Genomic DNA, 114,070 nt, shown 5'->3' with positions numbered 1-114,070 from the left:
CGGTAGTGCCAGCGGTAGCGGTCCGGGCTCGCGACGGGCCCGGGGACGTAGGTGTAGAGGACGGCGCTGGACGCGGTGCCGGCGTGCTCGACGGGGGCGTCGACGGCCTCGGCGACCGTGGAGCGCCGCCCGTCGGCCCCGACGACGATCGCGGCGTGCGCGCGGACCGGGGTCCGCGTCCCGCGCTCGACGTACTCGACGCCGATCACGGTGCCGCGCACGTCGCGCAGCACCTCGGTGACCCGGGCGCCGAACACGACCTGCGCGCCGGCCTCCCGGGCCGCGTCGGCGAGGACCGGGTCGAGCACCGTGCGGCGCGGGGCGCGCAGCGGAGTCGTCCCCGGGCGCGCCGCCACCGTGACGACGTCGTCGCCGTAGTGGAACTCGGTGGCGGTGATCGCCGGGGCGCCTGCGGCGATCACGGCGGGCAGCAGCCCCCAGCGGTCGAGCTGGAGCACGGCGCCGCGCATCAGCGCGTGGGTGGACAGGGTGTCGGTGCCGGGCCGGGCGGACTCGAGGACGAGGACGTCCCGGCCGCCGCGGGCCAGCAGCATCGCGGTCGCGGCACCGGCCGCGCGGCCGCCGACGACGATCGCGTCGTACCTGCTCATGGCGTGCCTCCAGGGGTGGGGGCCGCCGGGGGCCGGACGGGTCGCGCCCGGCCCCCGGGCGGAGATCAATCGGTGATGACCTCGACGGACACCGGGACCCCGCGGGTGATGCTGTCGAACACCACCGAGCGGTCGGTGCCGCGCTGGACGACCTCGCGGAGCTTCTCCGGGGTCGCCTCGCCCGCGATGTGGACGGTGATCCGGATCTGTTCGAAGCCGTTGCGGACGCCGTCGTCGAGGCCCATGGCGCCCATGACGTCCAGGTCGCCCTCGAGCGTCGAGGAGACCGCGGTGAGCTTCACCTTGCGGGCGGCGGCCGCGTAGACGAGCGAGGTCGTCACGCAGGCGGCGAGGGCGTGCAGCAGGAACTCGGCCGGGTTGGGGCCGTCGTCCTCACCGATGAGGATGGCCGGCTCGCCGGCGTCGAGGGTGAACGCCTCGGCGCGGGAGGTGTCCTCGCCGCCCGCCGCGTAGAAGTCCTTGATCGTGCTGCGGTTGTGCGAGCCGCCCATCCACTGGTTGCGGGCCCGGAAGCGGAACCGCGCGAGGTCGGGCTGGCCCTTCAGCACGTCGAGCGTGGCGAAGAGGTTGGTGGTGTCCACGCCGTTGCGGACGGTGTGGGTGATCGTCTCGGTCATCGTGTGCTCCCGGTGTCGGTGGTGCCGTGGTTCGGCCTCACCACCGTCGGGCGCGGGCCCCCACCGCGACATCGGCAGCGCATGCCCAAGCCGGGACGGCAGGTGCCCACGTCGGCCCGCCGCGCAGTGATGGGCACGAGATGGGCACTCGGGACGCTCCCGCGCCGCGGCGGGCGGCCCTAGCGTCGAGGCACGAACCGACCCGGACCCAGGAGGCCACGGTGACCACGACCCCCACGACCGACCTCGTCACGCGCCTCATGGACCTCTGGTCGACACCGCTGCCCGACGACGACGCCGCCGCGCTCGCGGCCTTCGGCAGGCTCTACACCGACCCGGTGACGATCAACGGGACGGCGATGACGCTCGCGGACCTGCTGGCCCGCGCCCGCGCCGTCCAGGGCGCCTACGGCGGGCTGGACCGCGAGGTCCTCGAGCAGGTCGAGGCCCCGGGCAAGCTCGTCGTGGCGTTCCGCATGCTCGGCACCCACACCGGCCCGCTGGCGACGCCGCTGGGCACGGTGCCCGCGACCGGCGGGCCCGTCGACGTCCGCGTCATCGACGTCCTCACGCTCACCGACGGCCGGATCAGCGGCATCGTCATGGTGGCCGACGAGCTCACGAACCTGCACCGCCTCGGCGTGCTGGCGCTCGCCGACGGGGTGGGGTGAGGGGCGCACCGTGTTTCCGTCAGGTCGGCACGCGCGGCCGTCCGCCGAGGCGGGGGCGTCGGTCGGGGTCGATCCAGTCGGGTGGTCTGAACGAGGGCCGGCCGTCGACGATCGCGACGGTCCAGTGGCCGTGGTGGAGCAGCTGGTGGTGGAAGCGGCACAGCAGGACCATGTTGTCGATCTCGGTCGGACCGTGGTCGATCCAGTGCCGGATGTGGTGGGCCTGGCAGCGGCGGGGTTTCCGGTCGCAGCCGGGGAAGGCGCACCCGCCGTCGCGCAGGTTCAGGGCCCGGCGGAGGGCGTCGGTGACGGTGCGCTGCAGACGCCCGACGTCGAGGGGCTCGGACCTTGCGCCGAGCACCACCGGGACGACCTCCGCGTCGCAGGCCCAGCGGCGCAGCGTGCCGGGGTGGACGCGGGCCCCGGAGTCGAGCAGCCCGTAGCGGCCCCGCCCGGCCAGGGCCTCGGTGAGCCACCGCTGGTCCAGGGTGATGGTGAGCAGCGCGCGCCCGGGTCGTGCGGCGTGCGCCGTGCGCTCGGAGGGATCGGGGCGCCGCGGCACAGGGATCAGCGCGTTCTCGTCGATCGTGTTGTCGGTCGCGGCGTCGGGCTCCTCGTCCCGGGCGTTGTCGGTGCGTCCCGGGCGGGCGTCGGTGGCGATGCCGTGCGGGCTGCGCGCGTCCTCGATGACGTCCTTGAGCCCGTCGGCGCGGCGGCGCTTCAGCGCCCGGGCGTCGCTGGGACCGGCTGGGCCGGACACCGCGTCGATGGTCTCGAGGAACGCCTCGCCGTCGACCGGGTCGCCGATCCGGCCTCGGTAGAGCACCGAGCCGTCCTTGCGCCGGACGATCAGCAGCTCGTCGTCGCGCGCGGCGTCGTCCTCGGGGGGCTCTTCGCCGTCGGGGTCGAGGTGGGCCAGCAGCCGGTCCGCGGCCGCCTGCAGCCCTCTGGGGCCCAGCAGCGTCGCGTCGTGGGCGAGGGTGCTCTCGGCCTGTTCCCACGTCGCGACCGGTAGGCCCTCGACCCGGTCGAGGCGGGCCATGGTCTTGCGGATGATCGCGATGTGGGCCTCGCCGATCGTCCCGGCGGCGGCCGCCGCCGCGGTGGCCGGCAGCCGCGCCGGGAGCTGCTCGCCCGGGATCGAGGTGCGCACGCACAGGTCGGCGGCCTCACCGACCAGCCGCTTGGCCTCGGCGACCCCGACCCGCCACGTCTCCTGCAGCAGCCGGCTCGTCGAGCGGTCCCCCGACTTCTCCGCGACCCCCAGCGCCTCGAGCTCGGCGACCTGCTCGAGGCGGGCGAACGCCTCGCGGCGCCGGGCGATCTCGCCGAGGCGGGCGCGCTCGAGCGCCTCCCGCTCGACCACCCCCAGCGGTTCGCTCACGTGTTCGAGTGTACCAAGGTCGCGACATCGGCGACACCCGCGTCATGCCGATGCTGCACCCCCGGCAGGACGGCCCCCTCAGGCCAGCTCCAGCCGCGCGGCGTCCCGTCGTGACGCCCGGCTTCGCGAGCACGGCCGAGACTGGTGGTCCACCGTCCGTGCGGAGAGCCAGCTCGCCGGCGATCTCAGCGTTGGTCCGCCCGTCGGCGATCAGGCGCAGGGTGTCGAGCCGGCGGTTGGTGAGCCCGGCCGGGTTGGTGCGCGTCGAGCTGCCAGCGCACCCGAGCCGCGGGCCGGCGCCGCGCCGAGGTCGTGGAGGAGCTCGAGGGTGCGGCGCAGGAAGCGCGTCCCCCACGGCGTCGATGGTGACGCGCAACCCGCGCCAGGGGTAGTCGGTCGGTCCGCCGCACCCGCCGCGATGTGGGCAGCCCACGGCGCGATCTGGGCAGCTCGTCCCCTCGGCGTGCGGCGGTGTCCCTCCTAGCGTCGTCGGGGTCCGGCCGACGACGAGAGGGGCCCGCGATGCCCGACCCGACCGACGGAGCGCCCCGGGTGGGGCAGCGCGCGAGCCGCTCGCGGGAGATCACGCGCCGCGACATCGAGCTCTTCACCGCGATCTCCGGCGACCGCAACCCCCTGCACTACGACGAGGCGTTCGCTGCGGCGACGCGGTTCGGCGGCATCGTCGTCCAGGGCGGTGTCACCACCGCGGTGCTCAACGCCGTGGTCGCCGAGGACCTGCCCGGCCCCGGCAGCGTCTTCCTGCAGCTGGACCTGCGCTTCCTCGCCCCGGTCCGGCCCGGCGACGTGATCACCGGGTCGGTCGAGGTGACGTCCGCGCGCATCGACAAGCCGATCACCGAGCTCGCCGTGCGGGTGACGCGCGACGACACCGTCGTCGCCGTCGAGGGCACGGCGGTCTGCTGGACGGCGCGCCCTCAGCCCACCGCCGCGCCCGCCCGCGACGGCACGACGATCTCGTCGGCGACCCAGCGCGCCACGCCTGCGGGCCACGGCGCCGGCAGCCCCAGCACGACGTGACCGAACCCGGCGTCGACCGCCTCGGCGACCGCCGCGCGGACGGCGCCGGGGTCGTCGTAGGAGACCGGCAGGTGGATCGAGCGCGTGATCTCGGCGGGGTCGCGGCCGATCTCGGCGCAGTAGCGGTCGAGGCGGGCGCTGCGCTCGACGCAGTCGGCGAGGTCGCCGCCGGGGATGTTCCAGATGTCGGCGTGCCGGGCGACGACGCGCAGGGTCTTCGCGGCGCGGCCGCCGATGAGGATCGGCGGGTGCGGGCGCTGGACGGGCTTGGGGTTGCCGAAGGCCCCGGTGAGCTGCACGTACTCGCCGGCGACGTCGAACGGCGCGTCCTCGGTCCAGAGCCGCCGGATCACCGTGCAGGCCTCGTCGAGCGCGGCCACCGAGTCGCCGAAGTCGTGGTAGGGCAGGCCGTGCGCGTCGTACTCGCGGCGCGCCCAGGGGATGCTCGGCCGCGAGCCCGCGCCGATGCCGAAGTCGAGGCGCCCGCGGGACACGAGGTCGACCGTCGTCGCGATCTTGGCCAGTACGGCGGGCGGGCGGAACCGGTTGCTGGTGACGAGCAGCCCGAGGCGCAGGCGCTCGGTCTGGGCGGCGAGGGCGGCGAGGAGCGTCCAGCCCTCGAGGATCGGTCCCTCGGGGTCGGCGCCCCCGATCGGCTTGAGGTGGTCGAACAGCCACGCGTGGTCGATCTCGTCGACCGTGTCGGCCTCGCGCCAGACGCGCAGCACGTCGTCGTAGGTGACCTGCTGGGGTGCTGTCGCGATGCCGAAGCTCGTCGTCATGGCGTCCTCCTCGCTCGTCCGCCTATCCTTCGGAGGCGGAACCGTGTTCCGCTCTCAACGTAGCGGAACAACGTTCCGTTTGCTACCGAGGGGACGCATGGCGGAGAAGAGGCGTGCCGACGCGCGGCGCAACGAGGGCGCGCTGCTCGACGCGGCCGCGGCGGTCTTCGTCACCGCGGGCGTCGAGGCGCCCGTGCGCGACATCGCCGCGAAGGCCGGCGTCGGCGTGGGCACGGTCTACCGCCACTTCCCGACGCGCGCCGACCTCGTCGTCGCCGTCTACCGCCACCAGGTCGAGGCGTGCGCGGTGGCCGGCGAGCAGGCGCTCGACCTGCCCGGCAGCCCGTCCGCGGCGCTGCGGAGCTGGATCGACCTGTTCGTCGACTTCCTCGTCACCAAGCACGGGCTGGCCGGCGCGCTGCAGTCCGACGGCCCGCAGTTCGAGACGCTGCACGCGTACTTCCTCGACCGCCTCGTGCCGGTGTGCACGGACCTGCTCGACGCCGCCGTCGCCGCGGGCGAGGTCCGCGACGACGTGGCCGCCCTCGAGCTGATGCGCAGCGTCGGCAACCTGTGCGCGGGCCCGTCCGACGACCGCTACGACGCCCGCCGCATGGTCGCGGTGCTGCTCGACGGGCTGGCCGTGGGCTAGCTGGTCGGGTCCTGCCGCTCGGACTCCGGCTCGCCCTCGGTCTCCGTGCCGACGTCCGGGATCGCCGGGCCGAGCAGGTCGTCGGCGTCGACGATGCGGTAGGCGTAGCCCTGCTCGGCGAGGAAGCGCTGGCGGTGGGCCGCGTACTCCGCGTCCACCGAGTCGCGCGCGACCACGGAGTAGAAGTGCGCCTGGCGCCCGTCGCCCTTGGGGCGCAGCAGCCGGCCGAGGCGCTGGGCCTCCTCCTGGCGCGACCCGAACGTCCCCGACACCTGGATCGCGACCGAGGCCTCGGGCAGGTCGATCGAGAAGTTCGCGACCTTCGACACGACCAGCACCGGGATCTCCCCGCGCCGGAACTGGTCGAACAGGACCTCGCGCTCCTTGTTCTTCGTGGAGCCCTGGATGACCGGGGCGTCGAGCGCGACGCCGAGCTCGTCGAGCTGATCGAGGTAGGCGCCGATGACCAGCGCCGGCTCGCCCTCGTGGCGGGCGAGGATGCTCTTGACCACCGGGATCTTGGTCTTCGCGCAGGCGCAGAGCCGGTACCGCTCCTCGGCCTCGGCGGTGGCGTAGATGATCCGCTCGTTGTCGGTCATCGTGACGCGGACCTCGACGCAGTCGGCGGGCGCGACCCAGCCCTGGGCCTCGATGTCGCGCCACGGGGCGTCGTAGCGCTTCGGCCCGATGAGCGAGAAGACGTCGCCCTCGCGGCCGTCCTCGCGCACGAGCGTGGCGGTGAGGCCGAGCCGGCGCCGGGACTGCAGGTCCGAGGTCATGCGGAACACCGGCGCGGGCAGCAGGTGGACCTCGTCGTAGATGATCAGGCCCCAGTCGCGGGTGTCGAACAGCTCGAGCGCCCGGAACTCACCCTTCGTCTTGCGCGTCATCACCTGGTAGGTCGCGATGGTGACCGGGCGGATCTCCTTGCGCTCGCCCGAGTACTCGCCGATCTCGTCCTCGGTGAGCGAGGTGCGCGCCACGAGCTCGCGCTTCCACTGGCGCCCGGCGACGGTGTTGGTGACGAGGATCAGCGTGGTCGCGCCCGCCTTCGCCATCGCGGCGGCGCCGACCAGCGTCTTGCCCGCGCCGCAGGGCAGCACGACGACGCCGGACCCGCCGTGCCAGAAGCCCTCGACGGCGTCGGCCTGGTAGTCGCGCAGCTCCCAGTCGGACTGGTCGAGCTCGATGGGGTGCGCCTCGCCGTCGACGTAGCCCGCGAGGTCCTCGGCGGGCCAGCCGACCTTGAGCAGCGCCTGCTTGAGCCGACCGCGCTCCGACGGGTGCACCGCGACGGTGTCGTCGTCGATGCGGTCGCCGAGCATCGGGCTGATCTTCTTGTTGCGCAGGACCTCCTCGAGCACGGCGCGGTCGTTCGAGAGCATGACCAGGCCGTGCACGGGGGAGTTCGTCAGCTGCAGCCGCCCGTAGCGGCCCATGGTGTCGACGACGTCGACGAGCAGGGCCTGCGGGACGGCGTAGCGGGAGTACTGGACCAGCGCGTCGACCACCTGCTCGGCGTCGTGGCCGGCGGCGCGGGCGTTCCACAGCGCGAGCGGCGTCACCCGGTAGGTGTGGACGTGCTCGGGGGCGCGCTCGAGCTCGGCGAACGGCGCGATCGCCTGACGAGCGGCGGGCGCCGCCTCGTGGTCGACCTCGAGCAGCAGGGTCTTGTCGGACTGGACGATGAGCGGTCCGTTGCCGGGCTGACTCAACCTCTCGACCTCCAGGCACGTCGGTGGGCGGTGCGTCCCATCCTCCTCCGGGGGACCGACACGCCGTCGGGCGGAGCGGGAACACCGTCCGGGGCAGCGCACGAGGCGGGCCGGACATTCCCCGTCACCGGGCGGCTACAGTGGGCCCGCTCGACCCCGCCCTCGAGGAGTGACACCGCCCGATGGGCTCACGGCGCCGCGCACGCGGCCGTCGGGGCTCGCCCGCAGCAGGGAACCCGTCCCGGGAACCCCGCGCCGACCGCTCTGGACGCCTGACCACACTGATGCGCCCGCTCGCCCTGCTCCCCGATCGTCGTACCGACGTGTCTCCGCGAGGCCGCACGGTGTCACCCACGTGCCACTCCACGAACCGGACGGCCGCGACCATAGCCCATCCCCGGTCACCGAGCGTCGACCAGGGAGCCCGTCGGCGCGGGGCGGTGCCGGCTGAAGTCCGACCGACCGGCGGAACCGGGAGGACCCGTCCGTGACCACTCCTGAGCGAGCCCCCGAGCGAACGCCCGTGCGGTACGGCGAGGCACCCGACGGCCGGCCCGGTCCGGACGACCGCCACGGCGGCGACTGGACCGAGCGGCTGGCCCTGCGCAACTGGAGCCTGCCGGTCAAGCTGACCGCGGTCCTGCTGGTCCCGACGATCTTCGTGCTGACCCTCGGCGTGCTGCGCATCGTCGAGCAGACGCAGGAGGCGGCGTCCTACGACAGCGTCCAGCAGGCCGTGGCGCTGGAGAGCAGCACGTCGCGCGTGCTCGGCGACCTCGCCGACGAGCGGTCGGCGGCCGCGGTCTACGTCGCGGCCAACCGCGTCGGCGGCTCCGGGCCCGTCGAGCAGCGCATCGAGGCGACCCGCGACGCGACGTCCGAGCTGCGCCGCTCCGCCGGCGCGGCCGACTCGCTCGACCAGCAGACGATCACGGCGTTCGACCAGGCCGACGACGAGATCGACCAGCTCGACCGGCTGCGCGACGACGTCATCGACGGCCGCGTCGACGCCGCCGGCGCGATCGCGCGCTACACCGAGACCATCGACACCCTCGAGGTGTTCGACCGCTCGCTGTCCCGCGAGGCCGTGGACCCGAGCGTCGCCGGGCTCTCCGCCGGGCTCTACTCGCTCTCGGTGGTGCGCGAGGAGGACGCCTACGTCCAGGCCGTCGTCGCCGCCGGGATCGCCGCGGGCCGCATCGACGCGCCCTCGATCGACCAGGCGCGCAACGCCACCCTGCGCCGCTCGATCGCCGTCGACGACTTCCGCTCGGCGATCGGCACCGACAACGCCGCGCTCGCCGACGCCGTCGTCGGCCCGGACGTCGACAACCGCGACCTGCTGGCCCAGGTCGTGCTCGGCCGCGGCGCGGCGGGCCTGCCGCTGCAGGTGGCGGGGCCGGACTGGGAGCGCGCGTCGGCCGCCGTCGAGGACCGCGACGCCGCGACCGCCGAGCAGCTGCGCGGCCAGCTCCAGGAGCAGGCGGGCGCGCTGCAGGCCGCCGCGCGCAACGGCGCCGGCATCGCCTCGGTGATCCTGCTGCTGGCGCTGATGGCCGGCGCGGCGGTGGTCTTCTTCGTCACCCGCTCGCTGCTGCGGCCGCTGCGCCTGCTGCGGCGCACCGCCCTCGACGTCGCCGAGCGGCGCCTGCCGCAGGCGGTCAAGAGCCTGCGCGAGGGCGAGACGCCCGACACCACGATCGTCCCGACGCCGATCAACACGCGCGAGGAGATCGGGCAGGTCGCCCGCGCGTTCGACCAGGTGCACGAGCAGGCGGTGCGCCTGGCCGCCGAGCAGGCCGGCCTGCGCTCGGCGTTCAACTCGATCTTCGTCAACCTGTCCCGGCGCTCGCAGGCGCTGGTCGAGCGCCAGCTGCGGCTCATCGAGCAGCTGGAGAACTCCGAGGAGGACCCGGAGGCGCTCTCCAACCTCTTCCAGCTCGACCACCTCGCGACGCGCATGCGCCGCAACTCCGAGAACCTGCTGGTGCTCTCGGGCACCGACATCTCGCGGCGCGGCAGCAGGCCGGTGCCGCTGGTCGACGTCCTGCGCGCCGGCGCCTCGGAGGTGGAGCAGTACCAGCGCATCGACCTGGCGCCGCTGCCGCAGGCCCAGCTGCTCGGCCGCACCGCGAGCGACGTCGTGCACCTCGTGGCCGAGCTCCTCGAGAACGCGACGACCTTCTCCGCGCCCGACACCCGCGTGCGCGTGCAGGCGACGCAGAACGGCGACGGCTCGGTGCTCGTCGAGATCGTCGACTCGGGCGTCGGCATGAGCGAGGACGACCTGCACGAGGCCAACGTGCGCCTCGACTCGCCCCCGACGGTCGACGTGTCGGCGTCCCGGCGCATGGGCCTGTTCGTGGTCGGTCGCCTGGCGACCCGCCACGGCATCACCGTCGAGCTGCGCAACCGCGACGAGGGCGGCGTCACCGCGACGGCGCTCATCCCGGCGTCCGCGGTGCTCGCGGGCTCGGCCGAGGGGCAGCAGGCGCTCGGGGCCGGGTCGGCGCCGCGGCGTCCCGAGGCCCCGGGGGCGGTGCCCGAGCAGGCGCGCAACGGGGCCGCCAACGGGGCGGCGAACGGCGGCCTGCCCCAGCGGGAGCGCCGCGCGGTCGGCGCGCCCGGCTCCTTCTTCGCGCCCGGCGGTGACCCCGAGCAGGGGCGCCCGCCGGCCCCCGACGGTGGGTCCGAGCGGCGGCCGCTGCTGCCGCGCCGCGGCCCGTCGAACGGCGTCCCGGGCACCAACGGCCACGGCAGCAACGGGCACGCCGGGCCGGCCCTCCCCGGCCGCCCCGGGGGACCGGCCGGGCCTGGTGGGCCCGGCGGACCTGGTGGACCTGGTGGACCCGGTGGGCCGACGGGTCCCGGGCGCGGTCCCGGGTCGCCCGGCGAGCGGGACGTCCCGGCGGCCGAGGGTGCCGACGAGCCCGCGACCGCGCTCGCGGGGCCGCCGGCGGACACCGACGACGAGCGCGTGGCCGAGGTCGAGGAACAGGCGCCCGAGCAGGGCCGCCACGGCTTCGTCGGCGGTGCCGCCGTCGCGGGGGGTGCCGCCGCGCTGATCGGGGCGGCCGCCGCCCGCCGGCGCAGCCGCCGTCCCGAGGAGCCCGAGCCCGCCGACGACGCCCACGACGAGGACGACGAGCACGACGAGTCCGTCGACGACGGCGAGGACCTGTCGTGGCGGCGGGAGGACGCCGAGGCCGAGGAGGGGGCCGAGGACGCCGTCGAGGCGCCCGAGGTCCCCGCCGCCGACGCCCCGCAGCAGGGCCAGCAGCAGGGCCAGCAGCAGGGCCCGCCGCAGGGTGGGCCGCACGGCCCGCTCCCGGGGCTCCCCGGCCAGCCCGGCGGCCCCGGTGGCCCCGGCGCGCCGACCGGCCCCGGTGGCTTCGGCGGTGGCGGCGGTGCGCCGACCCCCGGCGCGCCCGGCCAGCCCCGCGGGCCCGTGTGGGGTCCGCCGCCCGCCGGTCCCGGTGGCCCGGGTGGTCCCGGCGCGCCCGGTCAGGTCCCGCCGCCCGGATGGCGCGGTGCCCCGCCCGGACGCGGCCCGGCCGGTCCTTACGGGCCGCCCCCGCCCGGCGGCCCGCCGCGCCAGCCCGTCGCCGGCCCGCCGATGTGGAACGGCGCGCCCGTCGTGCCACCGCCCGGCCCAGGCGCCGCCGAGGAGCCGGCCGACGAGGTCGAGGACGTCGAGGCCGCGGAGGCGGTCGAGGCGCCGGTCGAGGACACCGTCGAGCCGGCCGCCGACGAGGCCGACGAGGCCCCCGAGCAGGCCCCGGAGCAGGCTTCCGAGCAGACCCCCGAGGCGCTGCCGAACCGGCGGGGCATGCTCCCGCTGCGCCCGCGCGTGGTGCGCCCGCAGGCGCGCCCGGCGTGGCAGGAGGGCTCGCCGGAGGCCGCGGCGTCGGCGCCGCCCGCTCCCGGGGCCCCGGAGGAGGAGCCCGCCGAGCCGGTGGCGAGCGCGCCGGACGAGGCGCCCGACGAGGCCCCCGAGCAGTCCCCGGACGAGCCGCGCGGGATGCGGCCGTCGGGTCGCCGCCTGCCGCCGACCGGGGCGGCGTTCTCCCCGGGGATGGCGCCGCGGCTGCGTCCGCGCCGGACCTCTGGCGAGCAGGGCGAGACGCCGGACGTCATCGGCGCGCCCGAGACGCCGGTAGACGCCCCCGAGCCGGTCGGTCAGGACGCGGCGGCCCCCGCCGAGCCCCAGACGCCCGCCGAGCCGCAGACCCCGCCCGAGCCGCAGGCCCCGCCCCTGCCCCAGCGGCCGGCCGCCGGCCCGCAGGCGCCCGGTGCGCTGCCGAGGCGCGGCGCGCCGCAGGGTCCCGGACCGGGTCCGGCCGCTCCGCTCGTGCCCGCAGGTGCCGCCCCGTCCGCGGGCGGTCCGCCGGACCGTCTCTTCGAGCCGGCCCCGACGACCGAGGGCAACGGGCACACCCGCAACGGCGGCGGCGGTGTCGGCGCGCCCCCGCGGGCGGTGCCGGAACGCCTGCCCACCCGGGCGGGACGCCCGCAGCGGGAGCGCACGCCGATCTACGACGAGGTCGCGTCCGCGTGGTTCCGCGAGGCGCCGCCGGCGGCGGGTCCGGACGAGGCCGAGTGGGCGTCGACGTCGGGTGACGAGGGCTGGCGCGCCGCCGCGGCGACCGCCGACGCCCTCGACGCCGGCGTCGGTGGGGACGGCACCACGGAGGCGGGCCTGCCGAAGCGCAGGCCGCGGGCCCAGCTCGTGCCGGGCGCCGCGCGCCCGGGCGACGGGCCGGCGCCGGCGGGGCCCGCGGTGCCGCGGCGCAGCGCCGACGCGATCCGTGGCCGTCTCGCGAGCTACCAGCAGGGCGTGGCCGACGGGCGGTCCACCCGCCGTGGCCGGCCGGGGGAGACCGAGGGCGAGCAGCAGGACGCTCGTCCCGGGGATGAGGAGGAGCAGTGACCGGAGCCCAGTCGCAGCCGAGCCGCTTCGGCTGGTTGGTCTCGAACTTCGCCGAGCGGGTGCCGGGGGTGGCGCACGCGGTCGTGGTGTCGGCCGACGGGCTGCTGCTCACGGCGTCGAACCGCCTGCCGCGCGACCGTGCCGACCAGCTGGCCGCCGTCGCGTCCGGCCTGATCAGCCTCACGCAGGGCGCCGCGCGCTGCTTCGAGGCCGGCGAGGTCGTGCAGACGGTGGTGGAGATGGAGCGGGGCATCGTCCTGCTCATGTCGATCAGCGACGGTTCGTGCCTCGCGACGCTCGCCGCCCCGAACTGCGACATCGGGCTGGTCGGCTACGAGATGACCCTGCTGGTCGATCGGGTCGGTCAGCTCCTGACCCCCGAGCTCCGGGCCGAGCTCCAGGGGTCGGCAGTGCGATGACGTCACAAGGGGGTGACGACCGGTGAGCGATGAACCCGGCGAGTCCTTCGCCGACGTCCTCAACGGGATCAGCGGGGGAGCGAAGCCACGCGGCGAACGCCGCGGGCTCTTCCGTCGACGCCGCGGCGCCGAGGAGCCTGCCGCCACCCCGGCGCAGGACGAGGTCGGCCCGCCGAGCGACGGCACCGTCGCCCCCGACGGCTACCTGTACGGCGAGGGCGTGCCCGACGGTGCGCACGCCCTGGCGCCCGGGGAGCCGCAGACCGCTCCCTACGGCGTCCCGCAGCCCGGCCCGCCGCGGCACGAGCTCCCCGAGCCCGAGCCGCCCGCCGAACGTGCCGACGACGTCGCGATCGTGCGCCCCTACGCCTGGACCGGCGGGCGGACCCGCCCGGTCTACGACCTCGCCGTCGAGACCCTGGTCTCCGTCGGCTCCGCGGGACGCGACCCGTCGCGCATCCCCCAGTACGAGCACCGTGCCGTGGCCGAACTGTGCACCGAGCCCCGGTCCGTCGCGGAGGTGGCGGCGATGCTGAAGCTGCCCCTCGGCGTGGCCAGGGTCGTCATCGGCGACATGGCGTCGCAGGGCACCGTCGTGGTGCACCAGACCGCCTCGACCTCGGGCGACGTCCCGGACATGGCGTTGATGGAAAGGGTGTTGAGTGGACTACGACGGCTCTGACGCAGCGGTCGCCGAACCGGTCCCGACCACCACCTCAGCCAAGATCGTCGTGGCCGGGGGGTTCGGGGTCGGGAAGACCACGTTCGTGGGCTCGGTCTCCGAGATCGACCCGCTGACGACCGAGGCCGTGATGACCGACGCCAGCGCCGGCGTCGACGACCTCTCCGCGGTGCCGAACAAGCGCACCACCACGGTGGCCATGGACTTCGGCCGCGTCTCGCTCGACTCCGACCTGATCCTCTACCTGTTCGGCACGCCCGGGCAGGACCGGTTCTGGTTCATGTGGGACGACCTCGTGCGCGGCGCCATCGGCGCGGTCGTGCTCGCGGACACCCGGCGGCTCGCCGACTGCTTCGCCGCGGTCGACTTCTTCGAGGACCGGCGCCTGCCCTACGTGCTCGGCGTCAACACCTTCGACGGCATCCTGCGCCACGAGCTCGAGGACGTCCGCGAGGCGCTGGCGATCGACCCGGCGGTGCCGATCCTGACCGTCGACGCCCGCGACCGGGAGTCGACGAAGCAGGCGCTCATCGCGCTCGTCGAACACGCGATGCAGGTCTGGGCGGTCGGCGCCCGGGCCTGACCGCGCCCCGCCCGGACGAACGAACGGCGCTTTCGCTGCTTCGCTAGCAGCGAGAGCGCCGTTCGTTTCTCGGGGTGCGGCGCACACGGGTGCTTGCCGGCCTCCGGACGGCGGTACGTGTGCTCCGGTGCCCGTCGCCTGCGGAGATCACGGGAGACGTCATGCACCTCCTACGCGCCGGCGGGTGCACCACGTCGCTCGTGATCTTGCAGAACCCCGCGCCTCTGGTGATCAACGGGGACTTCGGAGGCCTAGAAAGCAGCGAGATACCCGTTCGCTGCACCAGAGGGTGCTCAGCGGTCGGCGAGCACGCTCACCGAGGTGATCCGGTGCAGCGCGAAGGACAGGGCGGCGCCGCCGACCGTGGCGCCGTTGGTCTCGCCGTCGTCCTCGACACCCTCGAGCACGCCGCCGCCGACGCGCAGCGGGCGCACGACGCGCTGGGACGCGGTGCCGTGCGCGTCGACGTAGCCGATCCACACGCTGCGCCCGGTGCGGGCGGCCTCGGCGAGGACGGCGACGGTGGCCGAGGTCGCCGTGCGGCCCTGGCCCGCGGCGGTCGCGCGGCCCCGGGAGGCGGTGGCGGCGCGGTCGCCGGCGCGCATCTGGGCGACGAGCGCGGTGATCTGGTCCTCGGAGAGGCTCGGCGTGGTGCCGACGGCGCGCTCCGGGCGCTTCGCGGGCGTGCGGCGGCCGCGGGGACGCAGGTCCAGCACGCCGCCGACCTCGTCCTCGGCGACCGGTGACAGGCCCGCGGCGCGCAGGGCCTCGAGCACGTCGACCAGCGGCTGGGTGCTGATCAGCACGGTCGGCGCGATCCGGCGCAGCTCGAGGCGCTCGGCCTCCGGGTGCACCATCACCTCGGCGATGAGGGCCTCGTCCTCCGAGCGCAGGAACGACGCCGCCGCCCCGCCGCGCAGGCGCCCGTGGCGGCGGGCGACGTCGTCGACGAGGTACGTCAGGCCCTGGGGCACCGGGGTGGCCGAGCGGGTCGCGAAGAGCTCGTGCAGGTCGGCGGCGGTCTGCCCGAGGTCCAGCGCGCGGCGCACCGAGGCCTCGCTGATCCGGTAGACCGACGCTGCCCCCGAGGACTCGACGTCCGCGACGCGGTCGAGCGCGGCGGCCAGCTCCGGCTCGAGGCGCCCGGGGGCGACGGCGGTGAGGTCGGCCTGCAGGAGCACGTGGTCGACGGGGTCGGGCAGCGCCCGGCGCAGCGCCGCGGCGGCGGCCGCGTCCGGGTCGTCGCCGGGCCCGCGCACCGGGACGAGCAGCTCGCGCGTCGCCGAGGTGATCGCGTCGTGGGCGACGAGCCCCAGCGTCGTCGCCTCGCGCAGCACCGTGCGGATCATCTCGTCGCGCGCGCGCCCGCCCTTGCGCGGCGCGCGCCAGGCCAGGGAGGCAACGAGGTCGTCGGCGCTGGGCGGGCCCTCGCCGTCGTCGAACTCGCGCAGCCGGTCGAGCACCCGGCGCCGCAGCGCGGGGGCCCAGGGCCGGCGGGCCTCGTCGGAGAGCGGGCCGATGAGCTTGTCGCCGACGTCGCGCGCCCCGACCAGCGACGGCGCGCGCGGCGTGTCGAGCCAGCCCCGGGCGAGCATCACCCAGCGCACGTCGGGGCCCGCGGCGAGCCAGCGGTCGACGGTGACGGTGGGCGTCCACGTCGGGTCGGCGCCCTCGGAGACGGCGACCAGCCCGGCCCCGGCGAGCACCTCGACGAGCAGGGCCGCGTCCACCTCGGTGAGCCCCAGCTCGCGGGCGACGCGGCGCAGGTCGCGCACCCCGAGCCCGCCGGAGCGCAGGACGGCGGGCGGGTGGTCCGACCACGACGTCAGCACCGACTCCGCGCGCCGGACGACCTCGAGGATCTCCCCGGCCGCGGCGGCGTCGACGTCGGCGGGCGCATGGACGCGCGGGGGCGGCATGGGGTCCGTGAGCGCGACGTCGCCGAGCGGGCGGTCGCCGCGCACGCCGAGGGCGGCCTCGCGGGTGAGCTCGACGGTCTCGTGGTCGACGCGGTGCAGCAGGCCGGCGGCGAGCAACCGGCCGACCGGGCCGTCGTCGGCGCCCTGGGCCCGGCTGCGGCCGACCGGTCCGTCGGCGGAGAGCGCCTCGACGACGGCGCGCTCGTCGGCGGGCAGGGCGTCGACGACGGCGGCGTAGTCGTCGGCGGTGGCGATCGCGGAGAACTCCGGCGCCGGGCGCCCGAGGCCCCCGGGGTAGCGCACCGACACGTCGCGCAGCGCCGGCACCGCCCGCAGCGTGGCCGTCTCGGCGGGGTCGGCGGTGGGGAGGTCCGGCGTCAGCGTGGAGCCGTCCGGCCAGCACAGGGCCCGGCTCTCGAGGTCGGCGAGGGCGGCCCGGCCCGCCGCGGCGCGGTCGGCGCCGAGCAGCGCGAGCACGTCGCCGACGGCCACCGGCGCCTCGTCGGCGCGCACCACGAGCAGCGCGTCGACCACCTGCAGGGTGAACGCGTCGAGGTCCTCGCAGGCGCGCCCGACCGACATCCGCACGCTCGCGCGGGTGGCCACGACCCCGGTGTCGGCGGGGGCGGGGAGGGCGAGGTCCGGGCGGGCACGCAGCAGCGCGCCCAGGGTGTCGTCGTCCTGGGCGCGCAGGTGGTCGAGGAGGGTCCGGCCGGACATCGCACACCACGGTAGTCGGGCTCCGGCGCGCACACCCCCGAGGTGCGGCAGACTGGGGATCCGCCGACCCGGGAGGACAGGGAGAGATGGCCGACCACGCGACCGGACCGCAGGACGACACCCCGCCGCGCCAGGACCCCTGGTGGCCCGAGGTCGACGGGGGCCACCCGATCACGGAGCTGATGGCGCCCACCCAGGGCTCGCCGTCGCCGTTCGGCGAGACCGAGTTCCCCCTGCCGGCCGACCAGCTCGGCTACGAGCACCCGGTCACCGAGATCAACCGCTGACCACCCACACGCAGGTCGCCGGTCTCCTGCTCGCCGCGGGCGGGGGCCGGCGGATGGGCCGCCCGAAGGCCGCCGTCGAGCTCGACGGCGAGCCGCTGGTGCGCCGTGGCGCCCGGGCGCTGGTGACCGCCGGTCTCGCGCCCGTCGTCGTCGTGCTCGGCGCCGGGCTCCCCGGCACCGCGGACCTGCTCGACGAGGGCACGACGTGGGTGCCCGCGCCGGGCTGGGACACCGAGGGCCAGGCCGCCTCGCTGCGCGCCGGGCTGGCGGCCCTCGAGGCGACCGACGCCGTCGCGGCCCTCGTCGCCCTCGTCGACACCCCGGGCATCGGCCCCGACGCGCTCGCCCGGGTCGCCGCCCACGCCCAGGGTCCCGAGGTCCTCGCGCGCGGCACCGTCGACGGCCGGGCGGGGCACCCCGTGCTGCTCGGACGGGCGCACTGGAAGGCTGTGCGCGCGGCGGCCACGGGGGACGCCGGCGCGCGGGGCTTCCTGCGCGGCCGGGACGACGTGGCGGCCGTGGAGATCGGGGACGTCGCGGTCGAGGACGACCTCGACACACCCGAGGACCTGCAGCGCTGGACCGCACGTGAGGAGACACCACGGTGACCGTCCCCGGACCCGGTTACGCGATCACGGCCCGCGTCGAGGCGCCGGCGAGCGCGACCGCGGCGGGTGACCTCGCCGTCGCCGTCGGGCGCGTCGGCGGCGTCATGACGGCGTTCGACGTCGTCGAGTCGCGCACCGACTCGATCATCATCGACATCAGCTGCAACGCCCTGTCCGAGGAGCACGCGGAGCAGATCACCGACGCGCTCGACGGTCTCGACGGCGTGCGGGTCCGCAACGTCTCCGACCGCACCTTCCTCGTCCACCTCGGCGGCAAGATCGAGGTCACCGCGAAGGTCGGTCTCCGGACCCGCGAGGACCTCTCGCGCGCCTACACGCCCGGTGTCGCCCGGGTCTGCCAGGCCATCGCCCGCCGTCCCGAGGACGCCCGCAGCCTGACGATCAAGCGCAACACGGTCGCCGTGGTCACCGACGGCTCCGCGGTGCTCGGGCTCGGCAACCTGGGCGCGGCCGCGGCGATGCCGGTGATGGAGGGCAAGGCGGCCCTGTTCAAGCGGTTCGCGGGCGTCGACGCCTGGCCGGTGTGCCTGGACACCCAGGACACCGAGGAGATCATCCGCACGGTCGAGGTCCTCGCCCCGGCCTACGGGGGGATCAACCTCGAGGACATCGCCGCGCCGGCCTGCTTCGAGATCGAGGAGCGCCTGCGCGACAAGCTCGACATCCCGGTCTTCCACGACGACCAGCACGGCACCGCCGTCGTCGTCCTCGGCGCCCTGCGCAACGCGCTGCGCGTCGTCGGCAAGGAGATGAACGACTGCCGGATCGTGGTCTGCGGGGTCGGCGCGGCCGGGTCGGCGATCATCCGGCTGCTGCTGCCCCTGGCGCCCGCCGACCTCGTCGCGGTCGACGTCGACGGGATCATCCATCCCGAGCGCCCCGGCCTGCACCCGAGCCTGGAATGGGTCGCCGAGCAGACCAACCGCGAGCGCCGCACCGGGACGCTGCGCGACGCGATGCCCGGGGCCGACGTGTTCATCGGGGTCTCGGCGCCGAACCTGCTCCACGAGTCGGACGTCGCCGCGATGGCGGACGACGCCGTCGTGTTCGCGCTGGCCAACCCGGACCCGGAGATCGACCCGTCGCTCGCCCAGCGGCACGCCGCGGTCGTCGCCACCGGCCGGTCGGACTACCCGAACCAGATCAACAACGTCCTGGCGTTCCCCGGCATCTTCCGCGGGCTCCTCGACGCGCAGGCGCGGGCCATCACCGACGACATGTTGCTGGCCGCGTCCGCCGCGATCGGGGACGTGGTCGCCGAGCCCAACCCGCTGTTCATCGTGCCCAGCGTCTTCGACAGCACCGTCGCGCCCGCGGTGGCCGGCGCGGTCCGCAAGACCGTCGAGCGCGCCCGCGAGCACGGCACGGGAAGCGTCGACGTCGGCGCCGCCCTGGCCCTCGGCGAGGAGACGGCGAAGGCGGTGGAGGGCGCGGATGACTGAGAACAGCGGCCTGACCCACGTCGACGCCACCGGCGCCGCGCGCATGGTCGACGTCGGCGACAAGGAGGTCACGCGCCGCACGGCGACCGCCACCGGCGTCGTGCACACGACCGCCGAGGTCACCGCCGCCCTGCGCGACGACGCCGTGCCCAAGGGCGACGCGCTGGGCGTCGCGCGCGTCGCGGGCATCATGGGCGCCAAGCGCACGCCGGACCTCGTCCCGCTGTGCCACCCGATCCCGCTGGCCGGCGTCACGGTCGACCTCGAGGTCGGCGACGACCACGTCACCATCACCGCCACCGCCCGCAGCGCCGACCGCACGGGCGTCGAGATGGAGGCGCTGACCGCGGTCACCGTGGCCGGGCTGACGCTGCACGACATGATCAAGGCGCTCGACCCGGCGGCGACGCTGGACGCGGTGCGCCTCGAGCGCAAGGAAGGGGGACGCTCCGGTGTCTGGACCCGCCCCGCAGGCCGGTGACCCCACGCGGCGCGCCCGCGTCGTCACCGCCTCCAACCGCGCCTCGTCGGGCGTCTACACCGACCGCGGCGGCCCGATCATCGTCGAGTGGCTGCGCGGTCAGGGCTTCACGACGCCCGACCCCGTGGTCGTCCCGGACGGCGAACCGGTGGCCGCGGCGCTGCGCGAGGCCGTCGCCGACGGCGCCCACGTCGTCGTCACCACCGGCGGCACCGGCATCTCGCCCACGGACGCGACGCCGGAGGCGACCCGGGCGGTCCTCGACTACGAGGTCCCCGGCCTCGCCGACGCGGTCCGCCGCGCGGGCGCCGACAAGGTCCCGACGTCGGTGCTCTCACGTGGCGTGGCCGGGGTCGCCAAGCGCACCCTGGTGGTGAACCTGCCCGGCTCCCCGGGCGGGGTGCGCGACGGCCTGGCCGTGCTCGAGCCGGTGCTGGCCCACGCCGTCGACCAGATCCTGGGAGGGGACCACACATGACCGCGCGCGTCCTGCGGGCGACCGTCACCGAGGAGCCGCTCGACGTCTCCGAGCACGCCGCGCTGGTCGACGACGCCGCCGCCGGCGCGGTCGTCACCTTCGCGGGCGTCGTCCGCGACCACGACCACGGCCGCTCGGTGACCGCCCTGGACTACGAGGGCCACCCGAGCGCCGCGACCGTCGTGGAGAAGGTGGCCGCGGAGGTCGCCGCGCAGTTCGCCGGCGTGCGGGCGCTCGCCGTCACCCATCGCGTCGGGCCCCTCGGGATCGGTGACGTGGCGCTGGCGTGCGCCGTGGCCGCCGAGCACCGCCGCGAGGCGTTCGACGCCTGCAGCGAGCTCGTCGACGCCGTGAAGCGCGAGCTGCCGGTGTGGAAGCGCCAGGAGTTCACCGACGGCACCGAGGAATGGGTCAACTGCCCCTGACCCGCTCCCCGGTGCCGACGGGCGGGCGTCAGGCCATCGACAGCGTCTGACCCGGCAGGATCATGTTCGGGTCGCTGATGACGTCGGTGTTCGCCTGGGCGAGCGTGCGCCAGGTCTGGCCGTGCGACGCGGCGATCGAGCTGAGCGTGTCGCCGTTCTTCACGGTGTAGGAACCCGTCGACGGAGCGGACGACGACGACCCCGAGTCGCGCACCTGGCGGGTCTCGGAGCGGCTGCTCGAGCTGCTGCCGGAGTCGTCGTCGTCATCCGAGTCAGAAGCGGACGAGGACGAGGACGACCCCGACGACTCCGACGACTCCGAGGACGACCCCGACGACGAGCTGTTCGGCGAGTCGTCGGTCTGCCCGGTCTTGCGCGAGCAGGTCGGCCAGGCGTTCATGCCCTGCTCGGCCTTGACGCGCTCGGCGACCCGGATCTGCTCCGAGCGGCTGGCGTCCTCCGGCTGGCCCGAGCCGCCGAAGGCGCGCCAGGTGGAGTCGGTGAACTGCAGGCCGCCGCCGAAGCCGTTGCCGGTGTTGATGCCCCAGTCGCCGCCGCTCTCGCACTGGGCGAGCGCGTCCCAGTCGGTGTCGGCGTGGGCGGCGGGCGCCGCGAGCAGGGCCGCGGGGACGACGGGGGCGCCGGCGGCGACGACGGCGAGCGCCGCCCTGCCGACGCGGCCGGGGCGGCGCGCCGCGCGGTGACGTCCACGGGGAGCGGCGGGTGCTGCGGACAGCACGGGGTCAACGATGTCCACGGTTCTCCACGAGCCGCGCGCTGCACACCGCACCGGACCGTCGCATGGGGGAGCGGACGGGGGAGCACCGGTCGCGGGCGCCCTGTCCGGGCACCGGTGATGCGGGGGAACGGGACCCGTCGGACAGGGGGAGCGCCCGGGTTCCGGTCGGCGCCGCCGCGCGGGCCGACGGACCGAGGCTAGATCTCCGGCGGGCCGCCGGCTGGTGGCTCTCAGGGACGTGAGGACGCGAGGAGATCACGAACGGGTGACAGAGGCGCAGCTCCGGGGATACGAACTGACCGAGAGCGACCGGTCACGAGCGCTCCGTACCTGAGACCTGTGATGCAGGTCATAGCGGCGAGAACGACGACGGCCCCGGCTCCACGCGGGAGCCGGGGCCGTCGACGCGCGGGACAGCGCGGTACGCGGATCAGCGCAGGGCGAGCTGCTGCCCGACGCTGAGGGTGTCCGGGTTCGCCAGGCCGTTGCGCTCGGCGACGGACTGCCAGGAGACGCCGTTGGCGGCGGCGATCGAGCTCAGGGTGTCGCCCGCCGCGACGGTGTGCGCGGCGCCGGCGGCGGCCGGGGCGGCCGGCTGGGCCGGCTTCTCGGCCGGGGCGGAGGACCGGATGCCCTCGGAGTCCGAGGAGTCGGAGTCGTCCGAGTCCGAGGAGCTCGAGCCGGAGTCGGACTCCGTGTTGGCCGAGCTGTCGGTGTTGCCGGTCTTCTTGGAGCACGACGGCCAGGCGTTCATGCCCTGCTCGGCCTTCACGCGCTCGGCGACCTGGATCTGCTCCTCGCGGCTGGCGTCCTCGGGCTGACCCGAGCCGCCGAAGGCGCGCCAGGTGGAGTCGGTGAACTGGAGGCCGCCACCGAAGCCGTTGCCGGTGTTCGTGCTCCAGTCGCCGCTGCTCTCGCACTGGGCCAGCTCGTCCCAGTCCGTGTCGGCCGAAGCGAGCCCCGTGGTCAGGGCCATCGGGGCCGCGGCGACCGCGCCCACCAGTGCGAACTGGGCCGCGCGCCGTCCGAGGGCGCGCGCCAGCGACTCATCGGTATTCCGAGCCATGACCTCTCTCCGTACCGCGCCGCGCGGGCAGGGCCTCGCGAGCGGGTCGACGGCCGGTTCCACGCGGCCTCACCGCCCGTGGGTGCGCAGGGGCACCCGGGGCCTGCAGTCCTCACGCCCGTCCGGTCCGCAACTTTCGTGTCGGGTCATCACCCGGGACCGCTGGACGAGCGACGGCGCGGCGATCCCGGGGGTATCAGGCCCCCGACACACCGGTCCGGTGCGTGCTGCGGGGAGCCGACAGCGAACGGTACGGAGCACACAACGCGTTTCAACCCGGGCTCATGCGACCGCTGTCACCGTCCCGTGACGCTTCCGTGATCAGGACGCGGGCAGATCTCCTGCTCCAGACGGGAGTCGATCTCCCACGCAAGCGGTTGCCACCGGCGCGTCACAGATCCGATCTGTGCGTGGCCTCACCGTCCTGACACGGCCGTTCGGCCCATCGGGTCTCAGGAGTGAGGCGGTCCGGTGGCTACCCCGCGGGCGCTAGGACATGCTGGTGCGGTGAGCGTGACCACCGAACCCACCAGCCCGGACGATCTGGCGCGCGCCCTCGACGGCACCGGTTACCTCGCCGACGAGGGCCTCGCGTCGGCGGCGTTCCTGGCGCTGCGCATGGGTCGCCCCCTCTTCTGCGAGGGCGAGCCCGGGACGGGGAAGACGGCGCTCGCCCAGGCGCTGTCGGAGTCCCTCGGGCTGCCGCTCGTGCGCCTGCAGTGCCACGAGGGCATCGACGCCTCGCAGGCCCTCTACGACTGGGACTTCCCGCGCCAGCTGCTGCACCTGCGCGCGCTCGAGGCGTCGGCGAGCGCGTCGCACACCGAGCTCGACGTCGACGCCGTCGAGTCCTCCCTCTACGACCGCCGGTTCCTCCTCGCGCGCCCGGTGCTCCAGGCGCTGCAGGACGCGCCGTGCGTGCTGCTCGTCGACGAGGTCGACCGCGCCGACGACGAGTTCGAGGCCTTCCTCCTCGAGGTCCTCGCGGAGAACTCGGTGACCATCCCCGAGATCGGCGTGGTCAAGGCCGAGACGCCCCCGCTCGTCGTCCTCACCTCGAACCGCACGCGCGAGGTCCACGACGCCCTCAAGCGCCGCTGCCTCTACCTCTGGCTCGAGCACCCCGACCTCGCCCGCGAGACCGCGATCCTGCGCCGGCGCCTGCCCGACCTGCCCGAGGCGCTCGCCGAGCAGGTCGCGCAGGCCGTGCACGGGCTGCGCGGGCTCGACCTGCTCAAGCCGCCGGGCGTCGCCGAGTCGATCGACTGGGCCCAGGCGCTGCAGCTGGTCGGCGCCCGCCACCTCGACCTCGCGTCGGCCACGGCCACGCTGGGCGCGGTGCTGAAGTACCGCGAGGACGCGGACCGGGCGCGCGACAAGCTGGACGCCCTGCTCGCCTCATGACCGCCGGGGACACGGGCGGGAGCAGCGACACGCCGGCTCCCCGCCCCCACGCCGGCGCGGTGCTGGCCGCCGGCGTCGTCGACGACCTCCGCGGCCCCGCCGACCCGCCGGGGGCCGACGAGGTCCTCGAGGACTTCGTCGCCTTCACCCGCCTCGTCCGCGGGGCCGGCGTCCCGGTCACGACCGACCGCGTCGCCGCCTACCTGCAGGCGCTGCGCCTGTCCGACCTGACCAGCGAGGTCGCCACCTACTGGGCGGGCCGCCTGACGCTCTGCGCCGACCCCGACGACGTCGTGCGCTACGACCACGCGTTCGCCGCGTGGTTCTCGTCCGACCCGCGTGACCAGCGGATGGGGCGCCCGTCCCAGCCGAAGCCCCGCGTCTCGACGATGGCCGCGCTCACCGAGCCGCCGCCGGGCACCGGGGACGGCGACGAGGAGGAGACCCCGGAGCTGCGGGTCGCCGCCTCCGGCGAGGAGGTCCTGCGCGACCGCGACATCGCCGAGCTCTCGATCGGCGAGCGCGAGCACCTCAAGCAGCTCCTCGCGCTGCTGCGCCCCGCGCCCCCGAAGCGGCGGGCCCGCCGCCGCCGGCCGGCCCGGCGGGGCGAGCCCGACCCCCGGCGCACGCTGCGCGCGGCGCTGGCCAACGGCGGCGAGATCGGTGACCTGCGCCGGCGGGCCCGCCGCGAGCGCCCCCGCCGGGTCGTGCTGCTCATCGACGTGTCCGGCTCCATGAGCCCGTACGCGGACACGCTGCTGCGCTTCGCCCACGTCGTCACCCGGCGCACGCCGACGGCGGTCGAGACGTTCACGCTCGGCACGCGCCTGACCCGGGTGACGCGCGAGCTGCGCCAGCGCGACCCGGAGCGCGCGCTCGCCGACGCCGGGCGCGCCATCCCCGACTGGTCGGGCGGCACGCGGCTCGGCGAGGTGCTGCGCGCGTTCCTCGACCGCTGGGGCCAGCGCGGCGTCGCGCGGCGCGCGGTCGTCGTCGTGTTCTCCGACGGCTGGGAGCGCGGGGGCGCCGAGCTGCTCGGCGAGCAGTCGGCGCGGCTGCGGCGCCTGGCCCACAAGGTGGTCTGGGTGAACCCGCACGCGGGCAAGAGCGGCTACGCCCCCGTGCAGGGGGGAATCGCGGCGGCCCTGCCGCACGTTGACCGGTTGTTGGCGGGTCACTCCCTGACGACGCTGGCCGAACTGCTGGAGGTGCTGCGGGATGCGTGACGTGCTGCCGACCCTGGAGTCCTGGTGGGACTCGGGTCGTCCGACGGCGCTGGCCACGGTGGTCGGGACGTTCCGGTCCGCCCCGCGCCAGCCGGGCGCGTCGATGCTCGTCGGCGACGACGGGCAGGCCGTCGGGAGCGTGTCGGGCGGCTGCGTCGAGGGCGCGGTCTACGAGCTCGGCTCCGGGATCCTCGAGGGCACCGACGAGGCGACCCTGCAGCGCTACGGCGTCTCCGACGACGACGCGTTCGCCGTCGGCCTGACCTGCGGCGGCATCCTCGACGTCTACGTCGAGAAGGTCGACCGCGAGTCGTTCCCGCAGCTCGGCGCCATCGCCGCGGCCGTCCGCGAGCACCGCTCGGTCGCCGTCGCCACCGTCGTCTCGGGGCCCGCGGACCGCATCGGGCGCCGGCTGGTGGTGTGGCCCGAGGAGGTCGAGGGCAGCACGGGCTCGGCCCGCCTCGACGACGCGCTGCGCGACGACGTCCGCGGCCTGCTCGCCGCCGGCCGGTCGGCGCTCGTGTCCTACGGCACCGACGGCGAGCGCCGCGGCGAGGGCCTGCAGGTCTTCGTCGAGTCCTTCGCGCCGCCGCCGCGGCTCATCGTCTTCGGGGCCATCGACTTCGCCGCCGCCGTCGCGCGGATGGGCACGTTCCTCGGCATGCGGGTCACCGTCTGCGACGCCCGCCCGGTGTTCGCGACGTCGAGCCGCTTCCCCGAGGCGCACGAGGTCGTCGTCGAGTGGCCGCACCGCTACCTCGCCAAGGAGGCCGAGGCGGGGCGCATCGACTCGCGCACCTCCCTGGCCGTCCTGACCCACGACCCCAAGTTCGACGTGCCGCTGCTCGAGGTGGCGCTGCGCCTGCCCGAGATCGGCTACATCGGGGCGATGGGGTCCCGGCGCACCCACCTCGACCGCCAGGAGCGGCTGATCGAGGCCGGGGTCACCGAGGCCGAGCTGGCCCGGATGTCGAGCCCCATCGGCCTCGACCTCGGCGCCCGCACCCCGGAGGAGACCGCGGTGTCGATCGCCGCCGAGATGATCGCCCAGCAGTGGGGCGGACGGGGCACCCCGCTCTCGGATCGCGAGGGCCCCATCCACACCGAGTCCAACGTCGAGCCCGCCGTGTCGGCGGCCTCGCTGGTGCAGACCAGCTAGACGACCCGGGCGGTCAGCAGCAGGTACTCCCAGTCCATCGACCCGTCGCCGCGGTCGTGGCGCTGTGCGACGCCCGCGATGTCGGCGTCGAGCGCGGCGGTGCGCTCGGCGTCGTCGGCGACGTTGCGGTACGCCACGATCGTCGGCCCGTAGGTCACCTTCCAGTAGGTCCGGAAGGCCTCGGGCGACCCGAACGCCGAGACCCGCACGGTCTGCCGCGTCGTCTCGACGTCGGCGACGCGGTCGCCGAGCAGCGCGCGGACGTGCTCGTCGTCGCCCCACAGCGGCGGCGGCTGCGCACCCGGCGGGGGCGGCGGGGCGTAGGGCTTCATGGTCTTGAACAGGTCGCCGACGAACCCCTCGGGCGTCCAGCTGATGAGCGCGATCCGCCCGCCGGGCCGCACGACGCGGACGAGCTCGTCGGCGGAGGTCTGGTGGTGGGGCGCGAACATGATGCCCACGCACGAGGTCGCGACGTCGAACGAGTCGTCCTCGTAGGGCAGCGCCTCGGCGTCGCCCTCCTCCCAGCGCAGCGCGACGCCCTGGCGCGCCGCGAACTCGCGGCCGGCGACGAACAGCTCCGGGGTGAGGTCGGAGGCGACGACGTCCGCGCCGGCGAGCGCGGCGGGGACGGCGACGTTCCCGGTGCCCGCGGCGATGTCCAGGACGCGCTCCCCGGGGCGGATGCCGGCGGCGGTGACGAGCCGCGGGCCGAGCTCGGCGATGAGCCGGTCGGCCACGTCGGGGTAGTCGCCGAGGCCCCACATGGTGCGGTGGCGGGCCTTGAGTGCGCGGTCGGCGTCGGTGGCGGTGATGGTCGTGTCGGTCATGGGGTTCTCCCGCGGTCTGTCCGTGTCGCTGTCGACGTGAACGGTCCGCTCACCGAGAGCGCCGGTCATCGGGAGGACCTCCCTACGTTTCTCGGGACGACTAGGCCGTTCGGGACATTCCGTGGGTGGTATTGATCACGTAGGGTCACCGGGGTGGACCTGCTCGAGCGCGAGGACGAGCAGCGCCTCCTCGCGCGCGCCTGGCAGGAGGCGCGCTCCGGCGCGGGCTCGGTCGTCCTGCTCGCCGGCGAGTCGGGCATCGGCAAGACCTCGCTGGCGCGGCAGTTCGCCGGCGACCTCGACGCGGGTGACGTCCTGTGGGGCGTCTGCGACCCGCTGGGCGTGCCCCGGCCGCTCGGCCCGCTCCACGACGTCGCCGCCGACCTCGGCGACCCCGTCGCCGGCCTGCTCCACGCCGGCGCCCCGCCCCACGAGATCCACCGGGCGCTGCTCGACGCGCTCTGCGCCCGCCCGCGGCTCCTCGTCGTCGACGACCTGCAGTGGGCCGACGAGGCCACGATCGACCTGCTGCGCTTCCTGCTGCGCCGCGTCGCGGGCACGCGCTCGCTCGTGCTCGCCACCTACCGGGCCGACGAGCCCGACCCGCAGCCGGCGCTGCGCGCCCTGCTCGGCGACGTCGCGCGCACCCCGGCCGCGACCCGCCTGGAACTCGGCCCGCTGTCGGTCGCGGCCGTGACCGCATTGGTCGGCGGGCGTGCGATCGACCCCGGTGACCTGCACCGGCTCACGCAGGGCAACTCGTTCTTCGTCACCGAGGTGGTCAGCCAGGGCGGCGTCGTCGACGGCGGGGGCGACCTGCCGGTGTCGGTGCGCGACGCGGTCCTCGCCCGCACGGCGGGTCTCGACGCGGAGGCGCGCGACCTCGCCGACCTCCTCGCGTGCGCCCCCGGCCCCGTCCCGGACACGCTGCTGCCCGCGCTGGGCGCGGGGATCGGGCCGCTGCGCACGCTCGACTCGGCGGGGCTCATCGGCCGCGACCGCCGGGGCATCACCTACCGCCACGACATCTGCCGGCTCGCGGTCGCCGGGGCGATCCCGCCCGGCGGCGAGATCGCGCTGCACCGGCGCATGGTCGACGCCCTCGAGACGCTCGCCGACCCCGACCCGGCCGTCCTCGCCCACCACGCGCTGGCCGCGGGCGACGACGGGCGCGTGTTCCGGTACGCGGCGCGGGCGGGTCGCGTCGCCGCGGCGTCGGGCGCGCACACCGAGGGCGCCCGTTTCTTCACCACCGCGCTGGAGCACGCGCCGGCCGACGCGCTGGGCGCGAAGGCGGGGCTCTGCGAGCTGCTCGCGCACGAGCTCTTCCTCACCAACCGCCTCGAGGAGGCGATCGCCGCCAGCCACCGCGCGATCGGCTGGCACCGGGCTGAGGGCGACCTCGACGGCGTGGGCGCCGGGCACCGGTCGCTCGCCTCGTTCGAGTGGTACCACGGCGACCGCGCCCGGGCGATCGAGCACGCGACGACCGCGATCGACGTCCTCGGGCCGCGTGCCGCGCCGGGCAGCCGGGCCGCCGGACTCCTCGGTCACGCGCTGGCGGTCCGCGGGTTCCTGGCGATCCAGGACAACGACCTCGTCGCCGCCCGCGAGCTGCACGACCGCGCCGCGGGCGCCGTCGCGGCGGGCGGGGCGGACGACGCCCTCGGGGTCCGGCTGATGCTGCTCGACACCGTCAGCGGGATCCTCGACGGGGACGGCTCGGCGCGGGGCCGGCTCCTGGACGCCCTCGAGGCGGTCGGCGACGACGTCAAGGTCGAGCACTCCACCTGCTGGACCCAGCTCGCCAACCTCGACGTCGAGCAGCGGCGCCTCGACGCGGCGGAGAAGGTGCTCGACCGGAGCCTGCCGCTGACCGTGCAGTGGGAGTACCCCATCTGCGAGCACTGGCAGCGCGGGGTGCGGGCGCGCCTGCGCGGGATGCGCGGTGCCTGGGACGAGGCCGTCCACGACGCCCGCGGGGTGCTCGCCGACAGCGGGTCGCTGCTCACCCACACCTGGCCCTCGCTGGTGCTCGGCGTGGTCGCGCTGCGCCGCGGCGACCCCGAGGCCGACGCGCACCTGGAGCGCGGCTGGGACATCGCGGTGCGCTTCGGCGAGCCGTTGCGCCTGCTGCCCGCCGCGTCCGCGCTGGCCGAGCGCTGCTGGGTGACGGGCGAGCCCGACCCCCGGCTCGCCGACGTCCTCGAGCGCTACGCGGAGATCGGCACGCGCCCCGGCACCGAGTGGTCCGCCGCGGAGCTCGCGGTCTGGCTCCGGCGCCTCGGCCACGACGTCCCCGCCCCGGAGCTGCCGCCCGACTCCCCGTACCGCCTGCTGCTCGACGGCGACCCCGCCGCGGCCGCGCAGCGGTGGGCGGAGCTCGCGTCGCCCTACGACCGGGCCCTCGCGCTCGTCGACACCGGCGAGGCGGCCGAGGTGTTCGCCGCGCTCGAGGTGCTCGACCGGCTCGGCGCCGACGCCGTCGCCGCCAAGGTCCGCCGCGACCTGCGCGGACGCGGCGTCACCGGCGTGCCCGCCCGGCCGCGGACCACCACGCGCACCAACCCCGCCGGGCTCACCGCGCGGCAGGTCGACGTCCTGCGCCTGCTCGCCGAGGGCCTGACGAACGCGGGCATCGCCGCGCGGCTCTACATCTCCGAGAAGACCGCCGACCACCACGTCTCGGCGATCCTCGCCAAGCTCGACGTGCCCACCCGGCGCGAGGCCGCCGCGGCCGCGCGCGCCCTGGGTGTCGTCCCGGAGCGCCGGCTCGCGCAACGGACCTAGATATCTGGGCGGTCCTCGACCCCCGGCGTGGGTGGCCACGCAGAGCAACATGGGGAGAGGGCACCGATGTAGGGGGCCCGCTCCCGGCGGCATGGTCCTCCCATGTCCATCACCGAGCGTCACACTTTTCGCGGCGGCGAGGTCCGGACGGCCGTGCGTGACCTGGCGCCGGTCGCCCTCGGGCTCGTCCCGTTCGCCCTCCTGATCGGCGTCACCGGCGCCCGCTCGGCGGCCGGCGGCGGCACCGCGGTGCTGTCCTCGGTGCTGCTGCTCGGCGGCAGCGCGCAGATGACCGCGCTGACCCTGCTCGCCGGCGGCGCGGCGTCGGGCGCGGTGATCGCCACCGTCGCCGTCGTCAACGCCCGCTTCCTGCTCTACTCGGCGGCACTCGAGCCGCACTTCCGCGACCAGCCGACCTGGTTCCGCTGGCTCGCGCCGCACTTCGTCGTCGACCCCACCTACGCGATGGTGTCGCGGCGCCTCGACGCGCTGGCCGACCCCGCGGCGTTCCGCCGGTACTGGCTCGTCGGCGGCGGCGGGCTCGCCCTCGCGTGGATCGCCATGACCGCGGCGGGCGCGCTGCTCGCCCCCGTCCTGCCCGCCTCGGCGGCGCTCACGGTCGCCGCCCCCGCGATGTTCCTCGCGATGCTCGTGCCGCAGCTCAAGCAGCGCACCGGGCGCCGGGCGGCCGCGGTCGCGGGCGTCGTGGCCGCCGTCGCCGCGACGCTGCCCCACGGTCTCGGCCTGCTCGCCGCCATCGTCACCGGCGTCCTCGTCACCACCCTCACCGACCGGAGCGCGTCATGACCCTGTTCTTCGCGGCCGTCGCGACCCACGGTCTGCGCACGGTCCTCATCACCCTCGTCCCCGCCCACCGGCTGCCCGCCGTGCTGCGCCGGGGCCTGCCCCACCTCGCCCCGGCCGCCCTCGCCGGCCTGATCGTGACCGCGCTCGTCGGTCACGCCGGCCCGCTCGCGCTGGTCGTGCCCGGTCCGACGCACCTCGCGCTCGCGGCCGCCGGCCTCGTCGCGTGGCGCTTCCGCAACCCCGCCCTGCCCGTCCTGGCCGCCGTCGCGGTCGCGATCGTCGTGGAGGTCCTGTCGTGACCGGCACCCTGCTCGGCGTCTGGGCCCACCCCGACGACGAGACCTTCCTGTCCTCCGGCCTGATCCTCGCGGCCCGCGAGCGCGGCGACCGCGTCGTCCTCGTCACCGCCACCCGCGGCGAGCAGGGCACCGACGACCCCGGCCGCTGGCCGCCCGAGCGCCTCGGCCGGCTGCGCGAGCGCGAGCTCGAGGCCGCGCTGGCCGTGCTGGGCGTGGACGAGCACCGCTTCCTCGGCTACGGCGACGGAGCGTGCACGACGGCCGCCGAGCCGCTCGCGGCGCGGGCGATCGCCACGGTCATCGAGGAGGTCCGCCCGGACACGATCGTCACCTTCGGGCCCGACGGCGTCACCGGTCACGCGGACCACCGCGCGGTCGGGCGCTGGACCACCCGGGCGCGCAACGCGGTCGCGCCGGAGGCCGAGCTGCTGCGCGCGGTCCTCGCGCCCGGCTTCACCCGCCGGTTCGCCGCGGTCAACGACGCGTTCGGCGTCTTCATGGACGACCCCGCCGACGACGTCGACCCGGGCCTGCACCTGCGGCTCGAGGGCGACCGGCTGGACCGGAAGATCGAGGCGATGCTGGCGCAGGACAGCCAGACCCGCCGTCTGGTCGACGGTGTCGGGATCGCGACCTTCCGGCGCTGGTGGGCGGAAGAGGCGTTCCTCGTCGATCGCCCCGTCGCGGTGGCGGCCGCCTGAGGGTGTGACGTGGGTCGCGACCTGCACCGATCGCGTGTCCGGGCAACCTCGGCGTCACCCTGCCGTCGCCCGCTGTCTCTCTGTAACGTGGGCTACATCGTCGTGCGGGTCGGCCATTCGGCCGGTCGGCAGAGAGGGGGCAGCGTGGTCCTCGTCGACAGCGTGACCCGTGCCGGGGAGTCGGTCATCGCCCATCGGCGCTCCCAGGAGCCGGTGAACGGTGCCACCGTCGCCCCCCAGCGGAGCCCGGCCGAACGGTCGGCCACGCGGTCGAGCACCCCCACCCCCCGCCTCGCCAAGTTCCACGTCCCGGAGATCCTCTTCGGCCCGGGATCGCTGTCCGAGGCGGCCCACGCGGCCGTGCGCCTCGGTGCGCGCCGCCCGATGCTCGTCACCGACCCGGGGCTGTGCGCCGCCGGCTGGCCCACCCAGCTGTGCGCCCACCTCGCGGAGGCCGGCCTGCGGCCCACGGTGTGGGACGGCGTCACGCCCAACCCCAAGGACCACGAGATCGCGGCGGGCCACGTCGTCTACCGCGAGCAGCGGTGCGACGTCATCGTCGCGCTCGGTGGCGGCTCGGTGATCGACGCGGCCAAGGGCATCGCGCTGCTGGCCGGCAACGGCGGGCTCATCACCGACTACGAGGGCGTCGACCGGATGGCGCTGCCCATCCCGCCGATGGTCATGGTGCCGTCGACGTCGGGCACGGGCGCCGACGTCTCGCAGTTCTGCATCGTCACCGACACCGCGCGCAACACCAAGATCACGATCCTGGGCCGCGCGCTGGTACCGGACATGTCGATCGTCGACCCCCACCTGCTCACCACGATGCCCGACTGGCTGAACGCCGCCACGGGTCTCGACGCGCTCACCCACGGCATCGAGGCCTACGTCTCGCGCGCCCACAACCCGCTCACCGACCACCACGCGCTGCAGGCGATCGCGCTGGTCGGGGAGCACCTCGAGCGCACGATGGACCACCCGGCCGAGGAGTCCGCGCGCACCTGCATGGCGCAGGCGGCGCTCGAGGCCGGGCTGGCGTTCACCAACGCGATCCTCGGCGCGGCCCACGCGATGAGCCACCAGGTGGGCGGGCTGCTCGACCTGCCGCACGGCGTCATCAACGGCGTGCTGCTGCCGCACGTCATCCGCTTCAACGCCGAGCCCGACCCGCACCGGTTCGTGCCGATCGCCCAGGCGCTGGGCCTGCCCGGCCGGATCGCGCCCGACTCGACGGCCGGCGCGGCCGAGGCCGCGGAGTGGGCGGCGGCGGAGGTGCGGCGGATCGCCGACGAGCTCGGGGTGCCGAAGGGCCTCGGCGAGATCGGCGTGACGGCCGACGACGTCCCGGTGCTCTCGCGCATGACGCTCGCCGACGCGTGCCTGTCGACCAACCCGCGCGAGGCCGACCAGGCCGACATCGAGACGTTGTTCCGGGCGGCGCTGTAGTGCCCCGCAGGACCTCTCCATGAGCGTCGACCACCACGATCTGGACCAGCTCACCGGCATCCGGTCGGGCAAGCCGTCCTTCTACATCGAGTACCTCGCCTCGGCCGAGCGGCTGCGGCGGGTCATCCACGCCCTCGACCGGATCTCCCGCGCGCTGGTGCGCACCACCGAGGGCCCGGGCACGCTCGTGCGCTCGGTCGCCGAGGCGGCCGCCGACCACCTCACCGCCGACTGGGTGGTGTTCGCCCTCGCCGACGGCGCGCTGCCCGAGGCCGCGCCGCGCCACCTGGTGCTGGGCCCGGCGGGCGAGGAGGTCGACGCCGCGGACCCGGAGCTGCCCGCCTGGGTCACCGCCCACCTGAGCGCCGTGCGCTCCGGGGAGGGGCACCGTCACGAGGACGGCGGGGCCCGGACCTCGAGCGGCTCCGGTGCCGACGGCTCCGACATGGAGCACGACCCCCACCACCTGCACGTCCCGGTGCACCTCGACGGCGACGTCGTCGGCGAGATCGTCGCCTGGACCGGCGCCGAGCGGGCCATCGACGCCACCGACGCCTCGGTGCTGCGCGTCCTCGCCGGCCAGACGGCGGCGGCGCTGCAGAACTCCGCGCTGCACCAGCGCACGATGCGCCTCTACGGCGAGGCCAGCAGGCACGCCGAGGACCTCGCCGCGCGCAACGACCAGCTCCAGCGCACCCGCGACGCGCTCACCGTGGCCCGCCAGCGCGAGGTCCTCGACTCCGAGCGCCACCGCATCGCGCGCGAGCTGCACGACTCGGTCACCCAGTACGCGCTCTCGGCCGGCATGCAGATCGAGGTCGTGCGCTCGGAGATCCGCGACGAGCGCCAGCGCGGCCGCCTCGAGACCGCCAAGGCGCTCACCCGGCGCGCCGTCGAGCAGCTGCGCAGCGCGATCTACGCGCTGAACCACTCCGGCGACCGCGGGCCCCAGAGCCTGCCGGCCATGCTCGAGGAGCTCTCGACGGTCCACATGCCCTCGGACCTGCGCGTCGAGGTGCGGATCGAGGGCCGCCCGGTGGCGCTGTCGTCGGCGGCCGAGCGCTCGCTGTTCCGGGTGGCCGGCGAGGCGCTGTTCAACGCCGCGGTGCACGCCGAGGGCAGCGTCGCCGTCGTCCGCCTCGCCTACCGCAAGGACCGCCTGGTGCTCTCGGTGTCCGACGACGGCACCGGCGACCCCGAGCACGTGCGCCGCTCGCTGCGTGTCGCCGCCGCCGGCGACCTCGACGGCTCCCACCGCGGCCTGGTCAACATGGCCGAGCGGGCCCGCGAGATCGGCGGCACCCTGCGCATCCGTCGCGCACCCCAGGGCGGCATCCGGGTCGAGGTCGGGGTGCCGCTGGGCGCCTGCCCCGGCCCGGCGGCGCCCACCGAGTCCTCACTGACGTCCGAGGAAGCCAGGAGCAGGTCATGACCGAGATCCGCGTGCCCGCACGCACCACCGCCAAGCGCGGGGAGGTGCGCATCGTCCTCGTCGACGACCACGCCATCGTCCGGCAGGGCCTGCGTTCCGTGCTCGAGCGCGAGCCGCAGTTCGCGATCGTCGGCGAGGCGTCCAGCGCGGCCGAGGCGCTCGCCGTCGTCGCCCACCAGCGCCCGACGATCGTGCTGCTCGACCTCAAGCTCTCGACCAGCTCCGACTCCGAGGGCCTGCAGCTGTGCCGCCAGCTGACCCAAGCGCACCCCGGTGTCGGCGTGCTCGTGCTGACGACGTTCCTCGACGACCGCCTCGTCGTCGAGGCCGTCCACGCCGGCGCGCGTGGCTACGTCGTCAAGGACGTCGACACCACCGAGCTGACCTCCGCGATCCGGGCGGTGTCGCGCGGCGAGTCCGCGTTCGACTCGCGCTCCGCGGCGGCCGTGGTGCGCTCGCTCAACGGCCAGCAGCCCCACGGCGACCCGCTCACCGGCCGCGAGCTCGACGTCCTGCGCCTGCTCGCCCGCGGCATGTCGAACCGCACCATCGGCCGCGAGCTCTTCATCTCCGAGACGACCGTGAAGTTCCACGTCGGCAACCTCATGCGCAAGCTCGACGTCACCCGCCGCGCCGAAGCCGTCTACGCCGCCTCGAAGATGGGCCTGATCTAGCCCGACCCGACGCGCACGTCCCCGTGCGAGCGATGCGGCATCGCTGGCGTCTGAAGCCAGAAACGCCACATCCTCGCCGGCGCGACACGCCGAATCAGCCCAGCTCGACGTCCAGCCCGGCGAGCACCTCGGGGTCGGCGATCATCTCGATGGCCACGATGCGCCCGTCGACGATCACGATGTCGAACGCCGAGTAGACCGTCCCGCCGGGGGCGAACACCGCACCGGGCACGCCGTCGAGCAGGGCCGGCTGCGCGGCGCGGGCGCGTCCGCTGAACACGCGCGCGACGGCTTCGGCGCCGTGCACGCTCTCGGCGAGCTCGGGGGCGCGCCCGCGGTTGGCCTCGGCCGCGGCGACGGCGACGCGGTCGGCGCGCAGCTCCACGTCGGGGTCGAGCACGCTGAGCAGCCCGGCGAAGTCGCCCTCGCGCGCCGCGGTCAGGAAGGCCTCGACGACCTCGCGGCGCCGGGCGGGGTCGGCCTCGGCGGTGTCCGACCCGCCGCGCACGCGCCGGCGCGCCCGGCTCGCGAGCTGGCGGGCCGCCGCGGGGCTGCGCTCGACGACGGTGGCGATCTCGTCGAACGGGACCGCGAACAGGTCGTGCAGCACGAACGCCAGGCGCTCGGCGGGCTCGAGGCGCTCGAGGACGACGAGCAGCGCGCCGCCGAGCGCGTCCGCCTGCGCCGCCCGGGCCTCGGGGTTCGGCTCGAGGTCGACGGCGTCCGGGGCGTCGTCGATCGGGGACTCGGCCCGGGTGCCGCGCGTGCGCAGCATCGACAGCGCGACGCGGCTCGCGACGGTGGTCAGCCAGGCGCGGAGGTTCTCCACCTCGCTGGTGTCGGTGCGCGCCAGGCGCAGCCACGTCTCCTGCACCGCGTCGTCGGCCTCGGCGGAGCTGCCGAGCAGCCGCAGCGTCACGGCGCGCAGGTGCGGGCGGTGGGTCTCGAAGGTCGCGGCGAGCTCGTTGTCGTCCATCGGTCACATCCCTGGGTCCTCGGGGGTCTCACTGATGGGACCGGCGAGGACCGGTCGATGTGACCACGGATCAGGAGATTGCCATGACCGGACGACTCGAGCACTTCACCCGCGCGCTGCCCGGCTTCGGCGAGGCCGTCGGGTCGATGATCGGCACGATCCAGGCCACCGGCCTCTCGGACGGCATCCGCGAGCTCGTGCACCTGCGGGTCAGCCAGATCAACGGGTGCGCCTTCTGCGTGGACTCGGGCACGAAGACGGTGCGCAAGAACGGCGAGTCCGAGGACCGGCTGGCCATGCTCGTCGTGTGGCGCGAGGCCCCGGGCTTCACCGACGCCGAGCGGGCCGCCCTCGGGCTGGCGGAGGCGGCGACCCGGATCAGCGACCGCCTCGAGGCCGTGTCCGACGAGGTCTGGGACGAGGCGGCGCGGCACTTCGACGAGACCGCGCTGGCCGGGCTCGTCGCGCAGATCGCCCTGACGAACCTGTTCAACCACGCCAACGTCGCCATCCGCCGCCCGGTCGGCGCCTGGTGATGGCCGCCGGCCACGTGAGTGGAATGGGTCGCCAGGGCGACCCATTCCACTCACGTGGGCCGCAGGCCCCTCACGGCAGCGGCGCCAGCAGGCGGTGGGGGCGGCGCAGGGCGACGCTGACGGCGTCGTCGCGCACCGGACGGTCGGTGTCGGCCGCGGGCACGAGCAGGTACGTCTCCAGCGACGACGGCGCCGGCAGCGTCCCGCACGCGGGGCAGACGGCGCCGGCGGCGAGCTCCGCACCGCCCTCCGGGCAGTCGGCGTGCCGGAACCGGCGCCGTCCGCCGCCAGGCCCGACGAGGTGGCGGTCGCCGAAGCGCGCCAGCGAGTACACGGCGGGCCACAGGTCGAGCCCCGTGTCGGTGAGGACGTACTCGTCGCGACCCGGCGCGTAGTTGCGCCGCGCGAGCAGGCCCGCGTCGACGAGGGTCGCGAGCCGGTCGGACAGCACGGCCCGCGGGATGTCGAGGTGCGCGCGCAGGTCGGCGAAGCGGCGGACGCCGAAGAAGCAGTCGCGCAGCACGAGCAGGGTCCAGCGCTCGCCCACGATCTCGAGGGCGCGGGCGAGCGCGCAGTCCTGTCGGTCGTAGTTCTGCCCCAGCGGCACGGTGACCAGCCTAGCAGTTCGGTTCAATCAACGAACCGAACCTGCTAGCGTCCGACCCCGTGAGCTCGCCCCGCGCCACCCTCGCCATCGCCGGCACCGCCACGTTCCTCGCGCTCGTGGCCTTCACGACCCCGCTCGCGACGCTGCCCTCGACGGCGTCCGCGCTCGGCGCCGGCCCCGAGGCCCAGGCCTGGATCCTCAGCTCGATGAGCATCGGGCTCGGCGTCGCCCTGCTCTCGGTCGGCGCGCTGGGCGACGACCTCGGCCGGCGCCGCGTCCTCGTCCTCGGCGCGGGCGTCCTCGCGGTGTCGTCCGTGCTCGGCGCGCTCGCCCCGAACGCCCTCGTGCTGGTGATCGCGCGCATCCTGCAGGGACTCGGCGCGGCGGCGCTGGTCGCGTGCTCCCAGGGCCTGCTCGGTCACGCGTTCCCGGCCGGCACCCCCGAGGCCCGCACCGCCAGCAGCGTCTGGGGCGCGAGCCTCGGCGCCGGCATCGCCGCCGGCCCGTTCCTCGCGGCGGGCCTCGACCGCGTCGTCGGCTGGACCGGCGCCTACTGGGCGGCCGCGGCCGGCGCCGTCGTCCTCGCGGTCGTCACCCACCGCACGGTGCCCGAGTCGCGCGCCGAGACCCCGCGGCCGATCGACCTGCCCGGCGTCCTCGTGCTCGCCGCCGGCCTCGGGGCCCTGCTGGCCGGCCTCGTCGAGGGGCGCGCCGGCTTCGCCCGCCCCGGCGTGCTCGCCCTGCTCGCGGCGGGCGTGGTGCTCCTCGCGCTGTTCGTCGTCCTCGAGCGCCGGCGCGCCGCCCCGATGCTCGACATGGCCCTGTTCCGCTCGCCCGCCTTCGTCGCCGCGACGGTCGGGGCGCTCGCCACCGGCATGGGCATCATCTCGACGACCTCCTTCCTGCCCACCGTCGTCGAGCGCGGGCTCGGCAGCACCGCGGTGGTCGGCGCGCTGCTGCTGCTCGCGTGGTCGGGCACGAGCGTGGTGACGGCGCTGCTCGCGCGGCGCCTGCCCGCGGGGTGGTCCGGGCGCCTGCTGCTCGCCGGCGGGCTGCTCGTCGTCGCGCTCGGCCAGGTGCTGCTGCTCGGGCTCGCGCCGGACAGCACGCCGCTGTCGCTGGTGCCGGCGCTCGTGGTGGCCGGCGCCGCCAGCGGGATCGTCAACGCCGCCCTGGGACGCGAGGCGGTGGCGAGCGTGCCGCCGGGTCGCGGCGCGATGGGCGGCGGCGCCAACAACACCGCGCGCTACGTCGGCTCGGCGATCGGCACGACCGTCATCGCCGTCGTCGCGACCCGTCCGTCGCTCGGCGGGGGACCGGCCGGCCTCGTCGCCGGCTGGAACGACGCGCTGCCGCTGCTCGTCGCGTTCTCGCTGGTCGGCGCGGGTGCGGTCGCCGCCTGCCGGCCCCGCCGGGTGCGCACACCGGTGACGACCGGATGACGCAGCGCCACGTCCGGGGGAGGATCGGGGACATGGACAAGTCGAAGCTCGCCGAGACCCAGGGCCCGCTCAAGTCGCAGTACAAGGAGGACCCCGAGTCGGCCGTCGTCACGCTCAAGGCCGACGGGGACGTCGACGGCTCCGGCATCGCGTGCCGTGTGCAGACCTCGCAGGCGCTGGTCGAGGCCGGCCTGCACCCCGCCACCGGCGGTGACGGCACCCAGCTGTGCTCGGGCGACATGCTCCTCGAGGCGCTCGTCGCCTGCGCGGGCGTCACCCTGCGCGCGGTGTCGACGTCGATGGGCGTCGAGATCCGCGGCGGCAACGTGCACGCCGAGGGGGACCTCGACTTCCGCGGCACCCTGGGCGTCGCCAAGGACGCGCCGGTCGGGTTCCGCGAGGTCCGCCTGCGCTTCGACCTCGACACGGACGCCGACGCCGACACCCTCGCCACGCTGCACAAGCTCACCGAGCGGTACTGCGTCGTGTTCCAGACGCTGGCCAAGCCGCCGGAGCTCTCGGTCGAGATGACCCCGCGCCAGGCCGCCACCGCCTGACGGGGCCTGACGGGGCCTGACGGGGCCCGCCCCGGAACGAACGAACGGCGCTTTCGCTGCTTCCGAAGCAGCGAAAGCGCCGTTCGTTTCTCACGCGGCGAGGCGTCCGGGCGACAGCACTCGCCCGGACGGCTCAGTCCGTGTGGTACGGGTCGTAGTGGATGTTGAGGAACGGCGTGCCCGCGTCGAGCAGCGCGTTCACGGTCGCCCGCACCATGGGCGGCGAGCCGCTGACGGTGATCTCGCGGTCGGCCCAGGCGCCGTAGCGGGCGACGACTTCCCCGACCGTCCCCGTCTCGGCGCCGTGCTGCCGGCCGTCGTCCTCGACCACCGGGATGACCGACAGCCAGGGGTTCTCCTGCGCGCTGCGCCGGAGGGCCTCGATGTCGTAGAGGTCGCTCCAGGTGCGGCCGCCGACGAACAGCGCGACCTTGCGGTCGGTGCCCTCGACGATGAGCTGCTCGATGATCGATCGGGCCGGCGCGAGGCCGGTGCCGCCGGCGACCATGAGCAGGTCGGAGCGCGAGCGCGGGTCGAGCGTCATCTGGCCCATGGGCGGGCCGATGCGCCACACGTCGCCGACGCGGGCGTGCGACACGATCGCGCGGCTGACCCAGCCGCCCGGCACCGTGCGGACGTGGAACTCGAGCACGCAGTCGGGACCCGGGGCGTTGGCCGGCGACATCGAGCGCCACATGCGCGGACGCTGCGGGGTCTCGACGCTGACGTACTGGCCGGCGACGTAGGGCACCGGCTGGCTGGTCTGCACCCGGACCACCGCGAGGTCCTGGGAGATCCGCCGGTGCTCCATGACGCGGCCCATCCAGACCGCGGGGCCGCGCTCGGCGTCGGCCGCCTCGCGCATGATCTGCGCGACCAGGTCGTAGGCGCCCGTCCAGGCGTCCTCGATCTCGTAGGTCCACACGTCCGGGCCCGCGGTCTCGCGGATCGCCCCGAGCAGCGCCTCGCCGACCTTGTCGTAGTGCTCGCCGATGACCCCGAACTTCCGGTGGTCGCGGCCGAGCTGGCGCAGGAAGACCGAGAGCTCGTCGGGCCGGTCGACCATCTGCACCACGTGGACGAGAGCCCGCAGCAGGCGCGTGCGCTGCAGCTCCATCGTCACGGGGAACAGGTCTCGGGTCTCCGGCGCGATGCGGAAGAGCCACCCGTAGAAGAGGCTGCCCAGCTCGTCGGAGCGGTGCGCGACCGCGTTCCAGCTGGAGCGGATCAACGACACCATCTGGTTGACGTCGTTGGAGCCCGACGCCTCGCGGGGGGCGGGCAGGCCGACGCCGTCGGGGGTGAAGGAGGTCGTCGGCTCGGCCTGCGGCGGGGGCGGCGGTGGGGGCGCGGTCGGGATCGGGCCGAACGGCCCGGACGATCCCGAGGACGAGCCCGAGTGGCGGCCGCCGGAGAACGGCGCCGGCGGTGCGGCGGCCGGTGCGGATCCCGGGTAGGGGGATCGGCCACCGGACGGCGGACCGTGCGGCCCGGGCGGGTAGGTCATCGAGCTCCCCTCGGACGCGGAGCGGTAGGAACCCGTGCGGTCGTGCCCGGGTGCGGTGGGCGGGGACGGGCGGTACTGCCCGTCGCGACGGTCGTCCGCGATGTCGAAGACGGAGCTGTCGGGCTCGTCGGGGCCGTTCGTTCGACCACCGCCGAGGGGGCGGGAGAGTGCGGCCGAGGACGTCTCGTAGCCGTCGGGCTCGGACCGGGTGCCGTACCGGGCGTCGGCGGTGTGCGCGTCGTCACGGCCGTACCGGTCGCCCGGGGCGTGGGACCGGCCGAGCGGTCCCCCGGCCAGGGAGCGATCGTCCCTCGCTGCGGTCACGTCTGGTCGACTCCTCGTCCCGGATGACTGATCTCCCCCGGCGTCGCGCCACCCTAGCGGTTGTCCTCGACCTGGGGACGCTACTCCCGGTCGTGCTCCGCGCCGCCCCGACGTGTATCCGTGCGGTCAGCGTAGGTCCACGCCCGGTGAGCGGAGCCCGAGGTCGCACCCATCGGGTGACACGGCCGAACGGCCGCGTCATCCGACGTCGCACGACGACCGTTCCCCGTGGTCGATCTCCACGCCCTGGTCGACGGTCCGGGCGGGGGTCGCCGGACGGGCCTCACTCGGCGGTGGTGGTCCCGCCGTCCAGGGGCGACGACGACGATGACGGGTCCGGGGCGTCGCTGTCGAGGTCCCCGAGCCCGCGGCTCCCGACGGCCGCGCCCTCGGGGGCGCCGCCGTTCGTCCCCGCGTCCGCGCGCGGGGTCGGGCTCGGCGTCGTCGACCGCGGCGTGCGCGAGGTGGTCGTGGTCGAGCGGTCGGGCGTGGTCGACCGCGCCGTCGTGGACGTCGGCCGGTGGCGCGAGGTCGGGGTGGTGGCGCGCGGCGGGGCGGCCGGCGCCGGGGCCCGGCGGGCCGACGCGGCGACCGACGACGGCTCCGGGGCCCGGCCCTCGTCCGGGTCGAGCGCCTCGACGACGCCGGTGTCGACGGTCGGGAGGGTGTGCTCCGGGGTCTCCGGGACCGGCGTCTGGTCGGCGGGCACGTTCGGCACACCGGGGAGCGCGATCTCGGCGCCGGTGCGCTGGGCGTCGAGCCCCAGCGCGATCCCGACGCCCCCGACCGCGACGGCGGCCATCACGGCGGCCGCGGCGGGCACCGACGACAGCCCGCGCCGGCGGGCGCCCGCGGGCGCCGCACGCGAGAGCATCCGGGCCATCTCGTCGGCCCGGGCGCGCATGTGCCGCGAGGGGCGGGGTCGGCGGCGGGCCGCCGGCGCCTCGGGGGCGACGACGGCGTCGACGTCCGGGCGGCCGGGCGCGGCGATGTCGGCGATCGCCGGCACCTCCGGCACGGCGGGGGAGGGGCGGCCGGCGTCGACCGGGCCGGCGAGCCCGGCCGGAGGCACCACGGGCAGCGCGGCCGTCTCGGCGTCGTCGGCGGGCGGGCCCGCCGGGCGGGCGCCGGGCGCGCGCATCCCACCGGTGCCGTCCGGCTCGTGGCCCGCGGGCCCCCGGGCTCGCGTCACGGTGCACCTCCCGGCCCCGCCACGCGTCGCCTCCGGCGGCGTCACGCGCTGTATACGAAGCCATCACACGTTGTCGACCGGACAGCGTGCCAGATGCGATCGACCGGCGACGGACGACCCGTGCGCTGCGACGATGCCCGGGGCCGTCGAGAAGGGCCGGTGTGTGCGAAGGGTGGTCGAGCCGCCCACTACAGTGGGCCCGCGTGGAGCCGTCCCCGTGCGCCGGCACGCGCTCGAGACCGTGGAGCGAACACCGCGTGGCCGTCGCCGCCGTCGCGTACCCGTTCGTGGTCATCATGCTCGGCGTCGCACTCCCGGACCTCCGCGATCAAGGATTTCTGCTGGTCAGCGTCGTGCTCGCCGCTCTGATCGGCGGTGCGGCGCTGGGCCGAAGGGGTCATCACGGTTCGGACGTCCGCCGGGGGAACTGATCCGAACAGCGAGATCCGTTCCGGGAGCCGGGGCGGCAGAGTGGTCAGTCGGCCGTACGGGGACGGCTCGAGACACGGAGGTGGCATGACGCGCGGCATGATCGATGTCGTCGGCACCGGGGACCGGACGTCCCCCTCCCCGCAGACCCCGGACGGTCGGACCCCACCCCGGGTCCCCGCTGCCCCGCCCCAGCCCGCTCCGCACGGCCCCGTGCATCCCCACGGCCCGCGGCCCTACACCGCGCGCCCGGCCGGCGGCCCGGGTCACGTCCCGCCGTCGGTGGCCGCCGCAGCGCCGAGCGTGGCGCGGGTCAGCGCGCCCGTGGCGCCGTCCGGACCCTTGGAGACGGCCGCCCCGGAGAGCACCGTCGAGGTCGACTCCGCGGCGCTGCCCGCGGTCCCGGCCGCCCGCACCGGCGACACGACCGGCGACCGCGCCGGCGACACGACCCCGCGCCGCCCCGGCGTCGACCCCGCCGAGGCCGAGGAGTTCGTCCGCCTCTTCCACGCCGAGACCCCGGCCGCGGGCCCCGCCGAGCCCCGCGTCGCCGCGGTCCGCGAGGAGATCGCCCGCACCGGGACCTACGTCCACACCACCGAGGAGCTGGAGTTCGGCGCGCGCATCGCGTGGCGGAACTCGGCGCGCTGCATCGGGCGGCTGTACTGGCGCAGCCTGCACCTGCGCGACCGCCGGCACGTCACCGCGCCCGACGAGGTCGCCGCCGAGTGCGTCGGGCACCTGCGGGAGGCGACGCGCAAGGGGCGCATCCGCTCGACGATCACCGTGTTCGCCCCCGACGGGCCGTCGGGACGCGGGCCGCGGATCTGGAACGAGCAGCTCATCCGGTACGCGGGCTACCGCGCCGGCGGCCGGGCGCTCGGCGACCCGCGCACCGCGGGCTTCACCGACACCGCCCGCACCCTGGGCTGGATGCCGCCGAGCCCGATGGGGCGCTTCGACGTCCTGCCGCTGGTCGTCAGCGGCGGCGGCGAGCACGTCGTCGAGGGCCCGCAGGTCCACGAGATCCCGGCCGACGCCGTGCTCGAGGTGCCGCTGACCCACCCCGACCACGCGTGGTTCGCCGACCTCGAGCTGCGCTGGCACGCGCTGCCGGTGATCAGCAACATGCGCCTGGACATCGGCGGGATCTCCTACCCGGCCGCGCCGTTCAACGGCTGGTACATGGCCACCGAGATCTCGGCCCGCAACCTCGCCGACGCCGACCGCTACGACATGCTCGGCGAGGTCGCCGAGGCGATGGGCCTCGACACCTCGAGCGACCGCACCTTGTGGCGCGACCGTGCGGCCGTCGAGCTCACCGCCGCCGTGCAGCACTCCTTCGACGAGGCCGGCGTCTCCCTCGCCGACCACCACGGCGAGTCGCGGCGCTTCCTGCGCTTCGTGGAGAAGGAGGAGGCCGCGGGCCGGACGTGCCCGGTGGACTGGAGCTGGATCGTGCCGCCGATCTCGGGCGGGCTCACCCCGGTGTTCCACCGGTACTACGACGAGCCCACCGACACCGGACCGATGTTCCGCCTGGACGACCAGGCCGCGGCGCGGGCGGGCGGCTGCCCCGTCTGAGCAGCTGTCTGATCAGCGGTTGAGCCTGCGCCGATCGGGGCACAGGGCCGCGATGACGAACCTGGCGACGGCGCTGGTGGAGACCGCGGAGGAGCACGGCGACCGGCCGGCGCTGCGCCTCGACGACACGGTCCTGACCTACGGCGAGTTCCTCGACGCCGCGCGCGGTGTCGCCGGGCTGCTGCGCTCGCGCGGCCTGGAGCCCGGCGCCCGGGTGGGCATGGTCTTCCCGAACGTCCCGGCGTTCCCGGTGGTCTTCTACGGCGCCCTGCTGGCCGGCTGCGTCGTCGTCCCGATGAACCCGCTGCTCAAGGGCCGGGAGATCGAGTTCTACCTCGACGACGCCGGCATCTCGGTGGTCTTCGCGTGGGACGGGGCCGCCGACGGGGCACGGGAGGCGGCGCGCGACCGGGACCTCGACGTGATCGCCGTCGGCGCGGCGGGACCCGAGGAGGCCCAGCTCGAGGGCGCCGAGCCGCTCACCGAGCCCGTCGACCGCGCCGACGACGAGACCGCGGTCATCCTCTACACCTCGGGGACCACGGGTGCGCCCAAGGGCGCCGAGCTGACCCACGCGAACCTGTCCTCGAACGCCGCCGTCTCCGCCCGCACGCTCACGGAGATCACCGCCGACGACGTGGTGATGGGCTGCCTGCCGCTCTTCCACGTCTTCGGGCTGACGTGCGGCCTGAACTCCGCCGTGCTGACCGGTGCCTGCCTCACGCTGCTGCCGCGCTTCGACGGCACGAAGGCGCTGTCGATGATCGGGCGCGACCGGGTGACCGTCTTCGAGGGCGTGCCCACCATGTACTCCGGTCTGCTGCACGTGGGCGGGCGCGAGCAGTACGACGTGTCGTCCCTGCGCTGCTGCATCTCCGGCGGGTCGGCGATGCCGGTCGAGGTGCTCCGCGAGTTCGAGGAGACCTTCGGCTGCACGGTCCTCGAGGGCTACGGCCTGTCCGAGACCTCGCCGGTGGCCTCGTTCAACCACCCCGACGCCGAGCGCAAGGCCGGGTCGGTCGGGACGCCGGTGGCCGGCATGGAGCTGCGCCTGGTCGACGACGACGGCAACGACGTGACCGGCGACGACGCCGGGGAGATCGCCATCCGCGGCGAGGGCCTGATGAAGGGGTACTGGGGTCGCCCCGACGCGACCGCCGAGTCGATCCCGGACGGCTGGTTCCGCACCGGGGACGTCGGGCGCCGCGACGACGACGGCTACTACTTCATCGTCGACCGCAAGAAGGAGATGATCATCCGCGGGGGCTACAACGTCTACCCGCGCGAGATCGAGGAGGCCCTCTACGAGCACTCGGCGGTCGCCGAGGTGGCCGTGGTCGGGATCGCGCACCGCGACCTCGGCGAGGAGGTCGGCGCGGCCGTCGCCCTGCGGCCGGGCGCCGAGGTCGGCGTGGACGAGCTGCGGGAGTTCGCCAAGGAGCGCGTCGCGGCCTACAAGTACCCGCGCCACGTGTGGCTGCTCGACGAGCTGCCGAAGGGCCCCACCGGGAAGATCCTTCGCCGCGAGGTCGAGCCGCCGGAGGACGTGCGCTAGCGCGCAGGTGAGCAGTATGGACGGCTATAGCCGTCCATACTGCTCACCTGGGCGTCAGCCCACATCGACCACGAGCCAGCCGCCGTGGTCGTCGGCGACCGTGTAGGGACGCCCGGTGCGCTCGCCGAGGGCGTGCAGGGCGGCGTGGTCGAAGGTCCGCACGTGCCCGTACACGGGCTCGGGGACGTCCTCGTAGGGCACGGCGACGACCACGCGCCGGCGCGCCACCCGGAGCATCTCGTCGAGCACGACGGCGGTCTCGGTGGCCGGCAGGTGCTCGAGCAGGTGCACGGCGGTCACGGTGTCGACCGAGCGCGCGGCGGCGGGCAGCGCGCGGGCGTCGGCGACGACGGGGCGCACGGCCTCGCCGCGACGCGCGGCGACGGCGCCGAGCAGGGCCATGGTGCCCGGGGTGTGGTCGGTGGCGATCACCTCGAACCCCTCCTGCGCCAGGCGCAGGGGCAGGAAGCCGAAGCACGTGCCGACGTCGAGCACCGTGCGGCCGCGGAGCTCGGCGAGCGCGCGCTCGTGCACCGGGGCGAACGCCGCCAGCGACGACTCCGGGGGTGCCCCCGGGTCGGCGGGCGCCCGGGGATCGCGCAGGACCGCGAGGCTGTTGGCGTAGAACGTCGACCACGCCGTGATCGGGTCGCTGATCGTCGAGCGCACGATCCCGGTGAAGATGCGCTCGAAGTCGCCCGCCGAGGTCACGAGGCCGGACAGCTCGCCCGCGATGAGGCCCGCGATGTCGTCGTCGAGCTCGTCGGGGCGCAGCCGGTGCAGGACGAGCAGGCGGTCGCCGGGGCGGTGCACCTCGAAGTGCTCGGTCACCCGCTCCGGCGGGCGGGCGGCGGCCAGGCGCACCGGCACGGCGGCCCGGTCGATGTGGCAGACGACGACGTGCGGGTCCTCCCACCGCCCCGGGTGCGCCGCGGCCAGCGGGTCGATGCGCACGGTGCCCGTGGACCCCGCGGAGGACACGGGGTCCGCCAGCCCGGTCACCGCCCGATCATCTCGGCCGCCATGTCGTGGCTGACCTCGGAGAGCCCGGTGAGGTCGCGCACCACACGGATGCGGTCGACGAACTCGGCGTAGCGCGGCAGGTCGCAGGCGCCGAGCCCCCACGAGTAGCGCGGCTCCGGCGTCAGCCAGATCGTCTCGCGCGCCCGGCGGGTGATCTCGGCGAACGCCTCCATGTTCGCGTCGTTCCCGTTGCCCCGGCCGTCGCCCAGGATGATCACCGTCGAGCGCCGGTTGACCGCCGACCCGTGGTCGTCGAGGAACGTGCCGAACGCCGTGCCGTAGTCGGAGTTGGCGTCGACGTCGATGAGGTCGCCGCCGAAGATCAGCCCCAGGGCGTCCTCGACGGTGTGGTCGGCGAAGAGGTCGGTGACCTCCATGAGGTCGGACACGAACGCGAACGAGCGGACCTGCCCGAACATGTCCTGCAGGCCGTGCACGAGGTGCAGCGTGAACCGCGCGGTGGCGCGCACCGACAGCGACACGTCGGCGAGGATCACGAGGCGCGGCTTGTCCTCGGTGCGCGAGACGGTCACCGGGCGGAACGGGATGCCGTCGAAGCGCATGTTGCGGCGCATCGTGCGGCCGGGGTCGATGCGCCCGCGCGGGGACTCGCGGCGCTTGTGGGTCAGCGCGCCGTGCAGGGTCTTCGCGAGCCGGCGCAGGGAGTCCTCGAGCTGCTGGCGCTCGTGCTCCTGGGCGCGGTCGACCTCGGCCTTGTGGGCGTCCTCGTCGGCGTGCCCCCCGTCGACGATCCGCTGCTCGATCTCCATCAAGCGCTCGAGGTGGCGCTTGATCGCCTCGGGCAGGTTCTCGAGCATCCCGGCGAGCCGGCGGCGCAGCGCCATCGCGTCGGTCTCGTCGCCCTCGTCGGAGATCCCGTCCTCGACGCCCTGCAGCCAGCCCAGCAGGGCCTCCTGCTGAGCGACGTTGAGGTCGGCGTCGACCTTCGTCCCGGAGTCGGTCGCGATGTCCCCGGGCAGGCCGCCACCGTGCAGGCGGTCGGTCTCGATCTGGACCTTCTCCTGGGTGCCGGTCTGGTCGGTCGCGCCGTCCTTGGAGAAGACGATCTCGTCGGTCATCGCCGCGAGGTCGATCTTGTTGGCCTCCTGGTGCAGGTTGTACTGCTGGGCCATGTCCTCGGGGTCGAAGAACTCCTTGATGTCGACGGGCGCGCCGTGGTCGTGGCCCTGCTCGGGGGTCTCGCTCGGCTCGTCGGAGAGCGTGAAGTTCTCCAGGGCACCGTCGTCGGAGAGGTCCTCGTGGCCGTGCCCGTGGCCGTGCCCGCGGTCCTCGTTCCCGATCCGCACCAGGGCGAAGAAGGCGTCGAAGATCTCGTCGTAGGTGTCCTCGTCGCGGATGTCCTTGACCAGCGAGACGCGCAGCGCCGCCTTGAGCGTCTCGCGGTCGGCGAGCACGCCGGGCTCGCGCGCGCAGTTCATGGCGTCGAGGACCTCCGAGGTGGAGATCCTGACCTGCCGGATGCGGAGCAGCCGGACGAAGCGGTGGATGCTGGCCTCCATCGAGGCCCTCCTCTCGAGCGTCCGGGCGGGCTAGAGCGCGCGGCGCTTGCCGAGGCCCGCGCCGAACGAGCGGGTGCCCTGGCCCGGGCTCACCGGCCGCTTCTTCGGGGGCTCGATCTCGCCGCTGCGGGCCTTCTCCTTCTGCTCCACCCCGGCGGCGTAGTGGCCGACGTGGCGGCCCTCCTCGTCCTTGGCCGCGCGCACGGAGCGCCCGTCGGGGCCGTCCTCCTCGTCGTCGTGGACGATGCGCGCGGTGGCCGGCGCCGGGCCGCTCGAGTGGCCGTTGTCCTCGTGGCCGTGCCCGTGGCCGTGACCGTGCCCGTGACCGTGCGCGTCGGGGATCTCGGCGTTCGGGTCGACGAGCTTCGGCAGGGCGCCGAGGGCCTTGGTGACGTCCTTGTCGTACTTGACGACCACCGACACCGTGTCGGAGAGGACGGAGCTGTTCAGCTCGTCGACGCCGAGGACGGCGAGCGTGCGCGCCCAGTCGATGGTCTCGGAGATGCTCGGCGCCTTGCGCAGCTCGAGCTCGCGCAGCCCGCGGACGACCTCGACGAGCTCGCGCGCCGTGGCCTCGGGGAGCCCGGTCTCCTTCGACCGGACGATCTCCAGCTCGCGCTCGGCGGTCGGGTAGTCGAGGAACAGGTGCAGGCAGCGGCGCTTGAGGGCGGCGGCCAGGTCACGCGTGTTGTTGCTGGTCAGGATGACGTAGGGCGCGTTCTGCGCCTGGAACGTGCCGACCTCGGGCACCGAGATCTGGAACTCGCCGAGGGTCTCGAGCAGCACGGCCTCGAGGGCCTCGTCCGCGCGGTCGACCTCGTCGATCAGCAGCACGACGGGCTCGTCGGACCGGATCGCCTCCATGAGGGGGCGCTCGGCGAGGAACTCCTCGGAGAAGAAGACGCTGTCCTGGGCGGCGATCCGCTCGACCGATGTCTTGATGTCGGGGGCGTCCTGGACGATCTCGGCGATCTTCTCGCGGAGCATCTGGGTGTAGAGCAGCTGCTTGCCGTAGTCCCACTCGTAGAGGGCCTTGGTCTCGTCCTGGCCCTCGTAGCACTGCAGTCGCAGGAAGCGCCGGCCCGTCGCGAGCGCGAGCATCTTCGCGAGCTCGGTCTTGCCGACGCCGGCCGGGCCCTCGAGCAGGAGGGGCTTCTCGAGCCGGGTCAGCAGGAACACCGTGGTCGCCAGGCGGCGGTCGGCGATGTAGCCCTGCTCGGCGAGCGCGTCGACGACCTCGTCGACCGACCCGAAGGGTGACGTGGTCTCGGTCCGGTCGGTCGGGGTGCTCACGCAGCGCTTCCTCTCAGTCGGGACAGCTCTCGGGGAACTCAGTATGCGCGCCGGGCGCACCGGAGCCCGGTGGAGAACGGGCCAGGAAGTCTGACCCGACCCCACCGGGCTCCGGGTGGATCGTCAGCTCAGCAGGTCGTCCAGGTCACCGTTCATGCAGTGGTCGACCACGGGGCGCACCGTCGTGAAGGTGCACTCCTTGGGGTTGCCCGGGGTGCAGGCGTCGCCGAGGACGTGGTTGGTGATGCGGTCCACGTCGGCGTCGTTGCCCGTGATGGTCTTCTCGTTCTCGTAGAACTTGGTCGGGCCCTGGCCCAGACGGTTCTTCGAGTACGAGTCCTGGGTGACGTCGGTGAACTTCTCCGGGATGCCCACGTCGCGCAGCAGACGGATGGCGGCGGCGAGCGCGGCCTCCGCGGCCTGCACGTCGGTCATGTGCGTGGTGTCCACGCCCATGGCCTGGGCGATGCGCGCGAAGCGCTTGTAGGCCACCGGCATGTTGAACGCCCACACGCGGGGGAGCGCGACGGCGTTGTTCAGGCCGTGGTGGGTGTCGTAGAAGGCCGACACCGCGTGCGAGATCGAGTGGATGATCCCGAGGCCACCGGAGTTGAACGCCTGGGCGGCGATGTACTGCGCGTACATCATGCCCTGGCGGCCGGGCAGGTCCTGCCCGTTCCAGACGGCCTCGCGCAGGTTCTCGTTGGTCAGCTCGATCGCGCGGATGGCGTTGCCGAGGCTCGGCTCGAAGTTCAGCCGCGAGACGTAGGGCTCGGAGGCGTGCGCGAGCACGTCGAAGCCGCACTGGGCGGTGAAGTCGACCGGGCAGTCGTAGTAGAGCACCGGGTCGTCGATCGCCAGGCTGGTCACCGAGGCGTCGTCGAACGCGACGTACTTGTGCGGGTTGTTCGGGTCCGTGGTCGTGTCGGTGATGACGTACGCCCACGAGGTCTCCGAGCCGGTGCCGGCCGTCGTCGAGACCGCGATGTGCGGCGGGTTCTTCGGGTTCTCGGACTGGTTGAAGCCCTCGAACTCGTTGACGTTGCGGCCGTCGTGCGCGACCGAGACGCGGGCGCCCTTGCAGGCGTCGTGCGACGAGCCGCCGCCGATGGAGACGAAGCTGTCGCAGTTGTTCTCCTGGTACAGCTTCACCGAGTCCATGACGTTGTAGTCCTTGGGGTTGGACTCAACCTGGTCGTAGATCACGGTCTCGATGCCGTGCCACTTCATGGACTCCGAGATCTTGTGGACGATGTCCGTCCCGCGCAGACCCGAGGTCATGATCAGCGTCTTCTTGAAGCCCATCTTCAGGGCCTCGGGTCCGATCAGCTCGTGCGAGCCGGGCCCCAGCAGCGCCCGAGGGAAGGGGTGGAACTCCTTGATCGGGAACGGCTTGAGCAGCTCGTCAACCTGCATGCTGGTCCTCTCGTCGGGTCGGGCGAGCGGCCCGTCTCCGTCGACGGGCCGGCTCGTGATCCGGCGCGACGCTAGGGGTGGCCCGGGTCACCGCGACAGAGCCGCGCGGTGATCCCGACCACGGCGACGGTGCCCGTCCTGCACCTTCGGACAGGTTCGGGGCCTGCCCACCGTGCGGCGTTGTGACCGGCGAGTTGTTGCCATTCCTACGCGATAAGGGCGGCGGGTGGAAGGGGCCGACGCGGGGAACCTCGGTCCGGTGACGCACGAGCTCACCGGGCGGACCGCACTCGTGACGGGCGCGAGCCGCGGACTGGGTCGGGCGATCGCCGCGGGGCTCGCCGGCGCCGGCGCGACCGTGATCGGGATGGCGCGCGACCCCGACGCCCTGCAGGAGGCCGTGGCGTCGTTCGGTGGGCGGGCGCTGCCCCACGACCTGGCCGACGTCGACGGCATCGCGGCGCGCGTGGACGGGCTCGACGTGGACGTGCTGGTCAACGCGGCCGCGGTGATGAGCGCGCCGCGGTCGAAGACCCTCGACGCCTCGCTCGCGCAGTGGCGCGACGTCCGCGCCGTCGACCTCGACGCGCCCTTCGCGCTGATCCACGCCCTGGTGCCGGGGATGGCGAAGCGGCGGTGGGGGCGGGTGGTCAACCTGTCGGCGTGCCTCGGCCGGCTCACCGGGCCCGGGACGGCCGGCGGCCTCGCGCCCTACCGCGTCGCCAAGGCGGGCCTGAACGCGCTGACCCGCAACCTCGCCCACGAGCTCGCCCTCGGCCGGCGCGGCGTCCTCGTCGACGCGACCTGCCCGGGGCACTGCCGCACGGACATGGGCGGGCCCGACGCGCCCCGGTCGATCGGGCAGGGTGCGGACACGGCCCTGTGGTTGGCGACGCGGGACTCGTCCCCGTCCGACCCGGCGCCCACCGGGCGGCTGTGGGAGGACCGGGCGGAGGTGCCCTGGTAGCTCCGGCGTGCGGCTCGGGGTGGGAGCGAGGGCGTCGCTGGGTGCGTGGGAGGCAGCGAGGCGTCCCTCGCTCGACGGCGGTGCCCGGCAGGCGTGATCAGGAGCGACGTCATGCACCTCGCGAGCCACGCCGGGTGCACCACGTCGCCCGTGATCCCCAGGGGAGAGCCGGTCGGGCCCTCGTGCCTGGCGCCAGCAAGTCGCCTCAGTGTCCGGGTTCGGCGCTCCACTCCAAGGGTGGGTCAGGGTCTGCGTCGCTGGTGGGGTGGGGAACGAGGCGCACCTCGCCGTCCGGTGCGGTCGCCAGCGACAAGCCGGGAGCGCCATCCCTCAGCAGCCCGGCCACGAGGCGACACCACGCGGCCCAGGCGTGGCTCCGCGGGTCGCCGCCCAGCGCTTCGAACTCCTCCTCCTGGGCCTCGAGGTAGACCCGATAGAGGTCGGGCGGCAGCTCCACGGTCCGTCCATCGATGCGGATCGTGGCCCGACCCGGGACGGCTTCGGTGTCGAAGCCCTGTTCGCGGAGATGGCGGGCGAGGGCCTCGAGCTCGGCGGCGAAGACGGCCGGATCGTCGTGCGGGCCGTCGGCGCTCGGGGGCGCATCACCGTCGTCGTTGCGCTCCTCGACCAAACGCGGGGCGCCTTCGTCGAGCACGAGCGAGACGCGCCGCACCCGGTTCACCCCGTCTCCGTGGTCGGCGGTCAGATGCTCGGCGAGCTGGACCGCGACGAGGCCCCGCGCCACGGCGCGCGGATCGTCCTCGAACGGGGCGTATCCCGCCGCAACGTCGTCGAGGTATGCGCCGAGCAGGTCCTCGGCCAGATCGAGGACCGCCGCCGGCCCCCCGTTCCCGCGCGGTGCCACGGTGGGCGATGCCGTCCGGGTGTCGACGGCGAGACCGTGACGCCGCAAGGCGGCGAACAGGGCGTCGACCTCGGTCTCCTGCGCGCCCACGGCCGGCACGTTAGCAATGGCGCTGGTGCGGATGGAGCGTGTTGACGTCCCGCGTGGTCGCGTTGATGAACATCCGCACGATCTGCTGACGGACGAGCTGCCCGGTCCGGCGATCGTTCAGGAAGATCACGCGTGACATGCAGAGCTGGTTGCCACCCACCGGGACCGTGACGTCGGGATCATTGGCGATGGTCTCGATGGAGAGGTCGGCGACGTCGCGCCAGTTCTGGAACGTCCCGGTGCCGAAGGCCATGTTCTCGAAGTCTGTGCGGTGCCGCGCGAGGATGTGCCGGTAGCCGTGACGCGGGTCGGATGATCCGATCGGCCCGCCGCAGCGCAGTGTGATGCCGGCCGGGAACTGGCGAACGATCTTGTCCTCGGGCGTGGAGCGTCCGCACGCGCCCCAGGGAGGCGCCGCCGAGGCCGGAGCGGCGGTCACCCCCAGGGCGAGGCCGATGATGACGAGTACCACCGTCAGTTCGGCGGCGCGGCGCTCCGGCCGCGCGATCCGTGCGTTCATGGGGGCTCCCGTCGTCGGTGGTCGGGTTCGACTCACCGAGTTCGACGCACGAAGTCCGCGCACGGATCCGGTTCCGCGAAAGGCGTTGCTTTCGCGAACGACGTCGGTGGCTCAGATGTCGGCCAGCGCCGCGCGGGCGAGGTCCAGCGCCCGGTCGCGGGACACGCCGAGTGCGGTGACGGCGCGGGCGTACTCGGCGGCGAGCTCGCGGGCCGGGTCGGCGGCGGTGTCCCCGCCGACGACGAACGTGCCGAGCCGCCCACGGGTCTCGACGACGCCGGCGGCCTCGAGCTCGCGGTAGGCGCGGGCGACGGTGCCGGGCGCGAGGTTCAGGTCGCCGGCGAGGCGGCGCACCGCGGGCAGGCGGGTGTGCGGGGCGAGGGCGCCGGTGCGGGCCAGCTCGGTGACCCGCGCGCGCAGCTGCTCGAACGGCGGCTCGGAGGAGTCCGGGTCGAGGTCGATGAGATCCTCGGGGTCGGAGCTCACGGCGACGCGAACCCCCGCGACAGCGCGTCGAACGCCTCCTCGACGAGGGCGCCGAGCGCGTCGGCGTCCGCCTCGGGCCGCGCGTGCCAGGCGCTGAACACCGCGCGCATCGAGGCCACCACCGCCCGGCCGAACACCTGCGCGCGCAGCGACCCCGCGTCGTCGCCCCAGCGCCCGGCGGCGTCGGCCGCGAGTGCGGACTCCCAGTCGCGGTAGCGGACCGTGGCGCGCGCGGCGAGCTCCGGCACGTCCTCGATGAGGCCGAGACGGCGGCGCAGGGCGGGCAGCTCGGCCGCGGCGTAGTGGTTGATCGCGAGGAAGGCGGCGCGCGCGGCGGCCACCGGGTCGTCGCCGGGCTGGTCGGCGAGCGCGCCGACCAGGGCGGCGAGGCCGTCGTCCAGCTCGCCGAGCACGACGTCGAGCTTGGTGGGGAAGTACCGGAAGAACGTCCGCCGACCGACACCGCCGGCCACGGCGAGCTCGTCGACGGTGGTCTCGTCGAAGCCCTGGGAGGCGAACAACTCGAGCGCGACGTTCTCGAGGCGCTGCGCTCGCGCACTCCTCGTCGTCGCCACGTGCCCATCCTCTACCACGGGGAGGGGCGTGCCGTCCCCGCCGTCCGGAGGGGTGTTTCCCACCCGGATCGAGTCTGGCGGTGGCACCGAGTGCCGCTTACCGTTCGCAGCGCCCGAGGCACCCGCTGGTGAGGAGGACGGATGGAAGAGAACGAGCTTGTCGAGGAGACCCTCGTCGAGGAGGTCTCGATCGACGGTATGTGCGGCGTCTACTGATGCCGACGACGGCGGCGGGGGCCGGCCCGCAGGCAGCCCCCGCCGGCGTCGACGACTTCGACGCCGACGGCCCGTACCGGATCTCCGGCTCGGTCTCGGTGCGCCCGGAGTCGTTCGGCGCCCTCGTGTACGACTTCCACACCCGACGGCTGTCGTTCCTCAAGACCCGGGCGCTGGTCAGGGTCGTCGAGGCGCTCGCCGACCACCCCGACGTCCACGGCGCCCTCGAGGCCGCCGAGGTTCCTGCACACCAGCGGGAGCAGTACCTCAAGGCGCTCGCCGGCCTCGCGAAGGCGGGCACGATCCAGCCGCGGGAGACCACCACATGAAACTCGTCGAGCACTTCGTCGAAGGCCTGACCTCCCCGATCTGCCTGACCTGGGAGCTCACCTACGCCTGCAACCTGTCCTGCGTGCACTGCCTGTCCAGCTCGGGCCGTCGCGACCCGAACGAGCTCTCGACCGACGAGGCCAAGGCCGTCATCGACGAGCTCCAGCGGATGCAGGTCTTCTACGTCAACATCGGCGGCGGCGAGCCGACCGTCCGCAGCGACTTCTGGGAGCTGCTGGACTACGCGATCGCCCACGACGTCGGCGTCAAGTTCTCCACCAACGGGGTCAAGCTCGACAAGGCCCGCGCGGCGCAGCTCGCGGCCACCGACTACGTCGACGTCCAGATCTCCCTCGACGGCGCGACGGCCGAGGTCAACGACCACGTCCGCGGCCCCGGGTCCTACGACACCGCGATCCGCGCGATGGAGAACCTGTACGAGGCGGGCTTCGGGCAGTTCAAGATCAGCGTGGTGGTCACGCGCCACAACGTCGACCAGCTCGACGACTTCAAGGCGATCGCCGACCGCTACGGCGCCCAGCTGCGGATCACCCGCTTCCGCCCGTCCGGCCGTGGCGCCGACTCGTGGGACGAGCTGCACCCGACCCGCGAGCAGCAGCGCCAGCTCTACGACTGGCTCGTCGCGCGCGGCGAGGACGTCCTCACCGGCGACTCGTTCTTCCACCTCTCCGCGTTCGGCGAGGAGCTGCCGGGCCTGAACCTGTGCGGCGCCGGGCGCGTGGTGTGCCTGATCGACCCGGTCGGCGACGTCTACGCCTGCCCGTTCGCGATCCACGAGCAGTTCCTCGCCGGCAACGTCCGGTCCGAGGGCGGGTTCAGGACGGTGTGGCAGGAGTCCGAGCTGTTCGCGGAGCTGCGCGGGCCGCAGTCGGGCGGGGCGTGCACCAAGTGCTCGCACTACGACGCCTGTCAGGGCGGCTGCATGGCGGCCAAGTTCTTCACCGGCCTGCCGCTCGACGGTCCCGACCCCGAGTGCGTGCTCGGCAACGGCGAGCGCGAGCTGGCGAAGCTGGAGATGGACACCGTCATCCCCAAGCCCTCGCTCGACCACTCGCACAAGAAGACCCGCGGTCCCCGCAAGGACGGCGGCCCGGTGCCGCTGGAGCTCTCGGTGCGGCGGTCCAGCCAGGAATCCCGGCCCGACAGAGCGTGCGACTCCGACCCGCTCGCCGGCGAGGGCACGCGCATGCCCGCCGGGATCAGGGTCAGTTGATCCTCCCCCGGTGCCGCGGGCGATCCTCGCGGCACCGGGGTGAGTTCGTCCGGACGACGATGAGCGGAACGCGTTCGTCCGGTTGCGGCACGTGACCGGTCCGTCCGTCGGCACTTCACGGCGAGGACCGATCCGATCGCTCGACCAGCGCGTTCACCAGGTATGACCGCGACACCGGACCCGACGCCGGAGCCGCTCGCCGCCCTCCCGCTGCTGACCGAGGCGGGCGTCAGCGTGTACTGGGTGCCCCTCGACGGCAGGACGGCCTGGGTGGCCGACGCCCACACCCGGCAGGTGTGGATCTCGCGCGCCGTCCCGCGGGAGGCGTTGCTGCGCAGCCTCATCGAGGCCCTCGAGGTGATCGACGCGAGCGGGCCGGACCTGCGCCTCGTCTCCTCCACCGACAGCGTCGAGCCCGCGGCGGAGGGCCGGACGCCGGCCCTGCGCGTCGTCGGCGACTGACCACACCGCGGCGTACGTACTTCCCGCCGGACCGTCCGCGGCGTCCCCTCCCCGCGCGAGCCTCGTCGTCCACGGCCTCGACCGACGGGGCGTCCGGCAGGGGAGCGCGCATGGCGACGATCGCGGTGAACGGCACGACGCTCTACTACGAGCTGCGCGGCGAGGGCCCGCCGGTCGTGTTCATCTCCGGGGGTCCGGGTGACGCCGGGTTCTGGCCGGAGACCGCGGACCTCCTCGCCGACGGGTTCACCGTGCTGAGCTACGACCGTCGGGGCACCTCGCGCAGCCCCCGTCCCGAGGGCTGGACCAGCACCTCGATCGACGAGCAGGCCGACGACGCCGCGGCGCTGCTCGAGGCGCTCGACCTCGCCCCCGCCGTCGCGTACGGCCACAGCGCGGGCGGGCTGATCCTGACGAGCCTCGCCATGCGCCGTCCCGAGCTGCTGCGGGGCGCGGTCTTCCACGAGCCGGCGTTCCTCACGGTCACGCCGGAGGGCCGGGCGGTCATCGAGGGGCTGCAGGGGACCGTGGCCGACGCGATGGCGCGCGGCGGGCCACCGCTGGCCATGGAGCTCTTCCTGCGGTGGGCCGACGGGGACGAGGTCTACGAGGCGATGGACCCGGCCTTCCGGGCTCGCATGCTCGACGACGGCGAGGTCCTGTTCGGCGTGGAGATGGAGGCGCTGATGGGCTACCTGCCCACCCCCGACCAGCTCTCCCGGATCACCGTGCCGTCCGTCGTCCTGGGCGGCGCCGAGAACCGCGAACCCGATGCGCGCCTGTACTGCCTGTACGCGGCGGGGCAGTGGGCGGCCGACGGGCTGGGCGTGCCGCTGGTCGAGACGCCCGGGGCCCACCTCCCGCAGGCCACCCACCTGCGCGAGTACGTGGCGATCGTGCGCCCGATCCTCGCCCGGCTCGCGGCGTCCGCTCCCGTCGAGGCCTGATCAAGCGGACGAGCTGCTCGACGACCCGGAGTCGCTCGAGGAGGAGCCGGAGTCCGAGGAGGACGACGACCCGGAGTCCGAGGACGACCCGGAGTCGGACCAGCCCGAGTCGGAGGACCAGCCCGCGTCGGCGCCGGACCAGCCGTGGTCGTGATGACCGTGGTGATGACCGTGGTCGTGGTGACCGTGGTGGTGCCCGTGGTCGTGGTGGTGCCCCGGCCAGGGCTCCCACGTCGGGTCGGGCCAGGGCCCCGGGCCGTACCCGCCGCGCACGCCGGCGCCCGGACCGGCGCCCGGACCGGCACCGAACCCGCCGTGTGCGCCGCCGCGGTACCCGCCGGGACCGACGCCACCCGGACCCGTCACGAACCGGCCACCGAGCGCCGCACCCGCGAACCCGGCCATCGCGTGGTCCATCCGGGCCCGCACGAGGTTGATGACCGCGAGCACCGTCAGCATCGACGCCACGGCGAGGGCGAGGACGGCGCCGACGAGGGCACCCGTCGGGCCCCTGGTCACGAGGACGGCGACGAGGACGAGGACGACGACCACCTCGAGGGCGACGGCCGCGGCGAGGAGCACGCCCGCGGCCCGGGGCTGGGGGTTCATGCCGTTGATCCTGGTCACCGGCCCGGCGGGCGGACCAGAGTAATCGCGAGGAGGAGTAGTCGGCCCCGATCTCCCCCGCCCGCTCCACCGCGCAGGGGACGCCCCCGCGCGGGGGCGTTCGTAGCGTCTCCTCGACGCGCATGACCGCCGAGGGAGGCCGCCGTGACCACGACGACCAGCACCACCACGACCAGCACCACGAGCTCCGAGCTCCGAGCCACCGCCGCCCGTCTCGTCGCCGGGGGCCGCGGGATCCTCGCCGCCGACGAGAGCCCGCGGACGATGTCGCGGCGCCTCGAGGACGCCGGCGTCGCCCCGACCGAGGAGCACCGCCGGGCCTACCGCGAGCTGCTCCTGACCGGCGAGGACCTCGCCGCGGGCGTCAGCGGCGTCATCCTCTGCGACGAGACGCTGCGCCAGTACCTCGCCGACGGGCGCCCGTTCCCCGCCGCGCTCGCGGGCGCCGGGATCCAGACCGGCATCAAGGTCGACACCGGCACGGTGCCCCTCGAGGGCGGCGAGGACGGCGAGACGCTGACCGGGGGCCTCGACGGCCTCGCCGACCGGGTCGCGGAGTACGTCGCGCTCGGCGCGGAGTTCGCGAAGTGGCGCGCGGTGCTGCACCTCGGCGCCGGCCGCCCGTCGAGCCGCGCCCTCGAGGCGAACGCCGACGCGCTCGCGTCCTACGCGCGCACCTGCCAGGACGGCGGGCTCGTGCCGATCGTCGAGCCCGAGATCCTCAGCGCCGGCGGGCACCGCATCGAGGTCTGCGCCGCCGCGACCGCCCGCACGCTCGCCACCGTGTCCCGCGCCCTGAACCGCGCCGGCGTCGACCCGGCCGCGATGGTGCTCAAGCCGAACATGGTCACCGCGGGGGAGGGCGCGCGGCAGACCGCCGGGCCCGCCGAGGTCGCCCGCGCCACCGTCGACACCCTGGTCGCGACGATGCCCGCCGAGCTCGCCGGCGTCGCGTTCCTCTCCGGCGGCCAGCCCTCGGCGATCGCCGCCGCCAACCTCGCCGCGATCCGCCGGCGCGGCGGGCCGTGGCCGCTGACGTTCTCGTTCGGCCGGGCGCTCGTGTCGCCGGCCCTGCTCGCCTGGCGCGGCGACCCGGCGGCGGTCGACGCGGGCCGCGAGGCCCTGCGCCGCGAGGTCGACCGGGCCGTGGCCGCTTAGGAGCTCACGCCCGACGCCAGCCCAGCTCCTGGTCCGCCAGCAGGTGGCGGACGAGGAGCTCGGTGCTGGCGGTCGCGTCCGGGTGGGTCACGACGTGCCAGGGACGCGCGATCGGCACGCCCGGCACCGGCAGCTCGACCAGCGACCCCTCGCTGAGCAGGCGCGCGACGCCCTCGCGCGCCACCAGCGTCACCCCGAGGCCCGCCCGCGCCGCCGCGATCGTGGCGCCGTGCGACCCGAGCACCATGCGGGGCGGCTCGCCGGGCAGGTCCTCGAGCAGCGCGGTGAGCGTGGCGCGGATGCCCGAGCCGGTCTCGCGCAGCAGCCAGGTGGCGGTCGCCGGGTCGAAGCCTGTGGCGGCGTCAGGGGCGCCGACGACGGTCAGGGTGTTCTCGCGGCGGGCGCGGACGTGCGCGTCGACATCGCCGGGCGGGCTGCCGGCGATGACGACGTCGAGCTCGTGGTGGCGCAGCATCGCCCAGACCGCGGCGCTGGGGGAGACCTCGACCCCGACGCCGACGTGCGGGTGGCGCGCGCGGAACGAGGCGAGCAGGGCGGGCAGGAGGTGCTCGCCGGCCGTGGTGACCGCGCCGAGGCGCACGTGGCCGTGCTCGGGGTCGGCCTCGCCGCGCGCAGCCGCGGTGGCCTCGTCGAGCAGGCCGAGGATGCGGCGTGCGTAGTCGGCGTAGCGGGCGCCGGCGGGGGTGAGGCGCACGCCGCGGCCGTCCCTCGCCAGCAGCGCGACGCCGACCTCGTCGGCCAGCGCGCGCACGGCGGCCGAGACGGTGGACTCGGTGACGACGAGCGCCGCGGCCGCCCCGCGCACCGACCCCTGGTCGGCGAGGACGACGAACGCCCGCAGGCGCGCGGTGGTGGTCACGCGCCGAACCTATGTGAGCGCTTTCCCGCCCTATAGGGCCTGAAAGCGCTCACATAGGGGCTCAGGAGCGGTGGCCGCCGGCGAAGACGCGGCTGGCGCGCAGGTCGGCGGCCTCGAGGGTGGTGATGTCGGCGAGGCCGAGGGAGCCGCCGCCCTCGGAGAGCCGGCGCGCCTGGCGCATGCGGGCGCGGTCGAGGGCGTTGCGCACGCTGCGGGCGCCCGCGAACCACTCCTGCTCGCGGCGCAGCGCCAGGTACTCGCGCAGCGCGGTGTGCGCCTCGGCCGAGAACCCCAGCCCCTGCTCGGCGACCATGCCCTCGGCGATCGTCACCAGCTCGTCGGCGCTGAAGTCCGGGAAGTCGACGTGGTGGGCGATCCGGCTCTGCATCCCCGGGTTGGCCTCGAAGAACGTGGCCATCCGGTCGCTGTAGCCGGCGAGCACGACGACGAGGTCGTCGCGGTTCTCCTCCATCGCCTGGAGCAGGATCTCGATGGCCTCGCCGCCGTAGTCGCGCTCGTTGCCCGGCCGGTGCAGGTAGTACGCCTCGTCGACGAACAGCACGCCGCCACGCGCCTTGCCGACGATCTCCTTCGTCTTCGGCGCGGTGTGCCCGACGTACTGGCCGACGAGGTCGTCGCGCGTCGCGGTGACGAGGTGCCCGCGGCGCAGGTAGCCGAGGCCCTTGAGCAGGTCCCCGATCCGCTGCGCGACGGTCGTCTTGCCCGTGCCCGGGTTGCCGGTGAAGCACATGTGCAGCGTCGGGCGGTCGGTGCTCACGCCGAAGCGTTCGCGGATCCGGTCGACGACCAGCAGCGCCGCGAGCTCGCGCAGACGCTCCTTCACCGGCGCGAGCCCGACCAGCTCCCGGTCGAGGCCGTCGAGGACGTCGTCGACACCGGCGTCGGAGCGCACGGCGTCGAGGTCGACGACGGCGTCGGGGGCCAGCGTCGTGTCGGCGGGCTCCTCCTCGGGCTCGGGCGCCGATGCGACGGCCGGGCGGGAGGCCCGCCCGCCCGTCGCGAACGACACCCGTCCGTTGTCAGTGGCGGCCATTGCCGTTGCTCCGGGCCGACGGGCCGGCCGGCGCGCCGTAGCGCGACCCGGCGGGCCGCTCGGTGGCGTAGGAGTGGATCGAGTAGTTGATCCGCCGGTCCACGCCCTCCTGGCGGTCGAGGCGGAAGCCGGGCTCCTCGCTCGGGCGCTGGACCAGGAACGACAGGGCGACGGTCTGGCGACCGAGGCTCGCGTCGTAGGCGTTGACCCGGACGTAGTGCTCGGGGTGCTCGTCGCGGCAGGCGCGCACCTCGTCCATCACCGCGGCCGGGTCGGCCAGGTCGAACAGCGGCAGGCCCCACATCTCCCAGTAGGTGTTGCGGGGGTGCGGGTCGTCGGTGAACTCCACCGAGCAGGGCCAGCCGTGCTCGAGCGCGTAGGCGATCTGCGCGGTGATCTCGTCGTCGGTCAGGTCGGGCAGGAACGAGAACGTCCCCTGGGTGATGCGCACGGTGATGCTCCTCAGGCGGGCGTCGGGGTGGCGTCGACGGTGTCGGTGGAGGCGTAGTCGAACGTGATGTCGCCCCAGGTCGACAGCGCCATGTCCAGCGGCTTGTTGCGCTTCGCGGCCTCGCGGAGGATCTCCGGGCCCTCGGCGAGGTAGTCCTTGCCCTCGTTGCGGGCCTTGATCATCGACTCGACGGCGACGCGGTTGGCCTCGGCGCCCGAGGCGATGCCCATCGGGTGGCCGATGGTGCCGCCGCCGAACTGCAGGACCGTGTCCTCGCCGAGGTGGTGCAGCAGCTGGTGCATCTGGCCGGCGTGGATGCCGCCGGACGCGACGGGCATCGTCGCGGGCATCGACACCCAGTCCTGCTCGAAGAACAGGCCCTTCGACGGGTCGGCGTCGTAGCGGCCCTTGCGCAGCACGTCGTAGAAGCCGTGGACCGACGCCGGGTCGCCCTCGAGCTTGCCGACGACGGTGCCGGCGTGGATGTGGTCGACGCCGGCGAGGCGCATCCACTTGGAGATCACGCGGAAGCTCACGCCGTGGTTCTTCTGGCGCGTGTAGGTCGCGTGGCCCGCGCGGTGCAGGTGCAGGATCACGCCGTTGCGCCGCGCCCACTTCGCCAGCGACTGGATCGCCGTGTAGCCGACGGTCAGGTCGACCATGACGATGACGCTGCCGAGGTCCTTGGCGAACTCGGCGCGCTCGTAGATGTCCTCCATGTCCGCGGCGGTGACGTTGAGGTAGTGGCCCTTGACCTCACCGGTCTCGGCCTGCGCCTTGTTCACCGCCTCCATGCAGGCGATGAAGCGGTCCCGCCAGCGCATGAAGGGCTGCGAGTTGATGTTCTCGTCGTCCTTGGTGAAGTCGAGGCCGCCGCGCAGGGCCTCGTAGACGACGCGGCCGTAGTTGCGCGACGACAGCCCCAGCTTCGGCTTGGTGGTGGCGCCGAGCAGCGGGCGGCCGAACTTGTTGAGGTACTCGCGCTCGGTGACGATCCCGTGCGCCGGGCCCTGGAACGTCTTGACGTAGTGCGCCGGGATGCGCATGTCCTCGAGGCGCAGGGCCTTGAGCGGCTTGAAGCCGAAGACGTTGCCGATGATGGAGCTGGTCAGGTTCGCGATCGACCCCTCCTCGAAGAGGTCGAGGTCGTAGGCGATGTAGGCGATCCACTGCCCCTCGACGCCCGGGACGGGCTCCACCCGGTAGCACTTCGCCTGGTAGTGCTCGAAGGTCGTGAGCCGGTCGGTCCAGACGACGGTCCACGTCGCCGTGCTGGACTCACCGGCGACCGCGGCGCCCGCCTCCTCGGGCGGCACGCCGTCCTGCGGCGTCACGCGGAACGCGCACAGGAGGTCGGTGTCCTTGGGTTCGTAGTCGGGCTGCCAGTACCCCATCTCCGCGTAGGGGATGACGCCCGCGCTCCATCGATCGGCCATGCTCCGAGAGTGCGGTCCGACCGTGCGCAGCACAATCAAGTGTTCTCGGCGAACCCTTCGTCGATCGGCTCACTGTCGAGGGGTGCGGACACGGTGACCGTCGTGCCGGTGCCCGCCCGCGAGCTCACCCGCACCGTCCCGCCGACGAGGTCCGCGCGCTCCCGCACGGACGCGAGGCCGTAGCCCCGGGTGCCGGTGGCCGGGTCGAAGCCGACGCCGTCGTCGGCGAGCGTGAGGTGCACGGCGCCGTCGGTGGCCTCGAGGCGGACCTCGACCTCGTCGGCGTCGGCGTGCTTGAGGACGTTCTGCAGGGTCTCCTGGGCGATCCGGTAGAGCGCGACCTCGACGTGCTCGGGCAGGCGGCGGTCGTCGAGGTCGAGCACGACGCGCACGTCGGGCAGCCCGCGGGCCAGCGCGGCGAGCGCGCCGGCGAGCCCGAGGTCGTCGAGCACCGGCGGGCGCAGCGCCCCGATCGCCGCGCGGGCCTCGTCGAGGGTCGTCAGCACGAGGTCGCAGGCGGTGGCGAGGTTCTCGTCGGCGGCCCGGGCCTCCTCGTGACCGAGGAACGTGCGCACGGCGTCGAGGTGGAACGACAGGGTCACCAGGCGCTGGGAGATGCCGTCGTGGATGTCGCGCGCCAGGCGCTGCCGCTCGGCCTCCTGCGCGGCGACCATCTGCTCGGCGAAGCGCCCGTGCGCCTCCTCGCGCGCGGCGAGCCTGCGGTGCATCCGGGCCTGGTGGACGGCGCCGGCGACCAGCCGCCCGATCGTGCGCAGCACCCGGACGTCACGGTCGTCGAACTCGCGCCGGGCGACCGTGTGGACGTTGAGCACCCCGACGAGCCCGGCCGGCTCGCTCTCCATCGGCACCGACACCATCGACGTGTACGCCTCGCCGCGCAGCTCCGGGATCGCGACGTAGCGGGGGTCGTCCTGCTTGCGGTCGGCGATCACGACCGGCTCGCGGTGGCTCGCGACCCAGCCCGACACGCCGGTCCCGAGCGGGAGCCGCACGGCGCCGACCTGGGCGTCGAACGGCGGCGTCGCCCCCGCGAGGGTCAGCGAGGGCTCGGCGTCGTCGAGGACGTGCACGAAGCAGACATCGGTGGCCGTGGCCTCGGTGATCACCCGGGCGACCGCGGCGGCGAGCGGCTCGACGCCGGGCCCGCTCGTCGCCGCCTCGATGATCGCGAGCAGGACGGCGTTCTCGCGCTCGGGGTCGGCGAGGCCCAGGCCGCGTGTCATGGGTCCAGCTCCCGCTTCGCTTCGTGTCCCGGCGTCACCGGAACACCCCCTCGCGCAGCGCTGCCGCGACGGCCGCCGTCCGGTCGGGCACCGCGAGCTTGCGCAGCAGCGCGCGGACGTGGCTCTTCACGGTCTCGTCGCCGATGACGAGCTCGGCGGCGATCGCGCGGTTGCTGTGCCCGGCGACGAGCAGCGCGAGGACCTCGCTCTCGCGCTGGGTCAGCCCGAGGTGCGCGCCCGGCCAGAACTCGTCGCGCTCGAGGCGGGCCGCCGACGCCGCCGCGCGCCCGGCCATCGTCGCGTCGACGACCGTGGTGCCGGTGGCCGCGAGCTCCAGGTGGCGCACCAGCTCCTCGCCGCCGATGTGCTTGAGCAGGTAACCGGCCGCCCCGGCACGGAGTGCCTGGTAGAGGTACTGCTCGTCGTCGTAGACGGAGAGCAGCACGACCTTCTGGCCCGGCGCGCGCTCGGCGAGGCTGCGGCACAGGTCGAGGCCGCTGTCGCCGCGCAGGCGCACGTCGCAGAGCACGATGTCCGGGGCCAGCGACACGGCGACGTCGAGAGCCTCGCGGGCGCTGTTGGCGCTGCCCACCACGCGGACCCGCCCGGCGAACGGCGCGAGCATCGCCTTGAGGCCCGCGACCACCATCTCGTGGTCGTCGACGAGGACCACGCGCAGCGGTGACCCCGTCATCCTGCTCACCCTAGGCATTCGTCTCCCCCCTCGGACCCCCCGTGACGGGGGAGCACACGCGGCGCGCCGGTGCCTAGCGTCCGGGTCGAGGAAGGGAGACCTCGTGCCCGACAAGTCCCTGCGCATCCGGCGCGCCGGCTCTGCGCCGCCGCCCCGCCGTCCGGTGATGCTCGCGATCGCCGGGGACAGCGCCGCCGGCAAGACGACGATGACGAAAGGTCTGGTGGAGGCCCTCGGGCCCGAGCGGTGCGTGTCGCTGTGCACCGACGACTACCACGCCTACGACCGGGAGGAGCGCAAGGAGCTGCCGTTCACCGCGCTCCACCCCGACTGCAACCACCTCGAGATCATGGAGCAGCACCTGCAGCTTCTCGCCACGGGTTCGCCGGTGCTCAAGCCGGTCTACGACCACGGCTCCGGGCAGCTCGTGCGCCCCGAACTGGTCGAGCCGGCGGAGTTCGTCATCGTCGAGGGGCTCTTCCCGCTGTGGAGCAAGCTCTCGCGGGCCTGCTTCGACGTCACCGTCTTCCTCGACCCGCCCGAGGAGATCCGCCGCGGGTGGAAGATCCACCGCGACACCGCCAAGCGCGGCTACACCGAGGAGAAGGTGCTCGCCGAGCTGGAGCGCCGCGAGCCCGAGTCCGAGGCCTGGATCCGCCCGCAGCGCGCCAATGCCGACCTCGTCGTGCGCTTCGCGCCCATCGAGGGCCGCGACGACCCGCCGGACACGCCGCTGTCGGCGACGATGATGATGCGCCCGACGATCGACCACCCCGACCTCACCGAGGCCCTGCAGCCCGGGCTCTCGCGGGCGATGCACCTCAAGCTCGAGCGCGACCCCGACGGCCGCCCGGTCGAGTCGCTGCACGTCCACGGCTACGTGCCGCGCGAGGAGAGCCTCGCGGTGGAGAAGGCGATCTGGACCTCGCTCGGCACGCCGGACACCGAGACCCCGGACTGTCTGGGGCGCCTGGGTGACGCGCGCAGCGAGCCGCTCGCGATCGCCCAGCTGCTGCTGCTCTACCACCTGACGGACGCCGCGCGGTGAGCCTTCCGTCCGAAGGGTCGAGCTCCGCTGCGCTCCGTCTCCCGGAAGCGGTCGTGTTCGACGTCGACGGCACCCTCGCCGACACCGAGCGCGACGGGCACCGGATCGCGTTCAACGATGCGTTCGCGGCGCACCGGCTCGACCTGTGCTGGGACGTCGAGCGCTACGGGGAGCTGCTCGCGATCACGGGCGGACGGCGGCGGGTCGCGGCGGCGCTGCGGGAGCGCGGGGTCGAGGACGCGGACGACCTCGCGGCGCGTGTGCACCGGACGAAGACCGCGCTGTTCACCGAGGTGGTGCGCCGCCGCGAGATCGGACCGCGGCCGGGGCTGCCGGCGCTCCTCGACGACCTGCGCGCGCACGGCGTGCGGATCGCGGTCGCGACGACGGGCCGGCGGGCGTGGGTGGAGCCGCTGCTCGCGCACGTGCTCGGCGAGGACACCGCCGAAGTCGTGGTGTGCGGCGACGACGTGGCGGCGCTCAAGCCGGACCCGGAGGCCTACCGGACCGCGCTCGCGCGGCTCGACGTCGACGCCGCGCGGACCGTGGCCGTCGAGGACTCGGGCCCGGGCCTGCGGGCGGGCCTGGCGGCGGGGCTGGCGACGGTCGTGGTGACCAACGACTACACCGCCGACCACGACCTCACCGGCGCCGCGATCGTCCGCGAGTCCTTCGACGCCCCGACCCCGCTCACCGCCGCCGAGCTCGGCACCGCCCTCCTGCGCACGCCGCACCTGCGCGCCTGGTGATGTGTCAGCGTGGTTGCCGGGCTGCAACACCCCGGGCCTCGCGGGAGCACGTCACCAGAGCTGGGCGGGGGTGGTGTCGGTGCCGGGGGTCGTGTCGGTGCCGGGCGTCGTGTCCGTGCCGGTGTCCGTGCCGTTCCCGGTGCCGTGGGTGTCGGTGGTGTCGCCGGTCGTCCCGGTGCCGCGGTCCGGGTTCCGGTCGGAGGAGCCCGACGCGCTCGACGAGGGCTCCGTGCGGCGGGTGGTCTCCCGCGTCCGCGGGGTCGCGCGCTCGGACGACGCGGGGCGCGGCGCCGTGAGGGCCACGGGGGTCGGCGCCGGGGCGCTGGTGGTCGTGGTGGTCGCCGGCACGGTCGGCGCGGGGACGAGCGGCGTCGGGGCGGCCTCGGCGGGTGCCGCGGCCCCGAGCAGGGCGTAGGCGCCCCCGCCGGCACCGCCGAGCAGGATCACCGCCGCCGCGAGCACGGTCACGAGACCCCGGCGGCGGGGCTTCGGCGCCGGTGCGGGGGCAGGCACCGGGAGGGGGACGCGCACGGGCCCGGTGGCGGGCTCGTCGGCGACCACCGGCTGCGGACGAGGCGCACGCCGGACCCCCGCGACCGGCGAGAGGGAGGTCATCATCTCGCTGCGCCGGGCCGCGAGGCGCGCGGCACCGGCGGCGACGGCGTGCTCGGGCTCCGGCCCGGTCGCCACGGGGCGCGCGACCTCGTCGGCGAGCGCGGCGGCCGACGACCCCATCCGGGTGGACCGGCCCACGAGCAGCACCGTGTCGAGGTCCGCGGGCTCGACGGACGCGCTCGCCAGCGTGCGGCGCAGGACGCCGGCGACCACCCGGTCGTCCGGCTCCGCGTCGGGCTCGTGCGGCACGATCGCGGGCCGGCCGACGACGGAGAAGGTGCCCGCGACGTGCCGCAGCACGGTGGCGTCGACGCGCCCCTCGCCGAGCTCGACGACGACGACGGCCGCGCCCTCGGGGACCGCGCACCCCGCGGCGTGCTCGGCGGCGACGGCCACGGGGGCCGGCACGAGCTCGACGGCGCCGAGCCCGAGGGAGGCGGCGACGCCGGAGAACGCCATGCGCTCGTCGACACCCCAGGCCGCGGGGTGGGTGAGCACGATCCCGTCGGGCGCGCCGCCCTCGCGCCCGGCGGTGAGGTCGACGACGCGGCGCAGCAGCACGCCGAGCAGGGCGCTCGCGGCGAAGGGGGCGCCGTCGAGCAGGAACGGGGCGGGGTCGGTGAGGCGGGCGCGGATGTCGCGGGCCACGCGGCCCGGTGCGGCGGCCGCCCCGCGCACCGCGGCGTCGCCGACGAGCGGGGAGCCCTCGGCCGGCCACAGCAGGACCGACGGCATCGCCGCGCTGTGCTCGCCCAGCATCACGACGCTCGACCGGCCGGCACGGTGGACGGCGGCGGTGGTGACCGTGGCGCCGAGGTCGACACCGAGGTGGTAGGTCATCGTCGTCTCCTCCGGCGGGCTCCTGATCTGGCGAAGATCAGCCTGCTGGCCCGGGGACGGGGGAGGAGTAGGGAAGACCCGACTCCGGTCGGGGTGGACCCGCCGGTTCAGCCGGGCGCCGCCCACCGCGCGGCCCGGGCGCCCGCCGCCGAGGCCAGCGTCTCCAGCGGCCCGCGCCCCGCGCTCGCCCGCCACGCGAGCCCGAGCAGCAGCACGGCGACGACCTGCACGACGTAGCCGGGCACCGGGTCGTAGACGTCGACCGGCGAGCTCAGGAACAGCACGTGCAGCGTGTAGAAGGTCAGCGTCATCGCCCCGGCCGCGGCCAGGGGTGCCCGCACCGCGGTGAGGGCGGGGTGGCGCACCCGGTCCAGCAGCAGCATCACCCCGAGCACGGCGAGCGCGATGCCGACCGTGCGGGCCAGGTCGAGCGGCGTCGACGAGTGCGGGGTGTCGACCGCGAGCCACCACCACGTCGTGGTGGGCGTCGTGCCGTCGGGACCGACGGTGAGGATCTCGTGCAGGTCGGCGGGGTCCAGCGCCGAGGACGCGGCCGTGATGCGGGCGAGCCCGCCGCCCGGCCCGAGCAGCAGCGCCGACACCCCGGACGCGGCCGCCGCGAGGGCAACCCCGCCCCCGGTGAGCCCGGCCGCCAGCCGCGGCGAGCGCAGCGGCGCGCGCCCGACCGCGAGGCCGACCGCCAGGTACGGCAACCACGACAGGGCGGGGTAGGAACCCGTGAGGAACAGTTCGCGCACCAGCTCGGCGGGGTCGGTGACCAGCCACGACAGCGACGGGTTGTCCAGGTCCGGCGGTGGCAGGTGACCGCGGACGAGGTGCGAGACGACCGGGATCGCCGCCGCCCCCAGCACCGCGCCGGCGACGAGCACCCGTGTCGGCAGCAGCACCAACGGGATCGCGAGCAGGAACAGCACGGCGTAGTAGGCGAGGATCACCGTGGCCACCTCGGGGTCGGTGACGCCGCCGACGGCCAGCCCGAGCACGCCGATCACCAGGGCCCGCGCCGTCAGCGACGCCGCCGCGCGCCGGGCGTCCACGGCGCCCCGGACCCGCGCCCGCCCGGTGAGGAACGCGATGCCCACCCCGGCGAGCACGGCGAACAGCGCCGCGGCGTTGCCGGTCGCGATCGTCCCGACCCAGGTTTCCTCGCCGCGTTCGTCGGTGAGGTACAGCGCGTGCACGGCCATCATCCCGAGCAGGGCGATGCCGCGGGCGGCGTCGACGCCGAGGACGCGGCCCGGCGTGTCGGCCGGAGCGCTGACCCGTCGGTGGGCGGCGGTGGCGGTCATCGGTCCTCCTCAGGTCGGCGGCAGCGCGCCGGCGCGGGTGAGCGCGTCGGTCACCGCGGGCAGGCCTGCGAACGCGCGGGCGACGTCGGCGGGGGTCGCGACGCGGTGCGCGGTGTCGGCGACGTAGGCGCGCAGGGCCTCGTCGAAGCGGTCGTGACCGGCCTGCTCGCGCGCGGCGAGCAGCACCGAGGCGCCCTGGACGTAGACGCCCGTGTTGTAGGGCCCGAAGCCGCGCTCGGCCCACGCGGCCATCGGCAGGCCGAGGTCACCGCGCACGGGGACACCCGCGTAGTTCTCCTCGGTGCCGGTCACCCGCGCCTGCGCGTACGTCGTGAACGCCTCGTCGAGCCACGGGTGGCGGCCCTGGTCGTTGCCGACGAGGCCGTAGAACCACTGGTGGGCGAGCTCGTGGGCGACCAGTTCGGGCAGCTCGTCGGGCGCGGTGTCGCCGAACTGCAGCGCGCCGGGGAACTCGATGCCCGACGACTGCGACGGCGCGATCGCCACCCACAGGTCGGACTGCGGCATCGGCCCGAGCATGTCCTCGAGGCGCCCGAGCGACCCGTCGATCTCCGCGGCCCAGCGCTCCGGGGCGACGCGGGTGCCCGTGACGGGCGTGAGCAGGTGCAGCCGGGTGCCCGCGACGTCGCGTTCGAGCACCCGGTAGGCGCCGACCGCGACGGCCACGTCCCGCACGCCGTCGGCGCGGAACGTGTGGGTCGTCGTGTCCGGGCGCGGGCCCGGCGCGGTGCCCTCGGGCCGTCCGACGCCGGAGACCGCGGCACCCGCGGGCGCGGTGACCCGCAGCGCGTCGAGGCGGAACTCCTCGCTGACGGCGGTCTCGCCGGGGATGCGGACGGCGTCGTCACGGACCCAGCCCTGCCCGCGGACCCAGGCGAGCATCGGGAACGCGGAGCCGAACCAGGCGGTGCCGGCCGACGTGCCGAGACGCTCGTCGGCGTCCACCCCGAGGCGCAGCGTGAAGCCGAGGTCGGCGCGCACGGTCGTGCCCGCGTCGACGCACGCGGGCAGCGGCAGCTCGACCAGCGTCCCGTCGTCGCCGGCGGGAGCACCCGCGGGCCGGACGACCGGCGCCGTGGGGCGTCCGTCGACCGCGGCGTCGGTGACGCGCAGCGCGTTGCCCTCCGACGCCGGGGACGGCGCGTTCGGCCAGCTCCGGAACACCAGCTCGCAGACGCGCTGGTCGGGCGTGAACGTCACCGACTCGCGCCCGGTGGCGGAGCGCAGGTCGGGCGCGAGGTCGTAGGACAGGTCGACCGACGGCCGCTCGGGCCACGGGGCGGCCTGCGCGGGCGGGGTGCTGCAGCCGGCGAGGGCCAGCGCCGCGACGAGGACGAGGAGGAGGGCCTTCACGACACCGTCCGCACGACGAGGTCGCGGGCCAGGTCCCGGGCGTCCGGAGCCACGGGCAGGCCGGCGTCGGTGAACCAGTCGGCGGTCGCCTCCGGGTGCGGTCCGACGACGCCGACGCGCCCCGCGCCGTACGGGGCGACGACGGCTGCGGCCTGCCCGTCGCCGTAGCGGGCGAGCACCTCGGCGCGCCCGTCGACCAGCAGCGCGGCCGGGTCCTGCGCGAACACGGCGCGCCGCGTCCCGCCCCAGTCGACCTCGATGACGGTGTCGTCCTCGGTGTCGAGGGCCTGGTCGGTGTCGCCGGGCAGCAGGCCGAACCCGGGCGTCGCGCCGGCGAGGTAGGCGCCGAGGCAGAACCCGATGTAGTGCCCGCCGTCGCCGACGAAGCGCCGCACGGCCCTGCGGTGGCGCTTCATCCGTCGCCAGCCCTGGCGCAGGGTGCCGCCGCCGGGCTGGGCGTAGAGGTCGGCGCCGGCGAGCACGTCCCCGGTGAGAGCCAGGTCCTCGTCGGGACCCACGTAGCGCACGTCGCACCCCGTCGCGGCCAGCACGGATGCGACGGCCTCGGGGCAGCCGGACAGGCTCGCGGGGCCCCGGTAGACGAGCGCCCTCACCGGACCGCGCCCTCGAGGCGGGGCAGCTCGACGGTCTGCTCGTCGGCGACGCCGCGGGCGGGGATGCCGCGCCAGCGCCCGCCCTCGCCGAGCTCCTCGCCCTTCATCAGCAGCGAGAGCCGGTCGAGGTCGACGTCCGCGCCGACCGTCGCGTCGTAGAGCACGACCGAGCGGGCGCCGACGGTGGCGCCGGGCTCGACCCGGACGGTCGACATCTTCATCACGCGGTCCTCGAAGAGGTGGGTCTGCAGCGACACCCCGGGACCGACGGCGGCGTCGTCCCCGATCTCGACGAGGTCGAACTCGGTGAGGTACGTCGTCGCGATCCACGTGCGCCGCCCGATGCGCGCGCCGAAGCGGCGCAGGGCGACCGGCAGGAACGGGGTGCCGGTGAGCATCCCGAGCAGCGTCGGCACCGCGGCCGCCTCGTAGAGGCCGGTGACGAGCTCGGTGCGCCGGACGAACGGGTCCCACAGCGGCGCGACCCGCGGGCGGTAGACGCCGGCGACGTGGCGCTTCACCGCGACCACGTAGGCGACGATCACGATGCTCGCCGCCAGGGCGATCAGCGGCGCGCCGAGGGCGACCGGCAGCAGGTCGCGGCCGCGCGCGACCAGCGAGAGCGCCAGCAGGTAGAGGTAGAGCCCGATCCCGAGCAGCGACGCGGGCAGGGTGGCCCGGACGAACTCGACGGCGAGGCGCTGGCGCACCCGCCGGCGGCCCGGCGCGACCGTGTCCTCGTCGGTCCAGTCGCCCGAGTCCTGGCGCCGGGGCAGGTGCATCGCGGGCGAGCCCAGCCACGACGAGTCGTCGGGGACGCCGTCGGGCGGGGGCACGGTGTGCACGCCGACCAGCGACCCGTCGCCGGTCCCGACGCCGGACGGGACGAGGGCGGCGTTGCCGACGAACGCGCGGTCGCCGACCCGCGTCGGGCGCAGCAGCATGCGGCCTTCGGCGTAGGTGGCGGCGCCGACGCTCGCCATGTCGGCGACGAAGCTCTGGTCGCCGAGGGTGAGCAGGTCGGGGTCGAGGTGGGCGGCCGTCGAGACCTCCGCGCCGCGCCCGACGCGCGCGCCGAGCAGCCGCAGCCACGGGACCGTGTAGAGCGTCGCGTAGAGCGTGTTGGTGAACGCCAGGCTGTAGGCGAGCAGCGCGTCGGCGACCCACTTGCGCAGGCCCAGCGCCGAGCGCACCGGGTGGATCCCGACGGGCGTGCGCGGCAGGACGAGGCGCCGGCCGAGGGCGACGACGGCGCAGACCGTCAGCACGAACACCGGCCCGGCGACCAGCGTCGCGGCGAGCCCGGCCAGCACGCCCGCGGCGAGCAGCGCCCCCCACACGACCAGCACCGACGGCACGACCATGAGCACCGCCGCGAGCTCGAGGCCGACGAGCCCGGCGAGCGCGCCCGGCAGGTGGCGCGTCCGCCAGCCCGGCAGCGGGCCGGCCGCGCGCATCGACGCGAGCGCCGCGTCCTCGGTGGCGACCTCCTGCGGCGGCGAGCCGGCCCACGTCGTGTCGGCGGGGACGACCTCGTCGCGGCCGAGCGCCGACTGCTCGGCGAGCATGCCGCGCTCGGCGACGCGGCTGCCGGGGGAGAGCACGCTGTTCGCGCCCGCGACCGCGCGGCGCTCCAGGTGGACCGGGCCGACGACGACCCAGCCGTCCTCGACCGCCCACCCGTGCAGCACCGCGCCGTAGCCGACCGCGACGTCGTCGTCGAGGTGCAGCAGCCGCGGCAGGTTCATCTCGGTGGCCGCGACGTGGACGCGGCGCCCGACGCGCGCCCCGAGCAGGCGCAGGTACGGCGCGAGGAACGGCGACCCGGCGAGCACCGGCAGCGGCGCCTGGCGCAGCACCAGGTCGAGGGTCCACAGCCGCAGGTAGGTGGGGCCCCAGAGCCGGTAGCGGCCGGGTCGCACGCCGGCGGCCAGCGGGCGGGCGAGCAGCACCGGCAGCACCCAGCGCACGCCGAGCCAGGCGGCGGCGCCGGCCGCCAGGACCTGGGCGAGCACGGCCGTCGAGACCGTGCCGTCGTTGGTGGTGTATACCCAGCTCAGGGGCAGGGTGACGGCGAGCAGCAGCAGGTAGACCAGGACGGCCTGCGCGGCGCCCGCCGTGGCGACGCGGCGCCCGGAGTGCCGGATCGGCCCGGGGCGGGCGGCCGCCGCGGTCGTCTCGCCGGAGCCCGCGGTCGCGAGGTGGGCGGCGAGCGCGCGGACGGTCGGGTGCGCGTAGAGATCCCGGACGGCGGGGCTCCCGCCGACGCCGCGCTCGCGCATCAGCGTGACGGTCGTGGCGGCGAGCAGGGAGTGCCCGCCGAGCGCGTCGAAGAAGTCGGCCTCGACCGAGAGCTCGGCGGCGGGGACGCCGGTGGCCTCGGCCCACACCGCGGCGATCCGTTCCTCGAGCTCGCCCTCGGGCGCGACGACGGGACCGGTGGCGGCGACGAGGCGCCGGCCGGCGGGCGGGGGGAGCGCGGAGCGGTCGACCTTGCCGCTGGCCTGCGTCGGCAGGACGTCGAGGACGTCGAGCGTCGCCGGGATCATGTAGGCGGGGAGGCGGTCGCGGGTGAGGTCGGTGAGTCTCGTGGCGAGGGCCTGCTCCTCGTCGTCGCTGACGACGTAGGCCGCGAGGTCGCCCTCCTGGAGGGCCACCACGGCGCTGCCGACGCCCGGGTCGGCGAGCAGCACGCTCTCGATCTCCCCGAGGTCGACGCGGTGCCCGCGGACCTTCACCTCGGCGTCGGCGCGGCCCAGGTACTCGACCATGCCGTCGGCGGTCCAGCGGCCCAGGTCGCCGGTGCGGTAGACCGTCGCGCCGCCGTCGGGGTGCGCGACGAACTTCTCGGCGGTCTTCTCGGGCATCCCGACGTAGCCACGCGCGACGCCCGGCCCGGCGAGCGCGATCTCGCCGACCTCGCCGGCGGGGACCGGGCGGTGCCCCGCGTCGTCGGGGTCGAGCAGCTCGACGCCGTAGGTCGGCAGCGGGCGCCCGATCGTCACCGGCCGGCCCGGCACCAGCTCGCACCAGGTGGCGGTGACCGTGGCCTCGGTGGGGCCGTACGTGTTGAGCATCCGGCGGCCGGGGCGCGCCCAGCGCTCGACGATCTCGGCGGGGCACGCCTCGCCGCCGACGAGGACGGTGCGCAGGCCGGGGAGCTCGCGGGGGATCGTCGCGAGCAGCGTCGGCACGGCGTACAGGACGCTGACGCGGGCCTGGTCGAGGTGGTCGGCGAGGTCCGCGCCGAGGCGGCGCTCGTCGTTCGGGCCGATCACCAGCGTGGCGCCGACCGCCCACGTCGGCCAGATCTCCTCGATCGAGAAGTCGAAGGAGATGGTCATGCCCTGGTGCACCCGGTCGTCGGGGCGGACGTCGTAGACGGTGGGCACGACGGCGACGAAGTTCGTGATGCTCGACTGCGCGACCTCGACGCCCTTCGGGCGCCCGCTCGAGCCGGAGGTGTAGATGACGTACGCGGCGGGGTCGTCCTGCCCCGGCGGGCCGCGGCCGTCGGGGCGGCGGGTCGAGGCGCGGTCGATCGTGGCGGCCTCGGCGTCGACGGCGAGCCAGGGGCGCTCGAGGGGCGTCCGGCTCAGCGCGTCGGAGGTGAGGACGAGGTCGACGTCGGCGTCCTCGAGCACGTAGGCGACGCGGTCGGCGGGCGACTCGGGGTCGATCGGGACGAAGACCGCGCCGGCCTTGAGCGCGCCGAGCAGCGCGACGTAGGTCTCCGGCGAGCGCTCGAGGAACAGGGCGACCCGGGCGCCGGGGCGCACGCCGCGGTCGTGCAGGACGTGCGCGAGCTGGTTGGCGCGGGCGTCGAGGTCGCCGTAGCTCGTCGGCCGCCCCTCGTGCTCGATCGCCGTCGCCTCGGGAGTGACGTCGGCGGTGCGCTCGAAGACGTGCTCGAGCCGGGCCTCGGGGACACGTGGCGCGATGCCGGTCGGGAGCTCCTGCGTGGCCTCGGTCGCCGGTGCCGTCACTCTCGCGCTGCCTCCCCTGGTGTCGTGCCCATGAGCGGTCGGTCGCCGTGGGCCGCCAGGGGCAGTACCTCGGCGCCGCCGACTGCGAAACGCGACCGGGGAGGACCGTCGACCATGTCACAGACGGGTAACGACGCCACGCACCGTGACCGTCGTGGGCGGTGCGTGACCGTTTCCTGCCCGGGAGGGGGATCTACTCGTAGAAGTACGGCCCGCGGGTCTTGAACGTGCCCATCCCGATCGAGCCCGTGACGACGATGGTCGGACGGCCCGGCGCCGCCTGCGCGTGGTGGCGGTTCTTCACCGTGCCCCACGCCGAGCGCAGCTCGTCGGCGTCCACCGCCCAGCCCTCGGGCAGGACCAGCACGACGCTGCCCATGCCGCCCTTGATCTCGAGGTCGACGCGCGGCAGCGACGTGGTGACCTCGCGGAAGTCGAGCTTCACGTCCGACATCGCCGCCTCGGCGACGATGCGCGAGGGCACGCGCCAGGCCCCGGTGCGCTTCTCGCTCGACCAGCCGGCGGTGATGACGAGGGGCTTGTCGTCGCTCCTCGTGGCCGGCTGCTGCCAGGGCAGCGTCGCGGGCAGGTCGGCGACGAGGGGCTCGAGCTCGGCGTAGGTCCGCGCGGCGTAGACCCGGGCGAGGCGCTCGTCGACCTCGGTGAGCTCGAGACGGCCCTCGCCGAGCGCGGTCCGGAGGACCTCGGCCACGGCCTCGCGGTCGGCGTCGCCTGCTTTGATGTCGCCCGACATACCGGACAATCTAGACGTCTTCCCTCGCGTCGTCCGGAGCGCGACTACCGTGCCGCGGGTGCTGGGCGAGGAGATCGTGCTCGGCCGGCGCACGGCGCCGAGCCGGGTGCTGTTCGGTCCCCACGTCACCCACCTCGCCGACCCGCACCGCCCCCGCGCACTCGGGCCCGACCACGTCGCGCACTACCGGGCCCGCGCGGCCGGGGGCACGGGCGTCGTGGTCACCGAGGTCGCGTCGGTCGTGCCCGAGGACCATCCGTACGAGGACGCGCCGCTGGCTCCCCTCGGTGGCGACGGCTGGGCGGCGATCGCCGACGCCTGCCGGCCGTACGGGACGGTCGTGCTCGCCGGGCTCGGGCACGCGGGCGGGCAGGGCTCGTCGGCGTACACCCGGGGGCCGCTGTGGGCGCCGTCGGCGGTGCCGGACCCGGCGAGCGGGGAGGTGCCGGCTTCTCTGTCTCCGTGGGGGATCTCCGAGATCGTGGCGGAGTTCGCCTCCGCCGCGGCGCTGGCCGTCGAGGCGGGGTGCGACGGCGTCGAGATCCAGGCGGGCCAGCACGCGCTGCTGCGCCAGTTCCTGTCCGGGCTGACCAACCAGCGCGACGACGTGTACGGCGACGACCGGGCGTTGCTGCTGGTGGAGGTGGTCCGCGCCGTGCGCTCCGCGATCGGCTCCCGTGTCCTCGGCCTGCGCCTGACCGTCGACGAGCTGGCGCCGTGGGCGGGGATCACGCCGTCGTCCGCCCGGGCTGTCGTGGAGCGCGTCGCGGATCTGGTCGACCTCGTCGTGCCGGTGCGGGGCTCCGCGCTGACGGTCGGCGCGACGCGGCCGGACGCACACACGGAGCCGGGCTTCCTGCGGGACGTCTGCTCGTCGGTCCGCGTGCCGGGCGTGGCGACGGTGCTGGCGGGGAGCGTGGTGGACGTTCCGTTCGCTGCCGATGTGCTGGCGTCCGGGGACGCCGACCTCGTCGAGATGACCCGCGCCCAGCTCGCCGACGCCGACCTCGTCGCCGCGGTCCGCGCCGGGTCCGCGCCGCGCCCGTGCGTGCTGACCAACCAGCAGTGCCGCGTGCGCGACGTCCGCAACCCGCGGATCTCGTGCACGGTCGCGGCGCCGGAGGTGCCGGAGCGGGTGGTGGGGCGTTCCGTCTCCCCGGTGGTCGTGATCGGCGCCGGTCCGGCGGGCCTGGAAGCGGCGCGGACGCTAGCGCGGGCGGGGTGCCCGGTGCATCTCGTCGAGCGGGCGTCGACCGTCGGCGGCCTCCTGCCCCTGGTAGCCGGACTGCCCGGGCGCGAGCGCTTCGCGCGCCTCGTCGACTGGTACGTCGACGAGCTCGCCGCACTCGGGGTCCCGATCTCCCTCGGGGTCGCTGCGGGGTCCGGGGTGCTCCAGCGTGGCGGCCACCCGCGGCACGAAGCGGAGCGAGAGCTGCCGCGCCGGAGGCCGAACACTCGCGTTGAACGTCAGGAAATCACCCACGATCTTGAGTCGGGCCGGGCCGTGCTCGCGTGCGGGGGCGTCGACCGCCCGGGGCGCGGGACGCCGATCGCGGCGGCGCTGCGGGACGGCGTGCCGCCGGGGCCGGTGGTGATCGAGGACCCCGTCGGCGACGGGGCGGCGGTGGCGCTGGCGGAGCTCCTCGCCGCCGAGGGGCGTGAGGTCTCGATCGTGGCACCGGGGCTGCTCATCGGACCGGGGCTCGCGCGCACCGGCGACCTCGTCGACGCCCAGGCGCGGCTCGCGCGGGCGGGGGTGCGGCGGGTGACGGAGTCGTCGGTGACGGGGTGGTCCGACGGCGTCGTGTCCGTCGCGGACGTGGTGACGGGGGCCGTGTCGTCGCTGCCGGCGGCGGTGCTCGTCGACGCGGGGCCGCGGCGGGCGCCGTCGTTCGCGGCCGGGCCGGGTCTGATCGCGGTCGGCGACGCCGTCGCGCCGCGGACCGTGGCGGAGGCGATCCGCGAGGGTCGGGCGGCGGCGCGGGAGCTGCTGGCGTGAGTGTCCTCGGCGAGCCCGTCCGGCTCGGACCTCTTGTCGCTCGGAACCGGATCGTCTTCCCGGCCCACCTGACCAACGCGGCCGTGGCGCGGCTCCCGACCGCCCAGCACGCCGCCTACTACGGGGCGCGGGCGGCGGGCGGCGCCGGGCTGGTGATCACCGAGGAGCAGTCGGTCGACCCCGCCGATCGGCCCTACGAGAAGCTCGTCGACGGCACCGACCCCGCCGTCGTGGCTGGGTACCGGGCGATCGCCGATGCGGTGCACGGGCACGGGGCGCTGGTGCTCGCGCAGCTCGGGCACAACGGCGGGCAGTCGTCGTCGATCTACTCCCGCGCGCCGGTCGACGGCGCCGACGACGAGCCGGACCCGATGTTCCGGGAGGTGCCGCGGGTCCTCTCCGACGCGGCGCTGGCGCGGCTGGTCGACGGGTTCGGGCTGGTCGCCTCGCACGTGGCGGCGGGCGGGCTCGACGGCGTCGAGGTGCAGTGCTCGCAGGCGTCGCTGATCCGGCAGCTGTTCTCGGCGCGGTCGCCGCGGGCGGAGCCGTTCCTGCTCGCGGTGCTGCGGGCGGTGCGCGCGGCGATCGGGCCGGACCGCGTGCTCGGCGTGCGGGTGCAGGGCGACGAGGGTCTGGCGGGCGGGCTGGTCACCGAGGACGCCGTGCGGGTGGCCGTCGCCGTGGAGCCGCTCGTGGACTACGTCAACACCGCCGTCGGCGTCGCCACCCGGACCCTGCCGCTGATCGAGCCGCCGATGGGCGTCCCCGCGGGCTACGCCGCGCACGTGCCGTCGGCGGTGCGGGCGGCGGTGTCGGTGCCGGTGATCGGGGTCGGGCGCTTCACGACCCCGGAGCAGGCGACCGAGGCCGTGGCGTCGGGGTCGTGCGACCTCGTCGGCGTCGTCCGGGGCCAGATCGCCGACCCGTCCTTCGCAGCGAAGGCGCTGCGCGGGGAGCGCGTGCGCCGGTGCATCGGGTGCAACCAGGAGTGCATCGCGCGCGTGGGGCTCAACCAGCGGCTGGGGTGCGCGGTGAACCCGGCGGCGGGTCGGGAGTCGGTGTCATCGCCTCCGGTGGCCTCCGGCGGCGCGCGTGTCCTCGTGGTCGGCGGCGGGCCCGCGGGGCTGGCGGCGGCGGTCGCGGCGGCGCGGGCCGGGCACGCGGTGACGCTGGCGGAGCGCTCCGACGTCCTCGGCGGGCAGCTGGCGCTCGCGTCCCGCGCGCCCGAGCGCCGGGAGCTGGCGAACCTCGTCGCCGACCTGGCGCACGAGGCGCGCGACCTGGGGGTGGTCGTGCGGCTGCGGACCCCGGTCGGTTCCGTCGACGGGGTCGACGCCGTCGTCCTCGCCACCGGCGCCCGCCCGGCGCTCCCGCCCTGGGCGGGCGGGCTCGAGCGGGTCGTCGACGTCACCGACGTCCTCGCCGGCCGGGTGGCGCCGAGCGGGCGCGTGCTGGTCGTCGACGCGGGGCGCGGGCACCCGGCGACGTCGACCGCGGAGCTGCTGGCGCGCCGGGGTGCCGACGTGGCGATGCTGACCCCGGCGCTCGTGGCCGCCGACGCGCTCGCGCCCACCCTGGACCGCGAGCGCTGGCGCCGCCGGGCCGCCGAGGTGGGGGTCGCGGAGTACACGGACCGCGTGGTGCTGGCGGCGCGCGAGGGCCTGGTGGTCGACGTGCTCGAGCACCTCACGGGCACGGTGACGCCGTGGCCCGCCGACTGGGTCGTGCACGCGGGCCCGCCGACACCGGAGGTGCCCGATCTCGGGGTGCCGGCGGTCCGCGTCGGCGACTGCCTCGCCCCGCGCGGCATCGACGCCGCCGTCCGCGAGGGCACGGCCGCCGGTCGGAGTATGTGAGCGAACGTCCGGGCTATAGCACCGAAGTCCGCTCACATACGCCGTTCGGCCTACGTGCGCGAAATTCCCGGCTATAGCCGTGAACATCGCTCACGTACTCCGTTCGGCCTCCGTGCGCACTTTCCCGCGCCATAGGGCCCGAAAGTGCTCACATAGGGTCGGGCGCGTGGAGCTCGGGGACGCGCGGTGGGCGGAGTGCGAGGACGTGCCGGTGCTGCTCGTACCGGTCGGTGCCACCGAGCAGCACGGCCCCCACCTGCCCCTGCGCACCGACACCACCGTCGCCGCGACGGTCGCCGCGCGCAGCGGCCTGACGACCGCGCCGGCCCTGCCCTACGGCGCCTCCGGGGAGCACGAGGGCTTCCCCGGCACGGTCTCCATCGGCACCGAGACCCTCGCCGCCGTGATCGTCGAGCTCGGCCGCTCGGCGTGCCGCTTCGCCCGCCGGCTCGTGCTGGTCAACGGGCACGGCGGCAACGTCGGCGCCCTGCGCGTCGCCGTGCCGATGCTGCGCGCCGAGGGCCGCGACGTCGCCTGGTTTCCCTGCGGCGTCCCCGGCGCCGACGCGCACGCCGGGCGTCACGAGACGTCGGTGATGCTCGCGCTCGCCCCGGACGCCGTCCGCGTGGACCTCGCCGCGCCCGGCAACACCGCCCCGCTGCGCGAGCTCATGCCCGCGATCGCCGCCGGCTCGGTGCGCGACGTCAGCCCGTCCGGGGTCCTCGGCGACCCCGCCGGCGCGAGCGGGGCCGAGGGCGCCGAGACGGTGTCGGTGATGGTCGCCGGGCTCGTCACGGCCGTCGAGCGCTGGGTCGTCGACGAGCCGACCGGCCGCCTCACCTGAGCCTGCGCACCACCGCGGCCGCGAGCCGGTCGGCGGCGCCCGGCGCGTGCTGCAGGAAGAGCGACGGCTCGGCGAGCTCCACCTCGAGCACCTGCGGGCCGTCCGGTCCGGGCAGCAGGTCGACGCGCGCGTAGAGCTGCGGGCCCACGTGCTCGAGGACCCGCGCGGCCACCGCCGACTCGACCGCCGACGGCTCCCGGGCCTCGATCTCCTCCGGCGCGAACAGGCCCTCGACCAGCCCGCCGCCGCGCGTCAGCAGCGCGGCCTTGCGCACCGCGTGCGACGGCACCCCGTCGATCGCGACGACCGCGGTCTCGCCCACCTCGTCGACCGCCGCCAGGTACGGCTGCACCAGCACCGGGCGCCCGGCCTCGAGCAGCGCGCGGACGTGCGCGGCCGAGCGCGCCCCCTCGTCGGCGCCGCAGCGCAGGGTGTCCCTCGAGCCGGCCGACACGCACGGCTTCACGACGTGCTCGACGTCGCGGAACGGGTGCGCGGCGGGGTCGGTGTCGTCGGAGCCGTGCTCCAGCACCGCCGACGGCACGACGGGCAGCCCGGCGTCGGCGAGCTCGAGCAGGTAGTGCTTGTCGGTGCTCCACGCGAGCACCGGGGCCGGGTTGTGGAGCGCCGTCACCCGCGCGACGGCGTCCGCCCAGGCGAGGTAGGCGTCGCGGCGCAGCGCGTAGTCCCAGGTCGAGCGGACGAGGACGAGGTCGTACGCCGACCACGCGACGTCCGGGTCGTCCCACACGGCCGGCTCGGCGTCGGCGCCGAGCGCGCGCAGACGGTCCTGCAGCAGGCGCCCCTCGTCGTCGAGGAGCCCGGGGACCTCGCGGCTGGTGGCGAGGGCGATGCGCGCGGACACCACCCGATCATCCCGCGGATCGGGCTCCGGACAGCGCGTGTCCTCGCGCCGTTCACGGGCCCGGCGGACACTCGGGCAGCATGACCGGACTGCTCACCGGCGACGATCTCCTGGCCCGCGCCGAGGCCGCGCTCGCGGTGGCGCTCCCCGACGCGCTGGGCGTCGAGTTCGTCGACCCGTACGCCCCCCTCGACGGCGTCGTCCTCCCCGTCACCGGGATCGCCGTCACGCCCGCCGCGACCGCGCACGCCTCCGCGCTCGGCGCCGCCATCGAGCTCGCCGGGTACCTCGCGGTGCTCCCGACGCTGACGCCGGCGCAGCACGCGGTCACCCACCAGATCTCGACGCAGTACCTGCGCCCGGCGGCGTCCGGCACGCGCGTCCGCGTGGTCGGCACGCTCGCCAAGCGGGCCCGCGAGCTCGCGTTCGTCAGCGTCACCGCGAGCCTCGAGGACGGCCCCGACCGGCCCGTCGCGCTGAGCCAGATCACCAAGTCGATCGTCGGGGCGACCTAGGCTGTCGCCGATGGCACGCCCGTTCGCAGATCGCGCCGCCGCCGGACGCGCCCTGGGCGAGCGGTTGGCGGGCGCGGGCCTCGACCGCCCGCTGGTGATCGGTCTGGCCCGCGGCGGGGTGCCGGTCGCCGTCGCCGCCGCGGCGCTCCTGCCCGGGGCCGAGGTCGACGTGGGCGTCGCCCGCAAGATCACCGCGCCGGGACGGCCCGAGGCGGGGCTCGGCGCCGTCGCGGTCGACGGCGAGCCGGTGTGGTTCGACCGGGCGCTGGACACCGCCGGCCTCACACCGGACGCGCTCGCCGACGTCGTCGCCGCCCAGCGCGCCGAGGCCGCCCGGCGGGAGGCGGTCTACGGCGCGGGCTGGCGCGACCGGGTGCCGAGCCGCGACGTCGTGCTCGTCGACGACGGGATCGCGACCGGGATGACGGTGCTCGCCGCCCTCGAGGCGATCGCGGCGGCCGGCCCCGCGCGCCTGCTGCTCGGGGTGCCCGTGGCATCGCCGCCGTCGCTGGGGCGCCTGGGTGCGTGGCGCGACGCGCTCGTCGCGGTGCTCGTGCCCGACGAGTTCCGCGCCGTGGGCGACCTCTACGACGACTTCGGCCAGCTCACCGACGACGACGTGCGACGTGTCCTCGGTCGCTGACCGGGGCGCCCGCGCTGCCTAGACTCGCCCGCCATCGCCACCTCCCCCTCCACCGACACCGCCGCCCCCGCGCGGCCCTCGCGACTGCCCACGGGCTGGTCGGTCGTCCTCGACCGCCGCGTGCTGCGCGTCGACGGCGGGCGCACGCTGGTCGGCGGGTCGCCGCCGCGGGTGCTGCACCTGTCCGCTGCGGCGTACGACCGGCTCGCCGACTCCTCCGGGGTCCCCGCCGAGGCTCGGCTGACCGTCACCGACGCGACGTCCGCGGCGCTCGCCCGGCTGCTCACCGACGCCGGCGTCGCGCACCCGTCGCCCACGCATCCCGACGCGCCGGACGCCGCGACCGTGTCGGTCGTGGTGCCGGTGCGCGACCGCCCGGACGAGCTCGCGCGCCTGCTCGACGCGCTGGTCGGGACCGGCGTGGGCGAGGTGGTGGTCGTCGACGACGGCTCCGCGGACCCCGACCGGACCGAGCGCGTCGCCGGGGCTCGCAGGGCGCGCGTCGTCCGCCACGACGTGTCCCGGGGCCCCGCGGCTGCGCGGAACACGGGGGCCGCGGCGTCGTCGGGCGACCTCGTGGCGTTCCTCGACTCCGATGTCGTCCCCGAACCCGGCTGGCTCGCCCCGCTCCTGGGTCACCTCGCCGACCCCGCCGTCGGCCTCGCGGCTCCCCGGATCGTGGCGTGGTCCGGTGTTGCGAGCGATGCGGCATCGCTGGCGTCTGACACCAGGCTCGCCACATCCTCGATCCGCGACACGCCGAGTAGCGGTGCGAGGCCCGGGGTTGTCAGCGTGGCGGCCACGCTGACACTCAACGTCAGGAAAGCCGCCCGCTCGATTGCGCGCGGGGTGGTCGCTCGCTACGAGGAGCGACGGTCCAGCCTCGACCTCGGCGCGCGCCCGGCCCCGGTGACCGCGCGCTCGCGGGTCGCCTACGTGCCCAGCGCCGCGCTGGTCGTGCGGCGCGAGGCCCTCGGTGACGGGTTCGCCGAGGACATGCCCGTCGCCGAGGACGTCGACCTCGTCTGGCGCATCGCCGGCGACGGCTGGCGGTTGCGCTACGAGCCCGCCTCGCGTGTCGCCCACGAGCACCGCGACACCGTCGGCCCGTGGCTCACGCGCAAGGCGTTCTACGGGACCGGCGCCGCCCCGCTCGCCCTGCGCCACCCGCGCCGCGTGCCGCCGGTCGCGCTCGCCCCGTGGACGGCGGCGGCCGTGACGCTCCTGGGCGTCCAGCGGCGGTGGAGCACCGTCGCGGCGGGCGGGGTGACGGCCATCGCCACCGTCCGCCTCGCCAAGGGCCTGCACGAGGCCCGGCGCCCCAAGAATCGAGCGGGCGGAAAAACTGACGTTCAACGTCAGCGTGGCCGCCACGCTGACACACCTCGCGAGCTTCTCCGCGCCGCGCGGCTCGCCGCGGTGCTCGCGCCGTGGGGGCTCGGGGGCGCGTTGTGGCAGGCAGCCGGGGCGCTGACGCGGCACTGGTGGCCCGCGGCCGTCGTCGGCGCGCTCGTCTCGCAGCGTGTCCGCCGGGCTCTGCTCCTCGCGGCGACGGCCGAGGGCCTCGCCGACTGGTGGCGCTACCGCGAGCCCGGCACGGGGCCGGGAGACGCCCTCGGCCACCTCCTCGCCCACCGCCTCGACGACCTCGCCTACGGCGCCGGGCTCTGGTGGGGCGCCTGGCGCCACCGCACGCTCGCCCCGCTGCGCCCCGACCTCACCGGGAAGGCACCCCAGTGAAGGTCCGGACGATCGCCCTCGGCCGCCCCCGCGAGGTCCCGGGACCCCGGCCGGGCGAGACCACCAGCACCGCGATCTGGAAGGAACCGGTCGACGGACCGGTCGAGGTGGGCCCGGAGAACCTCGTCGGCGACGAGCAGGCCGACCGGAAGAACCACGGCGGCCCGGAGAAGGCGGTCTACGCGTACGGCGAGGAGGACCTCGCCTGGTGGCGCGCCGAGCTCGGCGACGTCGACGACCTGGTCTTCGGCCAGAACCTGACCACCGTCGGTTACGACCTGCGCGACGCGCGGATCGGCGAGCGCTGGCGGATCGGCACCGCCGAGCTCGAGGTCGTCCAGCCGCGCATCCCCTGCTTCAAGCTCGGCCTGCGCGCCGGCGACCCCACGATGCCGCGACGCTTCGTCGCCGCCGACCGCCCCGGCGTCTACCTGCGCGTCGTCACCACCGGCACGATCACGGCCGGGGACGCGCTCAGCGTCACGCAAAGACAGGACGACGCCCCCACCGTCACCGACGTCTTCACCATCTACCACCACGAGAGACACCGCGCGGCGCGTCTCCTCGACGCCCCCGGCCTGCCGTCCTGGTACCACGACTGGGCCCGCAAGCGGCTGGTGTCAAGAGACTGACGTCGCCCACTGGACCGGTCAGGCCGGGCCGCTCGGACGTGTCCGGCGGGGGCGCCGCGTGCCAGAGTTCCACGGTCGGACTACCGGGGGACGAGGACGCAGCACATGACCAAGTTCGTGTACGACTTCGCCGAGGGTGACCGCGACCAGAAGGACCTGCTCGGCGGTAAGGGCGCCAACCTCGCGGAGATGACCAATCTCGGTCTGCCCGTGCCGCCCGGGTTCACGATCACCACGGAGGCCTGCCGGGTCTACCTGGCGCAGGGCGCCGAACCGGAAGGCCTCGCCGACGAGGTCAGCGACCACCTCGTCGCCCTCGAGGAGGCCATGGGCAAGCAGCTCGGGCAGGCCGACGACCCGCTGCTGGTCTCGGTGCGCTCCGGGGCGAAGTTCTCGATGCCCGGGATGATGGAGACCGTCCTCAACGTCGGGCTCAACGACGACTCGGTGAAGGGGCTGGCCGCGCAGGCGGGCGACGACCGCTTCGCCTGGGACTCCTACCGGCGCCTGGTGCAGATGTTCGGCGCGACGGTGCTGGGCATCGAGGGCGAGCACTTCGCCGAGGCGCTCGACGCCGCGAAGAAGGCCAAGGGCACCACGAACGACCTCGACCTCGACGCCGGCGACCTGGCCACGCTGGTGGAGACGTTCAAGGGCATCGTCCGCGAGCACGCCGAGCGCGACTTCCCCCAGGACCCGCGCGAGCAGATGGACCTCGCGGTCCGGGCGGTGTTCGAGTCGTGGAATTCGCCCCGCGCGCACGTCTACCGCCGCCAGGAGCGTATCCCCGCCGACCTCGGCACCGCGGTCAGCGTCTGCTCGATGGTCTTCGGCAACCTGGGCATGGACTCGGGCACCGGCGTCGCGTTCACCCGCGACCCGGCCTCGGGCGCCCAGGGCATCTACGGCGACTACCTGCAGAACGCCCAGGGCGAGGACGTCGTCGCCGGCATCCGCAACACGCTGCCCCTCACCGATCTCGAGCGGATCGACAAGACGTCCTACGACCGCCTCCTCGAGATCATGGCGACGCTCGAGAACCACTACCGCGACCTCTGCGACATCGAGTTCACCATCGAGCGCGGCAAGCTGTGGATGCTGCAGACTCGCGTCGGCAAGCGCACCGCCGCGGCCGCGTTCACCGTGGCCGTCCAGCTCGTCGACGAGGGCCTCATCGACATGGACGAGGCGCTCCAGCGGGTCACCGGGGCGCAGCTCGCCAACCTGATGTTCCCCCGCTTCGACCGGGACGCGGAGAAGGAGCGGCTGACCACGGGGATGAACGCCTCCCCGGGCGCGGCCAGCGGCACGGCGGTGTTCGACTCCCCGACCGCGGTGCGCCGGGCGAAGGCCGGCGAGAAGGTCATCCTGGTGCGCCGGGAGACCACGCCGGACGACCTCGACGGCATGATCGCCGCGCAGGGCGTGCTGACCAGCCGCGGCGGCCGCACCTCGCACGCCGCGGTGGTGGCGCGCGGCATGGGCAAGACGGCGGTGTGCGGGGCCGAGGAGCTCGAGGTCGACGTCCGGGCGAAGAAGCTGACGCTGCCCGACGGCCGCGAGGTGGTCGAGGGCGACATGCTCTCGATCGACGGCACCAACGGCGAGGTCTACCTCGGCGAGGTGCCGGTGGTCGCCAGCCCGGTGATGTCGTACTTCGAGGGGTCCACGGGCCTGGCCGAGAACGACGACCTCGTGGCCGCGGTCGACCGGATCATGCGCCACGCCGACCGCGTCCGACGCCTGCGTGTGCGCGTGAACGCCGACACCGGCGAGGACTGCGCCACCGCCCGCACGTTCGGTGCCGAGGGCGTGGGCCTCTGCCGCACCGAGCACATGTTCCTGGGGGAGCGCCGCGAGCTCGTCGAGAACCTCGTGCTCGCCGAGACCCGCGACGACCGGGAGAAGAGCCTGGCGGCCCTGCTCCCGCTGCAGATCGAGGACTTCACCGCGATCTACCGCGCGATGGAGGGCCTGCCGGTGACGATCCGGCTGCTCGACCCGCCGCTGCACGAGTTCCTGCCCGACTACACCGAGCTGTCGGTGGAGGTGGCCCTCGACCGCGAGCGCGGGACGCTGACCGAGGAGAAGGAGGAGCTGCTCGCCAACGTCCGGCGCCTCCACGAGCAGAACCCGATGCTCGGCCTGCGCGGCGTGCGCCTCGGCATCGCGGTACCGGGCCTGTTCGCGATGCAGGTCCGGGCCATCACGCGGGCGGCGGCGACGCTGGCCGCCGAGGGCGTGACGGTGCTTCCGGAGATCATGGTGCCGCTGGTCGGCACGGTGCAGGAGCTGCAGGCGGTCGCCACCGAGATCGCCGAGGTGGTCGCGGAGCCCGAGTCGGCGGTGGACGGCGCGCCCGTCGAGCACCAGGTCGGCACCATGATCGAGCTGCCCCGCGCGGCCCTGGTCGCGGCCCAGATCGCCGAGACCGCGCAGTTCTTCTCGTTCGGCACCAACGACCTCACCCAGACGACGTGGGGCTTCTCCCGCGACGACGTGGAGAGCTCGTTCTTCTCCGAGTACCTGGAGACCGGCATCTTCGGGGTCTCGCCGTTCGAGTCGCTCGACACCGAGGGCGTCGGGGAGCTCCTGGAGATCGCGTCGTGGCGCGGACGCGAGGTGCGCCACGACCTCAAGCTCGGCATCTGCGGCGAGCACGGCGGCGATCCCGACTCGGTCCACTTCTTCCACCGGGCGGGTCTCGACTACGTGTCCTGCTCGCCGTTCCGGATCCCCGTGGCGCGTCTCGAGGCCGGACGCGCGGCGGTGGCGTCCGGTGGGTCCTCGGAGGGCTGACGACCGACCCCGGGCGGTCGCGTCACGTGTGCTCCGCGTGACGGGTGCCCCCCTCCGAACGGAGGGGGGCAGGACTGTCTGTACCGGTCTCTTTCGGGCGCCCACCGGGCGCGCAGCGTGGTCGTCGTGCCGCAGAATCGGCGGTCTTGCGGCGATCGTTCCGCGCCTGCGGAATCAGGGGTGGGAAGGGCTCCCACCTCGGGTTTTGATCACACGGACCGACCCCGCAGTGGATGTTGCGCTGCCCCGGCGACGGCGGTGTGATGTGTCCGCGACCACGCCGGAGGTGGTCGGCAACCGCGCCCGCCGCCGTTCGCGACGGGCGGGGTTCGAGACACGCCACCACGTCCTCGGCGTACGACGGTCGGTCTCCGGCGCCGCGTCGGGCGGCCGAGTGAGGAGAGGTCCATGGCACGCATCCGGACCACCGTCGACGGCCTCGTCTACGAGGACGACGTCGAGCCCCGCATGCTGCTCGTCCAGTACCTGCGGGAACGACTCGGCAAGACGGGCACGGTGATCGGCTGCGACACGAGCAACTGCGGGGCCTGCACCGTCCACCTGGACGGCATGAGCGTGAAGTCGTGCTCCGTCCTGGCCGTGCAGGCGAACGGGGCCGAGGTCCTCACCATCGAGGGTCTCGAGCGTGACGGCCAGCTGCACCCGATGCAGCAGGCCTTCCACGACAACCACGCCCTGCAGTGCGGCTACTGCACGCCCGGCATGATCATGCAGTCGATCGACCTGCTCGGGGACAACCCCGACCCGTCGGAGACCGAGATCCGCGAGGGCATCGAGGGCAACCTCTGCCGCTGCACCGGCTACCAGAACATCGTGCGCGCCGTCCAGGACGCCGCCTCGAAGATGAAGCCGGGCGCGTCCGCCACCCAGCAGTCCTCCGCCCAGCCGGTGGCCGGGGGTGGCGCCTGATGACGACGACGGAGAACCCGAGCACCCCGGCTCCCGAGATCGGTCGGGACCGACGGCGCAAGGAGGACCGTCGACTCATCACGGGGCGCACCCGCTGGGTCGACAACCAGGCCCTCACCGGCCTGCTGCACCTCTCGATCGTCCGTAGCCCGTTCGCCCACGCGAACATCAAGGGCATCGACACGTCGGCGGCCAAGCAGGTCCCCGGCGTCGTCGCGGTCTACTCGGCGGCCGACATCGGTGCCGACCAGGTGCAGCTGCCCTGCGCCTGGCCGATCACCAAGGACATGAAGTCCCCGCAGCGCCCGGCGCTCGCGGGCAGCCGCGTCAACTTCGCGGGCGAGGGCGTCGCCGTGGTCGTCGCCCGCAGCGCGGCGATCGCCAAGGACGCCGCCGAGCTCGTCGAGGTCGACTACGAGGAGCTCGAGCCGGTCCTCGACATGGAGGCGGCGCTGCAGGACGGCGCCACCCTCGTGCACCCCGAGATCGGCACCAACGCCAACGCGCAGTGGGTGTTCGACTCCGGCGAGGCGGGTTCGGGCGGCGACGTCGCCGAGGCGCTGAAGAAGGCGGAGTCGGACGACGACCAGATCGTCGTGCGGCGCCGCTTCCGCCAGCAGCGCCTCGTGCCGGTGTTCATGGAGCCCCGCTCCACGGTGGTCGACCCCAACAGCGAGCAGCTGACGATGTGGTCGTCCACCCAGGTGCCGCACATCCTCAAGACGATGCTGGCGCTGACGCTCGGCCTGCCCGAGCACAAGATCCGCGTCATCGCGCCGGACGTCGGCGGCGGGTTCGGCGGCAAGATCGCCGTCGCGCCCGAGGAGGTCCTCACGCTGCTGGTGGCCCGCAAGCTGGGCAAGCCGGTGAAGTGGACCGAGACCCGCTCCGAGTCGCTGCTCACGGCCCACCACGGCCGTGACCAGGTGCAGGAGCTGGCCATGTCCGTCACGAAGGACGGGCGGATCACCGGCCTGGACGTGAAGCTGATCGCCGACATGGGCGCCTACCTGGGCCTCGTCGGTCCGGGCGTGCCGATCCTCGGCGCGTTCATGTTCAACGCCATCTACAAGATCCCGGCGTACCGCTTCGACTGCACCAACGTCTTCACCACCAAGACGCTCACCGACGCCTACCGCGGCGCCGGCCGGCCGGAGGCGACCTTCGGCATCGAGCGCCTGATGGACGAGGTGGCGCTCGAGCTCGACATGGAGCCGCTCGAGTTCCGCGAGAAGAACTGGATCAAGCACGAGGAGTTCCCGTACACCACGGTCAGCACGCTGACCTACGACACGGGCAACTACGAGGCCGCCACCGAGCAGGCCAAGCAGATGTTCGACTACGACGGCCTGCGGCGTGAGCAGCAGGAGCGCCGTCGGCGCGGCGACGTCAAGCAGCTCGGCATCGGCATCTCGACCTTCACCGAGATGTGCGGCCTCGCCCCGTCCCGCGTGCTCGGCTCGCTCGACTACGGCGCCGGCGGCTGGGAGACCGCGTCCATCCGGATGCAGCCCACCGGCAAGGCCGAGGTCGTCGTCGGCGTCAGCCCGCACGGGCAGGGCCACGAGACGGCGTTCTCGCAGATCGTCGCCGACCAGCTCGGCGTGCCCTTCGACGACGTCGAGATCCTCCACGGCGACACCCAGTCGTCGTACAAGGGCCTCGACACCTACGGCTCGCGCTCGCTCGCGGTCGGCGGCATCGCCGTCGTCAAGGCGGCCGAGAAGGTCATCGAGAAGGCCAAGCCGATCGCCGCGCACATGCTCGAGGCCGCCGAGGGCGACCTCGAGTTCTCGGGCGGCAAGTTCACGGTCAAGGGCACCGACAAGGGTGTGGGCATCCAGGACATCGCGCTCGCGGTGTTCGCCGCCCACGACTACCCCGAGGGCATCGAGCCCGACATCGACGCCCACGCGACGTTCGACCCGGAGAACTTCTCGTTCCCGCACGGCACGCACCTGTGCGCCGTGGAGGTCGACACCGAGACCGGCTTCGTCGAGCTCTACAAGTACGTCTGCGTCGACGACGTCGGCAACGTGATCAACCCGCTGATCGTCGAGGGGCAGGTGCACGGTGGCCTGGCCCAGGGCATCGCGCAGGCCCTCTACGAGGAGGCCGCGTACGACGACCAGGGCACGCTGCTCTCGGGCACGCTGGTCGACTACACGCTGCCCACCGCGGCGGACCTGATCAGCTTCGACACCGCGAACACCACGACCGCGTCGACGACCAACCCGCTCGGGGTCAAGGGCGTCGGCGAGGCCGGCACGATCGCCTCCACCCCGGCGGTCGTGAACTCGGTGCTCGACGCGATCCGGCACCTCGGTGTCAAGGACATCGACATGCCGACCACCCCGTACCGCGTCTGGAGCGCCATCCAGAACGCGTCGGGTCACGCCGGGCGCGCCGACGAGGCGAACGTCGCCTCGCCGGGTGCGGGCCTCGGCTCCACCGCCCGCGACATGCCCGAGGGAGGCAACCTGTGATCCCGGCCCAGTTCGACTACGTCCGGCCCACCACCGTCGAGGAGGCGGTGCAGGCCCTGCGTGACGGCGGCGACGACGCCAAGCTCCTGGCCGGCGGCCAGAGCCTGCTGCCGGTGCTCCGGCTCCGGATGGCCGACCCGTCGCTGATCATCGACCTCGGCGGGATCGCGGAGCTCAAGGGCGTCCGCGAGGACGGCGACTCCGTCGTGGTCGGGGCAATGACCTCGCACTACGACGTCGCCCGCGACGACACGCTGCGCCAGCACGTCGCCCTCATCCAGGAGGCGACGAAGACGGTGGCGGACCCGCAGGTCCGGCACCGGGGCACGCTCGGCGGGGCCCTGGCCCACGCCGACCCGGCCGGTGACCTCGCCGCGCCGGCGCTGGCCCTCGACGCGCAGTTCGTCATCGCCGGCCCGGACGGGACCCGCACGGTCGCCGCGGCGGACTTCTTCGAGGACTACTTCACCACCGCCATCGGCGAGGGTGAGCTCCTCACGGAGATCCGCTTCCCGAAGTACACCGGGTGGGGCGCGCGGTACGAGAAGTTCAACCGGGTCGCGCAGGCCTGGTCGATCGTCGCGGTCGCGGCCACGGTCAAGACCGACGGTGGCTCGATCACCGACGCGCGCATCGGCCTCACCAACATGGCGGGCACCCCGGTGCGCGCCCGTGGTGTGGAGGCAGCGCTGGTCGGGCAGTCGGCCACCGAGGACAATGTCCGTCAGGCCGCCCAGGCCGCCGCCGAGGGCACCAGCCCGACCGCGGACGCGGACGCCGGTTCGGACTACCGCGAGCACCTCGCCCGGGTGCTCACGGGCCGGGCCGTCCTCGCGGCCGTGGGCTGACCACGTCGACCACTCGCTGACGACCCGATCGTCACGACGCCCCGGCCCGCCCCCGCACCGCGGGGGCGGGCCGCCGTCGTGATCCGCACCCTCTGCAGGAGGAGCCCGTGAAGCTGGAGAACGAGTTCACCGTCCCGGTGGACATCGACACCGTGTTCGACGCCCTGAACGACCCGGAGAAGGTCACGCCGTGCTTCCCGGGTGCCACGCTCGACTCCCACGACGGTGACGACTTCACCGGCACCGTGAAGGTCAAGCTCGGCCCGATCTCGATGACCTACAAGGGCAAGGGCACCTTCGTCGAGCGCGACAAGAGCAACCACAAGGTCGTCGTCGACGCCCAGGGCCGCGACTCGCGGGGCAACGGCACCGCGTCGGCCAAGGCGACGCTGACGATGAGCGACGCGGGCGGGGGCAAGACCAAGGTCACCGTCCTCACCGAGATGCAGGTGACCGGCAAGCCGGCGCAGTTCGGCCGCGGCGTCATGTCCGACGTCGGCGACAAGATCCTGGGCCAGTTCGCCTCGTGCCTCGCCGACGAGTTCGGCAGCGCGGGCGGCCCGGCCGCCGCCGCCACGTCGGAGGCCCCGGCGAGCGGCGGCAACGGCACCACCCCGGCGCCCGCGGCCACGGCCGCGACGGCGGGCGACGCCCCGGTCAGCACGCCCGCGGCGCCGACGCCGGTCTCGTCCGGCTCCGGGGCCCCGGCGGCCGCGGCGATGCCGACCACGGTCGCCTCGGCGGCCAAGGCCGACGCGGGCGCGAAGCCCGGCGGGTCGGTCGGCAGCACGGTCGGCGGCGCCGCGGGCGCTGCCGCCGGCACCGCTGCGGGTGCCGCCGCGTCGACGGCGCGCCGTCCGCAGGTCGAGGCGATCGACCTGCTCGACAGCTCGCGGGAGGCCGTGCTCAAGCGCCTCGCGCCCGTGGGCATCGGCGCCGGTGTGCTCGCCGCGATCATCGCGATCATCCTGATCGCGCGCGGGGGCTCGAAGAACTGAGCGCCTGACCCGTACTGAGCGAAGGGCACCTTCGGTCGACTAGTTCGACCGAAGGTGCCCTTCGCTCGTTCCGGGGTCGGCGTGACGGTTCCGGCGGTGGGCGCCCGTCGCCGCTCTACCCGAGCGAAGGTGCCCTTCGGTCGGAACGGCCGGACGCGCTCTGCGAGGCTGCTCCCGTGCACTCCGGCGCCACGAACACGATCGTCGACGTCCCGGGCCTGCAGGTCGGGCACGCGGAGCTCTCGGGGGAGGGCGCGCTGTCGGGGACGACGGTCGTGCTGCCGGGACCCGAGGGCGCGGTCGCGGGCGTCGACGTGCGCGGCGGCGGGCCCGGCACCCGCGAGACCGACGCCCTCGACCCGCGCACGCTCGTCGAGCGCATCCACGCCGTGGTGCTCACCGGCGGCAGCGCCTACGGGCTCGCCGCCGCCTCCGGGGTCGCCGACGCGCTGGGTGAGCAGGGGCGCGGGTTCCCGGTCGGCGGACCCGGCGAGGTCGTGCCCGTGGTGCCCGCCGCCGTCGTCTTCGACCTCGGGCGCGGCGGGCGCTTCACCGCGCGGCCCGGTGCCGAGCTCGGCGCGGCCGCACTGGCAGCGTGCACGGACGCGCCGCCGGCCCAGGGCGTGGTGGGCGCGGGCACCGGGACCGTGGTCGGCGGGCTCAAGGGCGGGGTCGGGTCGGCGTCGTCGGTGCTCGCCGACGGCACGGTGGTCGCCGCGCTGGTCGTCGCCAACGCCGCGGGCTCCGCGGTCGACCCCGCGACCGGCGAGCTCTGGGGCGCGCGCCACCGTCACGCCGACGACGCCGAGCTGCCCGCCCTGCCCGACGACCGCGCCGCCCTGCTCGCGACCCTGCGCGACGCCGCCGCCCCGCCCACGCTGAACACGACGATCGGCGTCGTCGCCACCGACGCGGGGCTCACCGTCGCCCAGTGCGCCAAGCTCGCCGCCGTCGGCCAGAGCGGCCTCGCCCGGGCCGTGCGCCCCGCCCACGGCATGACCGACGGCGACACGTTCTTCGGCCTCGCGACCACCGCCCGCCCGGCCCCGGACCTCGGCGGCGTCCAGGAGATCCTCACCGCCGGCGCCGACTGCGTGACCCGCGCCGTGGTGCACGCCGTCCTCGCCGCCCGCAGCGTCGAGACCCCGGCCGGGCACTGGCGCAGCTACCGGGACCTCGTCGGCTGACCGTGCGAGATGCGTGCGAGCGAGGGTCACCCTCGCTGCGTCCCACGCAGCCAGGGTGCCCCTCGCTCCCTCCCCGTAGCACCATGGAGGCGTGGACGGGTACCGCGAGCGCCGGGTGGCGCCCGGGGTCGTGCTCTGGAGCAGCGCCGGCGCGCCCGGGACGATCCTGCCCGACGGCTGCCTCGACCTGATCTGGAACGGGCGCGGGCTGGTCGTCGCCGGGCCCGACGGCGCGGCGCGGTCCAACGACGGCGGCGGCCGGCGCCACGTGGGCCTGCGGTTCTCCCACGGGCGGGGCCCGGCGCTGCTCGGGCTGCGCGCCGACGAGCTGCGCGACACCACGGTCGCGCTCGACGCCCTGTGGGGCGACGCCCGCGCCCGCGAGCTGGCCGAGCGGGTCGCCGACGACCCGGCCGGCGTGCTGCTCGGGGTCGCCACCGCCACGCCGCCGAGTGCCGACGAGCGGTTCGGGGCGCGGGTGTTCGGCGCGCTCGCCCGGGGCAGCGACGTCGCGGGGCTCGCCGACGACCTCGGCACCACCCCGCGCACGCTGCACCGGCGCTGCCTGCCGGTGTTCGGGTTCGGGCCGCAGCACCTCGGTCGCATCCTGCGGCTCCAGCGCGCGCTGGCCCGCGCCCGCGAGGGCACGCCCTGGGCCGACGTCGCCGCCGCCGAGGGCTTCGCCGACCAGCCGCACCTGGCGCGCGAGGTCCGGGCGCTGGCCGGGACGACGCCGACGGGGTTGTTAGCCCGGTAGCGGGGCGAACAGGTCGACCGACCCGCCGTCGGGGTCCTGCACGGTCGCGTAGCGCTGACCCCAGAACGCGTCCCAGGGCTTGAGCTCGCCGTGGTACCCGGCCCCGACGAGGGCGGCGTAGGTGTCGTCGACCTCGGCGGGCGAGTCGCACGCGAACGCGAGCGCGCTGCGGGGGCCGCCGGTCGGCCGGGTCCACGAGGGGTCGAAGGACAGGATCGTGGCCTCGGTGTCGAACGCGAGGCGCAGCCCGCCGCCGAGGTCGACCTCGACGTGCGGCTGCGTGTCGGCCTCGGGCGGAGCGTCGATGCCCAGGCGGCGGTAGAAGGCGAGCGAGGCGGCCATGTCGGCGACGACCAGCTCGACGACGGAGAGACGGGGTGCCATGGCGCTCACCGTAGGGAGCGCCCGCGCGGCCGGGCTTGGAGCGATCGGACAGGATGCCCGCGTGGTGCACGTCGAGGACCGCACGCTGGCCTTCACCCCGCCGCTGTGCCCGGACAACCTCTTCGGCCACCTCGTCGCCACGGCCGTGCCGGGCGTCGAGGAGTGGCACGACGGCGCCTACCGCCGCACGCTCGCGCTGCCCGGCGGGCCGGGGGTCGTGTCGCTGCGGCCCATCGCCGATCAGGTCGACGCCACCCTGACCCTCACCGACCCCGCCGACGCCGACGAGGCCGCGCGCCTGGCCCGCCGCGTCCTCGACCTCGACGCCGACCCCGCCGCGGTCGACGGCACCCTGCGCGCCGACCCGGTGCTCACGGCGCTGGTCGACGAGGCGCCGGGCCGGCGGGTGCCCGGCTCACCGGACGCCGACGAGTTCGCCGTGCGCGCCGTGCTCGGCCAGCAGGTCTCGACCGCCGCCGCGCGCACCCACGCCGGGCGCCTCGTGCGCGGCCACGGGACGCCGCTGCCCGACGGGTTCGCCGGCCCCGGCAGCACGCTGACCCACCTCTTCCCGAGCCCGGCCGCGCTCACCGCCGTCGACCCCGACGAGCTCGGCATGCCCCGCACCCGCAAGCGCACGCTGCTCGGGCTCGTGCGGGCGCTCGCCGACGGCGAGGTCGTGCTCGACCCGGCCGACGTCCCCGCCTCCCGGGCCGCGCTCGCCGGCCTGCCCGGGATCGGCCCGTGGACCGTCGACACCGTCGCGATGCGCGCGCTCGGCGACCCCGACGCGTTCCTGCCGGGCGACCTCGGCATCCGCGTGGCCGCCGAGCGGCTCGGCCTGCCCGCCCGCGACCGCGACCTCGTCGCCCGCGCCGAGCCCTGGCGGCCGTACCGCGCGTACGCCGTGCAGTACCTCTGGGCGGCGCTGGACCACGCCGTGAACGTCATGCCAGGCTGATCGACCGTGGACACCGACGATCCGCTGTGGGGTGCGCTCGACCGGGTCGCGGAGACGCCTAGGCTGCTCGTGGCCTGCGCCTTCGACGGGGCGCTCGCGCCGGACGAGGGTGACCCCGCCGGGGCGCGGGCCGAGCAGGTGTCGTCCGAGGCACTCAACGTCCTCGTGGCCCTGGCCGACACGACGGTCGCGGTGGTCTCCGACCGGCCACTGGACGAGGTCGCCGAGCTGATGTTCCTGTCGGGGGCCAAGGGCGGCCTGCGGGCCGTCGCGCCGGAGGGCCTGGGCGCCCTGCGCGACGAGGTCGGCGCCACCGCCCTCGTCGCCGTCGGCGTCGCGGTCACCGGCACGTCCGCCGACGTCGTCGTGGGTGTCGGCGAGGAGCTGGGACCCGGCTCGCCCTACGAGGTCGAGGACGTCGACGAGGTCGCCGAGCTGCTCGAGGAGCTCGCCGGCCTGCGCCGCAGCATCTAGCCCACCCGCTCCCGCAGCGCCCTTTTGTCGACCTTGCCGGTGTCGGTCAGCGGCATCTCGGCGACCACCGTGACCTCGCGCGGCGCCGCCATCGCGCCGTGGTGCTCGGCGACGTGCTCGGCCAGCTCGCCGGCGTCGACGTCCCCGTCGGCGACCACCGCCGCGCGCACGCTCTCCGACCCGTCCGCGTCCGGCGCGCCGAACACCGCCGCCTCGCGCACCGCCGGGTGGTCGACCAGCACGTTCTCCACCTCGGAGGTGTGCACGTGCCCGCCCACCACGACGACGACGTCGCCGAGCCGGTCGACGACGTGCAGGTAGCCGCGCTCGTCGAGGAACCCGACGTCGCCCGTGCGCACCCAGCCGTCCGCGGTGATCGTGCGGGCGGTGAGCTCGGGCTGCTTCCAGTAGCGGTCCATCGCCATGCCGGTCCGCGCCCACAGCTCGCCGGTGGCGCCCTCGGGGACACGCGCGCCGTGCTCGTCGCAGACCGCCAGCTCGGTGGTGGGCAGCACCCTCCCGACGGTCTCCAGCAGCGCCGGGTCGTCGTGCTCCTCGCGGGACAGGATGCTGACGCCGCCCGCCTCGGTCTGGCCGTAGAACTGGACGAACACCCGCCCGATCCGGCGGACGGCCTCGGCGATGCGCGCGGGGACCGCGGGCGCGCCGCCGTAGACGACGGTGCGCAGGCTCGTCAGGTCGCGCGCGTCGAGGTCGCGGCCAGAGGGATCGACGTGGTCGAGCAGCCGGTGCAGCAGCGGCGGGAGCAGCCACAGGTCGGTGATCCGCTCGCGCTCGATCGTCGCGAGGACCTCGCCGGGCTCGAAGCCGTCGAGCAGGACGACGCGGCCGCCACCGGCGAGGGTGCGGTCGGCGATGCCGCCCGCGGCGTGCGCGATCGTCGTGCACACCAGCTGGGCGCCGGGGGCGTCGTCGCCGCCGAGGATGCTCCCGGCGCTCTCGAGCATCCGCAGGTGGTGGCCGAACGTGTAGGTGATGCCCTTGGGGTGGCCGGTCGTGCCGCCCGTGTGGCGGATCTGCTCGACGTCCTCCGGCCGCGCCGCGCACGCGACGGGGCTCGCGTCGACGCCGGCGACGAGGGCGTCGTCGACCACGACGACGGGCACCGGCCGGGCGTGCGCGAGGACCGCGTCGGCCTCGTCGGCGTGACCGGGGGCGACGAGCACCAGCGCCGCCTCGACGTCGTCGACGATCCGGCCGCGGGCGCTGTCGGCCAGGCCCGCGTAGGGCTGGGTGACGCCCGCGCCGAGGAGGTTCGCGGCGTAGCGGGCGACGATGACCTCGGGCTCGTTGCCGCCGATGATCACCGCGAGGTCGCCGGGCCCCAGGCCCCGGTGGGCCAGGACGCGGGCGGTCCGGTGCACGGCGTCGACCAGCTCGCCGAAGGTCAGGCGCCGGTCGCGGTGCACGAGGGCCACGTCGTCGCGGTGGGTGGAGAACGCCTGCAGGTGGATCTCGACGTCCGCGCGCGGCATGCCGACCTCCTCGATCGCCGGTGATCGTTCGCTTGCGCAACGACTACCCGGTGATCGGGAGGCCGGCTCGCCGGTGTGAGCCGTGAGTCAGGGCCGGATCAGAACAGGACCTGGTCGGCGCACTCGAGGTCCAGGAGGGCGCGCTTGCGCTCCAGCCCGCCCGCGTAGCCGGTGAGGCTGCCGTCGGCGCCGACGACCCGGTGGCACGGGACGACGATCGCCACGGGGTTGCGGGCCATGGCCCCGCCGACGCGGCGGGCCTCGCCGGCGGCGAGCCCGGTCGCGGCGGCCAGCTCGCCGTAGCTGACGGTGTCGCCGTAGCCGACCGACCGGAGCTCGGTCAGGACGCGGCGGTCCCAGGCCGGGTGGGCGGACAGGTCGACGGGCACGGTGAACTCGCGCAGCGTGCCGTCGAGGTACTCGTCAATCTCGCGGCGGGCGAGGTCGAGGATCTCCTCGGCGGCCGCGCCGCGCGCGACGTCACCGTCGACGGGGGAGAAGCCGAGCAGGGTCAGACCGTGCTCGGACGCCTCGAGGTGCAGGGGACCGATCCGGGTCTCGTGGACGACGCTCATACCCACCAGAACACCGGCCCGGGGTCGGGCGTGGCGGCTCAGCCGCCCGCGAACGGCGGGAGGACGTCGAACGTCGCGCCGTGCGGGAGGACGGTCGTGCGGTCGTGCACCGCGGTCTCGTCGAGCAGGAAGCTCGCGGCGCCGAGCACGCGGGCCAGCGCCTCGCCGTGGTCGGCGGCGAGCGCCGTCACGAGGTCGGCGACGGTGGCGCCGGCGGGGATCTCGACGGGCTCGCTGCGGGTGCCGGCGGCGGCCTTCGCGCCGGCGAAGTAGCGCACCGTCACCGTGACGGTGGAGACGCGGACGTCGGTCGTCGTGCCCATCATCCTCCGATCGCGCTCATGGGCCGGTCGGGCTGCAGGAACCCGGGGTCGTCGATGCCGTGGCCCGGCTTCTTGCCCCACATCGCCACGCGCCAGGCGTCGGCGATCTCGTGGTCGGTGCCGCCGCCGCGCAGCAGGCCGCGCAGGTCGTTCTCCGAGCGGGCGAACAGGCAGTTGCGCACCTGCCCGTCGGCGGTGAGGCGCGTGCGGTCGCAGTTGCCGCAGAACGGGCGGGTCACCGAGGCGATCACGCCGACCTTCGCCGGCCCGCCGTCGTGGCCGGTCCAGCCGTCGACGAGGAACCGCTCGGCGGGGGCGCCGCCGCGCTCGGCGGAGTCCTCGGTGAGCGTGAAGCGGGTGCGCAGCGCCGCGAGCACCTGCTCGGCGGTGATCATGCGGTCGCGCTGCCAGGAGTGGCCGGCGTCGAGCGGCATCTGCTCGATGATGCGCAGCTCGTAGCGCTCCTCGAGGGCCCAGGCCAGCAGGTCGGGCGCCTCGTCGTCGTTGAGCCCGGGCATGAGCACCGTATTGATCTTGATCGGGTCGAGCCCGTGCTCGCGGGCGGCGCGCAGGCCGGTGAGGACGTCGTCGAGCCGGTCGCGCCGGGTGATCTCGGCGAACCGGTCGCGGCGCAGCGTGTCGAGGGAGACGTTGACGCGGTCCAGGCCCGCGGCGGCGAGGCCCGCGGCGCGGCGCGTGAGGCCGAGCGCGTTGGTGGTCACCGACATCTCGGGGCGCGGGGCCAGCGCGGCGGTGGCCGCGACGATGTCCTCGAGGCCCTTGCGCAGCAGCGGCTCGCCGCCGGTGAAGCGGATCTCCTGCACGCCCAGCTGCTCGACGGCGATGCGCACCAGGCGCACGATCTCGTCGTCGGTGAGCGCCTGGTCGGTCGGCATCCACTCCAGGCCCTCGGCGGGCATGCAGTAGGTGCAGCGCAGGTTGCAGCGGTCGGTGAGCGACACCCGCAGGTCGGTCGCGACGCGCCCCCAGGAGTCGACCAGGCGCGCGTCGGCGGGGCGTCCGCTGGTGTCCGTGGTGGCGGTGGCGGCTCCGGGGACGGCCGGCACACCGAGGTCGAGGGCGGTCATCGCGTTCCACCCTAACCGCGTCGCGAGGGTGCGGTGAGCAGAGTCTCCGCAGGTCGGAGGCACTCCTCCGCAGATGCGGTGATCGCCGGGCGAAGATGATCGCAGCTGCGGGGGGCGATGCGGGGAAACAGTCCGATCGGAGGGGTCGCGGAGATCGGGGCTCAGCGGGGGAGCAGCCCGCGGACGGCGGCGCGGGCGAGGCCGTCGCCCGTCGCGGCCTCGTCGGTGTCGCCGAAGGCGGCGAGGAACGCCGTCATCTGGCACGCCCCGAGCAGGAGCAGGGCCGACGCCCGCGGGTCGACCGCCGCGTCCACGCGGCCCGCGCGGGCCTCGGCGGCGAGGAAGGACGCCAGGCCGTCGACGGCGACGTGCGGTCCGGTGCCGAGCCGCGCGAGCGCGGCGCGGTGGGCCGCGAGGATCGCCGGCTCCGAGAACAGCGAGGCGCCCATCGGGAAGGTCTCGCGGTAGAACGCGATCGCCTCGGTGGCCACCTCGACGAGCAGCTCCTCCACCCCCGTCGTGCCGACGCGCGCCGGGAGGCCGTCGAGGACGTCGGTGAGCCGCGAGGGCACCCGCTCGACGAGGACGGCGACGAAGAGTGCCGTCTTGTCGTCGAAGTGCTTGTACAGCGCGGCCTCGGAGAAGCCGGCCTCGCGGGCGATCTCCTTCGTCGTCGCGCGCGCGACCCCGTGGTCGCGCATGACGGTGAGGGCGGCGTCGAGCATGCGGTCGCGCGTGGACCGGCTTGACGCGCTGCGGGGCACGCGGTCATCCTAGGTTGGTGAGTGCTCACTCACCCAGGAGGGGTCGTGCGGATCGTGGTGCTGGGGGCGTCCGGCCGGACCGGGCGCGAGGTCGTGACGCAGGCGGTCGCGGAGGGGCACGAGGTCGTCGCCGTGGCCCGCGCGGGATCGGACGTCCCGGCGGGGGCGATGGTCGTGCGCGCCGGGTTCGACGACGCCGATGCTCTCGAGGAGGCGGTGCGCGGCGCCGACGCGGTGATCTCCGCTCTGGGCGGGCGGGGCCGCGGGCCGACGACGGTGTGCACCGACGGGGTGTCCGCGGTCCTCGCGGCCATGGAGCGGACGCAGGTGCGCCGGCTCGTCGTGGTCAGCGCCGCCGGGCTGCCCGGCGAGGGCGACGACCTCGCGGTGCGCTGGCTGGTCAAGCCGATCCTGCAGCGGGTGTTCCGCCACCCCTACGCGGACATGGCCCGCATGGAGGAGATCGTGCGCGCGAGCGACCGCGACTGGACGATCGTGCGCCCGCCCCAGCTCACCGACGGGCCGCGCACCGGGAGCTACCGCCGTGCCCTCGACCGCCACCTCGCGGGAGGCCACCGCGTCGCCCGCGCCGACCTCGCCGCCGAGCTGCTGCGTCTCACGCGCGAGGGCGACGCCGTCGGGCACCTCGTCGCGGTCGCGGACTGATCCCTCGCTCGGACGGGTGACACGCCGGGCGCGCTCCTCCCCGGACCGGGCATCACCCCGCATTACGGTCGGACACCATGTCCACCGGTCGGCGCCGCCTGGGCTGGCTGCTGCCGACGGTGCTGGTGGTGGTCCTGCTCGCCGGCGGCGCGGGGACGGTGGTCCTGCTCCGCGAGCCCCAGCTCCTGCCCGGCCGGACGGCGACCGTGGTGCCCGTGGTGCGCGCCGACGTCGTCACCGAGGTCCGCGCCCCCGGGTCGGTCCGCAGCGGCGGCGAGGCGGACGTGTCGTTCGTGGTCAGCGGGGTCGTGACGACCATCCCGGTCGCGCCCGGCGCGACGGTCGCCCCCGGCGAGGTGCTGGCCACCCTCGACGACGCCCCCGCCCGCGCGCGCATCGCCGCCGCCCAGACCGCGCTCGCCGCCGACACCCGCGACATCACGGCCGCCCGCAGCGCCGTCCCCGTCGACCTCGTGGCCGTCGGGCGGTTCGAGGCGGCGGCCGCGCGCGACCGCGCGGAGCTCGCCGAGGCCAACCGCCAGCTCGAGGGCACGGTGCTGCGGGCCCCGCGCGGGGGCACGGTGACGGCGGTGGCCGGGCAGGTCGGCGACCGCGTGGACGCCGGCGCGCCCACCCCGGACGACGCCCCGAGCCGCCGGCCGTTCGTGCGCCTCGCGGACCTCGCCACGCTCGTCGTCCGCGCGGCCGTGCCGCCGCGCGACGTCCCCCGGGTGCTGCCGGGCCAGTCGGCGTCGGCGGTCGTCGACGGGGTCGGCGACCCGGTGCTCGGCGAGGTCGTGGGCGTCGAGCCCGCGCCGGGCCCGGACGGCGCCTACGGCGTCAGCGTCGCCTCCCCGTTGCCCCCGCCGACGCTGCGGGTGGGCCAGGCCGCCGACGTGCGGGTCGTCGTCGACCGCGCGGTCGGGGTCCTCGTCGTGCCGCCGGCCGCGGTGCGGCGCGTCTCCCCGGACCGCGCGACGGTGCTCGTGCCCCCGCCCGACGGCCGCGGCCCGAACCGCGTCCTCACGGTCACCACCGGCATCGCCGACGCCACGTCGGTCGAGATCCGCGCCGGGCTGCGGGAGGGCGACCGGGTCCTCGTGCCCCGTGACACGGGATCGCGGCCGTGACCTACCGCGACGACGAGGGCCACCGCGAGTACGACCGCAGCGACGACTGGGAGGACGAGTACTACCGGGCCCGCGAGTACGCGACCGACCCCGGCGAGCCGCCACCACCGGACGAGCCGCCGACGGACCGGGAGCGTCCGCGCCCGCGGCGCTGGGTGACGGCGCTGGCGCTGCTGACCGTCTTCGTGCTCGGCGTGCTCGGGGGTGTGATCGCCGACCGCTACCTCGCCGTCGGGTGCCGCACCTGCGCGCCGCCCCCGGGCACCGGGGTCCCGCTCGTCGGCACGCTCGAGAGCACCGCCGACGGGCTGATCGCCGTGCGCACCCCGGAGGGGCGTCTCGTGCCCGTGCGGACCTCGCCCGCCACCCGCGTGGTCGATCAGCAGCAACGCCCCGGGCCGGTGACCGGCCTCGTCCGCGGCACCCGAGTCAGCGTGCTCGGCGTGCCCGACGCCGACGGAGTGCTCACCGCCGACGCGGTGGGTGTGCCCGGGTCCTAGAAGGCGCGCTCGAGCCAGTCGAGCAGGCCCTGGCCCCACGACGGGCCCGCGGCGGCGTCGGCCACCGGCGTCGCGGCCGGGAGCGGCACCGGCAGCGGCGCGGGCAGGCCCGGGAGCCCGGGCAGCAGGCCGGGCGGGGGCACCACGGGCGGCGTGGTCGTGGTGGTCGTGGTGGTGCTCGTCGTCGTGGAGGTCTCGTCGGCCGGCGGCTGGGCCGGGCGCGAGGGCCGCGTCGGCCGCGGGTGCTCGCGCGTCGTCGTCGTGGTCGGCGCGACCGTGGTGGTCGTCGTCGTGGGCTCGGCCGTGGTGGTCGTCGGCTCCGCCGTCGTGGTGGTGGTCGGCTCGACGGTCGTGGTGGTCGTCGGCCGCGGCGTGGTGGTGGTCGTCGTGGGCTCCGCCGCCGTGGTGGTCGTGGTCGGCTCGGCCGTCGTGGTGGTCGTCGTGGGCTCCGCCGACGTCGTCGTGGTCGTCGGGTCCGGCGTCACCGTCTTCGTCCGCGTCTCGGTGCGCGTCTCGGTGGTCACCGGGGCCGGGACCGCGGTCGTGCTCAGCCACAGCGCGCGCAGGACCGGGCTCGCGCCCCCGTCGGCACGGCGCAGGAGCACGCGGACGGAGAGCTCGGTGCTCGGGCCGCCGAGGCGGGCGGCGCCGTCGCTCGGCACGGTCACCCAGGAGCCCCAGGTGCCGTCGCCGCGCAGGCCGCGCGCCTCGACGACGAGCGAGCCGCCGGAGGGGACGTCGGCGGTGGGGACGCCGGTGACCGAGTCGACGACGCCCGTGGTCCGCCGCGGCGCGAGCACCAGCTCGCCGTCGCGGCCACCGGAGTCGTCGAGCCGGATCGCGCCGCCGTCGAGGACGACGCCGCGGTCGTCGCCGCCGTCGATCGCGAGCTCGGGCGACCAGCTCTCGGTGCGCGGCGGGTCGGTCGACGCCCCGGCCGGCACCGCGAGCGCGAGGGCGAGCCCCACGGCACCCGCCGCGACGGCGAGGGCGGCGTGACGCCGGGAGTCAGCAGGACGGGACATCGCGCGCCTCCACCTGGTCGGCCGGGACGAACTGGGCGGGTCCGAGGCGGATCCAGCGGGTGCCGACCCCGGTGCGGCCGGCACCGGCGTCCACCACGCACTCGTAGGACATGCGGGCCTGCGGGGCGACGACGCCGACGACGCCCGCGTCGGCCAGCGGCGCGGCGCGGACCTCGAGCCGTGCGGTGCGGTCGATCGCCGTGCCCGAGGGGCCGGTGCCCGTCCAGAGGTAGGTGACGCTCACCCAGGCGTTGTCGGTGAGCCCGAGGTCCTGCTGGAACGTGCCGTCGGCGAGGTCGATGCCGGCCGGGTTGGCGACGCGGCGGCCCGAGCCGTCGCGCCCGCCGCGGTAGTCGTCGGTGAAGGCGGCCTCGGCCTGCGGGCGCCCGCGGGGCAGGTCGCCGAACTCCTGGCGCTGCGCGCTCTCGCTCCAGTAGTCGTCGCGGGTGTTCCACGGGCCGACGTCCCAGACCGGCACCCAGGTGCAGCGGGTCTCCGAGGCGCAGACGCGCGCGGTGTAGTCGCCGGTGTCGCGGGGCGCGAGGCTGCGCCGCGACGGGAGGGCGGCGAAGCGGTCGTCGCGCCGGACCTCGTGGCCGTTGGCGGTGTCGTTGCCGACGAGGCCGATCCGGGTGGCGAAGACGCGCGAGGTCAGGGGAGTGGTCGTGACCGGCTCCGCCGCGGCGAAGCGCTGCGGGCCGCTCTGCGCGGTCAGGCCCAGCCGGCGCAGCGCGGGCCCGGAGCCGTCCGGCGCGGCGACGAGGGTGACGCGCACCTGGATCTCGAAGGTCGGCTGCTCGAGGCGCGCCGGGGCGCCGGGAGCGGCCTCGCGCCACTCGCTCCACGTGTCGTCGTCGCGGATGCCGCGCACGGAGACGACGACCTGCGCGCCCGCCGGGACGTCGGCGGCGACGTCGGCCGACACCTCGTCGGTGACGGCGGCGGGCCGGCGCGGGGCGAGCAGGAGCTGTCCCTCGGCGGGTGCCGCGCCGGTGCTCGTCGCGCGCGGCTCGGTGTCGCGCAGGCGCACGGCCTCGTCACGGGTGACGACGTTGCTGTCGTCGCCGCCCTCGATCGCGAGCTCGGCGACCCACGACTCGCTGGTCGGCACCGCGCCGGCCACGGGGGCGGCGAGCACGGACGCGAGCACCGCGCCGGCCGCGACGGCGGTGCCGAGCGCCCCCCGGGTCCACGATCCGGTCCGGCGTCCCGCCATCGGTGCTCCCCGCCGTCGGGTCCTCGGCTGGTCGAGGACGTCGGCGACCATGGAAGATCGCGGACTCTCTGTGGACAAGCGAAAGCAGGGAGACGCATGTGGGTGATAGACGGGCAGGCGACTTACATGACTGTCATTACGATGATCGCCACCCGCGCGTCGCCACGTCGAGCATCACCCTGATGAGGTACGTCTATCGGGGTGCGCGAGAGCGGGGGCTCAGGAGAGACGTGCGTCGTCCACGACGGGCGGCCACAGGCTCGGCGGCGTCTGCAGATGCTCGTCGAGACGGTCGCCGGTCCGGTCGCGGTCGCGCGCGACGCGGACGACCTGCTCGACCTGCTGGCCGGGACGCCCCGGGCGATCGCGGTGCTCGGTCTCGCCGAGTCCGAGCCGACCGGGCTGGACGTCGTGCGCCGCGTGCTCGCCGACGCGCCCGGAACGGCGGTGCTCGTCGCCGGCTCGGGCGAGGCGCACGCCCCCGCCCAGCAGGCGCTCGCCGAGGGCGCCGCGGGCTTCCTGCGCTGGGAGGCGCCGCGCGCGATGATCCGCACGCTGGTCCGCAGCCTCGCCACCACGGCGGCGGGCGAGGACCTGGTGCCCCGACCGGCGGTGCCGTCGGCGCGCGGGTCCGTCGAGACCTTCTCGACCCCCGAGGACGGGCTGCACGACGTCGTCGTCGACCTCGCCGCCCAGAAGCGTCTCGAGCTCTCGGTGCGAGAGATCCAGGTGCTCATCGGCGTCAGCCGCGGGCTGACCAACGCCGACATCGGCCGGCGGCTCTACCTCTCCGACCACACGGTCAAGTCCCACACCGGGCACCTGTTCCGCAAGCTCGGCGCGAGCGACCGCGCGCAGGCCGTCAGCCACGCCTGGCGCCTGGGCCTGTTCGTGCCCGCGCCGTCCCGCCGCGCCGGCGCCTGACCCCTTCGTGCGTGATCTTCTGAGCCATAGCTCAGAAGATCACGCACGTACGGACTATCCGTGCGCCTTGAGCTCCTGGCGCGCCACGGAGCGCAGGTGCACCTCGTCCGGGCCGTCGGCCAGGCGAAGCGCGCGGGCCCAGGCGTAGGCGTAGGCGAGCGGGAAGTCGTCGGAGACCCCGCCGCCGCCGTGGATCTGGATCGCGCGGTCGATGACGTTGCAGGCCATCCGCGGGCAGATGACCTTGATCGCCGCGATCTCGGTGGCCGCGCCGCGCGAGCCGACGTTGTCGATCAGCCAGGCCGTCTTGAGCACGAGCAGGCGGGCCTGCTCGATCTCGATGCGGCTCTCGGCGATCTGCTCGCGCACGACGCCCTGCTCGCCGAGGGTCTTGCCGAAGGCGACGCGCTCGTTGGCCCGGCGCACCATCGCGTCGACCGCGCGCTCGGCCATCCCGATGAGGCGCATGCAGTGGTGGATGCGGCCGGGGCCGAGGCGCGCCTGGGCGATCGCGAAGCCGCCGCCCTCCTCGCCGAGCAGGTTCGAGACCGGCACGCGGACCTCGTTGAGCTCGAGCTCGCAATGCCCGTGCTGGTCCTGGTAGCCGAAGACCGGCAGCGGGCGGGTGATCGTCAGGCCCGGGGTGTCGCGGGGCACGAGCACCATCGACTGCTGGCGGTGCGTCGGGGCGTCCGGGTCGGTCTTGCCCATGACGATGAAGATCTGGCAGCGCGGGTCGGAGGCGCCGGAGATCCACCACTTCTTGCCGGTGATCACGTACTCGTCGCCGTCAGGGCGGATCGAGGTCGTGATGTTGGTGGCGTCCGAGGACGCGACGGCGGGCTCGGTCATGGCGAACGCCGAGCGGATCTCGCCGCTGAGCAGGGGCTCCAGCCACTGCTGCTTCTGCTCGGTGGTGCCGAACAGGTGCAGCGTCTCCATGTTCCCGGTGTCGGGCGCCTGGCAGTTGATCGCCTCCGGGGCGATCACCGGAGACCAGCCCGAGACCTCCGCGACCGGCGCGTACTCGAGGTTCGACAGGCCCGAGACGTCGGGCAGGAAGAGGTTCCACAGCCCGCGCTCGCGGGCCTGGGCCTTGAGGTCCTCCACCACCGGCGGCAGGTCGTGCTCGGCCGGCGTCCCGCGCCGCTCCTCGCGCCACGCGTCGTAGGCCTTCTCGGCGGGCAGCACGGCCTCGTCGAGGAAGGCCCGCATCCGGTCGGTGTAGTCCTGCGCCGCGGCACTGGGTGCGAAGTCCACCTCTGCACCTTCCCACCGCGTGCCCCGACCGCGCGAGCGCGGCTCCGGACGCCCCCGGCGATCGACGCCGTCTCGGAGATGCGGGTCGCTCGGCGCTGTACAGGCGCGTTCACGGCCCTACACTGCGCGCCGTGACGCACTTCCGGATCGCCGAGGCCGCCCGGCTGCTCGGCGTGAGCGACGACACGGTGCGCCGCTGGACCGACAGCGGCTCGCTGCCGGTGAGCTCCGACGCCAGCGGCCGCAAGGTCATCGCCGGATCGGACCTCGCCTCGTTCGCCCGGGCCCAGGCCCACGCCACCCCCGACCCGTCCGGGGTGGGCCGGTCCGCACGGAACCGCTTCGTCGGCCTCGTCACCGAGATCAAGAGCGACAAGGTCATGTCCCAGGTCGAGATGCAGTGCGGGCCCCACCGCGTCGTCTCGCTCATGAGCACCGAGGCCGTCGAGGAGCTCGGGCTCGAGGTCGGGTCGCTGGCGGTCTCGGTCGTGAAGGCGTCGCACATCATCGTCGAGACCCCCGGAGGCATGGCGTGAGCAGCGCCCGCAGACTCGTCATGGCGGCGGCCGCCGCCGCCCTCACCCTCGGTGTCGCCGCGTGCGGCGGCTCTTCCGGTGGGGAACAACAGGCGCCGCCCACCCGCACCCTCACCGTCTCGGCGGCCGCGTCGCTGACCGACGTCTACAACCAGCTCAAGCCGCAGTTCGAGCAGGCCAACCCGGGCACGACCGTGCGCTTCAACTTCGGCGGCTCGGACACGCTCGCCCAGCAGGTCGTGCAGGGCGTGCCCGCCGACGTCCTGGCCACCGCGAGCACGCGGACGATGCAGACCGCGCAGCAGGCCGGCCGCATCCAGGGCGAGCCGGTCACGTACGCGACCAACAAGCTCCAGATCGCGGTCCAGCCCGGGAACCCGAAGGGCGTCGTCGACCTGACGTCGCTGGTCGGCCCGCAGGTCACGGAGTCGATCTGCGCGCCCGCCGTGCCGTGCGGCGCGGCCACCGAGGCCGCCGAGCGCGCCGCCGGGGTCACGCTCGACCCGGTCAGCGAGGAGCAGGACGTCCGCTCGGTGCTCCAGCGCGTCACCACCCGCAACGTCGACGCCGGGCTCGTCTACCTCACCGACGTCAAGGCGTCGAACGGGCAGGTCCAGGGCGTCGACTTCCCGCAGGCGTCCGCCCAGGGCGCGGGCCAGAACTACCTGATCGGCGCGGTGACCGGCAGCCAGAACGCCGACCTCGCCAACGGCTGGATCCAGTTCGTCACCGGTCCCCAGGGCGACGCCGCCCTGCAGCAGGCCGGCTTCGCGCTGAAGTGACACGCGCCCGACCGGCCAGGGGTGGTGCGGTCACCCTCGCCCTCCCCTGGCCGGTGTGGGTTCCCGCGATCGTGGGCTTCGGCCTCATCGCGGTGCCCGTGGCCGGGCTGGTCGTCCGCACGGACTGGCCGGACTTCGGCGCGCTGATCACCACCGACGCGGCGCTCGACGCGCTGCTGCTCTCCCTGCAGACCGGCCTGATCTCCACGGCGCTGTGCCTCCTGCTGGGGACGCCGCTGGCCCTCGTGCTCGCGCGGTCGAACCTGCCGGGCCTGCCGGTGCTGCGCTCGATCGTGCTGCTGCCGCTGGTCCTGCCGCCGGTGGTCGGCGGTCTGACGCTGCTGTTCCTGCTCGGGCGGACCGGGCCGATCGGGCAGCTGGCGAACGACTGGTTCGGGATCACGATCCCGTTCTCGACCCCCGCGGTGATCATCGCGCAGACGTTCGTCGCGATGCCCTTCCTCGTCGTGAGCCTCGAGGGCGCGCTGCGCACCGCGGGCGAGCGCTACGAGATCGTCGCGGCGACCCTCGGCGCCTCGCCGCTGACCGCGCTGCGTCGGGTGACGATCCCCGTGGTGCTGCCCGGGCTCATCTCGGGCTCGGTGCTCGCGTTCGCGCGGGCGCTCGGCGAGTTCGGGGCGACGATCGCCTTCGCCGGCAACCTGCAGGGCACCACCCAGACCCTGCCGTTGCTGATCTACATCCAGTCGCAGAACGACCTCGACGGCGCGGTGGCCATGTCCCTCGTGCTCGTCGTCGTCGCGGTCCTCGTGATCGTCGCGACCCGCACCCGCGACGCATCGGGCGTCCGGTGAGTCCGCCGATCCGCCGCCGCCCGCGCGCGTTCGAGCGTTCCGGCGGTGCTGGCGAGGGGCGCCCGGCGCCGGCTGTATCGAGCGATGGTGCCCCTCGCTCGGAACAGGGCCCGGAATCCGGCGGCCTGCAGGCGCGGGTGACGACGCGCCGGGGCGGGTTCACGCTCGACGTGTCGTTCGAGGTCGCGCCCGGCGAGGTCGTCGCCGTGCTCGGGCCGAACGGCTCGGGGAAGTCGACGCTGCTCGGCACCCTCGCCGGGCTCTACACGCCCGAGGACGCCCGGATCACGCTCGGCGGGCGGGTGCTCACCGACACCGCGGCCGGCGTCGGTGTCCCCGCCCACCAGCGCCGGGTGGGCCTGCTCAGTCAGCAGGCGCTGCTCTTCCCGCACCTCACTGCCCGCGACAACGTCGCGTTCGGCCCGCGCTGCGCGGGCCGCAGCCGGCGCGAGTCCCTCGCGGCCGCCCGCGAGCGGCTCGTGGACGTCGGCGTCGGCGACCTCGCCGACCGGAGGCCCGCCGCGCTCTCCGGCGGGCAGGCCCAGCGCGTCGCGATCGCCCGCGCCCTGGCCGTCGAGCCCGAGCTGCTGCTGCTCGACGAGCCCTTCGCCGCGCTCGACGTCGACGCCGCGCCCGCCGTGCGCTCGGTGCTGCGCCGCCTCGTGCGCGACACCGGCCAGACGACCCTGCTCGTCACCCACGACGTCGTCGACGCGGTGGTGCTCGCCGACCGTCTCGTCGTGCTCACCGAGGGCGGCGTCGTCGAGCAGGGGCCGACCGCCGAGGTGCTCGCCCGCCCGCGCTCGGCGTTCGCCGCCCGCATCGCCGGCCTCGACCTCGTCGCCGGCACGGCCTCGGACGCCGGCCTGACGACGCCCGACGGCACCACGGTGTTCGGCCTCGCGTCGGAGCAGGTCGCGCCCGGCGAGCCCGCGGTCGCGGTGTTCCCGCCGAGCGCCGTCGCCGTGCACCGCAAGCCTCCCGAGGGCAGCCCCCGCAACGTGCTCCCGGCCCGGCTCGCCGCCCTGGAACCGCAGGGCGAGGTGGTGCGCCTGCGCGCCGCGGCGGCACCGGGCGGCCCGCCGTGGGTCGACGGCCTCGCCGCCGACGTCACCCCGGCCGCGCTCGCGGAGCTGGGCGCCGAGCCGGGCGACGACCTCTGGTTCGCCGTCAAGGCGACCGAGGTGGCCGTGCACCCGCGCCGCCGCTAGCGGTCGGTCGGTGAGCACAGGCTCCGTTCGGCCGTGAGCACCAGGCGGTCGGCGACCTCCTCGGCAGGGAGCCCGCGGCCGGTGTAGAGCGCGTCGAAGCTCTCGAAGCCCGCGATCACCCAGAGGGTGTCGGCGGCGTCGGCCTCGGTGACGTCGTCGCGCAGCACGCCCTGCTCGGCGAGGCGGTGGGCGAGGTGGAGCATCCCGCCCCAGCGGTGGTCCTCGATGCGCAGGATCGCCCCGCCGACCGAGTCCGGGTCGAGCGCGGACATCGCGAACAGCACCGCGGCGACGTCGCGCATCGCCGCGTAGATCCTCGTGCCGGCGCGCAGCCCGCCGCGCAGGTGCTCGCGGGCGTCCGGGTGCGCGACGGCCTCGGTCAGGTGGGGGAGCCCGGAGCGCTGCCACAGGTCGTCGGCCAGCGCGTCGAACAGCCCGGCCCGTGACCCGAAGACGAGATAGACCGTCGACCGCGAGACCCCGGCCCGCCGGGCCACGTCCTCGAGGCCGACAGTGGCCCCCGGCTTCTCCTTCAGGCGCTCCTCCAGCGAGGTGAGCACGTCCCGACGCGTCTGTTCGGCGGACACGGCGCGCAACCGTTGCTCGTACTTCCGGGTGGCCACGAGGCCGAACCTAGCAGATTTCGCTTGACAGTCTGTATTCGGCTACACAGTCTGTCTTCTATGAGACAAGCTGTGCAGTGGAAATGTGATGTCCTGATCGTCGGCGCCGGCGCCGCCGGCCTCGCCGCCGCCGTCACGCTCGGCCGGCACGGGATCGACACGCTCGTGGTCGAGAAACGCCCGGCCCCGTCCACGTGGCCGCGGGCCACCGTGATCAGCACGCGGGTGATGGAGCACGTGCGCGCGTGGGGCCTCGAGGAGGTGGTCCGCGCCGAGGGTCCCGACGCCGACGTCTGGCTCTGGGAGTGCGGCTCGCTCGCGACCGCCGACGAGGGCCGCGCCGTCGCGGTCGGCTACCCGACGCGCCAGCAGGCGGCCCTGGTCAGTCCCACCGCGCCGGCCGTGGTCGCCCAGGACCGGTTCGAGGCGGTGCTGCGCCGCCATCTCGCGACGCTGCCGACGGTGCGCGTCGCGACCGGGATCGAGATCGACGCGGTGACCTCGGGGGTCGACGGCGTCGTCGCGACCACCGCCGACGGGCGTGCGCTGCGCGCCCGCTACGTGATCGGTGCCGACGGCGCACGCAGCGCGGTCCGCCGGGCGGTGGGGATCGACGTCCGCGAGGACGAGGGCGTGCTGTCCGGCACCCACGCGGTCGTGCAGGCGCCGCTGACGCAGGTCCTCGGGCCGGTCCGCTTCGGCCTGTACTGGACCTCGGACTCGCCCGGGCTCTTCTTCCCCGCCGGGGGCGACCGGTGGATCTACGTGCCCGGCCGGGACACCGACGATCCCGACGAGGTCGCCGACATGCTGCGGCGCAGCGCCGGCGCGCCGCACCTCGACGTGCGCGTCCGGAGCGTGCGCCGGATCCACGCCGCGGCCCACCTCGCCGACACCTTCCGGGCCGGCGACGTGTTCCTCGCCGGCGACGCCGCGCACCGCGTCACCCCGCGGGGCGGCACCGGGATGAACACCGCGTTCCAGAGCGGCGTCGACCTCGCCTGGAAGCTCGCCTGGGTGCTGCGGGGCTGGGCGGACGCGGAGCTGCTCGACACCTACGAGGCCGAGCGCCGCCCCGTCGCCGAGCACGTCGTCACCCGCTCGACCGACCCGGACGGCAGCCGCCGCGACGTCGCCGCGGAGCTCGCCGTCGACCTCGGCGCCCGCCTGCCGCACCTGGTGCTCCCGGACGGGCGCTCGACGCTGGACCTGCTCGGCGAGGGGTGGACCGTGCTCTCCGGGCCGCGGGCCGACGCGGGTGCCCGGGCCCTCGCCGCCGGCCGGTCGGGGAGCGCCCCGGTCACCGTCCACGCCCTCGACGCCGGCACCGCCTGCGCCCTCGGGCTCGGCGCCGACGGCGCCCTGCTCGCCCGTCCCGACGGCGTGCCCGTCGCCCGCCACCGCGCCGCGACGACGCGACCGCTCGCGGCGGCCTGACAGTTTTGTTTGACTGTAGCTCAATCGAAGTTAGTCTCACTCCATCCGAATCAGTCACGAGGAGAGCACCATGACCACGACCACCCGCCCGACGCCCGCCACGCCCCGCCGCCCGGGCGACCCGACCCCCGACCTGCTCGACTACCGCGTCGTGCACCGCGCCATGACCCGCGACCTGACCCGGCTCGCCGAGGTCGCCGGGGAGCTGGTCCGGACACCGGATCGGCGG

General features: G+C 75.2%; 107 protein-coding genes and 1 pseudogene (2 of these 108 running past the window's edge). 63 read left to right on the top strand and 45 right to left on the bottom strand.

What is annotated here, in order from left to right:
- A protein-coding gene (locus tag EV188_RS08505) for an NAD(P)/FAD-dependent oxidoreductase (protein ID WP_133825810.1) crosses the window boundary here: on the bottom strand, positions 1-611 show its 5' portion. Its footprint begins 541 nt before the window's first position; only the first 611 of its 1,152 coding nucleotides appear in the window; it begins with the start codon at positions 609-611; the stop codon falls past the left edge of the window.
- Between the two features lie 65 nt (positions 612-676).
- Positions 677-1,249 carry an OsmC family protein gene (locus EV188_RS08500; RefSeq protein ID WP_133825809.1) on the bottom strand — a complete coding sequence of 191 codons (573 nt, stop codon included), beginning with the start codon at positions 1,247-1,249 and terminating at the stop codon, positions 677-679.
- A gap of 221 nt (positions 1,250-1,470) precedes the next feature.
- Between EV188_RS08500 and EV188_RS08495 the strand changes: the two genes are divergently transcribed.
- A complete protein-coding gene (locus EV188_RS08495; RefSeq protein ID WP_208114073.1) occupies positions 1,471-1,920 on the top strand; it encodes an ester cyclase in 450 nt (149 codons plus the stop codon).
- A 19-nt stretch (positions 1,921-1,939) separates the two neighbouring features.
- Here the strand turns inward: EV188_RS08495 and EV188_RS08490 are convergent, their stop codons facing one another.
- Positions 1,940-3,304, bottom strand: a complete 1,365-nt coding sequence (locus EV188_RS08490) for an HNH endonuclease signature motif containing protein (protein WP_133825807.1) — start codon at positions 3,302-3,304, stop codon at positions 1,940-1,942.
- Positions 3,305-3,826: 522 nt separating this feature from the next.
- Here EV188_RS08490 and EV188_RS08480 point away from each other — a divergent pair.
- Positions 3,827-4,345, top strand: a complete 519-nt coding sequence (locus EV188_RS08480; protein ID WP_133825806.1) for a MaoC family dehydratase — start codon at positions 3,827-3,829, stop codon at positions 4,343-4,345.
- Here EV188_RS08480 and EV188_RS08475 read toward each other — a convergent pair.
- Positions 4,243-5,127 carry an LLM class flavin-dependent oxidoreductase gene (locus EV188_RS08475; protein ID WP_133825805.1) on the bottom strand — a complete coding sequence of 295 codons (885 nt, stop codon included), beginning with the start codon at positions 5,125-5,127 and terminating at the stop codon, positions 4,243-4,245. The genes EV188_RS08480 and EV188_RS08475 overlap by 103 nt on opposite strands.
- A gap of 97 nt (positions 5,128-5,224) precedes the next feature.
- Here EV188_RS08475 and EV188_RS08470 point away from each other — a divergent pair, with 97 nt between their 5' ends.
- Positions 5,225-5,779: a TetR/AcrR family transcriptional regulator gene (locus EV188_RS08470; protein ID WP_133825804.1), complete on the top strand. Its 555-nt coding sequence runs from the start codon at positions 5,225-5,227 to the stop codon at positions 5,777-5,779.
- On the opposite strand, the gene EV188_RS08465 is transcribed toward EV188_RS08470, so the two are convergent.
- Positions 5,776-7,494 (bottom strand): DNA repair helicase XPB, encoded by a 1,719-nt coding sequence (locus tag EV188_RS08465; RefSeq protein ID WP_133825803.1) that lies wholly within the window; start codon positions 7,492-7,494, stop codon positions 5,776-5,778. The genes EV188_RS08470 and EV188_RS08465 overlap by 4 nt on opposite strands.
- 487 nt (positions 7,495-7,981) lie before the next feature.
- Between EV188_RS08465 and EV188_RS32215 the strand changes: the two genes are divergently transcribed.
- From EV188_RS32215 to EV188_RS08445, 4 genes are read left to right on the top strand one after another with little or no spacing between them, the layout of a single operon-like run.
- The gene (locus tag EV188_RS32215) at positions 7,982-12,424 is read left to right on the top strand and encodes a sensor histidine kinase (protein WP_133825802.1); all 4,443 of its coding nucleotides are present in this window, start codon (positions 7,982-7,984) and stop codon (positions 12,422-12,424) included.
- Complete coding sequence (locus EV188_RS08455; RefSeq protein ID WP_133825801.1) at positions 12,421-12,843, top strand: roadblock/LC7 domain-containing protein; 423 nt, start codon at positions 12,421-12,423, stop codon at positions 12,841-12,843. The genes EV188_RS32215 and EV188_RS08455 overlap by 4 nt, the downstream gene beginning before the upstream one ends.
- A 22-nt stretch (positions 12,844-12,865) precedes the next feature.
- On the top strand, positions 12,866-13,525 hold the full coding sequence (locus EV188_RS08450; protein ID WP_243741560.1) for a DUF742 domain-containing protein: 660 nt from the start codon (positions 12,866-12,868) through the stop codon (positions 13,523-13,525).
- Positions 13,506-14,108 carry a GTP-binding protein gene (locus EV188_RS08445; protein ID WP_133825800.1) on the top strand — a complete coding sequence of 201 codons (603 nt, stop codon included), beginning with the start codon at positions 13,506-13,508 and terminating at the stop codon, positions 14,106-14,108. Before EV188_RS08450 ends, EV188_RS08445 begins: the two co-directional genes overlap by 20 nt.
- Before the next feature lie 293 nt (positions 14,109-14,401).
- Here EV188_RS08445 and EV188_RS08440 read toward each other — a convergent pair whose 3' ends face one another.
- A complete protein-coding gene (locus tag EV188_RS08440; protein WP_133825799.1) occupies positions 14,402-16,747 on the bottom strand; it encodes a helicase-associated domain-containing protein in 2,346 nt (781 codons plus the stop codon).
- 86 nt (positions 16,748-16,833) lie between these two features.
- Between EV188_RS08440 and EV188_RS08435 the strand changes: the two genes are divergently transcribed.
- The 5 genes and pseudogenes from EV188_RS08435 to EV188_RS32940 all read left to right on the top strand — a co-directional run bounded on the left by EV188_RS08435 (position 16,834) and on the right by EV188_RS32940 (position 20,489).
- The gene (locus EV188_RS08435) at positions 16,834-17,034 is read left to right on the top strand and encodes a hypothetical protein (RefSeq protein WP_133825798.1); all 201 of its coding nucleotides are present in this window, start codon (positions 16,834-16,836) and stop codon (positions 17,032-17,034) included.
- A 53-nt stretch (positions 17,035-17,087) separates the two neighbouring features.
- Positions 17,088-17,642: a nucleotidyltransferase family protein gene (locus EV188_RS08430; protein ID WP_133825797.1), complete on the top strand. Its 555-nt coding sequence runs from the start codon at positions 17,088-17,090 to the stop codon at positions 17,640-17,642.
- A complete protein-coding gene (locus tag EV188_RS08425; RefSeq protein ID WP_133825796.1) occupies positions 17,639-19,105 on the top strand; it encodes an NAD-dependent malic enzyme in 1,467 nt (488 codons plus the stop codon). The genes EV188_RS08430 and EV188_RS08425 overlap by 4 nt, the downstream gene beginning before the upstream one ends.
- A complete protein-coding gene (moaC, locus tag EV188_RS08420; protein ID WP_133825795.1) occupies positions 19,098-19,586 on the top strand; it encodes a cyclic pyranopterin monophosphate synthase MoaC in 489 nt (162 codons plus the stop codon). Before EV188_RS08425 ends, moaC begins: the two co-directional genes overlap by 8 nt.
- Positions 19,558-20,489 (top strand): annotated as a pseudogene (locus EV188_RS32940) (molybdenum cofactor biosynthesis protein MoaE). Before moaC ends, EV188_RS32940 begins: the two are co-directional and overlap by 29 nt.
- A gap of 28 nt (positions 20,490-20,517) precedes the next feature.
- Here the strand turns inward: EV188_RS32940 and EV188_RS32935 are convergent.
- A complete protein-coding gene (locus EV188_RS32935) occupies positions 20,518-21,228 on the bottom strand; it encodes a LysM peptidoglycan-binding domain-containing protein (protein WP_279536709.1) in 711 nt (236 codons plus the stop codon).
- 430 nt (positions 21,229-21,658) lie between these two features.
- A complete protein-coding gene (locus EV188_RS32930) occupies positions 21,659-22,294 on the bottom strand; it encodes a LysM peptidoglycan-binding domain-containing protein (RefSeq protein WP_133825792.1) in 636 nt (211 codons plus the stop codon).
- A gap of 513 nt (positions 22,295-22,807) precedes the next feature.
- Here EV188_RS32930 and EV188_RS08395 point away from each other — a divergent pair.
- Genes EV188_RS08395 through EV188_RS08385 form a run of 3 tightly spaced genes read left to right on the top strand, consistent with a single transcriptional unit; the run spans position 22,808 to position 26,083 of the window.
- Positions 22,808-23,698, top strand: a complete 891-nt coding sequence (locus EV188_RS08395) for an AAA family ATPase (protein ID WP_208114072.1) — start codon at positions 22,808-22,810, stop codon at positions 23,696-23,698.
- Positions 23,695-24,924, top strand: a complete 1,230-nt coding sequence (locus EV188_RS08390) for a vWA domain-containing protein (RefSeq protein ID WP_133825790.1) — start codon at positions 23,695-23,697, stop codon at positions 24,922-24,924. The genes EV188_RS08395 and EV188_RS08390 overlap by 4 nt, the downstream gene beginning before the upstream one ends.
- On the top strand, positions 24,917-26,083 hold the full coding sequence (locus EV188_RS08385) for an XdhC family protein (RefSeq protein ID WP_133825789.1): 1,167 nt from the start codon (positions 24,917-24,919) through the stop codon (positions 26,081-26,083). The genes EV188_RS08390 and EV188_RS08385 overlap by 8 nt, the downstream gene beginning before the upstream one ends.
- On the opposite strand, the gene EV188_RS08380 is transcribed toward EV188_RS08385, so the two are convergent.
- The gene (locus EV188_RS08380; RefSeq protein WP_133825788.1) at positions 26,080-26,913 is read right to left on the bottom strand and encodes a class I SAM-dependent methyltransferase; all 834 of its coding nucleotides are present in this window, start codon (positions 26,911-26,913) and stop codon (positions 26,080-26,082) included. The genes EV188_RS08385 and EV188_RS08380 overlap by 4 nt on opposite strands.
- 153 nt (positions 26,914-27,066) lie before the next feature.
- Between EV188_RS08380 and EV188_RS08375 the strand changes: the two genes are divergently transcribed.
- The 7 genes from EV188_RS08375 (at position 27,067) to EV188_RS08345 (ending at position 35,065) form a co-directional block, all read left to right on the top strand.
- Positions 27,067-29,703, top strand: coding sequence for an ATP-binding protein (locus tag EV188_RS08375; RefSeq protein ID WP_133825787.1), 2,637 nt, complete (start codon positions 27,067-27,069; stop codon positions 29,701-29,703).
- 102 nt (positions 29,704-29,805) lie between these two features.
- On the top strand, positions 29,806-30,510 hold the full coding sequence (locus tag EV188_RS08370; RefSeq protein WP_133825786.1) for an AzlC family ABC transporter permease: 705 nt from the start codon (positions 29,806-29,808) through the stop codon (positions 30,508-30,510).
- Positions 30,507-30,809 carry an AzlD domain-containing protein gene (locus EV188_RS08365; RefSeq protein WP_133825785.1) on the top strand — a complete coding sequence of 101 codons (303 nt, stop codon included), beginning with the start codon at positions 30,507-30,509 and terminating at the stop codon, positions 30,807-30,809. Before EV188_RS08370 ends, EV188_RS08365 begins: the two co-directional genes overlap by 4 nt.
- A complete protein-coding gene (locus tag EV188_RS08360) occupies positions 30,806-31,510 on the top strand; it encodes a PIG-L family deacetylase (RefSeq protein ID WP_133825784.1) in 705 nt (234 codons plus the stop codon). Before EV188_RS08365 ends, EV188_RS08360 begins: the two co-directional genes overlap by 4 nt.
- A gap of 144 nt (positions 31,511-31,654) precedes the next feature.
- Complete coding sequence (locus EV188_RS08355; protein ID WP_133825783.1) at positions 31,655-32,959, top strand: iron-containing alcohol dehydrogenase; 1,305 nt, start codon at positions 31,655-31,657, stop codon at positions 32,957-32,959.
- Between the two features lie 19 nt (positions 32,960-32,978).
- Positions 32,979-34,391 (top strand): MadS family sensor histidine kinase, encoded by a 1,413-nt coding sequence (locus EV188_RS08350; RefSeq protein WP_133825782.1) that lies wholly within the window; start codon positions 32,979-32,981, stop codon positions 34,389-34,391.
- The gene (locus EV188_RS08345) at positions 34,388-35,065 is read left to right on the top strand and encodes a MadR family response regulator transcription factor (RefSeq protein ID WP_133825781.1); all 678 of its coding nucleotides are present in this window, start codon (positions 34,388-34,390) and stop codon (positions 35,063-35,065) included. Before EV188_RS08350 ends, EV188_RS08345 begins: the two co-directional genes overlap by 4 nt.
- A gap of 94 nt (positions 35,066-35,159) precedes the next feature.
- On the opposite strand, the gene EV188_RS08340 is transcribed toward EV188_RS08345, so the two are convergent.
- On the bottom strand, positions 35,160-36,041 hold the full coding sequence (locus EV188_RS08340) for a sigma-70 family RNA polymerase sigma factor (protein WP_133825780.1): 882 nt from the start codon (positions 36,039-36,041) through the stop codon (positions 35,160-35,162).
- An 83-nt stretch (positions 36,042-36,124) separates the two neighbouring features.
- On the opposite strand from EV188_RS08340, the gene EV188_RS08335 reads away from it, so the two are divergent.
- Positions 36,125-36,577, top strand: coding sequence for a carboxymuconolactone decarboxylase family protein (locus EV188_RS08335; protein WP_133825779.1), 453 nt, complete (start codon positions 36,125-36,127; stop codon positions 36,575-36,577).
- 70 nt (positions 36,578-36,647) lie between these two features.
- Here the strand turns inward: EV188_RS08335 and EV188_RS08330 are convergent, their stop codons facing one another.
- On the bottom strand, positions 36,648-37,184 hold the full coding sequence (locus EV188_RS08330) for a winged helix-turn-helix transcriptional regulator (protein ID WP_133825778.1): 537 nt from the start codon (positions 37,182-37,184) through the stop codon (positions 36,648-36,650).
- A gap of 59 nt (positions 37,185-37,243) precedes the next feature.
- Between EV188_RS08330 and EV188_RS08325 the strand changes: the two genes are divergently transcribed.
- Positions 37,244-38,626, top strand: coding sequence for an MFS transporter (locus tag EV188_RS08325; RefSeq protein ID WP_208114071.1), 1,383 nt, complete (start codon positions 37,244-37,246; stop codon positions 38,624-38,626).
- A gap of 32 nt (positions 38,627-38,658) precedes the next feature.
- Positions 38,659-39,183 carry an OsmC family protein gene (locus EV188_RS08320; protein WP_133825776.1) on the top strand — a complete coding sequence of 175 codons (525 nt, stop codon included), beginning with the start codon at positions 38,659-38,661 and terminating at the stop codon, positions 39,181-39,183.
- A gap of 133 nt (positions 39,184-39,316) precedes the next feature.
- Here EV188_RS08320 and EV188_RS08315 read toward each other — a convergent pair whose 3' ends face one another.
- Entirely contained in the window at positions 39,317-41,014 is a 1,698-nt protein-coding gene (locus tag EV188_RS08315) for an FAD-binding oxidoreductase (RefSeq protein ID WP_341770747.1), read from the bottom strand.
- A 283-nt stretch (positions 41,015-41,297) separates the two neighbouring features.
- Positions 41,298-42,206 carry a hypothetical protein gene (locus EV188_RS08310; RefSeq protein WP_133825775.1) on the bottom strand — a complete coding sequence of 303 codons (909 nt, stop codon included), beginning with the start codon at positions 42,204-42,206 and terminating at the stop codon, positions 41,298-41,300.
- 257 nt (positions 42,207-42,463) lie between these two features.
- On the opposite strand from EV188_RS08310, the gene EV188_RS31450 reads away from it, so the two are divergent.
- From EV188_RS31450 to EV188_RS08300, 3 genes are all read left to right on the top strand, one after another.
- A complete protein-coding gene (locus tag EV188_RS31450; protein WP_166659784.1) occupies positions 42,464-42,637 on the top strand; it encodes a hypothetical protein in 174 nt (57 codons plus the stop codon).
- A gap of 85 nt (positions 42,638-42,722) precedes the next feature.
- A complete protein-coding gene (locus EV188_RS08305; protein WP_243741559.1) occupies positions 42,723-44,219 on the top strand; it encodes a nitric oxide synthase oxygenase in 1,497 nt (498 codons plus the stop codon).
- A 52-nt stretch (positions 44,220-44,271) separates the two neighbouring features.
- The gene (locus EV188_RS08300) at positions 44,272-45,774 is read left to right on the top strand and encodes a long-chain-fatty-acid--CoA ligase (RefSeq protein ID WP_133825774.1); all 1,503 of its coding nucleotides are present in this window, start codon (positions 44,272-44,274) and stop codon (positions 45,772-45,774) included.
- 54 nt (positions 45,775-45,828) lie between these two features.
- On the opposite strand, the gene mftM is transcribed toward EV188_RS08300, so the two are convergent.
- From mftM to mdo, 4 genes are all read right to left on the bottom strand, one after another.
- Positions 45,829-46,776, bottom strand: a complete 948-nt coding sequence (gene mftM, locus EV188_RS08295) for a mycofactocin oligosaccharide methyltransferase MftM (protein ID WP_243741558.1) — start codon at positions 46,774-46,776, stop codon at positions 45,829-45,831.
- Positions 46,773-48,317 carry a VWA domain-containing protein gene (locus EV188_RS08290; RefSeq protein WP_133825773.1) on the bottom strand — a complete coding sequence of 515 codons (1,545 nt, stop codon included), beginning with the start codon at positions 48,315-48,317 and terminating at the stop codon, positions 46,773-46,775. The genes mftM and EV188_RS08290 overlap by 4 nt, the downstream gene beginning before the upstream one ends.
- A 30-nt stretch (positions 48,318-48,347) precedes the next feature.
- On the bottom strand, positions 48,348-49,610 hold the full coding sequence (locus EV188_RS08285; RefSeq protein WP_208114070.1) for an AAA family ATPase: 1,263 nt from the start codon (positions 49,608-49,610) through the stop codon (positions 48,348-48,350).
- 123 nt (positions 49,611-49,733) lie between these two features.
- Positions 49,734-51,026 (bottom strand): NDMA-dependent methanol dehydrogenase, encoded by a 1,293-nt coding sequence (gene mdo, locus EV188_RS08280; RefSeq protein WP_133825772.1) that lies wholly within the window; start codon positions 51,024-51,026, stop codon positions 49,734-49,736.
- A gap of 259 nt (positions 51,027-51,285) precedes the next feature.
- On the opposite strand from mdo, the gene EV188_RS08275 reads away from it, so the two are divergent.
- A complete protein-coding gene (locus tag EV188_RS08275) occupies positions 51,286-51,993 on the top strand; it encodes an SDR family NAD(P)-dependent oxidoreductase (protein WP_133825771.1) in 708 nt (235 codons plus the stop codon).
- A gap of 205 nt (positions 51,994-52,198) precedes the next feature.
- On the opposite strand, the gene EV188_RS08270 is transcribed toward EV188_RS08275, so the two are convergent.
- The 4 genes from EV188_RS08270 to EV188_RS31445 all read right to left on the bottom strand — a co-directional run bounded on the left by EV188_RS08270 (position 52,199) and on the right by EV188_RS31445 (position 54,529).
- On the bottom strand, positions 52,199-52,948 hold the full coding sequence (locus tag EV188_RS08270) for a hypothetical protein (RefSeq protein ID WP_133825770.1): 750 nt from the start codon (positions 52,946-52,948) through the stop codon (positions 52,199-52,201).
- Positions 52,949-52,958: 10 nt separating this feature from the next.
- The gene (locus tag EV188_RS08265; protein ID WP_133825769.1) at positions 52,959-53,468 is read right to left on the bottom strand and encodes a hypothetical protein; all 510 of its coding nucleotides are present in this window, start codon (positions 53,466-53,468) and stop codon (positions 52,959-52,961) included.
- A gap of 111 nt (positions 53,469-53,579) precedes the next feature.
- Positions 53,580-53,954 (bottom strand): GntR family transcriptional regulator, encoded by a 375-nt coding sequence (locus EV188_RS08260; RefSeq protein WP_133825768.1) that lies wholly within the window; start codon positions 53,952-53,954, stop codon positions 53,580-53,582.
- Positions 53,951-54,529 (bottom strand): acyl-CoA-like ligand-binding transcription factor, encoded by a 579-nt coding sequence (locus tag EV188_RS31445; RefSeq protein ID WP_166659783.1) that lies wholly within the window; start codon positions 54,527-54,529, stop codon positions 53,951-53,953. The genes EV188_RS08260 and EV188_RS31445 overlap by 4 nt, the downstream gene beginning before the upstream one ends.
- A 141-nt stretch (positions 54,530-54,670) precedes the next feature.
- On the opposite strand from EV188_RS31445, the gene mftA reads away from it, so the two are divergent.
- From mftA to EV188_RS08235, 5 genes are all read left to right on the top strand, one after another.
- Positions 54,671-54,745, top strand: a complete 75-nt coding sequence (mftA, locus tag EV188_RS08255; protein ID WP_133826305.1) for a mycofactocin precursor MftA — start codon at positions 54,671-54,673, stop codon at positions 54,743-54,745.
- The gene (gene mftB, locus EV188_RS08250; protein ID WP_133825767.1) at positions 54,745-55,074 is read left to right on the top strand and encodes a mycofactocin biosynthesis chaperone MftB; all 330 of its coding nucleotides are present in this window, start codon (positions 54,745-54,747) and stop codon (positions 55,072-55,074) included. The genes mftA and mftB overlap by 1 nt, the downstream gene beginning before the upstream one ends.
- On the top strand, positions 55,071-56,309 hold the full coding sequence (gene mftC, locus EV188_RS08245; RefSeq protein WP_133825766.1) for a mycofactocin radical SAM maturase: 1,239 nt from the start codon (positions 55,071-55,073) through the stop codon (positions 56,307-56,309). The genes mftB and mftC overlap by 4 nt, the downstream gene beginning before the upstream one ends.
- A gap of 162 nt (positions 56,310-56,471) precedes the next feature.
- The gene (locus EV188_RS08240; protein WP_133825765.1) at positions 56,472-56,771 is read left to right on the top strand and encodes a hypothetical protein; all 300 of its coding nucleotides are present in this window, start codon (positions 56,472-56,474) and stop codon (positions 56,769-56,771) included.
- A 110-nt stretch (positions 56,772-56,881) separates the two neighbouring features.
- Complete coding sequence (locus EV188_RS08235) at positions 56,882-57,718, top strand: alpha/beta fold hydrolase (protein WP_133825764.1); 837 nt, start codon at positions 56,882-56,884, stop codon at positions 57,716-57,718.
- On the opposite strand, the gene EV188_RS31440 is transcribed toward EV188_RS08235, so the two are convergent.
- Entirely contained in the window at positions 57,719-58,327 is a 609-nt protein-coding gene (locus EV188_RS31440; protein WP_166659782.1) for a hypothetical protein, read from the bottom strand. It abuts the gene before it with no gap.
- 162 nt (positions 58,328-58,489) lie between these two features.
- Between EV188_RS31440 and EV188_RS08225 the strand changes: the two genes are divergently transcribed.
- Entirely contained in the window at positions 58,490-59,503 is a 1,014-nt protein-coding gene (locus tag EV188_RS08225; RefSeq protein ID WP_133825763.1) for a class I fructose-bisphosphate aldolase, read from the top strand.
- A 4-nt stretch (positions 59,504-59,507) separates the two neighbouring features.
- Here the strand turns inward: EV188_RS08225 and EV188_RS08220 are convergent, their stop codons facing one another.
- The 6 genes from EV188_RS08220 to EV188_RS08195 all read right to left on the bottom strand — a co-directional run bounded on the left by EV188_RS08220 (position 59,508) and on the right by EV188_RS08195 (position 65,262).
- Positions 59,508-60,383 carry a LysR family transcriptional regulator gene (locus tag EV188_RS08220; protein WP_133825762.1) on the bottom strand — a complete coding sequence of 292 codons (876 nt, stop codon included), beginning with the start codon at positions 60,381-60,383 and terminating at the stop codon, positions 59,508-59,510.
- 61 nt (positions 60,384-60,444) lie between these two features.
- On the bottom strand, positions 60,445-61,437 hold the full coding sequence (locus EV188_RS08215; protein WP_133825761.1) for an AAA family ATPase: 993 nt from the start codon (positions 61,435-61,437) through the stop codon (positions 60,445-60,447).
- On the bottom strand, positions 61,424-61,888 hold the full coding sequence (locus EV188_RS08210; RefSeq protein WP_133825760.1) for a ribulose bisphosphate carboxylase small subunit: 465 nt from the start codon (positions 61,886-61,888) through the stop codon (positions 61,424-61,426). The genes EV188_RS08215 and EV188_RS08210 overlap by 14 nt, the downstream gene beginning before the upstream one ends.
- 11 nt (positions 61,889-61,899) lie before the next feature.
- Positions 61,900-63,324 (bottom strand): form I ribulose bisphosphate carboxylase large subunit, encoded by a 1,425-nt coding sequence (locus EV188_RS08205; RefSeq protein WP_133825759.1) that lies wholly within the window; start codon positions 63,322-63,324, stop codon positions 61,900-61,902.
- Positions 63,325-63,359: 35 nt separating this feature from the next.
- Positions 63,360-64,568: a GAF domain-containing sensor histidine kinase gene (locus tag EV188_RS08200; protein ID WP_133825758.1), complete on the bottom strand. Its 1,209-nt coding sequence runs from the start codon at positions 64,566-64,568 to the stop codon at positions 63,360-63,362.
- A 34-nt stretch (positions 64,569-64,602) separates the two neighbouring features.
- The gene (locus EV188_RS08195) at positions 64,603-65,262 is read right to left on the bottom strand and encodes a response regulator (RefSeq protein WP_133825757.1); all 660 of its coding nucleotides are present in this window, start codon (positions 65,260-65,262) and stop codon (positions 64,603-64,605) included.
- A 103-nt stretch (positions 65,263-65,365) separates the two neighbouring features.
- Here EV188_RS08195 and EV188_RS08190 point away from each other — a divergent pair, with 103 nt between their 5' ends.
- Positions 65,366-66,310 carry a phosphoribulokinase gene (locus EV188_RS08190; RefSeq protein WP_133825756.1) on the top strand — a complete coding sequence of 315 codons (945 nt, stop codon included), beginning with the start codon at positions 65,366-65,368 and terminating at the stop codon, positions 66,308-66,310.
- 53 nt (positions 66,311-66,363) lie between these two features.
- The gene (locus EV188_RS08185; protein WP_243741557.1) at positions 66,364-67,059 is read left to right on the top strand and encodes an HAD-IA family hydrolase; all 696 of its coding nucleotides are present in this window, start codon (positions 66,364-66,366) and stop codon (positions 67,057-67,059) included.
- Positions 67,060-67,110: 51 nt separating this feature from the next.
- On the opposite strand, the gene EV188_RS08180 is transcribed toward EV188_RS08185, so the two are convergent.
- The 6 genes from EV188_RS08180 to EV188_RS08155 all read right to left on the bottom strand — a co-directional run bounded on the left by EV188_RS08180 (position 67,111) and on the right by EV188_RS08155 (position 76,552).
- Entirely contained in the window at positions 67,111-68,514 is a 1,404-nt protein-coding gene (locus tag EV188_RS08180; RefSeq protein WP_133825754.1) for an Hsp70 family protein, read from the bottom strand.
- A 107-nt stretch (positions 68,515-68,621) separates the two neighbouring features.
- Positions 68,622-69,824, bottom strand: a complete 1,203-nt coding sequence (locus tag EV188_RS08175) for a heparan-alpha-glucosaminide N-acetyltransferase domain-containing protein (protein ID WP_133825753.1) — start codon at positions 69,822-69,824, stop codon at positions 68,622-68,624.
- 9 nt (positions 69,825-69,833) lie between these two features.
- Positions 69,834-71,198, bottom strand: a complete 1,365-nt coding sequence (locus EV188_RS08170; RefSeq protein WP_133825752.1) for a M1 family aminopeptidase — start codon at positions 71,196-71,198, stop codon at positions 69,834-69,836.
- Positions 71,195-71,812: a BPL-N domain-containing protein gene (locus EV188_RS08165; RefSeq protein ID WP_133825751.1), complete on the bottom strand. Its 618-nt coding sequence runs from the start codon at positions 71,810-71,812 to the stop codon at positions 71,195-71,197. The genes EV188_RS08170 and EV188_RS08165 overlap by 4 nt, the downstream gene beginning before the upstream one ends.
- A complete protein-coding gene (locus tag EV188_RS08160) occupies positions 71,809-75,798 on the bottom strand; it encodes a Pls/PosA family non-ribosomal peptide synthetase (RefSeq protein WP_243741556.1) in 3,990 nt (1,329 codons plus the stop codon). Before EV188_RS08160 ends, EV188_RS08165 begins: the two co-directional genes overlap by 4 nt.
- A gap of 193 nt (positions 75,799-75,991) precedes the next feature.
- Positions 75,992-76,552: a DUF1707 SHOCT-like domain-containing protein gene (locus tag EV188_RS08155; protein WP_133825750.1), complete on the bottom strand. Its 561-nt coding sequence runs from the start codon at positions 76,550-76,552 to the stop codon at positions 75,992-75,994.
- 58 nt (positions 76,553-76,610) lie between these two features.
- Here EV188_RS08155 and EV188_RS08150 point away from each other — a divergent pair, with 58 nt between their 5' ends.
- From EV188_RS08150 to mftE, 3 genes are all read left to right on the top strand, one after another.
- A complete protein-coding gene (locus EV188_RS08150; RefSeq protein WP_243741555.1) occupies positions 76,611-78,551 on the top strand; it encodes an oxidoreductase in 1,941 nt (646 codons plus the stop codon).
- Entirely contained in the window at positions 78,548-80,407 is a 1,860-nt protein-coding gene (locus EV188_RS32210) for an oxidoreductase (RefSeq protein ID WP_208114068.1), read from the top strand. The genes EV188_RS08150 and EV188_RS32210 overlap by 4 nt, the downstream gene beginning before the upstream one ends.
- 166 nt (positions 80,408-80,573) lie before the next feature.
- On the top strand, positions 80,574-81,251 hold the full coding sequence (mftE, locus tag EV188_RS08140; RefSeq protein ID WP_133825748.1) for a mycofactocin biosynthesis peptidyl-dipeptidase MftE: 678 nt from the start codon (positions 80,574-80,576) through the stop codon (positions 81,249-81,251).
- Here mftE and EV188_RS08135 read toward each other — a convergent pair.
- Positions 81,244-82,116, bottom strand: a complete 873-nt coding sequence (locus EV188_RS08135) for an ATP-grasp domain-containing protein (protein ID WP_208114067.1) — start codon at positions 82,114-82,116, stop codon at positions 81,244-81,246. The two genes, mftE and EV188_RS08135, sit on opposite strands and share 8 nt — an antisense overlap.
- 80 nt (positions 82,117-82,196) lie before the next feature.
- Here EV188_RS08135 and EV188_RS08130 point away from each other — a divergent pair, with 80 nt between their 5' ends.
- The 11 genes from EV188_RS08130 (at position 82,197) to EV188_RS08080 (ending at position 95,651) form a co-directional block, all read left to right on the top strand.
- Positions 82,197-82,631, top strand: coding sequence for a PaaI family thioesterase (locus EV188_RS08130; RefSeq protein ID WP_133825746.1), 435 nt, complete (start codon positions 82,197-82,199; stop codon positions 82,629-82,631).
- A 10-nt stretch (positions 82,632-82,641) separates the two neighbouring features.
- A complete protein-coding gene (locus EV188_RS08125; protein ID WP_133825745.1) occupies positions 82,642-83,274 on the top strand; it encodes a phosphoribosyltransferase family protein in 633 nt (210 codons plus the stop codon).
- A gap of 120 nt (positions 83,275-83,394) precedes the next feature.
- Positions 83,395-85,014, top strand: a complete 1,620-nt coding sequence (locus EV188_RS08120; protein WP_243741554.1) for a glycosyltransferase — start codon at positions 83,395-83,397, stop codon at positions 85,012-85,014.
- Positions 85,011-85,646: an MOSC domain-containing protein gene (locus EV188_RS08115; RefSeq protein WP_133825744.1), complete on the top strand. Its 636-nt coding sequence runs from the start codon at positions 85,011-85,013 to the stop codon at positions 85,644-85,646. Before EV188_RS08120 ends, EV188_RS08115 begins: the two co-directional genes overlap by 4 nt.
- A gap of 105 nt (positions 85,647-85,751) precedes the next feature.
- The gene (gene ppdK / locus EV188_RS08110; protein WP_133825743.1) at positions 85,752-88,445 is read left to right on the top strand and encodes a pyruvate, phosphate dikinase; all 2,694 of its coding nucleotides are present in this window, start codon (positions 85,752-85,754) and stop codon (positions 88,443-88,445) included.
- Between the two features lie 408 nt (positions 88,446-88,853).
- Positions 88,854-89,375 carry a (2Fe-2S)-binding protein gene (locus EV188_RS08105; RefSeq protein WP_133825742.1) on the top strand — a complete coding sequence of 174 codons (522 nt, stop codon included), beginning with the start codon at positions 88,854-88,856 and terminating at the stop codon, positions 89,373-89,375.
- Positions 89,375-91,861, top strand: a complete 2,487-nt coding sequence (locus EV188_RS08100; protein WP_133825741.1) for a xanthine dehydrogenase family protein molybdopterin-binding subunit — start codon at positions 89,375-89,377, stop codon at positions 91,859-91,861. The genes EV188_RS08105 and EV188_RS08100 overlap by 1 nt, the downstream gene beginning before the upstream one ends.
- Positions 91,858-92,709 carry an FAD binding domain-containing protein gene (locus tag EV188_RS08095; RefSeq protein ID WP_133825740.1) on the top strand — a complete coding sequence of 284 codons (852 nt, stop codon included), beginning with the start codon at positions 91,858-91,860 and terminating at the stop codon, positions 92,707-92,709. Before EV188_RS08100 ends, EV188_RS08095 begins: the two co-directional genes overlap by 4 nt.
- A 107-nt stretch (positions 92,710-92,816) precedes the next feature.
- On the top strand, positions 92,817-93,707 hold the full coding sequence (locus EV188_RS08090) for an SRPBCC family protein (protein WP_133825739.1): 891 nt from the start codon (positions 92,817-92,819) through the stop codon (positions 93,705-93,707).
- A 176-nt stretch (positions 93,708-93,883) separates the two neighbouring features.
- Positions 93,884-94,894: a P1 family peptidase gene (locus EV188_RS08085; protein WP_133825738.1), complete on the top strand. Its 1,011-nt coding sequence runs from the start codon at positions 93,884-93,886 to the stop codon at positions 94,892-94,894.
- A gap of 91 nt (positions 94,895-94,985) precedes the next feature.
- A complete protein-coding gene (locus EV188_RS08080; RefSeq protein ID WP_133825737.1) occupies positions 94,986-95,651 on the top strand; it encodes a helix-turn-helix domain-containing protein in 666 nt (221 codons plus the stop codon).
- Here the strand turns inward: EV188_RS08080 and EV188_RS08075 are convergent.
- Positions 95,640-96,035: a VOC family protein gene (locus tag EV188_RS08075; RefSeq protein WP_133825736.1), complete on the bottom strand. Its 396-nt coding sequence runs from the start codon at positions 96,033-96,035 to the stop codon at positions 95,640-95,642. The two genes, EV188_RS08080 and EV188_RS08075, sit on opposite strands and share 12 nt — an antisense overlap.
- A gap of 61 nt (positions 96,036-96,096) precedes the next feature.
- Here EV188_RS08075 and EV188_RS08070 point away from each other — a divergent pair, with 61 nt between their 5' ends.
- Positions 96,097-96,996, top strand: coding sequence for a DNA-3-methyladenine glycosylase family protein (locus tag EV188_RS08070; protein ID WP_243741553.1), 900 nt, complete (start codon positions 96,097-96,099; stop codon positions 96,994-96,996).
- Between the two features lie 6 nt (positions 96,997-97,002).
- Positions 97,003-97,470, top strand: coding sequence for an HAD family hydrolase (locus tag EV188_RS08065; protein WP_133825734.1), 468 nt, complete (start codon positions 97,003-97,005; stop codon positions 97,468-97,470).
- Here the strand turns inward: EV188_RS08065 and EV188_RS08060 are convergent.
- The 5 genes from EV188_RS08060 to EV188_RS08040 form a co-directional block, all read right to left on the bottom strand.
- Positions 97,467-98,966: an AMP-binding protein gene (locus tag EV188_RS08060; RefSeq protein WP_133825733.1), complete on the bottom strand. Its 1,500-nt coding sequence runs from the start codon at positions 98,964-98,966 to the stop codon at positions 97,467-97,469. The genes EV188_RS08065 and EV188_RS08060 overlap by 4 nt on opposite strands.
- A 98-nt stretch (positions 98,967-99,064) precedes the next feature.
- On the bottom strand, positions 99,065-99,541 hold the full coding sequence (locus tag EV188_RS08055) for a methylated-DNA--[protein]-cysteine S-methyltransferase (protein WP_133825732.1): 477 nt from the start codon (positions 99,539-99,541) through the stop codon (positions 99,065-99,067).
- A gap of 38 nt (positions 99,542-99,579) precedes the next feature.
- Entirely contained in the window at positions 99,580-99,867 is a 288-nt protein-coding gene (locus EV188_RS08050; protein WP_424922917.1) for a MoaD/ThiS family protein, read from the bottom strand.
- Positions 99,864-100,952 carry a GTP 3',8-cyclase MoaA gene (gene moaA, locus EV188_RS08045; protein WP_133825731.1) on the bottom strand — a complete coding sequence of 363 codons (1,089 nt, stop codon included), beginning with the start codon at positions 100,950-100,952 and terminating at the stop codon, positions 99,864-99,866. The genes EV188_RS08050 and moaA overlap by 4 nt, the downstream gene beginning before the upstream one ends.
- A 161-nt stretch (positions 100,953-101,113) precedes the next feature.
- Positions 101,114-101,716 (bottom strand): TetR/AcrR family transcriptional regulator, encoded by a 603-nt coding sequence (locus tag EV188_RS08040; protein ID WP_133825730.1) that lies wholly within the window; start codon positions 101,714-101,716, stop codon positions 101,114-101,116.
- A 45-nt stretch (positions 101,717-101,761) separates the two neighbouring features.
- Here EV188_RS08040 and EV188_RS08035 point away from each other — a divergent pair, with 45 nt between their 5' ends.
- The 3 genes from EV188_RS08035 to EV188_RS08025 all read left to right on the top strand — a co-directional run bounded on the left by EV188_RS08035 (position 101,762) and on the right by EV188_RS08025 (position 104,012).
- Complete coding sequence (locus EV188_RS08035; protein ID WP_133825729.1) at positions 101,762-102,382, top strand: NAD(P)-dependent oxidoreductase; 621 nt, start codon at positions 101,762-101,764, stop codon at positions 102,380-102,382.
- A 77-nt stretch (positions 102,383-102,459) separates the two neighbouring features.
- Entirely contained in the window at positions 102,460-103,512 is a 1,053-nt protein-coding gene (locus EV188_RS08030) for an efflux RND transporter periplasmic adaptor subunit (protein ID WP_133825728.1), read from the top strand.
- On the top strand, positions 103,509-104,012 hold the full coding sequence (locus EV188_RS08025) for a hypothetical protein (protein ID WP_133825727.1): 504 nt from the start codon (positions 103,509-103,511) through the stop codon (positions 104,010-104,012). Before EV188_RS08030 ends, EV188_RS08025 begins: the two co-directional genes overlap by 4 nt.
- On the opposite strand, the gene EV188_RS32205 is transcribed toward EV188_RS08025, so the two are convergent.
- Together EV188_RS32205 and EV188_RS08015 are read right to left on the bottom strand one after the other, a co-directional pair.
- Positions 104,009-105,037, bottom strand: a complete 1,029-nt coding sequence (locus EV188_RS32205; protein ID WP_208114066.1) for a hypothetical protein — start codon at positions 105,035-105,037, stop codon at positions 104,009-104,011. The genes EV188_RS08025 and EV188_RS32205 overlap by 4 nt on opposite strands.
- Entirely contained in the window at positions 105,021-106,253 is a 1,233-nt protein-coding gene (locus EV188_RS08015; protein ID WP_133825726.1) for a hypothetical protein, read from the bottom strand. Before EV188_RS08015 ends, EV188_RS32205 begins: the two co-directional genes overlap by 17 nt.
- Before the next feature lie 276 nt (positions 106,254-106,529).
- Between EV188_RS08015 and EV188_RS08010 the strand changes: the two genes are divergently transcribed.
- Positions 106,530-107,177, top strand: a complete 648-nt coding sequence (locus EV188_RS08010) for a response regulator transcription factor (protein WP_133825725.1) — start codon at positions 106,530-106,532, stop codon at positions 107,175-107,177.
- Positions 107,178-107,231: 54 nt separating this feature from the next.
- Here EV188_RS08010 and EV188_RS08005 read toward each other — a convergent pair whose 3' ends face one another.
- Positions 107,232-108,437, bottom strand: coding sequence for an acyl-CoA dehydrogenase family protein (locus tag EV188_RS08005; protein ID WP_133825724.1), 1,206 nt, complete (start codon positions 108,435-108,437; stop codon positions 107,232-107,234).
- 131 nt (positions 108,438-108,568) lie between these two features.
- Between EV188_RS08005 and EV188_RS08000 the strand changes: the two genes are divergently transcribed.
- From EV188_RS08000 to EV188_RS07985, 4 genes are all read left to right on the top strand, one after another.
- Complete coding sequence (locus tag EV188_RS08000) at positions 108,569-108,973, top strand: TOBE domain-containing protein (RefSeq protein ID WP_133825723.1); 405 nt, start codon at positions 108,569-108,571, stop codon at positions 108,971-108,973.
- Positions 108,970-109,755 carry a molybdate ABC transporter substrate-binding protein gene (gene modA, locus EV188_RS07995; protein ID WP_243741552.1) on the top strand — a complete coding sequence of 262 codons (786 nt, stop codon included), beginning with the start codon at positions 108,970-108,972 and terminating at the stop codon, positions 109,753-109,755. The genes EV188_RS08000 and modA overlap by 4 nt, the downstream gene beginning before the upstream one ends.
- 71 nt (positions 109,756-109,826) lie before the next feature.
- Positions 109,827-110,570 (top strand): ABC transporter permease, encoded by a 744-nt coding sequence (locus EV188_RS07990; protein ID WP_243741551.1) that lies wholly within the window; start codon positions 109,827-109,829, stop codon positions 110,568-110,570.
- 137 nt (positions 110,571-110,707) lie between these two features.
- A complete protein-coding gene (locus EV188_RS07985; protein WP_243741550.1) occupies positions 110,708-111,781 on the top strand; it encodes a sulfate/molybdate ABC transporter ATP-binding protein in 1,074 nt (357 codons plus the stop codon).
- Here EV188_RS07985 and EV188_RS07980 read toward each other — a convergent pair.
- A complete protein-coding gene (locus tag EV188_RS07980) occupies positions 111,778-112,404 on the bottom strand; it encodes a TetR/AcrR family transcriptional regulator (protein ID WP_133825721.1) in 627 nt (208 codons plus the stop codon). The genes EV188_RS07985 and EV188_RS07980 overlap by 4 nt on opposite strands.
- A gap of 60 nt (positions 112,405-112,464) precedes the next feature.
- Here EV188_RS07980 and EV188_RS07975 point away from each other — a divergent pair, with 60 nt between their 5' ends.
- Together EV188_RS07975 and EV188_RS07970 are read left to right on the top strand one after the other, a co-directional pair.
- Positions 112,465-113,841 carry an FAD-dependent monooxygenase gene (locus EV188_RS07975; protein ID WP_133825720.1) on the top strand — a complete coding sequence of 459 codons (1,377 nt, stop codon included), beginning with the start codon at positions 112,465-112,467 and terminating at the stop codon, positions 113,839-113,841.
- A gap of 70 nt (positions 113,842-113,911) precedes the next feature.
- On the top strand, positions 113,912-114,070 hold the start of the coding sequence (locus EV188_RS07970) for a hemerythrin domain-containing protein (RefSeq protein WP_133825719.1). 513 nt of this gene lie beyond the right edge of the window; only the first 159 of its 672 coding nucleotides appear in the window; its start codon is at positions 113,912-113,914; its stop codon lies off the right edge, out of view.

Source organism: Actinomycetospora succinea, assembly GCF_004363095.1.
Taxonomy (GTDB): Bacteria; Actinomycetota; Actinomycetes; order Mycobacteriales; family Pseudonocardiaceae; genus Actinomycetospora; species Actinomycetospora succinea.
The sequence above is the reverse complement of the archived record's forward strand: the minus strand, read 5'-3'. Positions and strand labels throughout refer to the sequence as shown.

Bases quoted from the DNA above. Each gene is read 5' to 3' on its own strand.
- EV188_RS08105 (WP_133825742.1), top strand. From the start codon at position 88,854: ATGGCACGCATCCGGACCACCGTCGACGGCCTCGTCTACGAGGACGAC.
- EV188_RS08480 (WP_133825806.1), top strand. From the start codon at position 3,827: ATGCCCGACCCGACCGACGGAGCGCCCCGGGTGGGGCAGCGCGCGAGC.
- mftC (WP_133825766.1), top strand. From the start codon at position 55,071: ATGAAACTCGTCGAGCACTTCGTCGAAGGCCTGACCTCCCCGATCTGC.
- EV188_RS08380 (WP_133825788.1), bottom strand. From the start codon at position 26,913: ATGACCGACACGACCATCACCGCCACCGACGCCGACCGCGCACTCAAG.
- EV188_RS08215 (WP_133825761.1), bottom strand. From the start codon at position 61,437: ATGGCCGCCACTGACAACGGACGGGTGTCGTTCGCGACGGGCGGGCGG.
- EV188_RS08265 (WP_133825769.1), bottom strand. From the start codon at position 53,468: ATGAACGCACGGATCGCGCGGCCGGAGCGCCGCGCCGCCGAACTGACG.
- EV188_RS08365 (WP_133825785.1), top strand. From the start codon at position 30,507: ATGACCCTGTTCTTCGCGGCCGTCGCGACCCACGGTCTGCGCACGGTC.
- EV188_RS08125 (WP_133825745.1), top strand. From the start codon at position 82,642: ATGGCACGCCCGTTCGCAGATCGCGCCGCCGCCGGACGCGCCCTGGGC.
- EV188_RS08385 (WP_133825789.1), top strand. From the start codon at position 24,917: ATGCGTGACGTGCTGCCGACCCTGGAGTCCTGGTGGGACTCGGGTCGT.
- EV188_RS08180 (WP_133825754.1), bottom strand. From the start codon at position 68,514: ATGACCTACCACCTCGGTGTCGACCTCGGCGCCACGGTCACCACCGCC.
- EV188_RS08130 (WP_133825746.1), top strand. From the start codon at position 82,197: ATGACCGGACTGCTCACCGGCGACGATCTCCTGGCCCGCGCCGAGGCC.
- mftB (WP_133825767.1), top strand. From the start codon at position 54,745: ATGCCGACGACGGCGGCGGGGGCCGGCCCGCAGGCAGCCCCCGCCGGC.
- EV188_RS08370 (WP_133825786.1), top strand. From the start codon at position 29,806: ATGTCCATCACCGAGCGTCACACTTTTCGCGGCGGCGAGGTCCGGACG.
- moaA (WP_133825731.1), bottom strand. From the start codon at position 100,952: ATGACCGCCCTCGACCTCGGTGTGCCGGCCGTCCCCGGAGCCGCCACC.
- EV188_RS32930 (WP_133825792.1), bottom strand. From the start codon at position 22,294: ATGGCTCGGAATACCGATGAGTCGCTGGCGCGCGCCCTCGGACGGCGC.
- EV188_RS08340 (WP_133825780.1), bottom strand. From the start codon at position 36,041: ATGGACGACAACGAGCTCGCCGCGACCTTCGAGACCCACCGCCCGCAC.
- EV188_RS08290 (WP_133825773.1), bottom strand. From the start codon at position 48,317: ATGGAGGCCAGCATCCACCGCTTCGTCCGGCTGCTCCGCATCCGGCAG.
- EV188_RS08300 (WP_133825774.1), top strand. From the start codon at position 44,272: ATGACGAACCTGGCGACGGCGCTGGTGGAGACCGCGGAGGAGCACGGC.
- EV188_RS08100 (WP_133825741.1), top strand. From the start codon at position 89,375: ATGACGACGACGGAGAACCCGAGCACCCCGGCTCCCGAGATCGGTCGG.
- EV188_RS08195 (WP_133825757.1), bottom strand. From the start codon at position 65,262: ATGACGGGGTCACCGCTGCGCGTGGTCCTCGTCGACGACCACGAGATG.
- EV188_RS08075 (WP_133825736.1), bottom strand. From the start codon at position 96,035: ATGGCACCCCGTCTCTCCGTCGTCGAGCTGGTCGTCGCCGACATGGCC.
- EV188_RS08030 (WP_133825728.1), top strand. From the start codon at position 102,460: ATGTCCACCGGTCGGCGCCGCCTGGGCTGGCTGCTGCCGACGGTGCTG.
- EV188_RS08475 (WP_133825805.1), bottom strand. From the start codon at position 5,127: ATGACGACGAGCTTCGGCATCGCGACAGCACCCCAGCAGGTCACCTAC.
- moaC (WP_133825795.1), top strand. From the start codon at position 19,098: ATGACTGAGAACAGCGGCCTGACCCACGTCGACGCCACCGGCGCCGCG.
- EV188_RS08390 (WP_133825790.1), top strand. From the start codon at position 23,695: ATGACCGCCGGGGACACGGGCGGGAGCAGCGACACGCCGGCTCCCCGC.
- EV188_RS08205 (WP_133825759.1), bottom strand. From the start codon at position 63,324: ATGGCCGATCGATGGAGCGCGGGCGTCATCCCCTACGCGGAGATGGGG.
- EV188_RS08335 (WP_133825779.1), top strand. From the start codon at position 36,125: ATGACCGGACGACTCGAGCACTTCACCCGCGCGCTGCCCGGCTTCGGC.
- EV188_RS08320 (WP_133825776.1), top strand. From the start codon at position 38,659: ATGGACAAGTCGAAGCTCGCCGAGACCCAGGGCCCGCTCAAGTCGCAG.
- EV188_RS08010 (WP_133825725.1), top strand. From the start codon at position 106,530: ATGCTCGTCGAGACGGTCGCCGGTCCGGTCGCGGTCGCGCGCGACGCG.
- EV188_RS32205 (WP_208114066.1), bottom strand. From the start codon at position 105,037: ATGTCCCGTCCTGCTGACTCCCGGCGTCACGCCGCCCTCGCCGTCGCG.
- EV188_RS08200 (WP_133825758.1), bottom strand. From the start codon at position 64,568: ATGACACGCGGCCTGGGCCTCGCCGACCCCGAGCGCGAGAACGCCGTC.
- EV188_RS08435 (WP_133825798.1), top strand. From the start codon at position 16,834: ATGGCCGACCACGCGACCGGACCGCAGGACGACACCCCGCCGCGCCAG.
- EV188_RS08500 (WP_133825809.1), bottom strand. From the start codon at position 1,249: ATGACCGAGACGATCACCCACACCGTCCGCAACGGCGTGGACACCACC.
- EV188_RS08470 (WP_133825804.1), top strand. From the start codon at position 5,225: ATGGCGGAGAAGAGGCGTGCCGACGCGCGGCGCAACGAGGGCGCGCTG.
- EV188_RS08305 (WP_243741559.1), top strand. From the start codon at position 42,723: ATGACGCGCGGCATGATCGATGTCGTCGGCACCGGGGACCGGACGTCC.
- EV188_RS08155 (WP_133825750.1), bottom strand. From the start codon at position 76,552: ATGTCGGGCGACATCAAAGCAGGCGACGCCGACCGCGAGGCCGTGGCC.
- EV188_RS08055 (WP_133825732.1), bottom strand. From the start codon at position 99,541: ATGAGCGTCGTCCACGAGACCCGGATCGGTCCCCTGCACCTCGAGGCG.
- ppdK (WP_133825743.1), top strand. From the start codon at position 85,752: ATGACCAAGTTCGTGTACGACTTCGCCGAGGGTGACCGCGACCAGAAG.
- EV188_RS08240 (WP_133825765.1), top strand. From the start codon at position 56,472: ATGACCGCGACACCGGACCCGACGCCGGAGCCGCTCGCCGCCCTCCCG.
- EV188_RS08050 (WP_424922917.1), bottom strand. From the start codon at position 99,867: ATGATGGGCACGACGACCGACGTCCGCGTCTCCACCGTCACGGTGACG.
- EV188_RS08440 (WP_133825799.1), bottom strand. From the start codon at position 16,747: ATGTCCGGCCGGACCCTCCTCGACCACCTGCGCGCCCAGGACGACGAC.
- EV188_RS07975 (WP_133825720.1), top strand. From the start codon at position 112,465: ATGAGACAAGCTGTGCAGTGGAAATGTGATGTCCTGATCGTCGGCGCC.
- EV188_RS08430 (WP_133825797.1), top strand. From the start codon at position 17,088: ATGGGCCGCCCGAAGGCCGCCGTCGAGCTCGACGGCGAGCCGCTGGTG.
- mdo (WP_133825772.1), bottom strand. From the start codon at position 51,026: ATGCAGGTTGACGAGCTGCTCAAGCCGTTCCCGATCAAGGAGTTCCAC.
- EV188_RS08345 (WP_133825781.1), top strand. From the start codon at position 34,388: ATGACCGAGATCCGCGTGCCCGCACGCACCACCGCCAAGCGCGGGGAG.
- EV188_RS08060 (WP_133825733.1), bottom strand. From the start codon at position 98,966: ATGCCGCGCGCGGACGTCGAGATCCACCTGCAGGCGTTCTCCACCCAC.
- EV188_RS08015 (WP_133825726.1), bottom strand. From the start codon at position 106,253: ATGGCGGGACGCCGGACCGGATCGTGGACCCGGGGGGCGCTCGGCACC.
- EV188_RS08235 (WP_133825764.1), top strand. From the start codon at position 56,882: ATGGCGACGATCGCGGTGAACGGCACGACGCTCTACTACGAGCTGCGC.
- EV188_RS08175 (WP_133825753.1), bottom strand. From the start codon at position 69,824: ATGACCGCCACCGCCGCCCACCGACGGGTCAGCGCTCCGGCCGACACG.
- EV188_RS08350 (WP_133825782.1), top strand. From the start codon at position 32,979: ATGAGCGTCGACCACCACGATCTGGACCAGCTCACCGGCATCCGGTCG.
- EV188_RS31440 (WP_166659782.1), bottom strand. From the start codon at position 58,327: ATGAACCCCCAGCCCCGGGCCGCGGGCGTGCTCCTCGCCGCGGCCGTC.